This window comes from Kaistella polysaccharea, from assembly GCF_020410745.1.
Lineage (GTDB): Bacteria > Bacteroidota > Bacteroidia > Flavobacteriales > Weeksellaceae > Kaistella > Kaistella polysaccharea.
On sequence record NZ_CP084528.1, the window covers coordinates 2191516 to 2306858 of the forward strand.

The 115343-nt window shown below is 36.8% G+C and carries 78 protein-coding genes, 9 tRNA genes, 3 rRNA genes and 1 pseudogene (2 of these 91 only partly in view); 70 read left to right on the forward strand and 21 right to left on the reverse strand.

The window, feature by feature from the left end; translation table 11 throughout:
* The 12 genes from LC814_RS10250 to rrf form a co-directional block, all read left to right on the forward strand.
* Nucleotides 1-87, forward strand: the final stretch of a protein-coding gene (locus LC814_RS10250; RefSeq protein ID WP_226063839.1) for a leucine--tRNA ligase. 2826 nt of this gene lie to the left of the window's left edge; the window shows 87 of its 2913 coding nt (coding positions 2827-2913); the start codon falls outside the window, past its left edge; the stop codon is at nucleotides 85-87.
* A 257-nt stretch (nucleotides 88-344) separates the two neighbouring features.
* Nucleotides 345-1208: a MotA/TolQ/ExbB proton channel family protein gene (locus LC814_RS10255; protein WP_226063840.1), complete on the forward strand. Its 864-nt coding sequence runs from the start codon at nucleotides 345-347 to the stop codon at nucleotides 1206-1208.
* A 75-nt stretch (nucleotides 1209-1283) separates the two neighbouring features.
* Nucleotides 1284-1886: an ExbD/TolR family protein gene (locus tag LC814_RS10260; protein ID WP_226063841.1), complete on the forward strand. Its 603-nt coding sequence runs from the start codon at nucleotides 1284-1286 to the stop codon at nucleotides 1884-1886.
* 7 nt (nucleotides 1887-1893) lie between these two features.
* A complete protein-coding gene (locus LC814_RS10265; RefSeq protein ID WP_226063842.1) occupies nucleotides 1894-2463 on the forward strand; it encodes an ExbD/TolR family protein in 570 nt (189 codons plus the stop codon).
* 33 nt (nucleotides 2464-2496) lie between these two features.
* Nucleotides 2497-3330 (forward strand): energy transducer TonB, encoded by an 834-nt coding sequence (locus LC814_RS10270; protein ID WP_226063843.1) that lies wholly within the window; start codon nucleotides 2497-2499, stop codon nucleotides 3328-3330.
* Between the two features lie 260 nt (nucleotides 3331-3590).
* On the forward strand, nucleotides 3591-4463 hold the full coding sequence (locus tag LC814_RS10275) for a PstS family phosphate ABC transporter substrate-binding protein (RefSeq protein ID WP_226063844.1): 873 nt from the start codon (nucleotides 3591-3593) through the stop codon (nucleotides 4461-4463).
* A 105-nt stretch (nucleotides 4464-4568) separates the two neighbouring features.
* Nucleotides 4569-6233, forward strand: a complete 1665-nt coding sequence (locus tag LC814_RS10280; RefSeq protein ID WP_226063845.1) for a tetratricopeptide repeat protein — start codon at nucleotides 4569-4571, stop codon at nucleotides 6231-6233.
* A gap of 766 nt (nucleotides 6234-6999) precedes the next feature.
* Nucleotides 7000-8516 (forward strand): 16S ribosomal RNA (locus LC814_RS10285).
* Between the two features lie 185 nt (nucleotides 8517-8701).
* Nucleotides 8702-8775, forward strand: a tRNA-Ile gene (locus tag LC814_RS10290).
* A gap of 89 nt (nucleotides 8776-8864) precedes the next feature.
* Nucleotides 8865-8938: transfer RNA gene (locus tag LC814_RS10295), tRNA-Ala, on the forward strand.
* A gap of 509 nt (nucleotides 8939-9447) precedes the next feature.
* Nucleotides 9448-12213 (forward strand): 23S ribosomal RNA (locus tag LC814_RS10300).
* Nucleotides 12214-12396: 183 nt separating this feature from the next.
* Nucleotides 12397-12504: ribosomal RNA gene (rrf, locus tag LC814_RS10305) — 5S ribosomal RNA — on the forward strand.
* The 16S, 23S and 5S rRNA genes sit together here with 2 tRNA genes alongside, the layout of an rRNA operon.
* Before the next feature lie 1078 nt (nucleotides 12505-13582).
* On the opposite strand, the gene LC814_RS10310 is transcribed toward rrf, so the two are convergent.
* On the reverse strand, nucleotides 13583-15187 hold the full coding sequence (locus tag LC814_RS10310) for a BamA/TamA family outer membrane protein (protein ID WP_226063846.1): 1605 nt from the start codon (nucleotides 15185-15187) through the stop codon (nucleotides 13583-13585).
* Between the two features lie 129 nt (nucleotides 15188-15316).
* Here LC814_RS10310 and nadD point away from each other — a divergent pair, with 129 nt between their 5' ends.
* The 3 genes from nadD (at nucleotide 15317) to LC814_RS10325 (ending at nucleotide 18325) form a co-directional block, all read left to right on the forward strand.
* A complete protein-coding gene (gene nadD / locus LC814_RS10315; RefSeq protein ID WP_226063847.1) occupies nucleotides 15317-15901 on the forward strand; it encodes a nicotinate (nicotinamide) nucleotide adenylyltransferase in 585 nt (194 codons plus the stop codon).
* A 69-nt stretch (nucleotides 15902-15970) separates the two neighbouring features.
* Nucleotides 15971-16312, forward strand: coding sequence for a DUF3817 domain-containing protein (locus LC814_RS10320; protein WP_226063848.1), 342 nt, complete (start codon nucleotides 15971-15973; stop codon nucleotides 16310-16312).
* 174 nt (nucleotides 16313-16486) lie between these two features.
* Entirely contained in the window at nucleotides 16487-18325 is a 1839-nt protein-coding gene (locus tag LC814_RS10325; protein WP_226063849.1) for an FAD/NAD(P)-binding protein, read from the forward strand.
* A gap of 65 nt (nucleotides 18326-18390) precedes the next feature.
* On the opposite strand, the gene LC814_RS10330 is transcribed toward LC814_RS10325, so the two are convergent.
* Both LC814_RS10330 and LC814_RS10335 read right to left on the reverse strand, forming a co-directional pair.
* Nucleotides 18391-20529 (reverse strand): catalase, encoded by a 2139-nt coding sequence (locus tag LC814_RS10330; RefSeq protein WP_226063850.1) that lies wholly within the window; start codon nucleotides 20527-20529, stop codon nucleotides 18391-18393.
* Between the two features lie 31 nt (nucleotides 20530-20560).
* Nucleotides 20561-21130, reverse strand: coding sequence for a YciE/YciF ferroxidase family protein (locus LC814_RS10335; RefSeq protein WP_226063851.1), 570 nt, complete (start codon nucleotides 21128-21130; stop codon nucleotides 20561-20563).
* A 501-nt stretch (nucleotides 21131-21631) separates the two neighbouring features.
* Between LC814_RS10335 and LC814_RS10340 the strand changes: the two genes are divergently transcribed.
* On the forward strand, nucleotides 21632-23848 hold the full coding sequence (locus LC814_RS10340) for an outer membrane beta-barrel family protein (RefSeq protein WP_226063852.1): 2217 nt from the start codon (nucleotides 21632-21634) through the stop codon (nucleotides 23846-23848).
* 105 nt (nucleotides 23849-23953) lie between these two features.
* On the opposite strand, the gene ctlX is transcribed toward LC814_RS10340, so the two are convergent.
* Complete coding sequence (ctlX, locus tag LC814_RS10345; RefSeq protein ID WP_226063853.1) at nucleotides 23954-24877, reverse strand: citrulline utilization hydrolase CtlX; 924 nt, start codon at nucleotides 24875-24877, stop codon at nucleotides 23954-23956.
* A gap of 145 nt (nucleotides 24878-25022) precedes the next feature.
* Here ctlX and LC814_RS10350 point away from each other — a divergent pair, with 145 nt between their 5' ends.
* Entirely contained in the window at nucleotides 25023-26009 is a 987-nt protein-coding gene (locus LC814_RS10350; RefSeq protein WP_226063854.1) for an isoaspartyl peptidase/L-asparaginase family protein, read from the forward strand.
* Entirely contained in the window at nucleotides 26009-26671 is a 663-nt protein-coding gene (locus LC814_RS10355; RefSeq protein ID WP_226063855.1) for a copper homeostasis protein CutC, read from the forward strand. The genes LC814_RS10350 and LC814_RS10355 overlap by 1 nt, the downstream gene beginning before the upstream one ends.
* Before the next feature lie 10 nt (nucleotides 26672-26681).
* Here the strand turns inward: LC814_RS10355 and LC814_RS10360 are convergent, their stop codons facing one another.
* A complete protein-coding gene (locus tag LC814_RS10360) occupies nucleotides 26682-27596 on the reverse strand; it encodes a dimethylarginine dimethylaminohydrolase family protein (protein WP_226063856.1) in 915 nt (304 codons plus the stop codon).
* 276 nt (nucleotides 27597-27872) lie between these two features.
* Here LC814_RS10360 and LC814_RS10365 point away from each other — a divergent pair, with 276 nt between their 5' ends.
* Complete coding sequence (locus LC814_RS10365; protein WP_226063857.1) at nucleotides 27873-29378, forward strand: trypsin-like peptidase domain-containing protein; 1506 nt, start codon at nucleotides 27873-27875, stop codon at nucleotides 29376-29378.
* A gap of 50 nt (nucleotides 29379-29428) precedes the next feature.
* Here LC814_RS10365 and LC814_RS10370 read toward each other — a convergent pair whose 3' ends face one another.
* From LC814_RS10370 to LC814_RS10380, 3 genes are read right to left on the reverse strand one after another with little or no spacing between them, the layout of a single operon-like run.
* Nucleotides 29429-29872 (reverse strand): hypothetical protein, encoded by a 444-nt coding sequence (locus LC814_RS10370; RefSeq protein ID WP_226063858.1) that lies wholly within the window; start codon nucleotides 29870-29872, stop codon nucleotides 29429-29431.
* Complete coding sequence (locus LC814_RS10375; protein ID WP_226063859.1) at nucleotides 29873-30253, reverse strand: Rid family detoxifying hydrolase; 381 nt, start codon at nucleotides 30251-30253, stop codon at nucleotides 29873-29875.
* A 49-nt stretch (nucleotides 30254-30302) separates the two neighbouring features.
* Nucleotides 30303-32888, reverse strand: a complete 2586-nt coding sequence (locus LC814_RS10380) for a putative LPS assembly protein LptD (protein WP_226063860.1) — start codon at nucleotides 32886-32888, stop codon at nucleotides 30303-30305.
* Between the two features lie 52 nt (nucleotides 32889-32940).
* On the opposite strand from LC814_RS10380, the gene LC814_RS10385 reads away from it, so the two are divergent.
* The 4 genes from LC814_RS10385 (at nucleotide 32941) to LC814_RS10400 (ending at nucleotide 34796) form a co-directional block, all read left to right on the forward strand.
* On the forward strand, nucleotides 32941-34230 hold the full coding sequence (locus LC814_RS10385) for an N-acetylmuramoyl-L-alanine amidase family protein (RefSeq protein ID WP_226063861.1): 1290 nt from the start codon (nucleotides 32941-32943) through the stop codon (nucleotides 34228-34230).
* Nucleotides 34231-34290: 60 nt separating this feature from the next.
* Nucleotides 34291-34362, forward strand: a tRNA-Glu gene (locus LC814_RS10390).
* Between the two features lie 87 nt (nucleotides 34363-34449).
* Nucleotides 34450-34704, forward strand: coding sequence for a 30S ribosomal protein S20 (rpsT, locus tag LC814_RS10395; protein WP_226063862.1), 255 nt, complete (start codon nucleotides 34450-34452; stop codon nucleotides 34702-34704).
* Between the two features lie 20 nt (nucleotides 34705-34724).
* A tRNA-Glu gene (locus tag LC814_RS10400) sits at nucleotides 34725-34796 on the forward strand.
* A gap of 176 nt (nucleotides 34797-34972) precedes the next feature.
* Here the strand turns inward: LC814_RS10400 and LC814_RS10405 are convergent.
* From LC814_RS10405 to LC814_RS10415, 3 genes are read right to left on the reverse strand one after another with little or no spacing between them, the layout of a single operon-like run.
* Nucleotides 34973-35935 (reverse strand): YihY/virulence factor BrkB family protein, encoded by a 963-nt coding sequence (locus LC814_RS10405; RefSeq protein WP_226063863.1) that lies wholly within the window; start codon nucleotides 35933-35935, stop codon nucleotides 34973-34975.
* 7 nt (nucleotides 35936-35942) lie between these two features.
* A complete protein-coding gene (tamL, locus tag LC814_RS10410) occupies nucleotides 35943-38288 on the reverse strand; it encodes a translocation and assembly module lipoprotein TamL (protein ID WP_226063864.1) in 2346 nt (781 codons plus the stop codon).
* Nucleotides 38288-43294, reverse strand: a complete 5007-nt coding sequence (locus LC814_RS10415) for a translocation/assembly module TamB domain-containing protein (RefSeq protein ID WP_311135704.1) — start codon at nucleotides 43292-43294, stop codon at nucleotides 38288-38290. Before LC814_RS10415 ends, tamL begins: the two co-directional genes overlap by 1 nt.
* Nucleotides 43295-43478: 184 nt before the next feature.
* On the opposite strand from LC814_RS10415, the gene LC814_RS10420 reads away from it, so the two are divergent.
* Together LC814_RS10420 and LC814_RS10425 are read left to right on the forward strand one after the other, a co-directional pair.
* A complete protein-coding gene (locus LC814_RS10420) occupies nucleotides 43479-43886 on the forward strand; it encodes a type II 3-dehydroquinate dehydratase (protein WP_226063865.1) in 408 nt (135 codons plus the stop codon).
* 19 nt (nucleotides 43887-43905) lie between these two features.
* A complete protein-coding gene (locus tag LC814_RS10425; RefSeq protein ID WP_226063866.1) occupies nucleotides 43906-45291 on the forward strand; it encodes an alpha-amylase family glycosyl hydrolase in 1386 nt (461 codons plus the stop codon).
* Here the strand turns inward: LC814_RS10425 and LC814_RS10430 are convergent.
* Together LC814_RS10430 and LC814_RS10435 are read right to left on the reverse strand one after the other, a co-directional pair.
* The gene (locus LC814_RS10430; protein ID WP_226063867.1) at nucleotides 45288-47129 is read right to left on the reverse strand and encodes a cation:proton antiporter domain-containing protein; all 1842 of its coding nucleotides are present in this window, start codon (nucleotides 47127-47129) and stop codon (nucleotides 45288-45290) included. The genes LC814_RS10425 and LC814_RS10430 overlap by 4 nt on opposite strands.
* Nucleotides 47122-47646, reverse strand: coding sequence for an NAD(P)H-dependent oxidoreductase (locus tag LC814_RS10435; RefSeq protein WP_226063868.1), 525 nt, complete (start codon nucleotides 47644-47646; stop codon nucleotides 47122-47124). Before LC814_RS10435 ends, LC814_RS10430 begins: the two co-directional genes overlap by 8 nt.
* Nucleotides 47647-47727: 81 nt before the next feature.
* Between LC814_RS10435 and LC814_RS10440 the strand changes: the two genes are divergently transcribed.
* Complete coding sequence (locus tag LC814_RS10440; protein ID WP_226063869.1) at nucleotides 47728-48879, forward strand: hypothetical protein; 1152 nt, start codon at nucleotides 47728-47730, stop codon at nucleotides 48877-48879.
* Nucleotides 48880-48888: 9 nt separating this feature from the next.
* Here LC814_RS10440 and recJ read toward each other — a convergent pair whose 3' ends face one another.
* Nucleotides 48889-50598: a single-stranded-DNA-specific exonuclease RecJ gene (gene recJ / locus LC814_RS10445; RefSeq protein WP_226063870.1), complete on the reverse strand. Its 1710-nt coding sequence runs from the start codon at nucleotides 50596-50598 to the stop codon at nucleotides 48889-48891.
* 309 nt (nucleotides 50599-50907) lie between these two features.
* On the opposite strand from recJ, the gene LC814_RS10450 reads away from it, so the two are divergent.
* Together LC814_RS10450 and LC814_RS10455 are read left to right on the forward strand one after the other, a co-directional pair.
* Nucleotides 50908-51615, forward strand: a complete 708-nt coding sequence (locus LC814_RS10450; RefSeq protein ID WP_226063871.1) for a ferritin-like domain-containing protein — start codon at nucleotides 50908-50910, stop codon at nucleotides 51613-51615.
* A 38-nt stretch (nucleotides 51616-51653) separates the two neighbouring features.
* Complete coding sequence (locus tag LC814_RS10455) at nucleotides 51654-52466, forward strand: ferritin-like domain-containing protein (protein WP_226063872.1); 813 nt, start codon at nucleotides 51654-51656, stop codon at nucleotides 52464-52466.
* 133 nt (nucleotides 52467-52599) lie between these two features.
* On the opposite strand, the gene LC814_RS10460 is transcribed toward LC814_RS10455, so the two are convergent.
* Nucleotides 52600-54219 (reverse strand): ABC-F family ATP-binding cassette domain-containing protein, encoded by a 1620-nt coding sequence (locus LC814_RS10460; protein ID WP_226063873.1) that lies wholly within the window; start codon nucleotides 54217-54219, stop codon nucleotides 52600-52602.
* Between the two features lie 174 nt (nucleotides 54220-54393).
* Here LC814_RS10460 and smpB point away from each other — a divergent pair, with 174 nt between their 5' ends.
* The 3 genes from smpB (at nucleotide 54394) to LC814_RS10475 (ending at nucleotide 57188) form a co-directional block, all read left to right on the forward strand.
* Nucleotides 54394-54852 carry an SsrA-binding protein SmpB gene (gene smpB / locus LC814_RS10465; RefSeq protein ID WP_226063874.1) on the forward strand — a complete coding sequence of 153 codons (459 nt, stop codon included), beginning with the start codon at nucleotides 54394-54396 and terminating at the stop codon, nucleotides 54850-54852.
* A gap of 77 nt (nucleotides 54853-54929) precedes the next feature.
* Complete coding sequence (locus LC814_RS10470; RefSeq protein ID WP_226063875.1) at nucleotides 54930-56348, forward strand: OmpA family protein; 1419 nt, start codon at nucleotides 54930-54932, stop codon at nucleotides 56346-56348.
* Nucleotides 56349-56447: 99 nt separating this feature from the next.
* Nucleotides 56448-57188, forward strand: a complete 741-nt coding sequence (locus tag LC814_RS10475; RefSeq protein WP_226063876.1) for a YebC/PmpR family DNA-binding transcriptional regulator — start codon at nucleotides 56448-56450, stop codon at nucleotides 57186-57188.
* 139 nt (nucleotides 57189-57327) lie between these two features.
* On the opposite strand, the pseudogene LC814_RS10480 reads toward LC814_RS10475, so the two are convergent.
* A pseudogene (locus LC814_RS10480) lies at nucleotides 57328-59182 on the reverse strand (CocE/NonD family hydrolase).
* 60 nt (nucleotides 59183-59242) lie between these two features.
* Here LC814_RS10480 and LC814_RS10485 point away from each other — a divergent pair.
* The 4 genes from LC814_RS10485 to LC814_RS10500 all read left to right on the forward strand — a co-directional run bounded on the left by LC814_RS10485 (nucleotide 59243) and on the right by LC814_RS10500 (nucleotide 62520).
* Nucleotides 59243-59857, forward strand: a complete 615-nt coding sequence (locus LC814_RS10485; RefSeq protein WP_226063877.1) for an alpha-ketoglutarate-dependent dioxygenase AlkB family protein — start codon at nucleotides 59243-59245, stop codon at nucleotides 59855-59857.
* A gap of 151 nt (nucleotides 59858-60008) precedes the next feature.
* Complete coding sequence (locus LC814_RS10490; RefSeq protein WP_226063878.1) at nucleotides 60009-60485, forward strand: BON domain-containing protein; 477 nt, start codon at nucleotides 60009-60011, stop codon at nucleotides 60483-60485.
* 5 nt (nucleotides 60486-60490) lie between these two features.
* Nucleotides 60491-60910: an SH3 domain-containing protein gene (locus tag LC814_RS10495; RefSeq protein ID WP_226063879.1), complete on the forward strand. Its 420-nt coding sequence runs from the start codon at nucleotides 60491-60493 to the stop codon at nucleotides 60908-60910.
* A 359-nt stretch (nucleotides 60911-61269) separates the two neighbouring features.
* Nucleotides 61270-62520, forward strand: coding sequence for a dicarboxylate/amino acid:cation symporter (locus LC814_RS10500; protein ID WP_226063880.1), 1251 nt, complete (start codon nucleotides 61270-61272; stop codon nucleotides 62518-62520).
* Between the two features lie 79 nt (nucleotides 62521-62599).
* Here the strand turns inward: LC814_RS10500 and LC814_RS10505 are convergent, their stop codons facing one another.
* Nucleotides 62600-65401 (reverse strand): GH92 family glycosyl hydrolase, encoded by a 2802-nt coding sequence (locus LC814_RS10505; RefSeq protein WP_226063881.1) that lies wholly within the window; start codon nucleotides 65399-65401, stop codon nucleotides 62600-62602.
* A gap of 133 nt (nucleotides 65402-65534) precedes the next feature.
* On the opposite strand from LC814_RS10505, the gene LC814_RS10510 reads away from it, so the two are divergent.
* From LC814_RS10510 to LC814_RS10575, 14 genes are all read left to right on the forward strand, one after another.
* Nucleotides 65535-66638 (forward strand): Mrp/NBP35 family ATP-binding protein, encoded by a 1104-nt coding sequence (locus tag LC814_RS10510; protein WP_226063882.1) that lies wholly within the window; start codon nucleotides 65535-65537, stop codon nucleotides 66636-66638.
* Nucleotides 66639-66699: 61 nt separating this feature from the next.
* Nucleotides 66700-66948 (forward strand): NifU family protein, encoded by a 249-nt coding sequence (locus LC814_RS10515; protein WP_226063883.1) that lies wholly within the window; start codon nucleotides 66700-66702, stop codon nucleotides 66946-66948.
* A gap of 143 nt (nucleotides 66949-67091) precedes the next feature.
* Complete coding sequence (locus LC814_RS10520; protein ID WP_226063884.1) at nucleotides 67092-67952, forward strand: BadF/BadG/BcrA/BcrD ATPase family protein; 861 nt, start codon at nucleotides 67092-67094, stop codon at nucleotides 67950-67952.
* A 79-nt stretch (nucleotides 67953-68031) separates the two neighbouring features.
* Nucleotides 68032-70323 (forward strand): NADP-dependent malic enzyme, encoded by a 2292-nt coding sequence (locus LC814_RS10525; protein WP_226063885.1) that lies wholly within the window; start codon nucleotides 68032-68034, stop codon nucleotides 70321-70323.
* Between the two features lie 21 nt (nucleotides 70324-70344).
* Nucleotides 70345-70929, forward strand: coding sequence for a Holliday junction branch migration protein RuvA (ruvA, locus tag LC814_RS10530; protein ID WP_226063886.1), 585 nt, complete (start codon nucleotides 70345-70347; stop codon nucleotides 70927-70929).
* A gap of 21 nt (nucleotides 70930-70950) precedes the next feature.
* Nucleotides 70951-78009, forward strand: coding sequence for a T9SS outer membrane translocon Sov/SprA (gene sov, locus LC814_RS10535; RefSeq protein WP_445991629.1), 7059 nt, complete (start codon nucleotides 70951-70953; stop codon nucleotides 78007-78009).
* A 99-nt stretch (nucleotides 78010-78108) separates the two neighbouring features.
* Nucleotides 78109-78774 carry a GTP cyclohydrolase I FolE gene (folE, locus tag LC814_RS10540; RefSeq protein ID WP_226063888.1) on the forward strand — a complete coding sequence of 222 codons (666 nt, stop codon included), beginning with the start codon at nucleotides 78109-78111 and terminating at the stop codon, nucleotides 78772-78774.
* 18 nt (nucleotides 78775-78792) lie between these two features.
* On the forward strand, nucleotides 78793-80259 hold the full coding sequence (cysS, locus tag LC814_RS10545; protein WP_226063889.1) for a cysteine--tRNA ligase: 1467 nt from the start codon (nucleotides 78793-78795) through the stop codon (nucleotides 80257-80259).
* 231 nt (nucleotides 80260-80490) lie between these two features.
* Complete coding sequence (locus tag LC814_RS10550; RefSeq protein WP_226063890.1) at nucleotides 80491-83148, forward strand: 4-alpha-glucanotransferase; 2658 nt, start codon at nucleotides 80491-80493, stop codon at nucleotides 83146-83148.
* Nucleotides 83149-83378: 230 nt separating this feature from the next.
* Entirely contained in the window at nucleotides 83379-84323 is a 945-nt protein-coding gene (locus LC814_RS10555; protein WP_226063891.1) for a hypothetical protein, read from the forward strand.
* A 252-nt stretch (nucleotides 84324-84575) separates the two neighbouring features.
* A complete protein-coding gene (locus tag LC814_RS10560) occupies nucleotides 84576-84986 on the forward strand; it encodes a DUF4890 domain-containing protein (protein WP_226063892.1) in 411 nt (136 codons plus the stop codon).
* A gap of 93 nt (nucleotides 84987-85079) precedes the next feature.
* The gene (locus LC814_RS10565) at nucleotides 85080-85589 is read left to right on the forward strand and encodes a ferritin (RefSeq protein WP_226063893.1); all 510 of its coding nucleotides are present in this window, start codon (nucleotides 85080-85082) and stop codon (nucleotides 85587-85589) included.
* 20 nt (nucleotides 85590-85609) lie between these two features.
* Complete coding sequence (locus LC814_RS10570) at nucleotides 85610-87496, forward strand: DUF3858 domain-containing protein (protein WP_226063894.1); 1887 nt, start codon at nucleotides 85610-85612, stop codon at nucleotides 87494-87496.
* Nucleotides 87493-89427 carry a DUF3858 domain-containing protein gene (locus LC814_RS10575; protein WP_226063895.1) on the forward strand — a complete coding sequence of 645 codons (1935 nt, stop codon included), beginning with the start codon at nucleotides 87493-87495 and terminating at the stop codon, nucleotides 89425-89427. The genes LC814_RS10570 and LC814_RS10575 overlap by 4 nt, the downstream gene beginning before the upstream one ends.
* Before the next feature lie 47 nt (nucleotides 89428-89474).
* Here the strand turns inward: LC814_RS10575 and LC814_RS10580 are convergent, their stop codons facing one another.
* Nucleotides 89475-92630 (reverse strand): UvrD-helicase domain-containing protein, encoded by a 3156-nt coding sequence (locus tag LC814_RS10580; RefSeq protein WP_226063896.1) that lies wholly within the window; start codon nucleotides 92628-92630, stop codon nucleotides 89475-89477.
* 91 nt (nucleotides 92631-92721) lie between these two features.
* Between LC814_RS10580 and rpsU the strand changes: the two genes are divergently transcribed.
* The 16 genes from rpsU to rplL all read left to right on the forward strand — a co-directional run bounded on the left by rpsU (nucleotide 92722) and on the right by rplL (nucleotide 102065).
* Complete coding sequence (gene rpsU, locus LC814_RS10585; RefSeq protein ID WP_226063897.1) at nucleotides 92722-92919, forward strand: 30S ribosomal protein S21; 198 nt, start codon at nucleotides 92722-92724, stop codon at nucleotides 92917-92919.
* A gap of 83 nt (nucleotides 92920-93002) precedes the next feature.
* On the forward strand, nucleotides 93003-93899 hold the full coding sequence (locus LC814_RS10590) for a tyrosine-type recombinase/integrase (RefSeq protein WP_226063898.1): 897 nt from the start codon (nucleotides 93003-93005) through the stop codon (nucleotides 93897-93899).
* Nucleotides 93889-94179: an HPF/RaiA family ribosome-associated protein gene (locus LC814_RS10595; protein WP_226063899.1), complete on the forward strand. Its 291-nt coding sequence runs from the start codon at nucleotides 93889-93891 to the stop codon at nucleotides 94177-94179. The genes LC814_RS10590 and LC814_RS10595 overlap by 11 nt, the downstream gene beginning before the upstream one ends.
* Nucleotides 94180-94279: 100 nt before the next feature.
* Nucleotides 94280-94353, forward strand: a tRNA-Thr gene (locus tag LC814_RS10600).
* Between the two features lie 20 nt (nucleotides 94354-94373).
* Nucleotides 94374-94456, forward strand: a tRNA-Tyr gene (locus LC814_RS10605).
* 89 nt (nucleotides 94457-94545) lie between these two features.
* Nucleotides 94546-94618, forward strand: a tRNA-Gly gene (locus tag LC814_RS10610).
* A gap of 51 nt (nucleotides 94619-94669) precedes the next feature.
* Nucleotides 94670-94741 (forward strand) — tRNA-Thr (locus LC814_RS10615).
* 395 nt (nucleotides 94742-95136) lie between these two features.
* Complete coding sequence (tuf, locus tag LC814_RS10620; protein ID WP_226063900.1) at nucleotides 95137-96324, forward strand: elongation factor Tu; 1188 nt, start codon at nucleotides 95137-95139, stop codon at nucleotides 96322-96324.
* Between the two features lie 56 nt (nucleotides 96325-96380).
* Nucleotides 96381-96451: transfer RNA gene (locus LC814_RS10625), tRNA-Trp, on the forward strand.
* Nucleotides 96452-96464: 13 nt separating this feature from the next.
* A complete protein-coding gene (gene secE / locus LC814_RS10630) occupies nucleotides 96465-96668 on the forward strand; it encodes a preprotein translocase subunit SecE (RefSeq protein WP_226063901.1) in 204 nt (67 codons plus the stop codon).
* 14 nt (nucleotides 96669-96682) lie between these two features.
* Nucleotides 96683-97225 (forward strand): transcription termination/antitermination protein NusG, encoded by a 543-nt coding sequence (nusG, locus tag LC814_RS10635; protein ID WP_226063902.1) that lies wholly within the window; start codon nucleotides 96683-96685, stop codon nucleotides 97223-97225.
* 167 nt (nucleotides 97226-97392) lie between these two features.
* On the forward strand, nucleotides 97393-99540 hold the full coding sequence (locus LC814_RS10640; RefSeq protein ID WP_226063903.1) for a prolyl oligopeptidase family serine peptidase: 2148 nt from the start codon (nucleotides 97393-97395) through the stop codon (nucleotides 99538-99540).
* Nucleotides 99541-99883: 343 nt separating this feature from the next.
* Nucleotides 99884-100327: a 50S ribosomal protein L11 gene (gene rplK / locus LC814_RS10645; protein ID WP_226063904.1), complete on the forward strand. Its 444-nt coding sequence runs from the start codon at nucleotides 99884-99886 to the stop codon at nucleotides 100325-100327.
* Between the two features lie 11 nt (nucleotides 100328-100338).
* On the forward strand, nucleotides 100339-101031 hold the full coding sequence (gene rplA, locus LC814_RS10650) for a 50S ribosomal protein L1 (protein WP_226063905.1): 693 nt from the start codon (nucleotides 100339-100341) through the stop codon (nucleotides 101029-101031).
* A gap of 12 nt (nucleotides 101032-101043) precedes the next feature.
* Complete coding sequence (rplJ, locus tag LC814_RS10655; protein WP_226063906.1) at nucleotides 101044-101646, forward strand: 50S ribosomal protein L10; 603 nt, start codon at nucleotides 101044-101046, stop codon at nucleotides 101644-101646.
* A gap of 53 nt (nucleotides 101647-101699) precedes the next feature.
* Complete coding sequence (gene rplL, locus LC814_RS10660) at nucleotides 101700-102065, forward strand: 50S ribosomal protein L7/L12 (RefSeq protein ID WP_226063907.1); 366 nt, start codon at nucleotides 101700-101702, stop codon at nucleotides 102063-102065.
* A 205-nt stretch (nucleotides 102066-102270) separates the two neighbouring features.
* Here the strand turns inward: rplL and LC814_RS10665 are convergent, their stop codons facing one another.
* Both LC814_RS10665 and LC814_RS10670 read right to left on the reverse strand, forming a co-directional pair.
* Nucleotides 102271-103035: a TIGR03915 family putative DNA repair protein gene (locus LC814_RS10665; RefSeq protein WP_226063908.1), complete on the reverse strand. Its 765-nt coding sequence runs from the start codon at nucleotides 103033-103035 to the stop codon at nucleotides 102271-102273.
* Nucleotides 103036-104295 (reverse strand): putative DNA modification/repair radical SAM protein, encoded by a 1260-nt coding sequence (locus LC814_RS10670; protein WP_226063909.1) that lies wholly within the window; start codon nucleotides 104293-104295, stop codon nucleotides 103036-103038.
* A 596-nt stretch (nucleotides 104296-104891) separates the two neighbouring features.
* Here LC814_RS10670 and rpoB point away from each other — a divergent pair.
* From rpoB to LC814_RS10695, 5 genes are all read left to right on the forward strand, one after another.
* Nucleotides 104892-108719, forward strand: coding sequence for a DNA-directed RNA polymerase subunit beta (gene rpoB, locus LC814_RS10675; protein WP_226063910.1), 3828 nt, complete (start codon nucleotides 104892-104894; stop codon nucleotides 108717-108719).
* A gap of 85 nt (nucleotides 108720-108804) precedes the next feature.
* Nucleotides 108805-113070: a DNA-directed RNA polymerase subunit beta' gene (rpoC, locus tag LC814_RS10680; RefSeq protein ID WP_226063911.1), complete on the forward strand. Its 4266-nt coding sequence runs from the start codon at nucleotides 108805-108807 to the stop codon at nucleotides 113068-113070.
* 99 nt (nucleotides 113071-113169) lie between these two features.
* Nucleotides 113170-113487 carry a DUF3467 domain-containing protein gene (locus tag LC814_RS10685; RefSeq protein WP_226063912.1) on the forward strand — a complete coding sequence of 106 codons (318 nt, stop codon included), beginning with the start codon at nucleotides 113170-113172 and terminating at the stop codon, nucleotides 113485-113487.
* 299 nt (nucleotides 113488-113786) lie between these two features.
* Nucleotides 113787-114071, forward strand: a complete 285-nt coding sequence (locus tag LC814_RS10690) for a DUF427 domain-containing protein (protein WP_511190242.1) — start codon at nucleotides 113787-113789, stop codon at nucleotides 114069-114071.
* Nucleotides 114072-114199: 128 nt separating this feature from the next.
* Nucleotides 114200-114703 carry a thermonuclease family protein gene (locus tag LC814_RS10695; RefSeq protein ID WP_226063914.1) on the forward strand — a complete coding sequence of 168 codons (504 nt, stop codon included), beginning with the start codon at nucleotides 114200-114202 and terminating at the stop codon, nucleotides 114701-114703.
* A gap of 129 nt (nucleotides 114704-114832) precedes the next feature.
* On the opposite strand, the gene ribB is transcribed toward LC814_RS10695, so the two are convergent.
* A protein-coding gene (gene ribB / locus LC814_RS10700; protein WP_226063915.1) for a 3,4-dihydroxy-2-butanone-4-phosphate synthase crosses the window boundary here: on the reverse strand, nucleotides 114833-115343 show its 3' end. The gene runs 611 nt beyond the window's last position; only the last 511 of its 1122 coding nucleotides appear in the window; its start codon lies beyond the right edge, outside the window; it ends in the stop codon at nucleotides 114833-114835.

A 115343-nucleotide genomic window follows, 5' to 3' on the forward strand; every position in this document is an offset into this window, starting at 1 on the left:
GATGACCGCACAAAAGAACAGTTGCAGGGAAATAATCCTAAAAAAGTGATCATTGTCCCGAAAAAAATAATTAATATTGTCCTTTAGAGAAATTATAAGGAATTTCTAGATAAAACAATCAAATAAAGGAAGCCTTATTTTTATTAAATTTTTAACCGTTCATCTTATTTTGACGATTAATAGCAATAATCCATATATTTTTTGATGATATATGAATGTTAAACTTCAGTAACATTGAAAAAAATATTTCTATTCACCTTCAATAACTTGCACGATTAAATATTTTAACTTTATTTTACAGCTCGAAAAAATTTAAAAAAATAACAATTATAATTTAGTTTAGTATGGAAATGAATGTTTCAAACAACGAGGAGCAAGTAGTTGCTAAAAATTTAGGAGGATTAAATCCGGCCTTAATACTGCCTATTCTTTTGGTAATAGGGTATTTAATATATTACTTTGTACTAGGTAATCCAGGAAACTTTAAAGCTGATCCAAGGCTTAACGGAGCTTCTGTAGCATTCTCTGGTTTGGAAACGAAGGAATTACATCCTGAAGGTTTTATGGGAATTATATACATGGGTGGTGTAATTGTACCAATCCTTATTTCATTTATGATTATCGTAATCGTATTCTCAATTGAAAGAGCATTGGTTCTTAAGAAAGCTGCAGGTGCAGGAAATGTAGACAGTTTTGTTTTAAACGTAAGAAGATTGCTAAATCAAAATAAAGTTGATGAAGCGATTGAAGAATGTGACAGACAAGAAGGTTCTGTTGGTAATGTTGTAAAAGAAGGTTTAACTACCTACAAAGCATTATCCCATGACACTAGTTTGAATAAAGAGCAGAAAATGGTTGCATTAAACAAATCAATCGAAGAAGCTACCACACTTGAAATGCCGATGTTGGAGAAAAACATGATGATTCTTTCTACATTAGGTACTGTAGCAACCTTAGTTGCACTATTAGGAACGGTAATCGGGATGATTAAAGCTTTCCAGGCGTTAGGTTCAGGAGGTGGAACACCAGATTCAGCTGCATTATCAATCGGTATTTCTGAGGCTTTGATTAACACAGCTTTAGGTATTGGTACTTCTGCAGTTGCGATTATTTTCTATAACTATTTTACTTCTAAGATTGACGGATTAACGTTCAAAATTGACGAGATCGCAATGTCAATCCAACAGTCTTTCGCTGAATTCCACTAAGAATTTCGCACTGATTGGAGATCCGGTATTTTAATGGATCTCAAAAAACAGAAGTTTAATATAAAATAATTTACAATGGCGAGAGTCAAACCAAAAAGACATAATATAAGGGTAGATATGACGGCGATGACCGATGTATCATTTCTACTCCTTACATTCTTTATCCTTACGGCTCAGTTTGCAAAACCTGATGTCGAGACGATTACCACGCCATCTTCTATATCTGAAAAGTTACTTCCAGATGCCAGTTTAATGACTATTTTGAGTACAACAGACGGAAGATTCTATTTTACCCCCGTGGAAAATCCGAAAGAGCGAATGGCTCTTTTAGAAAAAATGGGAGAAAAATATGGTATGAAATTTAATGACCAGGAGAAAGTTGCTTTTGCAAATGCACAATCGATAGGGGTTCCAATGAATCAATTGAAAGGTTTTTTGGATCTTAAAGACGAAGACCGTAAAGCTTTCAAAAGCAAAACGGGAATTCCGATGGACAGTGCAAATGCGCAGTTAATCGATTGGGTACAACAAAGTTTAGCCGTAAATCCTGATTATAAATTAGCGATTAAAGGTGACACGCAAACAAAGTATCCGAAAGTGAAAGCTTTATTTGAAGGATTAAGAGATATAGATTTCTTGAAGTTCTGGTTAATAACAAGTCAAGAAACGGCACAATAAGTAAGAAATGGCAGAAGTACAAGTAAAAGATAGCAGTGGGAAAGGCGGAAAGGTGCGCTCCAAAAAGCAGGTACCTCACGTAGATTTAACTCCCATGGTAGATTTGGCGTTCCTTTTGATCACTTTCTTTATGTTGGTGACCACTTTCAACAAACCGAATGTGATGGACTTAGGACTTCCGGCAAAACCGAAAGACAACCAAAAGGCACCTGATACAGAAATTGATTTAACGAACTCCCTTTCCCTGATTATTGGGAAAGACAATAGAATTTTCTATCATCAGTTAGACCAGGCAGGTTTGAACGATCAAACCTTGCAGGAAACGAGTTTTGATAGAAATGGGATTACAAAAGTAATTGAGCAGGCAAAAGCCCGAGCTAAAGATCCAACTAAGTTTACGGTGATCATTAAGCCTACGGACGATGCAGTATATAAAAACTTCGTAGATATTCTAGATGAAATGGCAATAACCAAGAACGAAATATATGGGGTAACCGATATTAAATCGTGGGAACAGGCTGTTTATGATAAAAAAGTAGAAGGTTCAGCGCCAGCGCCGGCAACTCCTACAAAATAGAATACTACTGTTAAATAAATAAAAGAGAGAATAATGGCAGATGAAACCACTTACAACTCGTTAGACGAGATTGTATTTGAAAATAGAAATAAAGCATATGGTGCCTATAATTTGCGTACAAATTATAGATCAATGCTCACCAAGGCCTTCATCTTTGGAACAATTTTATTCTGTGTTGTAGCGATTACTCCATTTGTGATAATGAAAATTAAACAAATGACTGAAGTTAAAACACAAGAGGTAAATGCAAATTTGATTGATATTCTTCCCGAAGAAGAATTAATCATTGAAGCGCCGAAAGAAGAAGAACCGCCGCCACCACCGCCGCCGCCGAAAGAAGAACCAAAAATTGAAGTTATTCAAAACGTGGTTCCAGAACCGACAAAAGCGCCTAAGGTAGAAACTCCGCCGCCACCGATTAGTGAGCAGCTTAAGACAACTACTGGTGTGGTAGCACAGGAAGGTATAAAAGCTCCGGCTTATGCACCGCCACCGCCACCGCCATCAACTGGTAAAGTGCAAACGGTAGAGGTGAAACCACAAATTTCAGAAACTCAGGTTTACACGGAAGTTGAGCAGTTAGCTGAATTCCCTGGAGGTATTAATAAATTTAGAGCTAATGTATCCAACAATTTTGATACTTCTGTAATGAGTGGTGATGAAGGTACAGTTAAAACTGAAGTCATATTTGTTGTTGAAAGAGACGGAACAATTACTGATGTTAAAGCAAATGGTCCTAATAAGGATTTCAATGCTGAAGCAGTAAGAACTGTGAAGTCGATTAAGAACAAATGGTCGCCAGCAAAAATTAACGGGAAATCGGTACGTTACCGTTACAGATTACCGCTAACGATGCAGTTTGAGTAAAAATTTTAATCAAATTATAGAAAAGAGAAGTGAATGCTTCTCTTTTTTTATTTTTTTTGTAGTTTTGTGACCTATGATTTTTAACTGGTTATCATTAGTTACTGGATTCTTCTACATCGTGTTAGGAATATTCGTAATTATATATAAATTTTTCGTAATTTTTTTAGATCCGAATATCGCCTATTCTTTGGGCGGTTTGCTTATTGCATACGGTATTTTTAGAATTGCCCGCTCAATCTACAGAATTCGTCAGCAACGAAATGAAGAGTAAAACACTAATTTTAATAGTAAGCTTTTTCACTTTTTTGATATCGTGTAAAAAGTCAGATCATGTCGTGGATACTCCACAGCAGGGAACGGTTACGCTGGAAGTGGATGAATCTTTTCGAAGTGTTTCCGAAGCACTCACGAGCAGATACATGGCTTTATATCCGAACACAAAAATCAAACTGGTTTTTAAGAAAGAAGATTTGGCTTTTCTTGATTTGCTAGAACGAAAAGTTCGTGTAATTGTAATGTCGCGTGAACTCAATGAAAGAGAAAAGAAAGCCTTTAAAGATAAAATAGATCTTGATTTGCAACCTGCAAGATTTGCTGCTGATGCTGTCATTTTTATCGTGTCGAAAGATTCGCCGCGGGAGACTATATCTGTGAATGAATTGCACGAACTTTTAAAAAGTGATCAGAAAAAAATTATTTTTGATGGGACTAATTCTAGTAATCTAAACTTTGTAGCTCAGAAACTTAAAACAACTCCCGATCAATTAAAATATTCGATCATTAGTGGGAACAAAAATATCGCCGAACAATTGGTAAACCTTCCTGATAAAATTGGGGCTTTAAGTTTAAATACACTTAGTCGACCTTATGATCCCGAATCAGAAGCGTTAAGAAATTCTGTAAAGATTTTAAAAGTTGTCGAAGGCAACAAAGCCTATGAACCGACTTTAGATAATTTAGCGAATAGATCTTACCCGTTCAGCAGAATATTGTATTTTCTTACCAATGAGCCGTACTTCGGACTTGGAAATGGATTTATTCGATTTTCCTGTACGCAGCTTGGGCAGATTGTAGTTTCCAAAGAAGGTTTGCAACCGTATTACCTTTTCAGAAGAGAGGTTCAAATGCGTTAAAAAATCTTAAAAAATCCTTACTGACCGTCATTATAAATTTTTGGTATAAAAATTGGGAGTGAAGTCAGTACATAGTTATTTATAAAAACAATTAAACAATTTAAAATGAAAGATATAATGAATTTAACGAAGAAAATTGCTTTCGGAGTTTCAGTAGGTTTTTTCACTAATTTTGCTTTTGGCCAGACATTGCAAGAAGGAATCAATAGTGCAGACAGTCATAAATATGCGCAGGCAAGACAGGTGTTTACTGATATGGTTGCAAAATCGGCGACTGCTGAAAATTATTTTTACTTAGGGAACTCTTATTTAACTCAGTTTGAACCAAATTTTGATAAAGCGCAGGAAAATTTTAATAAAGGAATTGCAGCTGATAAAAAAAGTTATCTCAACAAAATCGGTCTAGCTTCGGTTAAATTAGGTAAAGGTGACAAGTCTGCAATTGGCGAAATTCAGAGTATCGTGAAAGATTCTCGGGAAAAAGATGCTGAAGTGCTATACCGCGCTGCCGAAGCGATTACAATGTTTGGTGGAGCAGCTAATGCTGATTTAGCGATCGATTATTTAAATAAAGCAGTTGAAAGATCTGCGAAAAACGGTACTCCCGCACATTACTATTATACTTTGGGTGATGCCTACCGTTTGAAATTGACAAATAGTCCACAAGTTGCGGGTTCAGCAATGACCGCATACGAAAAAGCGTTGCCTACTGCGAGAAATAAAGCTTCTGTATTTACCAGAATTGGTACATTATGGATGCAAGCTCAACAATGGCAATCTGCAAAAGAGAATATCGATAAAGCAATTGCTGCCGATGCAACTTATGCACCAGCTTATAAAGCAAAAGCTGCTTATGATATCCGATATCAGAAAAATGCCTTGGCAACTCAAGACTTGATCAATTATGCAAAATATGCCGATGAAGATCCCGATACTCAATTAGAGATTTCTAAATTATTCTTCACGAATGAGGATTACGGAAACTCAAAAATATATCTTGATAAAGTCTTCGACAAGGTTGAAGATCCTATTAAATATAAATTGAGAGCATATCTTCTTTATGCTGATGGCGATTATGCTGCAGCAAAAACAAGTATGGACATGTTCTTGTCGAAAGCTGAAAAGTCTCGTGTTTTAACAGCTGACCAAGGATTGCAAGGACTGATCGCGGCAGGTTTGGCTGAAAAAGAAACCGATGCGGTCAAAAAAGCAGCTTTAAAATTAGAATCTCAGCAGAAAATAGCAATTGCGAAAGCTGCCAAGGATGAAACCATGAAGTGGGATGAAGAGTTGATCAAAATTAAAGGTGGTGGTGCAGTGAACCAGGCCTCTGTTGATGCAGGTACAACTAATCCACAAATTGAAGCTCTTAAAAAACAAGTTGCTGCAAAACCACAGGATACGGATGCTTTATTCAAATTAGCAAACGCATACCAGGAAGCTAAAAACTGGAATGGAGCTATTCATTCTTGGCAAAAAATGAGTGGATTGCTACCAGATTGGGCACCCGCTTATTATAGCCAAGGATATTCTTACCAGCAAGCTGGACAAAATGAACTTGCTAAAGTAGCTTATGAGAAATATATCACCAAAGTTAAACCGGCAGATATGGAAGCAAATAAAGAAACGCTTTCTTATGCATACTTTGCTGTTGCCTATTTGGTAAAAGATACTGATGAAGCTAAAGCGAAGGATTATGTAAGCAAATCAGTACAGTTAAATCCTAATTATACAGATGCTGTAAAGTTAAATAATGAGTTGAATAAATAAATTCCTCTTATATATTAATAAATCCTCTTCATATTGAAGGGGATTTTTTTGTGCCTGATATCGTCGACTTACTTATAATTACTGAAGGTGTTTTCTCAAATAGGTTTATACGGTGGTCATAATCTCCGTCCTATTCTTTCTTTAGGAAGAGTTCCGGCTTATTTTAATATTACTTAAAGGTTAAAAAGACTTGATTAACGGTTGGATTAAGGTTTTAAAGTTAGAAAGGTGTTGTAAAGCGATAATGTTAATAACTTAATTTGGATAATAAATAGGTGTGTGATAGTAAGTTAGTGGGTATAATTATACACATGTTTAAAATAATTATAAAAAGAGTTGCGAGATGTAGAGTGTGTTAGTATATTTGCACCACTCTAAAACAGAGTAGCGAAGTAGAGAGACAGGTAATTGAGGATTTTGATTTAGGACGAAAGTTTTACAATTTATATCAAAAAAAGCTTGTGAATTAAAAAAAGGTTCTTATCTTTGCAATCCCAAATCGAGAGAGACGGGGAGCGAAGTAGGAGCAGATTGAATTGTTAGGGATTAGATTTTGGGAGTTGGAAAAAAACTTTTAAAATTTCTCCAAAAACATTTGGTCAATTAAAATAAACTTTATACTTTTGCACTCGCAATTCGGAAACAATGACAGATTAGTTTTCGGAAATAAAGCGAGAAGAGAAAGAGATCATTGACATACAAATAACAACCAAAAAAGTAAGGAAAAATTAGAGCGTCAATAGCTTTGAGTGAGTCAGACAAACATACAATGGAGAGTTTGATCCTGGCTCAGGATGAACGCTAGCGGGAGGCCTAACACATGCAAGCCGAGCGGTATAGTTTCTTCGGAAACTAGAGAGCGGCGTACGGGTGCGTAACACGTGTGCAACCTACCTTTATCAGGAGAATAGCCTTTCGAAAGGAAGATTAATACTCCATAATATATTGAATGGCATCATTTAATATTGAAAACTCCGGTGGATAGAGATGGGCACGCGCAAGATTAGATAGTTGGTGAGGTAACGGCTCACCAAGTCAATGATCTTTAGGGGTCCTGAGAGGGAGATCCCCCACACTGGTACTGAGACACGGACCAGACTCCTACGGGAGGCAGCAGTGAGGAATATTGGACAATGGGTGAGAGCCTGATCCAGCCATCCCGCGTGAAGGATGACGGTCCTATGGATTGTAAACTTCTTTTGTATAGGAATAAACCTTTCTACGTGTAGAAAGCTGAAGGTACTATACGAATAAGCACCGGCTAACTCCGTGCCAGCAGCCGCGGTAATACGGAGGGTGCAAGCGTTATCCGGATTTATTGGGTTTAAAGGGTCCGTAGGCGGACCGATAAGTCAGTGGTGAAATCTCATAGCTTAACTATGAAACTGCCGTTGATACTGTCGGTCTTGAGTAAATTAGAGGTAGCTGGAATAAGTAGTGTAGCGGTGAAATGCATAGATATTACTTAGAACACCAATTGCGAAGGCAGGTTACCATGATTTAACTGACGCTGAGGGACGAAAGCGTGGGGAGCGAACAGGATTAGATACCCTGGTAGTCCACGCCGTAAACGATGCTAACTCGTTTTTGGGGCGCAAGCTTCAGAGACCAAGCGAAAGTGATAAGTTAGCCACCTGGGGAGTACGATCGCAAGATTGAAACTCAAAGGAATTGACGGGGGCCCGCACAAGCGGTGGATTATGTGGTTTAATTCGATGATACGCGAGGAACCTTACCAAGACTTAAATGGGAATTGACAGGTTTAGAAATAGACTCTCCTTCGGGCAATTTTCAAGGTGCTGCATGGTTGTCGTCAGCTCGTGCCGTGAGGTGTTAGGTTAAGTCCTGCAACGAGCGCAACCCCTGTCACTAGTTGCTAACATTCAGTTGAGGACTCTAGTGAGACTGCCTACGCAAGTAGAGAGGAAGGTGGGGATGACGTCAAATCATCACGGCCCTTACGTCTTGGGCCACACACGTAATACAATGGCCGGTACAGAGGGCAGCTACACAGCGATGTGATGCAAATCTCGAAAGCCGGTCTCAGTTCGGATTGGAGTCTGCAACTCGACTCTATGAAGCTGGAATCGCTAGTAATCGCGCATCAGCCATGGCGCGGTGAATACGTTCCCGGGCCTTGTACACACCGCCCGTCAAGCCATGGAAGTTTGGGGTACCTGAAGTCGGTGACCGTAAAAGGAGCTGCCTAGGGTAAAACAAGTAACTAGGGCTAAGTCGTAACAAGGTAGCCGTACCGGAAGGTGCGGCTGGAACATCTCATTTTTGAGACTCTTCGTTAGGAGAGTATAAACAAACAAAACGGTACGCAAGTACCAGAGCACTTGCTCAAAGTTAGCTTTAGTTTTTCTTTATTTGGTTGATATTTATAAAACATACACCCACTAGGATTAGTAATCAGGGAAGAGAGATAATTAACAATTATTAATTAATAGTTATTAATTAAATAGAGTCTCGTAGCTCAGCTGGTTAGAGCGCTACACTGATAATGTAGAGGTCGGCAGTTCGAGCCTGCCCGAGACTACTAATAACAAGACGGGAAGATAAAAGAGCCAAGAGTCAAGACGTTAAAATCTTGTTTCTAGCATCTTGAATCTCAGAGTCTATACTAGCGGGGAATTAGCTCAGTTGGCTAGAGCGCCTGCCTTGCACGCAGGAGGTCAAGGGTTCGACTCCCTTATTCTCCACAAATTGTAGCAATACAATGAGATAAAAACTGGATTTACGCTGATAGGAGCGTGAGCGTCCCGACTAAAATCGGGAAGGTCAAGGGTTCGACTCCCTTATTCTCCACATTATTGTATCAATTACGATGTACCAAGTACAATGTATTTTAGGATACAGTGAGAACAAGTTACAGCAATGTGACGAAAAGCTTCTGAAAAGAAGCAAGAATAGAAGATATTTACGATACAGATTAGAATGATGCCGAAAGGAGGCAGGACGGACTAAGAGATTAGGAAGTTTAGATAGGATCGAACCTATATTATTCACAGTTTTGAACGACTGATTTAAAAGTTACGGATGGAGCCAAAAACACATCTGTTCATCAGAAGGGCAAGAAGAGATAAGATCATTGACATTAACGATAAGAACATCACAAAGAGAAAACCGAGCACTTTCGAGTGCCGAGTTTAAATAAAACTAGTTTAACACTTAGGTGTTAGACAAAAAACTGAACTAATATATTATTAGGAAAGAAATCGTTAAGGGCGTATGGCGGATGCCTAGGCTTTCAGAGGCGAAGAAAGACGTGGTAAGCTGCGAAAAGCTGCGGGGATCGGCACACACGAATTGATCCGCAGATGTCTGAATGGGGCAACCCGGCTGGTTGAAGACCAGTCACTCTAATTTATTAGAGAGCAAACCCGGAGAACTGAAACATCTAAGTACCCGGAGGAAAAGAAATCGAAGAGATTCCGTAAGTAGTGGCGAGCGAAAGCGGATTAGCCCAAAAGTCTTTATATGTTTAGAAGAATGTTCTGGAAAGAACAGCCAAAGACGGTGATAGCCCGGTATTTGAAAGGCATACATAGATGATAAATGAGTAGGGCGGGACACGTGAAATCCTGTCTGAATATGGGGGGACCATCCTCCAAGGCTAAATACTCCTGAAAGACCGATAGTGAACAAGTACTGTGAAGGAAAGGTGAAAAGCACTTCGAATAGAAGGGTGAAAGAGAACCTGAAACCGTACGCCTACAAGCGGTCGGAGCCCACAAGTTGGGTGACGGCGTGCCTTTTGCATAATGAGCCTACGAGTTAATTTTACTAGCGAGCTTAAGTACTTCAGGTACGGAGGCGGAGCGAAAGCGAGTCTGAATAGGGCGCTTAGTTAGTAGGATTAGACGCGAAACCTTGTGATCTACCCATGGGCAGGTTGAAGCTTTGGTAACACAAAGTGGAGGACCGAACCGGTTGACGTTGAAAAGTCTTCGGATGACTTGTGGGTAGGGGTGAAAGGCCAATCAAACTGGGAGATAGCTCGTACTCCCCGAAATGCATTTAGGTGCAGCGTTGCAATATAGTTTATTAGAGGTAGAGCTACTGATTGGATGCGGGGGTTTCATCACCTACCAATTCCTGACAAACTCCGAATGCTAATAAATGTTCTGCAGCAGTGAGGGCATGGGTGCTAAGGTCCATGTCCGAGAGGGAAAGAACCCGGACCAACAGCTAAGGTCCCCAAATCTATACTAAGTTGAAATAACGCGGTTGAACTGCATTGACAGCTAGGATGTTGGCTTGGAAGCAGCCATTCATTTAAAGAGTGCGTAACAGCTCACTAGTCGAGCGGTTCGGCATGGATAATAATCGGGCATAAGTATAGTACCGAAGCTATGGATTTATAATTTTTGAATTATATCTGGTAGGGGAGCATTCTGTTTGCACAGAAGCTAGATCGTGAGATTTGGTGGAGCGGACAGAAAAGAAAATGTAGGCATAAGTAACGATAAAGGGGGCGAGAAACCCCCTCACCGAAAGACTAAGGTTTCCTCAGCCATGCTAATCAGCTGAGGGTTAGTCGGGACCTAACGCGAACCCGAAAGGGGAAGTGGATGGACATAGGGTTAATATTCCCTAACTTGCTCACACTAAAAAGGGGACGGAGTGCCGTACTTACTGGAGACTGACGGAATAGTCAAGACCTAGCCTTCGGGCGAAGTTGTTGTAGGGAAAGTGCTTCCAAGAAAAGCCGAAGTGAAGCAACCCGTACCAAAACCGACACAGGTAGTCGAGGAGAGAATCCTAAGGTGCTAGAGTGAATCATGGTTAAGGAACTAGGCAAAATAGTCTCGTAACTTCGGAAGAAGGGACGCCAGCAGCAATGCTGGCCTCAGAAAAGAGGCCCAGGCGACTGTTTATCAAAAACACAGGACTCTGCTAAATCGAAAGATAATGTATAGGGTCTGACACCTGCCCGGTGCTGGAAGGTTAAGGAAGGTTGTTAGCCGCAAGGCGAAGCAATTAACTGAAGCCCCAGTAAACGGCGGCCGTAACTATAACGGTCCTAAGGTAGCGAAATTCCTTGTCGGGTAAGTTCCGACCTGCACGAATGGTGTAACGATCTGGGCACTGTCTCAACCATGAGCTCTGTGAAATTGTAGTCTCGGTGAAGATGCCGAGTACCCGCAATGGGACGAAAAGACCCTGTGAACCTTTACTATAACTTCGTATTGACTTTGAATAAACAATGTGTAGGATAGGTGGGAGACTTTGAAGCTGGCACGCTAGTGTCGGTGGAGTCAACGTTGAAATACCACCCTTTGTTTATTTGGAGCCTAACTTCCTAACGGAAGAACAGTGCGTGGTGGGTAGTTTGACTGGGGTGGTCGCCTCCAAAAGAGTAACGGAGGCTTTCAAAGGTACCCTCAGCACGCTTGGTAACCGTGCGTAGAGTGTAATGGCATAAGGGTGCTTGACTGTGAGACCTACAAGTCGATCAGGTGCGAAAGCAGGACATAGTGATCCGGTGGTTCCGTATGGAAGGGCCATCGCTCATAGGATAAAAGGTACTCCGGGGATAACAGGCTAGTCTCCCCCAAGAGCTCATATCGACGGGGAGGTTCGGCACCTCGATGTCGGCTCGTCACATCCTGGGGCTGGAGAAGGTCCCAAGGGTTGGGCTGTTCGCCCATTAAAGTGGCACGCGAGCTGGGTTCAGAACGTCGTGAGACAGTTCGGTCTCTATCTATTGCGGGCGTTAGATGTTTGAGAGGGCTTGAATCTAGTACGAGAGGACCGATTTGAACAAACCTCTGGTGTATCAGTTGTTCCGCCAGGAGCACCGCTGAGTAGCTACGTTTGGAAAGGATAAGCACTGAAAGCATATAAGTGCGAAACCTGCCTCAAGATGAGACATCTTTTAAGGGTCGTTGGAGATGACAACGTTGATAGGCTATAGGTGTAAAGGCAGTAATGTCATAGCCGAGTAGTACTAATTACCCGTAGATTTATTGCCTAATTAAGGTACTCGATAGTGCAACTACGGTTGTCTCTTTGTGAACGTTTTTATCGATTTTTTATACAGAATCAAGAAACAAGATTCAAGAACCAAGATATTTAAAGTCTTGACTCTTGGCTCTATCATCTTGAGTCTTATAAATAATAATATACTGTACATCCTTTTGTACAAAACAGCCTTTAGGGTGGTTTTAGCAGAGGGGCTCACCTGTTCCCATTCCGAACACAGAAGTTAAGCCCTCTAGCGCCGATGGTACTGCTAACGCGGGAGAGTAGGTCGCCGCCAGTCTTTTTTAAAAGCCTCATACATTTATTTGTATGAGGCTTTTTTGTGACCAATAATTTGAGAGAAATGCCAAGATTCAAGATCCAAGAATCAAGATTAAAGATTCAAGAGTCTAGAATCGAGAGTCAAAACTTAAGACCCAAGTATAAAGATGAGAGATAATAGTTGATTCGCGAATTAGAATACTCGATATTGCGATAGAAAACAAGTACAAATATTTTTCTTGGTAAAAATGATTGCCAGAAATTATAGGCCCGGATGGTAGCGACATCCTTTTTTGCTTATCAGTGGTTTTATTTTAAACTGTAATATTGTAAGCAAAAAAGATACAGCGGACAGCTGGAGAGGTTTTGTAAGAAGCGAAAGCTAATTGCTCATTACTGGTTTAATTTTTAAACTAAAATATTCTATGCAAAAAAGATACAGCAGTCGAATAGCACTAGATGACTTAATTACTTAGTTTCGTGTACAACATATGGACAAGCTTTTATCTTGAAGATACCATAAGTTAATATGCCATTTTATATTCACGATAGTATCTTTTCTGGATTCATCTGTTATTGGATTATCTATCTTACGCTCATTGCAAATCTTAAACTGATCATTCGATACATCTAAGATGATGTTTCTTTCATTTGGAATGTTTGAAAATCTTTTCCATTCTGTGTCAGTAAGGTCTCCATTAAATTTTAGGTTATTGGTGGAATTCTTGCAACCGCTAATAAGAAACAATACAATGGAATATATTAATATAGAATTGGGTTTCATGACTGTATTTTTCTCCGTCAAAGTTACTCCTCTATAATAGTAATGTTTTATGAGGAATGACCCTAAAAATACCCGTATAATCTCCCATTTTTAAGTGCAATTGACTAGATGTTATCCATTAGTAATGAACGTTAATTCTGGATCTTAAATCAGTATCTGACGTTCTTTTACCTCAGAGAAAAAGTTCTTATTGCTGAATGTTTAACATTTCTAAAGTAGTTTAGTGCCCGAAACGCTTTGATATTGGTACATATCTGTACAGTTGTTAAAGTAGAACATAAAATTATATTACTCTAAAATGAACCTGCTATAATTAAAACCTGCTCAGAATTCCCCAGTGAATTTTAGTGTCACCTAATTTTATAGGATTACCGAATTCATTACCGTTCGAGATCTGGAAACTCATTAATCCGATAGGTAGGAAAAAATTAAATCCTAGTCCGAAACTGTAGATTTTCGGTTTTACTGATAGATTGCTGTTCCGAAATTGACCGTACTGAGCGAATACATCAAAAAATGCCTGATTCCCCACCAAATATCGGTATTCCCCCGTACCGAAATAATACATATCAGCGAAAAGAGACTTTTCATTAAAACCACGAAATGAGTTCCAACCTCCAAATCGTAATAATTCGTTTACTGCAAAAGTATTTTTAGAAGTGAGAAGTGCTGTTTCAGCGGCAATATTTAAATAGTGGTTTCCTGATAACTGAAAGTTTCGCTCGCCCGAGAAAAAAAAGTGTGTTTGTGAAGACAGTACATCATCTTCAGCGTAATTTGCGGTAAAATAATCTGCTTCAAAACGAAGACGCGTTTTATACAAAAACAATTCAATGTTCGTAGGTTCTGTGAAATTATACCACATACCAATTCCTTTTTTATTGTAATCTCTGCCTTGAACGTACGTAGAATCAATAATTGTAGACGTTTCAAAAGTGCCGCGAACACCGATTTTCTGATTGTTTCTTAGATGTAGATAAAAAGCTGGATTCAGTTTTACATTTGCGTAAGTTGAATCCTGACGAAATATATTAACCTTAAAATCTGCTCCAATGTTTGATTTAAACAAATACGGAATATCGGTTTGTAAGTCAAAAGTTTGTCCTTTATCTGGATTTCTTTGCCAAAAAATATTGATGGTTTCAAAACCATTAAACATATTTCTAAAGTTTAAATTCAAACTTCCATTAAAAGTAAATTTTTCTGATTTATCATTTCCAAAACCAATCACCCCGTCGAACGTATTTGATTTTTTTTTCTGCAAAAAAAGATAAATTTGCGTAGAGTCTTTAGTAAATAAAGTTTGTGGTGGTTTTTCAAGAATAAAAAATGGATGATTTTGAAGGGAATTATTTAAGTTTGAAATTGTATTTTCTTCATAAGTTTTCCCCCGATATTCTTTTTCTAAATTTTTGATAAATCTGGAAGGAACATTTTCATAACCTTTTAACAAAATTCCATCAATTTTTCGCTGTGCATTTTTTAGTATCGAAAGTTCTACAATCGGATGGTCAACTTTCATCCCTTTGAAATTAGATTGTACACGATTAAATACAAAGCCCTGTTTCCTGTAATAATTACTTATTTCTTTTTTTAAGGAGTCTAAATTTTTTGTGAAAAAGCGTCTTTCAAATTTGAAGTCTTTTGCAATTTCATCTGAAAGCGTTACAAAAGCTTCATTATAATTCTTCCCTTTATCGAAATAAATTTTAGTAATATCATCTTCTTTATTAACCTTTTTAATGGTGGTGAAGTAGAAATTATTTTGAGTCAAAGAATCCAGAAATTTAGCAGCTTCCGCAGAATCTTTCACCATAATTTTCTTCTCATTTTGAACGTCGATTAGCCAATACTCTTTTGCTTGCGCATGAAGAATAATACAAGAAAAAAAGAATATAAAATGCAAGATGATTTTCAAGAAGGATATTTGTCTGTTGAACTGAATTTACGATGCTTTAGTATACAGTTGATGATAATTTTTTATCTTTATAAAATTAACTTTTTTAATTGGAATCACACTCGTTTGGCACTTGATCATTTTTAATCTATGAAGAAAATCGGTTTATTTTTTGGCAGCTTTAATCCAATTCATATTGGTCATTTAATTTTGGCCAATTACATTCTTGAAAATACAGATATGGATGAATTGTGGTTTATTGTCAGTCCACAAAATCCCTTTAAAGATAAAAAGTCTCTTTTGCAGGATCATAATCGTTTAGATATGGTGCAGTTAGCGGTGAAGAATTATCCGAAAATGCGTGCTTCCAATGTCGAATTTTCTTTACCAGTTCCTAGTTATACAATAGATACGCTCACTTATTTGAAGGAAAAGCATCCCGATTATAATTTTGCGCTAATAATGGGTGAAGACAATTTAAAAGGTTTACCAAAATGGAAAAATGCAGAAGTTTTAATTAAAAATTATCAAATTATTGTGTATCCTCGGCTTTCAGAAGATTCAGCTGACGAACAACCTAAATTTTTAAATGGTAATATTTCACTCATTCAAGCACCGATTATTGAACTTTCCGCGACAGAAATTAGAAAGATGCTCAAAGATGGTAAAAATGTTAGACCCATGCTTCCACCAGAAGTATTCGAATATTTAGATGGAAGTAATTTTTACAGATAAACGTTTATTACGAGGTTGATGTTTTAATTTCTTAAGTTTGCATCTTCAAGCTAATAACTGCTATTTCCTATGAATTTTATTGAGAATTTTTTCGCCAAATACAGCCGTGAACAGCTGATAAAATGGTTTAAACAAATTTGCGTTGCCGAGGCAATTTCCTGTTTTCTCTTGTATTGTATCGCAATGGTTTGGAGACGGTATAATCCAGATGGCCTTTTGCCGACTATTTTTATAATAATTGTCGGTAATATTCATGGTTTATTTTTCACCTTGTATTTAATTTTGTTAATCGAAGCCCGAAAAATTTACAATTGGGATGATGAAGATACCGTGTTTGCAATTCTTGCTGCTTTTTTTCCTTTCGCTACAATATGGGTTGAAAAGAAATTAGCGCGTTTCGATAGAGAATAATACAAGGCACTTTTATAAATTTTCAAAAGCTTCTCAAATATGGGAAGCTTTTTTTATAATTAATATTGGTGGTCGATATTTAAAGATATTCAAATTTCAATTATCTTTATCTCTGAAATGAATTCGTGCTTTATTTCAAGACGATGTTCTGCACTTTAATATACCTATAAACTGATGACTAAAGATACAATTGCGAAAACTGATTTATCAAATATTGCCATAATCGGCAGCGGGCCGACTGCCCTTTTTTTACTCAAATATTTCTCAGAAAATATTGATGTTTTAAAATCTCAAATAAAATCAATAACCATTTTCGAAAAAGAAGAAATTTTTGGAATGGGAATGCCTTATCACCCTGTAACAACCGACATTTATAATTTAGCTAATATTTCCTCTGAAGAAATCCCATTGCTTCAAGAATCATTTGGAGATTGGTTACGCAGGCAAGACGCAGAATTATTGAAAAAACTTAATATTACCAATTTACCCATTGATGATTCTGAGGTCTACAGCCGGGTTTCGTTAGGCCATTATTTCGAAGAACAATTTAAGCTGATTATTAGATTTTTGGAATCTGCTGGAATTGCGGTTATTCAAAAAGTGAATTGTGAAGTTTCTGATTTGTCAAAAGCTGAAGAAGAAGACCTAAACCTTAGCGATTGCAATGGTGAAAATTATAGTTTTTCAACTGTAGTGATTGCAAACGGTCATGAATGGAAAGATGAAGACAAGCCTGAAGCCGGATATTACGCGTCTCCTTGGCCGATTCATAAATTAATTCCGAGTAAAAAAGATGGTTATAATTTCCCAATAGGAACTTTGGGAGCGTCTTTAAGTGCATTTGATGTTGTAACTTCTTTATCGCACCGACATGGGGAATTTAGGAGAATAAATAACAAATTAACCTTTAAGAAGCACGACGCAAATCCTGATTTCAAGATTGTTTTACATTCGGCCGAAGGCTGGTTGCCACATTTACAATATGAGCAGAAAGAACCTATCAGAGAAATATATCGGCATTTCAATCGAAAACAATTGTTGGAATTAATTGATGATGAAGGTTTTTTGCGGATAGAAACTTATTTTGACCAGTTATGTAGACCGGCTTTAATTGAAGCTTTTCGTAAAGACCGATTAACGCATGTGGTAGATCAATTGAGTGAACCAAATTTCAGTTTTAAAGATTTGGTAACATTAATGGCGGAGAAGCATGAATATATTGATTCCTTTGAAGGGATGAAAAAGGAAATGATTACCGCAAGAAATTCGATTGAGCATAAAATTCCCATTTACTGGATGGAAACTTTAGATGATTTAATGTACAGTTTAAATTATCACGCAGAACTGTTGCCCGCGGAAGATCACTTATTTTTTCACACAGAAATTATGTCTTTTCTGATGAATGTAATTGCGGCGTTACCATTGCAGTCGGCAGAAATTCTTCTCGCATTATATGATGCTGACTGTATTGAATTAAAATCGGGATTTGTTAACTTCCCCGAAGATGCCTTCAGTGGAAATTGCACCAAAATATCTCTTGACCCTCTAAACGGTAATTCGGAGGAAATTGAGTATAAATTATTCGTAAACTGCGGTGGTGAGAAAAAAATGGAACTTCAGGATTATCCTTTTCAGTCTTTGGTGAAACAAGGTGTAGTACGTGCAGCGACGGCAAAGTGTGCGGATCCAGAAATGTGTTCTGAGAAGGCAAAAAATTCAGATAAAATTGAACTTGTACAAGTAGATTCAGATATGGAAATGAATTTATCAGGAATTCAAATTGATTCCAGCTACCGAACCATCAATACGGGAAACACAACTAATAATTTTCTCTATGATATCAATTTTACGCATACCAATGGATTACGACCGTATTCATATGGTCTTCAGGCGTGCAGTGCGACAAGTCTCATCTTAGTTGAATCGTGGCTCGCAGAAATTTTGGAAGATAAAAATGTGAGTGAAGAAATTGAAACCATCACAAAACTTTACAAAGATGTCGATGGATTGTAAAATCTTCTCGCTCTCTAGTTGAAATAAGAAGGCTCCATTTACGGAGCCTTCTATCGTTTAATAATTTATGCCGGAACAACTGGATTTACCTCGCGGTCCCAGAATCGGTGTTTTTCGATATCTTTTACAAAATCGTCTAATTTTCCTTTTGTTGAAACACCATTTGCAGGCAGTTTAATTTCAGGAATGGCTTTTTTCAGAAAATCTTTGGCATCTTTATCTCCACCAATTGGTTTACAATGTTTGAAGGCTTCTGCCACGAAATGCAGTGCATCGGGATTTGAAGAAAGTGTTTTAATTCCGTCTCCACCGGCAACATAAACCGCATCAAAAACCACAGAAGCTGCAGTAAGTAAACTTTCATCAATGGGATATTGATCTCCAGATTTCGTTGTGACAAATCCGTGTTTTGGCGCAATTACAGCAACCATTGCCCCCATATCGCACAATTTTTTTTTGATTTCTGTGAAAGCTTCATCATTAACTCCATCTGCCATTAAAATCGCAACTTTTCTTGCTTTAATATCGGAAGGTAATTTATTCTCCATACTTAAAGACGGTGCGTTCTTAATTGGTAATTTATTTGTAAAGGAGTGATAATGTTCCAAATCACCGTCTGCTGGGATACTTCCTGTGATGGGTTGCGGTAACTTTTCTGGAATTAATCCTAAATTATCTCCTACAATCTTCGCGAGATCTTTATCTATTTCTAAGAGCATATTAACCATTCGCTGGCGAATTGGAACAATTTTAACTTTACCCAATTCAAAAGAAAATGCATTCTGAATGTGCCTTTTCTCATCGTTTGACATGCTTTTGTAAAATAATTCCGGCTGGCTGAAATGATCGAAAAAACTCTCGCTTCTCTGTCTTATTTTTTTAGCATCAATTCTTTCCTCAAATGAACTAAAACCACCTTCCGCAATTTTCGCCTGGAAAGGACAGCCACCACCCATTGAGTTTGGATTGTAAGCAACTCTTCCTGTATTGATCTGCATTCGATGCATGCCGTCCCGTTGATTATTGGTCACTTCGGGAATCGATTTATTAATTGGAATCTCATGGAAATTAGGTCCACCTAATCTTGAAATTTGCGTATCGGTGTACGAAAATAATCTGCCCTGCAGAAGTGGATCATTGGTAAAGTCAATACCAGGAACCAAATGTCCTGGATGGAAAGCAACTTGTTCCGTTTCTGCAAAAAAATTGTCAGGATTTCTATTTAGAGTCATCTTTCCTATAATTTCAACAGGAACCATTTCTTCCGGTATTAATTTGGTTGGATCTAAAAGATCAAACGGATATTTATGTTCATCTTCTTGCGGTACGATCTGTACGCCAAGTTCCCATTCCGGATGATGACCTTCATCGATCGCTTCCCATAAATCACGACGGTGAAAGTCGGTGTCTTTTCCCGCAATTCTTTGTGCTTCATCCCAAGCTAAACCTAAAACACCTTGTTTCGGTTTCCAGTGGAATTTTACAAAATGAGACTTTCCTTCTTCATTAATAAAGCGGAAAGTATGAATTCCGAAACCTTCCATCATCCGTAAACTGCGGGGAATCGCACGGTCACTCATAAGCCACATTACATTGTGCATTGCTTCTGGCATGAGCGAAATAAAATCCCAAAAAGTATCGTGTGCAGATGCAGCTTGAGGAATTTCATTGTGTGGTTCAGGTTTTACGGCATGAACAAGATCCGGAAATTTAGTCGCGTCCTGAATAAAAAAAACGGGCATATTATTTCCTACAAGATCATAATTTCCTTCCTGAGTATAAAATTTAACGGCAAAACCGCGAACATCTCTGGGGACATCTGTCGATCCTCGAAAACCAGCGACGGTAGAAAATCGCACAAAAACCGGAGTTTTTATAGCGGTATTATTTAAAAACTTCGCTTTGGTATATTTCTCCATCGATTTATACAATTCGAAAACGCCGTGCGCACCCGAACCTCTAGCATGAACAATCCTTTCTGGAATTCTTTCATGATCGAAATGGGTAATTTTTTCCCGGAGTATAAAATCCTCCAGAAGTGTTGCGCCTCTTTCACCAGCTTTTAAGGAGTTTTGGTCGTCATTTATTTTTAAGCCCTGATCCGTTGTTAAAAATTCGCCTTGATTATCTGTGGTGAATTTCCCTAATTGCTCTTGTTTTGGATTTGCACCGTTTTCAAACGGTTCACTTTCATTTATTTTCATAATCTGTTTTTAGTGTGGTCTTTTAAAATTATTAAACAGCATTTAAATCTTTTGAACGCAACCTACCGTCAACTGCCTGAGAGTTTAGGTTGGTATCGGCAATGTAACTCAGTAAAGTATCGGATTTTTTTTCTTCTCCCAAAGTCCGTAATAGTAAATCCAACGCAGTTCTTTCGTTGAGCGTTTTTGCAAATGCAGCCAATGTTCCATAGGTGGCGATTTCATAATGTTCAACTTTTTGAGCGCTTGCAATTATTCCGGCATCCCGAACTGGACCTTCCTGGGTTTCTTCTATAATGCCTTCTCCTTCTTTTATAATTCCATCCATGGCCATACATTTTTTGCCTTCAGCTTTTTCGCCAATCGATTCAAATACCTGTTCCAATCTTTTAACGTGTTCTTTAGTTTGGGCTAAATGATCCTTAATCGCAGTCTTTAATTTTTGATCAGTAGAGTGATCGAACATTTTCGGTAATGTTTGTACCAGTGCATTTTCTGCCCAGTAAATGTCTTTCAAACCATCGACAAAAAAATCCCGTAGTGAAGTTGCGATGTCTTTTTTCTCGCCTTTTTTGGGCGATTGTGCTTTTTTAGTTTCCATCTTTTAATGTTTTTTAATTAATGTTAAGGTACTCTTTCCTCAAGAGGATTGTAAAGTTCGCAATAATAATTTAAAAGAAGACACTTATCATCGCTTAATGCAGCTTTATATTGTTAAATATTCGTTAAAATTTTATGGAAATTAAACTGTATAAAAGATATTGAAGAAATTCAGACATTTTGGCGATTTCTGCTTAGTTCGTATAAAATCAACTTTTAAAAATCGCGCTTTTTTCCAAGAAAATATTAAATTAATTTTAATTTAATAGGTCAATTTATCAGCATTAAAAATTATTCCCATTGATTAATAGATAGTTATAAACTTAAATAACAATATTATACTACTTTGTATTGCATAATACTAAAATATTTATATATCTTTGTAATGTAAGATTCATAAAAAAACCAATGACCCAAGAAAGAAGGAAGTAAACTATTCACCAAATCATTAGAAAAACTAAAACCAAAGCTTCCTTCTTTTCTTTTTAAAAAAAACTAAGCCATGAAAAAACTAATTATTACGCTTTCGGTACTTACAGGTTTTGTTGCTTTTGCGCAAAATCAATCGGATTCAGAATCTCTAAAAACGGAAAACATCAAGGAAGTGAAGATGACAAAAAAAGTCTTCAGAAAAGAAAGCGACCGTTTCGTTTATGATGTTGCAGCTTCTCCGGTTGCGAAGGGAAATACAGCTTTCGAACTTTTGAAAGAGACTCCACTTGTTTCTTCCACAGATGATAAAACGCTGAAAATAGCAGGAAAGTCAAACGCTGTAATTTATATTAATGGCAGAGTTACCCAAATGGATGCAGAAGGAGTGGAACAATTTCTAAAAAATATGCCTGCAGAAAATATTCAGAAAATTGAGGTAATAACTTTGCCGGGAAGTGAATTCAAAGTAGAATCTACAGACGGAATTATCAATATCGTTCTGAAAAAGAAAACAACCGACGGTTTAAACGGAAATGCAAGATTTTATAATGAGCAAAAATATTTTAATGGAACAGGCGCCGGCGTAAGTTTAAACTATCGAAAAGATAAACTCGGAATTAGCGGGAATGTAAACACGAGCGAAAACATTGAGCATAAATATTATATTTTAAATAGTGGCAACAAAAACGCATCTACAAGATCAGTGGGTCCAATGTCTGATCCAAATAAAAATTTGGGTGGTTATGTAAATATTGATTATCAGTTAAACGATAAAAGTAGTTTGGCGTTAACCTACAATTCCCGGCTGAACAGAAGTTTTAATTCTACCATTGAATTGTATAATATCTCAACGGATAATCTTACAAATATTTCCAAATATTCTGTGACAAATAGTAAAGAAGATGCGCACTCGGCTAATAATTCACTCAATATAAATTACGAATTGAAAACAGATTCGCTTGGAAGTAAACTGAATGTAAATGTAGCCGGATTGCTTTACAGAAGATATCAAACCTCCACGAATTTCACGTACGATTCGGATATTAATCAAAACAAAAATTCTCCGCTTTTAAGAATTGATCAGGATCAACCGCAAATCATTAATAATTTTTCTGCGACCGCAGATTACATTAGAAAATTTGAGAAAGACCTTACGATTGCAGTCGGCGGAAATTATAATAAAACAAGTACTGATAATGACACCAAGTACAGCGCTTACGATTACCGCACGAAAATTACAGACCCGCAAGCCAATCATTTTATTTATGATGAAAATATTTTGGGTGCCTATTTAACGCTAGAAAAATCATTTTCTCCAAAATTTTCTGGTAAAGTTGGTGCCCGATATGAACTTACGCAAAGCGAAGGTAATTCCGATAATCCAACGGACGAAAGATTAAAAAGCATCAAAAGAAATTATAATCAAATTTTACCTTACCTGAGTTTGAATTATACTTTAAATGAAAAAAATAATATTTCATATGCGTTTTCCAGTCGTGTAAAAAGACCAAGTTTTTGGGAGCTTAATCCAACCAAGACTTTTTTGACCGAATTTAATTATACGCAGAATAATCCTTTTGTAAAATCATCTTCGGTATACAGTCAGGAGTTAACGTACATGTACAAAAACTCTTATTTTCTAATCCTCAGTCATGCATTAGTAAAAGATAATATTACAGAAGTTCCTTTGCAAGGCGTGATTGATGGCGTTAATCAGGTAAGATATATTCGAACCAATTTTGGGACGAATCAGGAATTCGGCGCCATGCTTGGAATGCAGAAAAGTTTTTTCAAAGGTTATTTATCTACTAATTTTAATGTCGGATTGCAACATAATATCAACAATGGGAGTCTAAGCGAAGATCCTATTTCCGGAGATATTTTCCCACTATACGAGAATAAAAAAAGCTCAACAAGCTTTACCATTCAAACGAGCAATAACATTCAGTTGGATAAGAAAAAAACCTGGTTTCTGGGCGTAAATTATTTTTATGTTGACAAACAAATGATTGAATTAGGAGAGCTTGATCAATTGATGAGTTTAGATTTCACGGTGAAAAAAATATGGAACAACTGGACATTCTCGGTAGATTTAGACGATGTTTTAAATACACAGCTTATCTCTATTACTGATTATCAGGCTAATGGGAACTATAATAATATTTCGCAGGATCGCTATTCACGAGGTGTAAAATTTACCATGGTTTACAATTTCGGAAATCAAAAAGTGAAAAAAATACGAGATATTGACAGTGCCGATAAAGACATTAAAAGCAGAACAAGATAACATTCAACCATCTCATTATATTTTCTCAAAAAAAACCTTTAGAACTTCTAAAGGTTTTTTGTTTTGTCAGTTTTTTCAGAATATAACTGAAACTTATAATTTGATTTAATTCTTCGGTAAAAAAACTTCCGCCAACATGCAACGGGCACTTCCGCCACCATTAGTTTCAATGGTATTTAAATCAGAATAAATAATTTCGCAGTAGGATTCTATCTTTTCTATTTGTTCGGGTTCTAATGATTTATAGGCCGTTTCACTCATCACCAAAAATTGCGTTCCTTCTGTATTTTGAACTTGAAGCATATTTCCTGCAAACTGCTGCATTTGATCTTCAGAAATTTCGATAACCTCTTTATTGGTTGTTTTAATGACTTCCTGTACTTTTTCTCTTTCCATTTCATCATCAATACAATCCAGGCAGATCACCACGAATTGCTCCGCAACACACATCATGACGTTGGTATGATAAATAGGAAATCTTTCGTTTCCTACATTTTGAAATGAATGAAAAACAACTGGCGTATAATCATATTTTGCGCAGAAATCCCGGAAAAGTTCTTCGTCTAACCGCAATGAGACAGAACCGTAGGCAATTTTGTAATCATGATCGAAAATCATGCTTCCTGTTCCTTCCAAAAATTTATTTTCGTTTTCAGAACCCGATCGGTCATCGATTTCAGAAATGCTAAATCCCTCGTTTTTAACTGCGTCTAAAATATCAGAACGTCTTTCTACGCGGCGATTCGGTGCAAACATTGGGTAAAGTGCAACGCTGCCGTCTTCGTGAAAACTTACCCAGTTGTTGGGGAAAATCGAATCCGGAGAATGGGGTTCTAAAGTATCTTTAATGGTAATCACGTTGATGCCTTTAGCGCGTAATTTGTCAGCAAAATTATTAAATTCTTCAAGTGCTTTTTCCTGAGTAGACGAATTTTCAGAATTCACCTGGAAATAATTGTTTTCGGCAGTTTCAGAATTAAAGCCGAAAGCAACAGGCTCAATCATCAAAACGGTGTCAGTTGTCTGCATATGATATTTTATTTTAGGCAAATTTAACACTTCATAATGACAGAAGTAAATCCTGTGTGCATTATTTTACCTAAATTAGATAAATTCAATTTTTCTGAAAAAGAAAACCCCTGGATTTTTAAGTCAAAAGATAATAATCATAAAAATGTCAACAAGAAGAAAATTTTTACAGCTTTCTGCACTGGCTTCGGCGGGAACTTTGCTTGCCTCTTGCCTCCCGCAAAAATCTGGTTTTCAAATTTCTAAAAATCCGCGCAAACCTGTTGTACTTTCTACATGGCGATTTGGCCTTGAAGCAAACGCTGAAGCCTGGAAGATTTTAGGAAATAACGGTAAAGCTTTGGATGCTGTAGAACAGGGAGTGCGAATTGTTGAAGATAATCCGGAAGAAAGAAGTGTAGGTTATGGCGGACGACCAGATCGAGATGGGAAAGTAACGTTGGACGCCTGTATTATGGATGAAAATGCAAATATAGGAGCAGTAGCTTCCCTTGAAAATATAAAAAACCCCATTTCTGTTGCACGAGCGGTAATGGAGAAAACACCTCACGTAATGCTCGTAGGCGATGGCGCTTTGCAATTTGCTTTGGAGCAAGGATTTCAATCCATGAATCTGCTCACGCCAGAAAGTGAGAAAGAATGGCGAGAATGGTTGAAAACTTCCACTTATTCTCCGGTAGCAAATATTGAAAATCACGATACGATTGGTATGATCGCACTCGATGTACACGGCAATTTATCTGGTGCATGCACCACTTCCGGCATGGCTTTTAAAATGCATGGAAGAGTAGGAGATTCACCGATTATCGGTGCCGGGCTTTTTGTAGATAATGAAATCGGAGCTGCAACAGCAACAGGACACGGCGAAGAAGTCATCCGAACTTGTGGATCCTATTTGGTTGTGGAAATGATGCGCCAGGGAAGATCGCCACAGGAAGCTTGTGAGGAAGCGGTGAAAAGAATTCATCACTTTATTAGAAAAGGTGGACGAAATGAAAAAGAAATCCAAATTGGATTTATTGCGCTCAACAAAAATGGCGAAACCGGCGCTTTTTGTCTGCAGAAAGGATTTAATTACGCAGTTCACGATGATAAAAATAATGTTTTAATAGACGCTAAAAGCTTACTATAATGCTAGAAATTGCTTGCTTTGAAATAACTTCTGCCGAAACTGCGCTCCAGTCAATGGCTGACCGAATAGAATTCTGTGCAGATATTGACCTCGGCGGTACAACGCCCGATTTTTATGAATTTCTCCATTTAAAAAGGCATTATTCAACTCCGGTTTATGTCATGATTCGGCCGAATGGTGGACCTTTCTATTATACCGACGCTGAATTTATTGAGATGAAAAGCAGTGTGATCACTTTTAAGGAAGCAGGTGCAGATGGTTTTGTCTTCGGGATTTTAGATGCTCATAACGAAATTGACGAGGGGAAAAATAAGGAACTTCTGGAATTGGCCGGTGATGTTCCGTGTACTTTTCACCGTGCATTTGACCGTACGGCAGATTTGGAAAAATCCATTCAAACTTTAATTAAATTGGGCTTCCGAACCGTATTGACATCAGGTGGCAAAAAAAGTGCGCTCGAAGGGAAAGAAAACCTTAAAAACTTAATTGAAAAATACCAGCATAAAATCGAAATTTTAATTGGCGGTGGCGTTCGGTCCAATAATCTAGCAGAAATTCGCAAATTTACGGGTGGCACCAGTTTTCACTCTTCTGCAATTCTCAAATATGATACTTTTGTGACGACAGAGGAAATTAAAAAATTAAAGCAACTCAGTTTCTAAAATTTAAAATTTAATCGCGCACTAAAGGAAGTGTAGAACATCTAAGTAAGCCACCCATTTTAGAAATTTCACGGTAAGGAATTTCTTCAACCGTCATTCCCCAAACATCTCGCAGATGGTTATTCATTCGGGTAAACGCTTTATCGGAAACAACAACTTGGGGTGAAATTGAGAAAATATTGGGATACATTTCAAACATTTCTTCATCGGTAACGTGGAAACAATTCTCTTCCCCGAAAATATCCAGGATTAATAAATAATCGCTTTCATCAACAAAACCGTTTTTGTAGATAATACATTTATCGGTTCCGATTGGATTAAAGGTGCAATCTAAGTGTAGAATACCTTTGTACGGTTCTCGGTCGTTTTTCTTCAGTTCAAAATCAAGAATTCTTTTTTTCGGAAAATATTCTTTAAGGATATTAATTGCATATTCATTTGTTCGCGCCGTCTTAAAATTTCTATAATCTTCTGAAAAACAAGTTCCTACAAAGATAAAATCATTCCATACAATGACGTCGCCACCTTCGATGTGAGCCGTTTCGGGCAAATTGATAATGTCCCGCCATTTTACTTTTTCGAAAATTTTTCGGTAAGCTTCCTGTTCATCAGCTCGATCTGCAATAACATTGGAAATAATCATTTTATCATCAATCACGAATGCAACATCGCGTGCGAAAACCTGATTATAATCCTGAATGACTTCTGGTCGGAAAACCTGTACATTATATTTTTTCAGTACTTTTTCGAATTCTGACATTTCCATAATAATATCTTTTTCGACGGGATATATTCCTTTTTCGATGGTATTATAGGATTTCGCATCGTAACTCTCTGCTAAGGTAGGAACTGCGCCCAATGAATTTGGCTGTCCTAAGACAACAGATTTTAGAGTGCCGGTTTCATTCTTGATGTTGAGTTTCATAAAAAAATTCGTTTTGTATGATATTGTAATTTTAGCTGAATGTAGGAAAGATTCAAATATAAGAAAGATAAATGAAGGCACACACTTGCCAAAGAGATACATTGAATAAATTAATGATGAGCACTGGCGTTCTAACTCTTAAAGAAAATCTAAATTACGGGAAATCATGTTAAATATTGGTTAAAATTGAAACAAACGATTTTTTCTTTATACTCATTTAGCATTAAATTTGTTAATCAATTAACCTCAAATAACGTTTTAAATTATATAATGAAGATGAAAAATACTTTAAAAAAACTTATCCCATATGCGGTAGTCGGAGTAATGTCTGGTGCTACTACGTTTGGGGCCTTTAGTTACTTCAATCAAAATAATCAAGGTTCAGACTTTTCTTACTTTGCACCCAAGAATACCGATGCAAAATATGCCTCCTTTAATATGACAGGAGTAGGTGATGATTTTGTGAAAGCTGCCAAAATGACCGTTCCGGCTGTTGTGAGTATCAAAAATTTTTCAGCCAAAAAAGGAAGAGGAAATGAGCAGGATTTATTCGATTTATTTTTTGGCAATCCAAGACAACAACAGCAGCAACAAACTCCTCCTCCTAACATGCCAACAGGAATGGGATCAGGAGTTATTATTTCCCCTGATGGTTATATTATTTCTAATAACCATGTCATCGCGGGCGCGAACAAATTAGAAGTTGTTCTATCCAACAAAAAATCATATATCGCAAATTTAGTGGGAACGGATCCAACTACAGATATTGCTCTTTTGAAAATTGAGGAAAAAGGTTTGCCCTATTTAAATTTTGCAAACTCAGATAATGTGGATGTCGGTCAGTGGGTTTTAGCGGTCGGAAATCCGATGGGTTTAAATTCTACAGTAACCGCTGGAATTGTTTCCGCAAAAGGCAGAAGTATTGATTTACTGAGCCAAAACTCCAGAACACCAATCGAAAGCTTTATTCAAACTGATGCCGCGATTAACCCCGGAAATTCCGGTGGTGCGCTTGTTAATCCAAATGGTGAACTGATCGGAATCAATTCTGCAATCTCTTCAAAAACGGGATATTACGAAGGTTACGGTTTTGCTGTACCAGCAAACTTAGCGCGAAAAGTAGTTGAAGATATTAAGAAATTTGGTTTAGTTCAACGTGGATTTTTAGGAGTGCTTTCAGTAGATCTATCAAATCCGCAATCTGTGGCCGCTTATAACAGAGAGAAAAAAACAAATCTGAAACAAGGTGACGGTGTTTACCTTATTGAAGTCGTTGCAAAAGGTGGTGCTGAAGATGCAGGCCTTAGAAATGGTGATATTATTACCAAAGTTGACAACACGGTAGTTTCAAGTTATTACGATCTTTCTTTTGCGGTAGGAAGTAAAAGACCTGGCGATAAAGTGATGGTAACTTACCTTAGAAACGGAAAAGTAAATACAGTGAATGTTACTTTGAAAGATCAACAAGGAGGAACCGCACTTCGAAGTAAAGCTGATCTTTCTGTAACAGAAAAAATTGGTGCTGAGTTTGAGCCTTTATCAGAAAAATTCAAAACTGATTACGGTTTAAACAGTGGTGTTGTAGCCAAAAATGTGCAGGACGGAAGTGAGATGGCAAATATTGGAATCGTTGATAATTACATCGTAATTGAAGTTAATGGAAAACCCGTAAATTCTCAGAAAGATATTGAAAAACAACTTCAGTCTTACAAAGGAAACGTACAAATTAAATACGTCGACGAATACGGTCGAATGACTACACGAGGATTTAAAATGCCTTAGTAATTGACAAATATTAAAGTAGAAACGCAACAGTTAAATGTTGCGTTTTTTTATTGTAAAGCTTTTCGTTTCTTTCGTTTTTTCCTTTCGTAGAGAACTTCTGTGATTTTTCCTCCGATCCAGGCGAAGGGGAAAAAGGTCAGAAAAATGAGTATTTTGTAGAATGTTGGATGATAAGGGAAAATAATAATGTCCAACATGGCCATAAATAAAAGGATGAATCCAATTAAAATAGCGTAAGCTACTTTAGCATATTTTACAATAATTGCCGTAACAACGCCACCAACTGTAGCTGCGATCCCGGATGAAATAAGAAGTGCTACAAAAAAGTAGGGTTTGTGTTCCATTTTTTTAAGCAGAGATTCCCAATGCTGGAAAGGGGCAAATTCTTCGTACGTAATCCACGCTGAATTCAGGCGAATCCCGAGCGATATGAGTAAACCTGCGACCGCCAATCCCGTAAGAACTGCAAATGTATTTCGAAGGAAATTCATTTAAAATTGATGTGCGATCATTGAAATTTCAATTTCTACATTTCTTGGCAAACAGGAAACCTGTACAGTTTCGCGCGCTGGATAATTTGCAGAATCCAGATAAGAGGCATAAATATCATTCATGGCCGCAAAATCATCCATATTCTTCAAAAAGATGGTCGCTTTTACCACATTGCTGAAAGTTAAGCCAGCTTCAGTAAGAATGAACTGTAAATTTTTCATCACCTGATGTGTCGCCTTTTCAATGCCTTCTTCAATCTTTCCCGATTCATTGTTAAAGGGAATTTGTCCAGAGATATAAAGAATGCCGTTCACCATGTTGGCTTGTGAATATGGGCCAATTGCTGCAGGTGCTTTTTCAGTAGATATAATTGTTTTCATGGTCTTGTTGCTTTTGGCAAATATAAAACTTAAGTTTTATAAATTAAAATTAAAAAGGTGCGTTTGGTTGCGTAAAACTGCGGTCTTTATATTTTAGAGCATCGCGCAGAATATTGGCCTTAATTCCAATGAAGAAATCGTATACTTTGTATTGGCCGAAAGGAATCCAGTTGAAGTTAATCGTAAAACTTCGCTGGTCTCGGGAGAAGCCTATTTGCGTATTTGCAATTTCTTTCGTAATGATATCATAATACAGATTTCCCGTAAGATTCCAGTACGGAGTTAAGCGAATACTGCCGTCTAAACCAAGAGAAGCGACATTGTTTCCAAACCGTGTTAAGCTTCTGGTATAGCCATACTGCGCATTGATGTTTAAGGTCCAGGGTTGCGTAAAACGGGAATAATTATCTTCATCAAAAAAGTAATTTTCATTCCTGATTTCCCCTTTTGTCTTATAAATTTTCGCTGGTTCTTCCCGTTCTCCAAAAATAGCGTCGCTTAGGGGATAAGAAAGTTGCGCATTAAATCCTTGCACACTAAAATAGCCAAATTTTTCAGTTCTGATTCCTCTTTCTTCTCCTGGCGCAAATAAAATTTGGTAAGGTTCTAATGTTAAGTTGGTGTTCAGATTAAGTTTTTCAAATAAAGTGGTTTGGCCGCTGAAGCTGAAAATGGACCACTTATATTTTGGAGCCGCAAAATTATAATTGGTGTTAAAGTTTAAACTTTCGAAGATTTTCAATTTTTTTACACCGGTGGAATCTTTCTTCGACTTAATTTTCATCTCCAGATTATTATTGATTGAAAAGCTGAGCGCTTGCACGAGTCCCGAATTTGGTGAACCGACAATTCCGCGGTCGAAAATAGAGTAGGGCGTCATCTCGCCTCGATCACTGTAATAATTTTTATAATAACCGAAGGAAGGCGCAGAAAAATCTGGTGAATAATTGAAACCAATTTGTGGCGTCATCATGTGACGAATCGCCTGGATTCTTGAATCTTTTTTAAAGTTTAGCATTCCGTAGAGCACTGTTTGTAAACTTGCACTTGTGGAGAAAGAGGAATAGCCGGCAATTTTATTATTTAAAATATCTACAACTTTATTTGTCAGTGGATTGTAATTTCGAGTCAGCGTTTTGGTTGTTAAGGCATTATCAATATTTGCCGACAGCGAAAATGTAAAATACTTGGCAATCGTTGTATTGGTTCCCAAAGCGATATTATTTTTCACGCCGGTCTGCATTTTTTCCCACATAGCTTTTGTGAAAAGTTCACCTTCATCGGTCTGCACGAAATTATTCAAATTCAAACCTGTGTTCACTGTAATGTTTTCCAAAAGTCCCTGTCGGATTCCCGTTTTTGGTTTGAATAGATAAAACTGATTGATGGCTACATTTAAAACCGGCAATTTTAAATCGGCCAAGCCGGTGGAAAAGTTTTGAGAATAGGACGATGTTCCAGTGATAGTAATAGGCAAAGTAAGAAACCTTTTAACAATACTTACGGATGAATTTTGCTGCGCGTTCAGGTTATTCTGATTAAATGCATAATTATTATTGACCGTATTGTTATAAAATTTGTTGCTCACAACATCCACAGATGCTGAGAAGTTTAAGAAAGGATTGGCTTTGGAATCTTGTTGATGACGCCACGCAATTCGGTAGGTTCCCGTTTTAGAATAATCAGCTAATCCTTTAATTCCGCGCACGGTTGTACCGATATCAGCAGAGAAATTTCCGGTGTATTTATAGTTTTTCTTATAATTCACTTCTGGTCTTAAATTCCAACTCCCTTTCGTATAAATATCTGCGAGCACTTTCACGTCGAAATGCTCCCCGATCGGTTGATAATAGCCGATGGAATTCAGAAAAAACCCGACATCTTCCCGCTCACCAAAACTTGGAATTAAAATTCCGGCGCTTCTTTTATCCGAAAAAGGCAAAATAGCGAAAGGCAAAATCAGTGGTGTCGGAACCTGTTCTATATAAAGTTGAATGGGTCCGGTAATCACCTGCGATTTATTTTTCCCTTTGATCAGTTTAATGTTTGGCGCCAACAAGTAATAATCTGCAATGGTATCTTTTTTCTTGATGAAATATTCGTCGGTGGTGTATTTTCCTCTTCTCATAAAGAAGACAGAATCGTTGTATTTTTTTGTTTTTTCGGCTACAATAACGCCTTCACTTTCTTCTGTTCTTGCATTAAAAGCTATGGCTTGGCGGGTTTTGATATTGTAAGTAAACTCGTCGTATTCATAGGTTTTGCCTCCTTGAATTGCTACGGCGGGTTTTGTAATTTTTCCTAAAGAATCAATTTCACCGCGTGCAAAAACAAGAGATTTGTCCCAATCTATGGAAATATAATCGGCATCGATGGACAAGTCCTGATAATTTACATGTGCGTTTTTATTCAGGTAAGTCATTCTTTTCGGAATGTCATTTCGAATTCGGTCAGCCTTTGTTTTTACTACCGATTCCAGCTGTTCTTTGGGCAGAACCAAAGTATCTGTTTTGGCAATGGTATCATTAACTATCTTATTTCCAGCCAAATTTTGAGCCCCAAGATGTGCTAAAAAATTGTTAAAAATTAGGATAATTAAAATTAGTGGTATATTTTTGAAGCCAGTTTTGACCAAAGCGCTTTATATAAGTTGGCGTCAAAATTAATATAATTTTTAAAATTTACAGATGATTAATTATAGTTTTTCGTTTAAAAAATATTTCTTCCTCTTTTTCTGCTTCCTCTTTTTTCTTCCTCAGGCTCAAAAAAAATTCACACTCGTTCTAGATGCGGGTCACGGCGGAACAGACCACGGCGCAAACCGATATTATAGTGAGACAGGAACCTTGCGGGAAAAAGATGTTACGCTCTCCATTGTTTTAAAATTAGGAAGAATGTTGGAGAAAAATAAAGATTTTAAAATTATTTACACCCGAAAGATTGATGAATATCCATCATTAACCGACCGGACAACACTTGCGAACAGAAGTAAGGCTGATTTGTTCGTTTCCGTACATTGTAATGCAAATACCAGAACTTCTCCTTACGGAACCGAAACCTTTGTTCAGGGTCCAGACCAGAATAAAACCAATCTGGAGGTGGCAAAAGCTGAAAACGACGTAATTTTTCTGGATGAAAAAGACCGCGAAACCTTTGCTTCTTACGATCCAAAATCAATGGAATCTTTAATAGCCCTTAAAATTCAACAAAGTAAATATCTGGAAAGCAGTCTTCTTTTTGGAAGTTTCGTAGAAGGTAACTTCGAAAAGAAAGATAAACGTTTATCGCGCGGAGTGAAACAGCAAAACCTTCACGTTTTAAGACTCAATGCAATGCCTTCAGTATTAATTGAGACAGGATTTATCAGCAACTATGACGAAGCGATGTATTTGGGCTCAGAGAAAGGTCAGGATGAAATAGCAGAAAGTATTTACGATGCGATCATCAGCTATAGAAAAGCGATTGAAAGAAATGGTGGTGTATCAAGCCAACCAAAAGCCGCCGAAAAACCCGATGAGAAACCGCTGAAAAATGATTTCCGTATTCTGCTCATGTCGTCTCCGATGAAATATAATTTAGGTGATCCTGCGCTGAAAGGATTAAACTACATTCTTACCATTAAAGAGAACGATTTGTACAAGTATTATTACAGTGTGACCAATCTAGCCTCAGTTCGTGATAACAACCTTAAAACAGCTAAGGATGCAGGCTTTAGAAATTCAACGTCGATTTCCTTTATTCCAAACCAAAGATTGGGAACCGGCTCTTATACTTTGGAAGTTGCTGCGAGTGATCAAAAACTCAGTGCAAATTCCTATTTGCTGAATACTTTGAAAAATGTAACAAGAGTTAAAGAAAAAGGTACCTTTTACTACACTTACGGTAAATTCGCCACGTTAGAAGAAGCGGTAAAAACCCAGAAAGAGGTGGAGGAAAAAGGCATTAAAAATACAGTAATTCAAAAACTTTCCAGATAAAGCGGTAAGAGTGTTGCAGGATTAAAAGTTAATTAATATTTTTGCAGTCCTCAAAGCAAAGGCCTATTCGTCTAGTGGTAAGGACTCAAGATTTTCAGTCTTGCAACAGGGGTTCGATTCCCCTATAGGCTACAAAAACTGAAATTTTGAAAAGTTTTTTAAATATATTTTGTAATCAAAAAAGATTTTATATCTTTGCACCCAAGTTTTTAGAAAGATATGGCAAATCATAAATCAGCTCTGAAAAGAATCAGACAAAGCGAAAAGAAAAGATTAAGAAACAGATACTATCACAAGACTGCGAGAACAGCTTTGAAAGTATTTAAAAGCGAGGAGAATAAAGAGGCTGCTGCAGTACAGTTGCCATTGGTAATCTCTTTGTTGGATAAATTGGTGAAGAAAAACATCATCCACAAAAACAAAGCGGCCAACTTAAAAAGTAAATTGACCAAGCACGTTAATAATTTAGCGTAAACAAAAATACAAGACGCACTGGCCCGTTCGTCTATCGGTTAGGACCTCAGGTTTTCATCCTGGTAAGAGGGGTTCGACTCCCCTACGGGCTACGAAACTTCCGAAATTAATTTTTCGGGAGTTTTTTGTATTTAATGATTTGTTTCATTGCGGTATTAGATAGTACTTCTAAAACATTGATAAATGCCTAACTGGAAAGAAGTTTGCGCCAAGAAAGCAACCTCAAATAAGATTGCTATTATTTTGTGTAAATCTATTACTCAGTATATTAAGCAGTGATATTCTCAGTCTCCTGCAAAGACTTTAATTTGTCTAAAGAATTCTTTTTCTCTTTTTCATAAAGTTCTCCCGCATTCCATTTCGCGTGTTTAGAAGGGGAAATATGGTAGCCTCTACGCTGGGAATATACTTTTGTAAATATGGCACCGAAGAAAATGAGCATACAAGAATAATTAATCCACATCATAATAAGGATTACGGTTCCGGCCTTACCAAAGGTAGAAGTTGGTTTTAACTCGGCAAAATATAAACTAAGCAGGAATTTCCCGATGGTAAATAATACGGCCGTTAAAAGAGCGCCGGTCCAAACTGCTTTCCAGGAAATATCTACATCAGGCAAAACTTTAAACATAAAGGCAAAAACAGCTACTACTAAAACAAATCCCAGAACATAATTGATCAGCTCCATTAATAGATAGGTTTCCAGACCTAAACTTGCGGTAATGAAATTATTGAGCAAACTAATAAGAGAAGAAAGAACCATGGTAATCATTAATAAAAAGCCGATTACCAGAATCATTCCCAGAGAATTTACGCGATCAAGCAGAAATTTCACTAAAGCTTTTTTTGGTGCTGCTTCGACTTCCCAAAGGTTATTCAGCGATCTTTGAAGCTGGAAAAATATCGTGGTCGCTCCAAAAATAAGGGAAAGAACTCCCACCGTTTTCATGAAGAAATTTTGGCGGTCGATAAGTGCGCTGGCCAGCATCTCTTCAATACTTTTAGCGACCTCAGAACCCATCATGTCACTGATTTGATTTCCAATCTGTCCGCGTATGGCTTCCTGTCCGAAAAAATATCCTGCAATCCATATAATAATGATCAACAATCCGGGAATTGAGAATATAGCATAGTACGCTAAACTGGCAGAATCCTTTGCAGCGCTGGAATCAATCCAGACCATTAAGGTTTCTTTTAAGGTTTTCCAGAAGAAAAGTAATTTTTTCATCATCAATATTTTAAAATGGATAACCGATAGCAATGTTCAGAATTAAATTATCTCTCCGCCAGGAATTGTCCCCGAAATTAATTTTATCGAAAGTCCAGCGGTCGCCTTCTTCATAATAGGGGATGCGTAAAGGCATCGCTAAATCCAGACGAAGTATAAGAATGGAAAAATCCAAACGAAGTCCCACACCGGCACCTACTGCAATTTCTTTGATAAAATCTTTTGAAAATTTACCGCCTGGACGAGCATCATCTTCATTCACGAGCCACACATTTCCGGCATCCGCGAAGACTGCTACGTTTAAAAATTTATAGATGTTCGCTCTGTATTCTGCATTCATTTCCAGTTTAATATCTCCCGACTGATCGAAGAAGAAAGTGGCATTTTGACCTCGCGGATCATAGCTTCCTGGACCTAAAGTTCGAGCCCGAAATGCGCGGATACTGTTGCTGCCGCCCACAAAAAATTGTTTCACATAGGGAATGGTGGTGGAATTTCCGTAAGGGAAACCAACGCCCGCAATAATACGAGAAGCAATGGTGTTTTTACTATTCAGTTTGCGGTAATACCGAAAATCGTGTTCCATTTTTGCATACTGACTGAAGGGAATATTAAAAATTTCCTTCTGATTTCCCGCTTTTGCATCGGCACCACTTACGAGACCTGCAATCGTTCCTGCCAACTCTGCACTTCCTTTGTAATAAAAAGTGTTCGTTTTGGGCAACATGGTATTGGTATACGTATAACTGTATGTAGGTCCGAAAATTAATTGCTTATCGATAACTCTTTGCAAAGAAGGATTTGCAGATATATCTTTTGCTGGATTTCCTTTAATTTGCTCCAGATATTTTTCAGTTACATTTTGCGGTGCGATCAAAGTGACATCAAGCACTTTTAGGTTGTGTTCTTTTCTTTCGTTTTCCTTCCACAGATAGCCAAAGGAAGTATTAAAATTATGCAAGGTATAAAGTTGCGTACGGTTTAAATACTCGTAACCGATATCAAAATTGGTTCGCGGCACATAAGCGCTTGAAGATCTGAATTTAAACGGCGCAACAATTCGCGGGATAGAAAGCTGCGCATTCGCCCCGAAACGAATGATATTGTTCGCATCTTTTGGTCCGCCAACCTGCACATCGAAGGCACCATAAATCGCACCTTTCAATTGCTCCGCACCTTTAAGGAAATTACGGTGTGTCCAGTTCAAATTCACTTCACCACCCGTATAATTTGCTGAATTTGTTTTTCCTAATGTTTCTAACCTCAAAGACTGAAAAGGTCTAGGTGTTAAAAGATAGTAGGCATCAAACTTATGATGTAAAGAATCTGAAACTATAAATTCATTTTTTACAAATTTGAAAACACCTAAACTGATCAATCGGTTTAATGATAAGTTGTGGTCTTTCCGGTTGTATAAATCGCCACGGTTAAAGTACAGCGTTCGGTCGAAAATTTTCGGTTTAAATTTATGCTCGGGATCAATAATATAAAGATCATTGTAAACCTCTAAAGAATCGGTATTATAAGGAACGCCATATTTTCCCAGTTTCACATCATCAATATTGTAATCTGCAAATACAATCGTTTTATCGATGGTAAACTGTTCTTTAGCAAGACTTGGCGTATTATCTTTCAGCTTAACAAAAAGTTCAACTTTGGGTTCTTTCAAGACGGTACTGTCTGCCTGAATAATAATGTTTTCCGGGCTGAAATAGTAAAAACCCTTATTTTTTAAATGCTCATCAATGCGTTCTCGTTCTGCTTTAATAACATCCAAATCGAAAGGATTGCCAGCTTTTAGAAAAGTTTTATCCGTAATCGACTGCATTTCTGCGTTGATTTCTGTAGAATCTTTCGGGAAGTGAACCTGACTGATTAAATATCTCGCACCTGGTTTTAAAGTATAAATAACCTGTGCTTTTTTATTTTTAGAGATCGTATCTGAGGAGGCTTTTGCATTAAAAAAACCTTTATTCTCAGAATAATTGACAATAATTTTTTTATTGAAGTCCCGATCTACGTCACTTAGCAAAACAGGTTTTTCTCCAATTTTATATTTTAGCCAATAGCCAAGACCTTTCTGCTTTTTTGGTTCTTTGGTAATGTTATAAATGTACAGTTTCGGTCGCAATCCTAAAATCGAGGAGTTTGGTTTCGGCCTAAGTTGATCCTGAAGTGCATCTTTTAAATTAGATTTCTCCTTTTTTGTCAGCGTATCATTCTTAATGTTAATTTTTGCTCCGGTATACAAAAGCTGACCCTCCTGCAGAAATTTCGTATTGCTGCACGAAGTAATAAAAACTACGATCGTAAGCGTTGTCAATATTTTATAACAGTATGATTTCAATGGTGTCATTAGTTTGAAGTCGTATTTGTAGTTTCCTGTTCTTTATTTTTTTTAGATTTCTCAAAAATCTCCCGGAACTTATCGTAATCCAAAGTGATGATAAAACCAATTCCCGCTTCAATAATCTGACCTTGAAGAGCGACTTGGTAATCATTTTTCCGGTACGCACGCAACATATATCGTCCGTCTTTGGAAAGACTGTAATCTACGGTGATGTCTCCGGCGATATTGGTCATTTGCTCGTTCTTACGCGCATCGCCTTCCAAGGAGAAATTGTTTCCTACCGTAACCTTCAGCCGGTCATCGAATAATCTTTTGGTCAAGCCGACATTTAAATCGGTTCTTTCATCTTTATTACCGGTGGAATAATCTTCGGTCGATTCTAAATCAAAATTCAATTCAACACCACCAATTAAATCTTTCGCTAAATTGTTGAGCTGCTCAGATAAAATTCTACTTACACTTTGTTTCGCAAGCGTTGAAGCTGATAAACCTGTATCACTTTGAAAAGGATTTTCGCCAATAAAACGGTTCAGTAAAAGAAGGGCAAAAACCTGCTTATTCATTTCAGATTCTTCGCGGCGCAGCTGATCGAGTTTGGCCTTGGTATTATCTAAAACCGTGGCAGAAACCGAACTGTTCTCATCAGCCGTGGTAATATCGAAAGTGATTACGGGTTTCATTAATTCTCCTTTCATAATCAAAAGCGTATTGAATGGTATTCGCTGCTTATATTGGTTCAGTTCGCTACCCGAAACTCCTGTTAACTGTTGCTGCAGCAAATCCAATGGTGCTGCATCTGTTTTATAAACGGCTGTAATATCCAGGTTTGCCGTCATCGGTTCGCCTGTCCAGGTGATGGTACTTCCTTTTTCGATCTCAAATTTTCTCTTCAATAAACTTACCGACATTTCGTAGGCGCCTTTTTCTACCTGATAAACTCCTACCAACGTCGTTTTTCCGGAAGGATCAATTCCACCAGTAAGCTGTGCCTCACCCTGAAGTTTAACAAAATCGCCGTTCGCTTTGTCTATAATTAGTGAAATTTTCGCTTCCTTGATTACTTCAATATTCACATTAACATCCAATCCCTTAATATCGCTTTGGTTGGTAAGCGAATCTACTTTTGCGGTTTCCTGAAGCGCAATTTGATCCTGATCGATAAACTCTACGATCCCTTCACGCTCTTGTAAAGATGGCGAAGCTTGTGGCAAGATAAAAGTGAAATCGGTTTGATCAGTAACACCTAAATTCCCATCAACCCGCGGTAAATCTAAATCGCCAAGAATCTTCAAATCTGCATCAATGGCTAAAATTCCGTACATCAACTTATCATTATCTTTGTCAGAATCTACTACTTTGAAGTTTTTCGCATTCACGTCTAAATTAAAATCAAAGTCTTTATAACTTTGTGTAAGAACAGCGCCGTCAATTACAATAGCATTTCCTGATTCATCTTTTAATTTAAAATTATCGAAATCAATTCCTCGGTTTGTAAATTTAATTTCATCATTGATATTTTTGAATTTGGTGCCAAGTTGCGTTATTCCCAAGCCAACTTCATTTAATTTCACTACTCCTAAAACATTGGGTGCGCTGGATTTTCCACCAATTTTCAAATTTCCAGAAAGATAACCTTCTGCATTTTCTACGGCATTCATCGAAAGTCCCTGAACCGTCTGCATCTGAAGTTTGTTGATATTTAAATCCATATCAAGACCACTTGATTTCGTATTGTACGTTCCCGCAAGTTTTACATCATTGTCAAAACCAGAAAGTGCAATATCGGCGCGAATCATTTCTGCAGTTTGGTTATTGGCTTTAATATCTAAATTTCCGACAGGACTTCCGTACACAAATAATTCGGTAATATCAAGATCGGAAGTGAACGTCATATTATTTTGTAAATTCCGAAGTTGCGCGGTTCCATTTATAGTTCCTTTTGCAAGCAAAGAATCTTTTTTCACCAGTTCTGTAAGTGTTTCGATCTTGAAATCTGTAATGGAAATATTCAGTGGACTGTTTGGAACAGTGGTCACAGACTGAAGCCGAATTTCACTTCCCTCATTTGAAATCGCAAAATTATTTGCAAGAATTCCCTTGCTGCTGAGTTGTATGTAATTATCGGGAGTGACTTTCCAGTCGGTATAATTTAATTTTAAACCATCGGGATTGAGACTTACGGTTGTAAAATCTCCCATTTTCTGCACATTTCCGGCGATCAGAAATTGGGTAACATCTTTTTCATCTTTTGTTGTGGCGTTGTAGGTGATTAAATTATCTTTAATATCTCCCTTTAAATTCACCTTCATCAAGGCAATACTTTCATTCTTAAATTCCCCCAGGTTTACGTCGTAGACAAGCGCATTATTTTCATTATTAATGGTTAATAATCCGTTTTTAATACTGTTTTCCCCATAAGTTAATTCTGGTATCTGCCCGTTCACTTCAAGTTTTCTGGAATCTGCATCATAATTTCCTGACAAAGTAATAGGCTCAAATTCAGTTAACTCGGGAACAAATTTCCGAAGAAGATTATCATCTTTTATTTTCGCATTGAAACTAAAATATTGATTCGGATCAACTTTTAAAATTTGCGTTCCGGGTTTTTGAAATTGATAATATTGATTGACGGTTTGTTGCAAAGACCCGAAAATCTGTGTCAGTTTATATTTTCCGGTTAACTCCACATCTGCAATTTGAGATTGAAGTGTAATTCGATTGGTTTCTGGAGTTGAAAGTGCTGTAAGAAAAACTTCCTGAACAGGATAAACATCTTTCGTGTCGGAAATCGCAAAGTTTTGCAAGTGAAGAAAACCATTAGGCGCATCGGGATTTAAACTCGAAAAATCACCTTCGATATCACCGGCGAGAATCATTTGATCTTCATAAAAACCGAGTTTGTTCAAATCAAGTTTTTGAATCGTTCCGTTCACTTTTATAGAGGGATCTTTATCCGTAAAATTTCCGGAAGCGAGTAATTTTAGATTGGCATTTGGATCATTAGAATCTAGATTTATTACATATGCGCCGTTATTTATTTTGCCTTTTAACGCCATATTTTGGTAAGTATAGCCATTGTAATAAATAGAAGCAATATTTCCTTTTATATTGGCATTGGCTTTTTTGTAATCAAAACTTTGTCCTTTTAGAGCGATTTGGCCGGTAATTGAACCCAAATCTTTATTTTGAATAATCGTTCCAATTTGCAGGTTTTGCAGGTTTGCAAGAATATCATAGCGTTCCTGATTTTTCCGTCTCATATCAACCGATGCGCGCACGCCGGCATTTCCTAAAGTTGAGGTGATTTTCAGATTTGCATTTACAATTTCTGTCGTTCCTTTTGCTGTTCCCGCAATCTTAAAAAAAGAGGGAAGTGTAATATTAGAAGGAATTGTATTTTTTGGCGCTAAATTGTAAATGGTTTTTGCTGAAGATGACAATTCCCGGATATTTAAATCGTAATAAATATTCTTAGGGTTCATCGCATTTTTAATGTTTCCAGAAGTTTTAACCGTTAACCGATCGAGGCCGGAAAGTTCCAGATTCTGAATGTCTAAATCGTTAATCGTGCCTTTTAATCGAGTATTGATATTCAGGATTGCATTCGGATATTTATTAAAAGGAACTGTATTTCTTAAAGTGGGAACAAGCATTAAAATATCTGAAAATCCTATTTTTGAGTTTTCGATATTAGCCGAAATTTTCACAGCGCCCGGATTTGCAGAAAGTTGTTCAACGGAATTATAGTTCAGTATAATTTCATCGCGTAAAATTGTTTTCGGAGTTTGCAGATAAAGATCTTTCAAATAAGCTTGTTTGTCTGCGTAAACAAAATCAGTTTTAAATTTCTGAATATTTAAGCCGCGACTTTCTTTGATCGCTGCAGATTGTACCGAACCTGCAAAAGTTTCGTTCTCCATTTTAAAATTTCGAACTTCTGTATTAATTTTATTAAAATTCAAATGGTTAAAATCCATGCCGTTCCGCGTGGGTGAGATTGCAGTATTATCATAAACCACTTTCACATCTTCCAGAATGAATTTTTTTAGAAATAATGCTAAAGATTCTTCCGAATTTGTAGATTGATTATCAGTTTTAGCAATTTTTGGATTGGCGTTATTGGCGGGCAGAAATAATTTGGCGTTGACATCAGCACCTTTTAGGAACAAATTTTCAATTCCAAAATTAGAATGTTCTAAATCGAGTTTATTAATTTTAGTACTGAGTTCTTCGAAAATTATTTTTGCAAATGTTTTGGTATTCTCGTCACCGTAATCAATATTAAAGTCGGTCAGTTTTATTTTATTTAAACCTAAACGCATAGGTTTTTGCTGATTCAGAGAATCTACTTTTTCGGTCACTTTCTCCGCGACTTCCTCCAGTAGATCCTGCTGAAGTGTCAACCGAAGACCATCCATCGTGATGTCGTTTGCGGCGTAGGAATTCTGTTCGAGATCGAAGGTCTTTACGCGCGTATTAAAAGATTTAAAATAAAGTTCGATATCATTTCGCGACTGCAAATCAATGAATGAAACTTTAATGTCTTTTAAATCAATTTTATCCAACGAAATAACAAAAGGTTTTGATGGACTTTCTTCCTCATCTTTTGTAGCAAACGCATCGATGATATAATCAAAATTGAAAGTGCCATTTTCCTTACGTACGACATTGGCTTTTACGCCTTGCAAATCTATGGAAGTTATGTCTGCCGTGTTTTTCAAAAGTTTGGGAATATTCAAACCCACATTCATTTTTCGAGCAAATAATAGGGTATCTACTTTTTGACCTTGCAGATAAAGATTTTCCATGACCAAACTATTGGGAAAATCGATGTAAACACGCTCCAAACTTACATTCGTATAAATTTTTTTCTCCAGATAATTCACAAGTTTACCTTTTGCAAAATTTTGAACCGCCGGCAACTGCAAGCTGAGAATTAGTACAATTACCAGCAAAAGGAGCGAACCAAGAACAATTGCTGTATATTTTAAAATCTTCTGATAGATATTCACTTGTGTATATTAGAAATTGGAGAGCTCTACAAAAATACATTTTTATTATTTCTACGCACTAAAATAGATGAAATATGAAAGAATAAATGCCTGAATTGGCAAAAATAGGTAGTCATAATGCAAACTATTGCGGTGGAAAATAAATATTTTTATGAAAAGCACTTATCTTTGTAAAAAGATCACGATGAAAATTTTAATTGTAAACGGACCAAATTTAAATCTTTTGGGCACACGTGAAACCGACATTTATGGAAACGTTTCCATGGATGATTATTTGAATCAGCTGCAAAAGGGATTTTCTCAACATGAGATTTTATATTTTCAGTCTAATATTGAAGGGGAATTAATAGACCGTTTGCAACAGGTTGATTTTGAGGCTTTAATTATAAATCCCGGTGCTTTCACCCATTATTCTTACGCCATTGCCGATTGCTTGAAAAATATTGAGCAACCGAAAATTGAAGTTCACATCAGCAATATTTATCAGAGAGAAGAATTTCGCCAGAAATCGGTAACCGCCGTTAATTCAAACGGAATCATCAGCGGTTTCGGTATGAAAGGATATCTTTTGGCAATTTTAAGTTTAGATTAAAACTCATATTTTCCCCATCATGAAAAATTCATTCATCTATTTCCTGATTTTACTATTTGGATTCAGTTTTTCTGCGACCAGTCAAACTAAAGATTCGCGGTATCAGCCAAAAGAATATGTAGAAATTACCCATCCGGAATGGAGTAAAAATGCGACGATTTATGAGGTAAATATTCGTCAATATACTCCTGAAGGTACTTTCAAAGCTTTTGAAAACCATTTGCCGAGATTAAAAAAAATGGGTGTGGATATTATTTGGTTAATGCCTATTCACCCGATTGGAGAAAAAAATAGAAAAGGAACGTTGGGAAGTTATTATTCTGTAAAGGACTTTAAAGGAATAAATCCCGAGTTTGGAAATAGGAAGGATTTCCAGCATTTGGTTGATAAAATCCACGCGATGGGAATGTACGTGATCATTGATTGGGTGGGAAATCATTCAGCGTGGGACAATCCTCTCGCGAAACAACATCCGGAATGGTACACGAAAACCCGCGAAGGAAATTTCCAGCCAACGCCATGGTATGATTGGGATGACGTAATTGACTTTGATTATGACAATCCCGATTTTCGAAAATACATGACCGAGGCTCTTAAGTTTTGGGTAAAAGAGACCAATATTGATGGGTATAGAGCTGATGTGGCAGGTTTTATTCCTGTTGATTTCTGGGAAAATGCGCGCAAAGAATTAGACGAAATAAAGCCCGTCTTCATGCTGGCAGAATGGGAAAGTCGGGATTTGTACAAGAAATCGTTTGACATGACATATTCCTGGTCCTTGTGGAATGAATTGAAAGTTGCCACGAATCAGCAAAAATTAGGTGGGTTGGTAGAATATCTCGCCCATGACGTAAGTACCGTTCCACGAAATGCATATCGCATGACTTTTACCGATAATCACGATAAAAATTCCTGGGAAGGAAATCCTTATTTGAATTTTGGTGACGGATTAAAAACGGCCATTGTAATGACAGGCGTGGTGAATGGAATGCCCCTGTGCTACAGCGGACAAGAAGCTGGGCTAAATCGAAGTCTGAAATTTTTTGAGAAAGATCCTATCGAATGGAAACATGATGTAAACGAAGAATTATTTACCAAACTATTTCATTTAAAACATAAAAATAAAGCCTTGTGGAATGGTAAATATGGAGGCGAAATGATTCGAATCGTAAACGATCACCAAGACCAGATTATTTCTTTCTACAGAGAAAAGGAATATGACGCTATTCTGCCCGTCCTCAATTTTTCCGATAAAGTAGTTGAGGTGAATTTAGATACTCAATATTATCAAGGGAAATACAAAGACCTTTTTACCAATAAATCATACAACCTGAGCGCGAAAACAAATTTCAAAATGGAACCTTGGTCCTATTTGGTTTTAGTTAAAGAAAATCCATCCAATTAATTCTGATATTCCTCGTATTCATTCCATTGCGTCTCATCAAATGAGTGGCTGTCTTCCGCAAGGAGCTCTGCTTCGCGGTCTAAATATTCGCTCATGGTGAACGTTACGGTATCTTTCAACTGTTCTTTGGCCAATTTTCTCGTCATTGCTTTATCGATTACCATAAATCGTTGGCCAAGTCTTCGTGCCGCATAAGCACGCATTCCGGTGGCTTTCAAAATATCTACGGCCATATTTACCGCAGTGCCTAAAGTTTCGCGGTAAATATTATCAACGCCGTTATTGATGAAATCATAAGCATCAAGACGGTTTTTTGCGCGAACAAATATTTTCAATTGTGGAAAATGCTCACGTGCATATTCCAATATAAATTTGTTTTTTTCTGGATTATCTAAACAAAGAATGAGAAGATCTGCATTTTCAGCGCCCGCTGAACGTAAAATCCCAGCTTTGGAGGCATCTCCAAAATACACCTTAAATCCTTTGGAACGAAGTAAATTTACACGATCTGAATCACTGTCTAGTACGGTTGCACTTATTCCGTTCACCCGCAGTAATCTCCCGACCGTGCTCCCAAAATGACCAAAACCTACAATAATTATTTTCTGCAACTTTTCAGATGTTTCTAATTCATCCGGTTCTTTTTTTGTTTTTTGAGTGTGAGGCTCAATAAATTTTTCATTAATAATTAAGAGAATAGGCGTTACACACATTGAAATAGCGGTGATTGCCATAAGTTGCGCATTCAGCTTTGGATCCAGTAAATACAAATTTGTAGAATAATTAATAAGAACAAACGCAAATTCTCCGACTTGAGAAAGACCGAAAGCCACCAAAAAATTCTGATGTAATTTGAGTTTAAAGAATTTCCCAACGCCCATTAAAACCGCAAATTTTACAATTAATACGACAACTGTTGTCGTAAAAATAAACATGGGATCTTCCATGATGACGAAGAAATTGATCGTCGCGCCAACACTCACAAAAAATACAGCGAGCAATAGTCCTTTAAAAGGATCGATCTGGCTTTCCAGTTCGTGACGAAATTCGCTTGTTGCCAACATTACACCAGCGATAAATGCGCCTAATGCCGCACTTAAACCCACAGCATTCATTAATTCTGAAACGCCAATAACCAGAAATAAAGAGGAAGCGGTTAAGAGTTCATTCATGCCTGATCGGGAAACATACCGTAAAAAAGGGACAAAAATATAACGGCCTAATAAAATAAGAGCCGCAATTCCCAGTATAATAGAAAAAGGTTGCAACCATTCGGGAAGAAGTTGCAGCAAAATTTGACTTTCATTGCTCTCTGATGTCTTAGCGAGAATAGGGAGAAAGGCTAGAATCGGAATTACCGCAATATCCTGAAATAGCAATATAGAGAAAGAGGCTTCACCAACATCGGTTCGGAATATATTTTTTTCCTTTAAAGTTTGCAAAACGATAGCAGTGGAAGACATTCCGAAACATAAAGCAGCTACCAGGGCTTTATCTGTACGCCAGCCCGCAAAATAGAAAATTGCAAAAAGTATGGAAATAGTGAAAGCCATTTGCCCCAGACCCATACCGATAATCTTCTTTCGGATGACCCAGAATTTTCGTGGCTCAATTTCTAAACCTACTAAAAATAGAAGCATTATCACTCCAAATTCGGTAGCTTCCATAATATCTGCAGAATCGTTTCCGGTTAATTTTAAACCAAATGGACCGATAATAATTCCACCCAAGATAAATCCGATCACAGAACTTAACCCCAATTTTCGAACCAGCGGAACCATAATAATGGCCGCTCCCAAAAAAATTAAGGCAGTGTGCGCTAAGGAATTATCACTCATATTTTTTTAAAGTTTTTTTGATTCTTTCCGTGGTTTCTTTCAGCTGATTTTCGTCTAAATCATCTGAATCATAAATAGCAATAATTTCTTTCACCTCGATACCAGTTACTGATAATGATAAGCTGAGAGGTTTCATCAATTCTTCTATAGTCGTTTTATATAGGCCCTCTTTCTGATAATTTTCTTTCTTCGCACCAATTGTTACAATGATAATTGCATCTTTATTCATGAGCGGATGATTACTTTCAGCTTTCCAGCTCATGTCAAAAACTTCATCTATCCAGAGGCGAAGCAGAGGTGGCAAGCCGAACCAAATTAAAGGAAAATGAAAAACGAGGCGTTCATACTCGCGAATCCTCTTTCGTTCCCGGAAAGTGGAAATGTGAAAATCGGGATATTCTTCGTATAAATCTTTAAAAATCAACTGCTCCGAACTTTCGTACGCTTTGATCAATTCTACATTAGTTGTAGAATATTCAAAGTAAGGATGTGCGAATATGGCGAGCGTTTTTTTCACGAAATTGCTATTTGTCACAAATTACTAAAAAATTTAAAAAAAATTATGATTAATGCAAAAAATGTTTATTATTTTTGAGAAATGAAGGTTATACAAGTTGCTTCAGCACTTACAATTCGAGAATTTCTAGACTTTCCGCCGACGCTATTCTGCGACGATAAAAATTATATCCGGCCATTGGATCAAGATATAGAATCTGTATTCGATTCCAAAAAGAATAAGTTTTTTAAATTCGGTATTTGCGAACGTTTTATTTTTCAAAATAAAGAAGGAAAAACCGTAGGTAAAATCGCGGTTTTCACGAACAGAAAATACAGGCAAAGTCAACCGACAGGCGGTTTTGGTTTTTTTGATTGTATTAATGATCAGGATACTGCCAACTTTATATTTGATCATGCTAAAAACTGGCTTCAAAAAAAAGGAATGGAAGCCATGGATGGTCCCATAAATTTTGGCGAAAGAGATAAATTTTGGGGCTTGCTGATTGAAGGATATTCAGAGCCGCTATACGGCATGAACTATAATGCGCCTTACTACAAAGCGCTTTTTGAGAATTATGGCTTTCAGATCTATTTCAATCAACTGTGTTTTGGGCGGAAGATTCATGATCCTGTAGCTGAAAATTACCTTGAAATGCATGCGCGAGTTTCGCTTAAAAAAGAAATCTCGGCCCGACCACTTAGAGTGAAGCACCTGGAAAAATTTGCAAAGGATTTTACTGAAGTCTATAATCAGGCGTGGGCCAGCCACGGCGAAGGAAAGCAGATGACATACGAACAAACTTTAAAGCTTTTTAAGACGCTGAAACCGGTCATAAATGAGCATATTTCGTGGTTTGTATATGAAAATGAAAAACCCATTGCATTCTGGATGAATATTCCAGATCTAAATCAGTGGTTTAAATATCTTAATGGGAAGTTCGGAATATTTCAAAAAATCCTCTTTCTCTTCCTTAAAATAGTAAAGAAAAATAGAAAAATGGTCGGCTTGGTATTCGGTGTGATTCCAGAATGGCAACGCCGCGGAATTGACGGATTTATAATTTGGGAAGGAACAAAACATTTCCGAAAAACCACTAATTTTACAGATTATGAAATGCAATGGGTCGGAGATTTTAACCCGAAGATGATTAAGATCGCAGAAAATTTAGAGACTAGTGTAACCAGAAAATTAGCAACCTATCGCTTTCTTTTTGACATATCGAAAGAGTTTAAGCCACATAAAATATTGTAGCGACTTGCATTAAATGAATTTTACATCTCTGATACTCAAGTAATAAGTTACATTTCCTTTCCAGTGATTTTCTTCAGCGGTGAATGCCATGTCAAATCTTTTCTGTCGAAAATCATCCGCAAATTTTCCCAATTTAAACCCGATACACTCGATATTACGCCCGGTAGATTCCTGTTTGATATAGAACTTGAGGTGGCTACCGTCTTTGCCCATTGTTTTTACATAGCCAGCAACTTTCTGGTTTTTTAAAACCAAAATAGGTTTCATATTGTGGGGACCAAAAGGCGCTAACTTACGGTGGAAATTAAAAAAGTCTTTGTTAAGGTCTTCGATGTCGACAATGGAATCGATGGTTATGCTGGGTTCAATTTGATGTTCCTGAATTTTATCAGCGACAACCTTTTCGAATTTTTGTTTAAAGGCTTCAAACTTATCTTTCTCCATCGATAACCCTGCAGCTGCGGGATGACCGCCGAATTTCAGAAATAAATCTGAGCATATTTCTAAGGCGTGATGAACATCAAAATCTGAAACAGAGCGTGCAGAAGCGACCATTTCCCCATTATTTCCATCGGTAAAAACCAACGTAGGCTTGTAATGTGACTCAATCAGGCGGGAAGCGACGATTCCAATCACCCCTTTGTTCCAATCGGGACCATAAACAATAGTGGAAAAATTTTTAATCTGACCGGAAGTTTCAACCTGGAGAAGTGCTTCGATGGTACTGCTCATATCCATTTCCCGTCGCGAATCATTAAGATTTATGATATTTCCTACGATCTGGTTTGCATGCTTCAGATTATCGGAAACCATTAATTCTACTGCAGCTTTACCGTGCGAAATTCTGCCGGCTGCGTTTATTTTTGGTGCAATTTCAAAAACAATATTTGAGATTTCAAATGTTGCTAATTTATCGTCGGGAATGAGGAGACGTAAGCCTATATTTCGTGTTTTTCGTAACACTTTTAGTCCTTGTTTTGCGAGAACTCTGTTTTCACCACTCATCGAAACAATATCTGCAGCGATAGAGATCGCGAGTAGATCGGTGAGTTCAAATAGTTCAGCTTCGGGAATTTTATAAATGCTGTTCAGGCCTTGACAAAGCTTAAAACCTACGCCACACCCAGAAAGTTCTTTGAAAGGGTAACGGCAATCTTTTCTTTTCGGATCTAAAACGGCTACAGCTTGCGGAATATGTTCTCCAGGTAAATGGTGATCACAGATGATAAAATCAACATTTAAACTTTTAGCATAGTCAATCTTATCAATTGCTTTAATGCCACAATCTAGAGCGATAATCAGAGAAAAGCCATTTTTTTTTGCAAAGTCTATTCCTTCGGTAGAAATACCATAACCTTCCACATTTCGGTCTGGAATATAGTAGTCCAGGTATTTTTTCTCTACAATCTTGCTGAGGTAAAGGTAAACAAGAGCTACAGCCGTGGTTCCATCAACATCATAATCACCATAAACCATTATTTTTTCTCCGTTTTCGATCGCAGTGGCAATTCGGTCAACCGCAACCTGCATGTCTTTCATCAAAAATGGATTATGGATGTCGTTAAGATTAGGTTTGAAAAACTCCCGCGCTTTCTGATAATTATCAATTCCTCGGAGAACCAAGATTTTGGATTCAAAAGTTCCGAAACCTAAAGAGGAGCTAATACTGTCGACTATATCTTCATCTGGCTCGGGTTTGTAAATCCATTTTTGACTCATAATACTACAAAAATAGGAAAAAATTGTGAGGTTTATTGATGAGAAAGGAAGGTGAAAGTAGTTTTATAAAAAAGGTAAATAAAAGCGCTAAAAGTTTATTTTTCTCTAATTATATAAGGGTTAATCTAGCTTTTTGCTATTAAAATCGAAAATAATTTCACTTTTGTGAATTTGTGGCTAAATTTTTGATATTGATTATCAATGTTTTACATACTAATTTTTAAAAATTTAAAATTTATAAATCTGAAATGTAAGGCTTGTCGTAATTATTAGTACAATCATTAATCATAAATCATTAAAATCATTATTATGCCAAAAACAATTAGTGTATCGAACAAAGGAGCAACTTTGGATACAAGCAGAAGAAATTTTTTAAAATTAGGTGGAGTAGGACTCGTAGTCGCTGGTCTAGCGGTAGCGGGCTGTAGAGATGATAATATGGATTCTCCCATGGGAAATGTTTTCGATTTGGGAACAGGAGATGTAGGAATTCTAAACTATGCTTACGCATTAGAGCAACTGGAAGCTGATTTTTACACGAAAGTTGTAAACAATTTCTATGGTGGAATATCTTCAGTGGAAAAACAACTTTTCACCGATATTTATAATCATGAAGTAATTCACAGAGATTTTTTCAAAGCAGCTTTATTGGCCGCTGGTGCTACTCCAACTCCGAAATTAGAGTTTAAGTATGATGGCGTAGATTTTAACAGTCGAAACTCAATCTTGGCAACTTCAAAAGCTTTGGAAGATACAGGTGTTGCGGCTTATAATGGTGCAGGTAAGTATATTAAAAACTTAGATTACCTGGTAATTGCAGGGAAAATTGTTTCTGTAGAAGCGCGTCATGCGTCTGCTATTAGAGATTTAATTAGTCCTGGTTCAGGTGCGTTTTCTGGTGACGATGTCGTGGATGCAAATGGATTAGACGTGGCAAAAGAACCAAAAGATATCGTGATGGCAGCTGGTGGTTTCTTTAAAACTCCGTTTACTTGGAAAGAACAAGGTATCGGATAATCACTCTTCACAATTACTTAACTTAAATAAATATTATTATGAACTTACTCAATATATTAGATAAATTATCAGACGATCAATTTTTCACCAAGATGACTTCGCGGTCTGAAGGACTTTCAGATATAGCTAACTTCGGAAGAAAAGCAGCAATAGCAAGTATTCCGTTAGGATTAGGATCTTTTATGGCAACTTCTGCAAAAGCGGAAACCACATCTGCAACCAGCACTTTTTCTGCAGCTTCGGCGTTAACTGATGCTTTGCAATTAGCGCTTGTTTTGGAATATTTGGAAGATGAATATTACAGAACAGGATTGGCAACCACAGGATTAATTCCAACTGCTGACAAAGTTGTTTTTCAGCAAATTAGCAAACATGAAACGGCACACGTTGCATTTCTTAAAGCAGCAATTTCTTCTTTAGGAACAACACCGGGTGCAAAACCAAAATTTGATTTTACAGTTGGCGGAAATTTTCAACCGTTCTCAGATTACAAACAATTTATGGTTTTAGCACAAGCTTTTGAAGATACAGGTGTTCGTGCCTATAAAGGACAAGCTGGAAATGTAGCTTCTAACAAAGCGATTTTACAAGCAGCTTTGCAGATTCACTCTGTAGAAGCAAGACATGCTTCACAAGTTCGAAGAATGAGAATGAACAAAGGTTGGATTGAATTGAAAGACGGTGGCAATATGCCTGCAGCAACAAATGCGGTGTACGCAGGTGAAGAAAATGTTATCCAAGCAGGTTTTGATACTTCTAAATTGTTTGGCGCACCGGCAGGTTCTGCATCATTTGATGAACCTTTATCCGGAAGTGATTCTGCAGCAATTGCAGGTTTATTTATCGCTTAAAAAAACCATCAAATTAATTTCTCTCATAGTTTATTTTTTTGGTAAGAAGGCTTTGATCACTTTAAAGTCTTCTTTTAAAACAAAAACCGTTCAGGAAACTGAACGGTTTTTGTTATTTTATTAAGGACAGCATTTAATACATTTCTTGCTGTAATTCTTTTACTTTCTTGTCTGATAGATATTCGTCGTAAGTCATTTCTCTATCAATAATTCCTTTTGGCGTTAATTCGATGATTCGGTTACAAACGGTTTGCAACATTTCGTGGTCATGCGAAGCCAATAAAATATTTCCTTTAAAATTAACCAAAGAGTTGTTTAAAGTCGTAATACTTTCCAAATCCAGGTGATTCGTAGGTTCATCCATTAATAAAACATTTGCCCGCTGCAACATCATGCGGCTGAACATACATCTCATTTTTTCACCTCCGGAAAGTACGGTACACGATTTTAAAGCTTCGTCACCAGAAAATAGCATTTTGCCTAGAAAACCACGCATATATTCTTCGTGACGCTCTTCATCGTTTTTAGTAAACTGTCTTAACCAATCAACTAGATTAATATTTTCCTGGAAAAAGCTCGCATTATCAAGAGGCATATAAGATTGATTCGTGGTAATTCCCCAATTGAATGTTCCTTTATCTGCCTTAGTGTTATCACTCAAAATTTGGAAAAATTCTGTAATCGCCAAACTGTTTTTAGAAATAACAGCAACTTTATCACCTTTCTTTAAATTCAAATCAATTTTAGAAAAGAGCAATTCGCCGTCTTTTGTTTTTTCTAAACCTTTAACTTCTAATATTTGATCACCAGCTTCACGTTCTGTGTCAAAAATAATAGCAGGATAACGTCTGGATGAAGGTTTGATATCTTCAATATTTAGCTTATCGATCATTTTTTTACGTGCTGTAGCCTGTTTCGCTTTTGCAACGTTGGAAGAAAACCTCGCGATAAAATCCTGAAGTTCTTTCTTTTTATCTTCTGCTTTTTTATTGGCCTGCTGTCTTTGTCGTGTTGCTAATTGCGAAGCCTGATACCAGAAAGAGTAGTTTCCGGTATATAAATTAAGTTTAGAATAATCTAAATCGCCAACATGTGTACAAACCGTGTCCAGGAAGTGACGGTCGTGAGAAACTACGATCACTGTATTTTCGTAGGTGGAAAGGAAGTCTTCCAACCACGCGATGGTTTCAATATCCAAATCGTTTGTTGGCTCATCCAGAATCAAAACGTCTGGATTTCCAAATAACGCTTGGGCAAGAAGAACCTTTACTTTATTTTGGTTTTCTAATTCTCCCATCATCTGATAATGCATATCGTCTTTAACTCCCACGTTGGAAAGCATTGTCATTGCATCAGATTCAGAGTTCCAGCCGCCCATTTCGTCATAAATTACACCAAGTTCTCCTGCTTTAAGGCCGTCTTCATCAGAAAAATCCTCCTTAGCATAGAGTGCATCCATTTCGGTTTTAATCTCGAAAAGCTTTTTGTTTCCTCTTAAAACCGTTTCTAATACGGTGAAATTATCATAAGCAAAGTGATCTTGTTCCAAGACCGACATTCTTTTTCCCGGTTCCAATGAAATTGAACCTGTTGTAGGATCCTGCTGGCCGGTAAGAATTTTAAGGAAAGTAGATTTACCAGCACCATTAGCACCAATAATTCCGTAACAATTTCCCTTACTAAACATAATATTTACATCGTCGAAAAGTACTCTTTTTCCGAATTGTAAAGATAAATTAGATACTGTTAACATATAGTTTTGTAAATTTGGTGCAAAATTACGAAAACAAATCGGGTTTAAGGCATAGGTAAAAAAGAGCTACTATAATAAGGTATATTTGCAACTTCAATTACTGCCAAAAATTAATAGTCTCATGTTAAAATTTTATAAATTTTAACGAAAAATAAAAAATGAAATATCATCAATATGAAAATTGAAAAATCGATTGCTATTTATAATAAAAGAGCCCGTTTCGAATTTGAGATTTTTGATGAAATCGAAGCAGGCATGGTACTTACCGGTACAGAAATAAAATCTTTACGGTCTTCTAAGGCGAGTATAACAGAGTCTTTTTGCCAGTTTATTGATGGAGAATTGTACATCATCAACATGATGATTGATGAGTATAAATTGGGAACATATTACAATCATAAAACAAAAAGGGAACGGAAGTTGCTGTTGCACAAACGAGAAATGCAGAAGTTTGAAAAAAAACTAAAAGATGTTGGAAATACGATTGTTCCTTTAAAACTTTATATAAATGAGAAGGGAAAAGCCAAAATTCTTATTGCACTCGGACGCGGAAAAAAACTCTACGATAAACGCGAAAGCATAAAAAATAGAGAAAACAAAAGAAATTTAGACAGAATATTAAAGAAAAGTTAAATAAAGACTACAAATCTTTGTTTATAAAGAAAATTTACATTTATTTTGCATTATCAATTATTTAATCATTTAATTCTATGAAAAATCTAAAATTAGGAATTTCAGCATTGGCACTAACTGTTGCCTCTACTGTGTTCGCTCAGACTACCAACAATCCGTGGTTAATCGGAGTTGGTGCTCACGGAGTAAACCACGCTGCGGCTGGAGGAAAAGCTGGAGATGTATTCTCAACTGCTTTCGGTGGTGGAGATCAAGGTCAATTGTATAATATTAACAATTTTACAATTACACCTCCTCTTTCCAAGCTAACTGTTGCTAGAAACTTGAACCAATATTTGGTTCTTGATTGGCAAACTTCAGTTGGAAATGTTGACAATATGAGAATTGGTATGGGAAAAGAATTTTTCCTAATGACTGGTTTAGGTCTACAATTCAAATTCAACGGTCTTTGGAACGAAGAATCTTGGTTTGACCCGTATTTGAGAGCAGGTGCTAACTACTTAAGACATGACTACTCTGGAGCTGCAAATGCTTTAGATGAGGATGGTAAAAATGTAGGAGCTAATCACTTCGCATTAGCAACTGGTGTTGGATCAAACTTCTGGATTACTAAAGGCTTTGGTCTAGGTCTTCAAGGAGATTATGTTTCTACTCCTGCTAATAAATCTACAATTCCTAACTTTTGGCAAGCTTCTGCTTCATTGTTATTCAGATTTGGTAACATGGACAGAGACAAAGACGGAATCTTAGATAAAGATGACAGATGTCCTGATACTCCAGGATTAGTTGAATTCCAAGGTTGTCCTGATACTGATGGTGACGGAGTTCCAGATATCGATGATCAATGTCCAGATGTTGCAGGTCCAGTTGAAAACAACGGTTGTCCTTGGCCAGATACTGACGGAGATGGTGTAGTTGACAAAGATGATGCTTGTCCAGAAGTTGCTGGTCCAGCTGAAAACAACGGATGTCCTTGGCCAGATACTGACGGCGATGGTGTTCTAGATAAAGATGACGCTTGTCCTACAGTTCCAGGTCTTGCACAATATAACGGTTGTCCAAAACCTAAATCTGTAACGGCTACTGAAGTAGAAGGTGAATTGAAAAATATTTATTTCGATTTCAACAAAGCTACAATCAAAGCTGAATCAGGTGATAGATTAGACGCTGCTGCAACGCTTATCAAAACTGACGGAGGTAATTATTTACTAGAAGGTCAAACTGATAAAAAAGGTTCTGAAGCTTATAACTTAGACCTTTCAAGAAGAAGAGCTGCTTCTGTAGTAAACGCTCTTGACTCTAGAGGTGTTGATGCATCTGCTTTAAAATCCATCGGTGTAGGTGAATCTAAAGCTGTAGTGCCAGAAAATGCTTCTGATGCTGAAAGACAACAAGACAGAAAAGTAGTAGTTAGAGCTATCGAAGATGCTACTGAATGGGCTACTTACAAAAAATCTGATGTTGTAATTAAAAAATCAACTAAGAAAAGAAAATAATTAATTAATTATTTATCTAAATAAATTGACACCCTCGTTTAACGGGGGTGTTTTTTTGTAAACTAATTTGTATTTTTGCAATCATTAAAATCAAAGAATATGGGACGCGCATTCGAATATAGAAAAGCTTCTAAAATGGCACGCTGGGATAAGATGGCCAAAACTTTTTCAAAAATTGGTAAAGACATCGCTCTGGCGGTAAAAGCTGGTGGTCCTGATCCCGATTCTAATCCTGGTTTAAGAAGATGTATCCAGAATGCAAAAGGTGCAAATATGCCGAAGGATAATGTAGAGCGAGCCATTAAAAAAGCAAGCGGTGCAGATGCTGAGCAGTATGAAGAAATCACCTACGAAGGGTACGGACAGGGCGGAGTAGCATTCTTCGTTGATTGTACGACCAATAACCCGACGAGAACGGTGGCAAACGTTCGTGCAATTTTCAATAAGTTTGATGGAAATCTTGGAAAAAATGGGGAACTCGCCTTTATTTTCGATAGAAAAGGTGTCTTTTCTTTAGACCGTTCTTTAATAAAAACAGAATGGGACGATTTTGAAATGGAAATGATTGATGCTGGTGCGGAGGAAATAGATCAAGATGAAGAAGAGGTTTTTATTACCACTGCATTTGAAGACTTTGGAATGCTTTCACATAAGCTGCATGAACTTAATATTGAACCGAAAAGCGCAGATGTTCAGCGAATTCCCAATAACACCAAAGAAGTTACAGCAGACCAGTTTAAAATAAACATGAAAATGCTGGAGCGATTCGAAGAAGATGACGATGTTCAGAACGTGTATCATAACATGGAAATTACCGATGAATTGATGGATTCGTTATAACTTAAAATTCACAGTGATCAATGTCGAGTTGTAAGAGTTAAGAATTTATATAAGTTTATTTTAAAAATCGACTTCTTTAAAAATTAAAAAGACCAAAACAATTATTTGTTTTGGTCTTTTATTATGAACTAAACTTTAGTTACTTTAGAACGCTTACTTCTAAAGAACTGTCTCCAAATATTTTAATAAATGCTTTGGTATAATCATCTTTCGTGGCAAAGGTAGGATTATCCAGAAACTTTTGTGGGTTCACTGCAAATAATGGAAACCACGTGCTTGAAATCTGAATTTGAATTTTATGTCCCTTTTTAAAAGTATGAAGCACATCCTGCAGCTTTACATCAACAGATGTTTTTTCGTTCGGAACAAGAGCTTCAGGTTTCATTCTGGAATTTCTAAAACGTGCAGGCATAATTTCGCTTCTAACCATTTGATGGTAATTGCCATATACAACGCCTTCTTTTTTCTCGGCGGGAACAAAATTCTCCGGATACACGTCTATTAATTTTACGGCAAAATCGGCATCATCAGAAGTGGAAGAAATATTCAATTTCGCCAGAATCTCTCCCGCAAATGTGATATCATCAGTAAGTACATCAGTAGTGAAAGTTAACACATCTGGTCTACCTACAGCGAACCGTTGATCTTCACTCATATAATTGCGCGGTGTAAAACCATTAAAATCTTTTAAATTGTCTGAACTTAGAACTGGATTGTTGGGGTCACTGTAATATTCCGAAAAGCTTGGTGATGCTTTATCTTTTAGCGTTCCATCGGCCAGATAAAACTGTACTTTCTCAACATTTTTCGGCGGATATGCAGCGAATTCTTGCCATTGCATTTTTCCGGTATCAAAAAGAGTAGCTTCTGGTAGTCCAGCATCTGTTTTTGAATTTTCTTTTAAATAATGTTGAAAGAATGGCGTCTCTAATTTAGTTTGATAATAAGTTGAAATACTGTCTCCGAAGTAAATGTCATTATGGAAATGTTTGCCACTTTCTCTGGACCATTGACCATGGGAAAAAGGACCCATAACAAGAGTGTTTTTTGCTTTCGGACTTGTTTTTTCTATCGTTTTATAAATATTTAAAGGTCCCGATAAATCCTCCGAATCAAACCAGCCGCCAACTGTCATTACCGCATGATTGATGTTTTTAAGGTGTGGAAGCAAACTTCTCTTCTGCCAAAATTCATCATAGTTCGGGTGATTCATAATTTCGGTCATAAAAAAATTGTCTTTATAGTATTTTTCATAACCATCTTTCAAAGTTCCCATGTCACGGTAAAATTGTAAACCATCTTCAGAGGTTTGTTTAACAAAAGTGTCCATATACCATTCCTTGTTTTCTGGTTTTGTTTTTTGAATTCCAAAAACAGGAAATGTTCTGAAATATCCAAGCATAAATCTACCATTGTGTAAGAAATCGTCATTCCAAAAATCAGAAATCGGCGCCTGTGGAGGAGGCAACCAGCGCAGGATGTTCAGATAATGCTCCAGCCGCTGTATAAAAACCTGGATAAGACGTTCCATATTGACCCACTTTCCCATTATTGTCTGGATAGTTTTTCAGTAACCACGCGATAGTGTCGTACGTATCCGTACTTTCATCAACATCTTTTTTGGTTTTATGCACAACTTGCGGTGTCATGTTGGTGAATGTTCCTTCACTCATATATCTGCCACGAACATCTTGGTAAACAAATATATATTTGTCTTTCATTAAGTATTTATTAGGTCCAAGCGATGAGCGGTAAGCATTTTCCCCATACGGCGCCACACTATAGCAGGTGCGCTGCATTAGAAATGGATATTTATTTTTTTTAGAAATATCTTTGGGAATATAAACGGAAGTAAATAGTTTTACGCCATCGCGCATGGGTATATAAACTTCTTTTTTCGTAAAATTTTCTTTTACAAAATTGTTATCTGGTCTGTTTTGGGCAAAACCCACTACAAAGTAAAAGGCCAGAAAAATTTGGAATATTTTTTTCATGAAAATAATTTTGAACGAATTTAGCAAAAAATATGAGATTTTATCTCCAAAATTTAGAGAATGGAATTATTTGAACATCAAGCCGATCCCACGATCAATTTACTACCTTATGATGGAACTGTAAATTATTACGGAAAAATTTTTACGGGTGATGAAGCAGTGTCTTATTTTGAAACTTTATTCAAAAAGACCGCTTGGAAAAATGATGAAGTATTGATGTTTGGAAAAAGAATCGTCACGAAGCGAAAAATTGCTTGGTACGCTGACGATGAAATGGATTACACGTATTCAAAAATTAAAAAAACGGCTGTGGTGTGGTACCCGGAATTATTAAAGCTAAAAAATCTGGTGGAAGACATTACGGGTGAAAAATTCAATTCCTGTCTTTTAAATTTATACCATGACGGTACGGAAGGAATGGGTTATCACAGCGATGCCGAAGATGATCTTCTTCAAAACAGTGCAATCGCTTCCTTGAGTCTTGGTGCTGCAAGAAAGTTTGTTTTCAAGCATAAGGTTACGAAAGAAAAGTTGGATTTTATCTTAGAAAATGGGAGCTTAATGGTGATGAAAGGCGAAACTCAAAAACATTGGCTCCATAGTTTACCGCCCTCCAAAAAAGTACAAACTTCACGAATCAATTTAACTTTCCGATCCCGAAAACCCGTTATTTAAAATGCACTATATTTGGTGTGAATAGGTAAGAAAAACAATTAGAATCAACATAAAATTTCTAACTTTAAGAAAAATTTATAATTCTTTACGAAACTATCGATCTATTTATTATTAAATTTGAGACTAATTATTAACGTTAAATATATTAACTATGAAAAAAACAATTGCACTCGCTGCTTTGGCGCTTACCGTATCGTTCGGTTCAATTTCTTGTGAAAAGAAAGTAACTGATGCAGAGCTTCAAACTCAGGCGACCACTGTAGTGACTTCTAATCCTAATGCTTCTGTAGAAGTTAAAGATGGTACAGCACATTTAAGCGGGACATTTGAAGATCAAGCTTCTAAAGATAATATGATTGCTTCTCTTAAAGCAATTCCTGGTGTTAAAGACGTTATGGACATGTCCACGGTCGCTCCAGTTGTCGTAGAAACTGTAGATGCGGTTGATCCGATGGTAAAACAAAAAGTTGATGATGCCTTGAAAGATTTCCCCTCAGTAAAAGCAGAAGTGGTAAATGGTGAATTAACTTTAACTGGAAATGTTTCTCCCGTACAAGCCAGAAAAATTAAAGAATCTGTAGACGGAATGAAAGTAGGAAAAGTAAATTATAATTATACTGTTAAATAAGAAGCATGAGTACATTACAAGATAAATACGCCAGTGTAATTGCTGCAGCACAGTCTGCAGGGATTGAAAATATGAAAGTTTCAGAACAAAACGGAATTCTTTACGTATCTGGGAGCGCTATAAATTCAGCAGCGAAAGATGCGGTTTGGAATGCCTTAGGTTCAATTGATTCTACATATTCTGCATCCGACATTAATTTAGATGTGCAGGTCGGAGGATTATCAGCAGGATCTACTTTAACCGTAAATACCGAATCTTCTAACCTTAATATCAGACAAGAGCCATCTACAGATGCTTCCGTTGTTGGTAAAGCTGCAAAAGGCGAAATTGTAACTTTGGTAGAGCAAACTTCAGATGAATGGTGGAAGGTAAAAACTTCCGGCGGTGAAGAAGGTTATGCATACGCAAGATATTTGCAGGCATAATTACAACTTTATAGAATTTTTAAACCTCTGAGCAGTCAGGGGTTTTTTTGTGGGCCATCCCGCCACCAAATTTTCCACCGCATTATCCTTTCGAATTTTGTGTCGGGACCGCGCTTTCCGTTGCAATCATTTTTGCCACGCTTTCCCTTCGCGAAAAAAGGATTTCCACTACAATCGCTTGTCCAGAGCTTCGATGATTCAAATGAAATCGTAAAAAAGTGAGTTAATCGCTTGCCTTTTGTTTCGAGAACTAAATCAGGAATGTAAAATATGTACGTCAATCGCTTGTCTCTTAAAAGAATGTTAAATCTTTTTAACAAAATAAACTATATTTGTATTCTTACATTAAAAACTCCCTTATGAAAGGTCAAAACAAACTGTTTATCGCCATTATTATTGCCTTAATTTTAGGTGTTGTTATGGGCGGTGTTGTCCATACCAAATATCCGGAAAGCGCTCCGGAATTTTCAAAAAATATTAAACTTTTAGGAACTATTTTTATCCGTTTGGTGCAGATGATTATTGCACCGCTGGTTTTTACAACTTTAGTAGTAGGTATCGCGAAAATGAGTGATCTTAAAATGATTGGGCGCGTTGGCACCAAGGCAATGCTTTGGTTTATTACTGCCTCTTTAGTATCTCTTTTTATAGGACTTGCTTTTGTAAACTGGTTAGAACCAGGTTTGGTAATGCAGCTGGAAAAACCTGCAGTTGATGCCGCTGGAGATGTTGTTGCAACAAGTCAGGGACTTTCTTTGGAGCAGTTTGTAAATCATGTAATCCCCAAAAGTTTATTTGAAGCTTTTGCCACCAATGAAGTTTTACAAATCGTAGTTTTCTCCATTATGTTTGGTGTTGCATTGGCTAATATGGGCGAAGAATATACCAAGCCGATCGTTCGTGCTTTAGACATTTGTGCACACGCCATCTTGAAAATGGTGGGCTACATTATGTGGTTTGCACCATTTGGAGTATTGGGCGCAATTGCAGCCGTAGTAGCAACCAATGGATTTGATATTTTTAAAGTCTACGCGATTTACCTTCGTGATTTCTTCTTTGCACTTGGCGTTTTATGGTTAATTCTCTGCATTGTCGGATATTTGATTTTAGGAAACCGATTATTTGAACTTTTAAGAAGAATTAAAGAACCTTTACTCATCGCCTTTTCCACGACAAGTTCCGAAGCGGTGTTCCCGAAATTGGTTGAAGAGTTAGAGCGATTCGGCTGTAACAATAGAATTGTATCCTTTATTTTACCTTTAGGTTATTCCTTTAACCTGGACGGAAGTATGATGTACATGACTTTTGCAGCGATCTTTATCGCGCAGATCTACGGTATCGATATGTCTTTAGGTCAACAAGTTATTATGCTTTTGGTTTTAATGCTCACTTCAAAAGGAATTGCCGGAGTTCCAAGAGCGAGTTTGGTAATCATCGTTGCAACTTGCACCATGTTCGGAATTCCACCAGAAGGAATTGCTTTGATCTTACCAATTGATCATTTCTGCGATATGGGAAGAAGTATGACCAATGTTTTGGGTAACGCTTTAGCGACCTCAGCAGTTTCGAAATGGGAAGGACAACTCGATAATCACGGCGGAGATTTATAAATGAATTTTCATTTCTACAATATAACAAAGCCAGCTTCAGAAAGCTGGCTTTTCCTTTTCTAATAAATTAAGCTGCGTTTTACTTCACCATAATTTCATCTACAAAAATATAGGCGTCATCACCATAACCTTGATGCCATTCCGGAAGTTTGCCAAAGTTCTTTGCGACAATTTTAAGATATCTTGCTTCGGTCGGTAAAATTTCAGCTTTAAATTCCCGAACTGTGTTTTCCGTAATTTTAGGATCCAACATATTTTGTACGGTGGCAATTTTAAAAAATACTTTGTTGTCTGAGGACAAATAATACTCAACCTGAACAGGCATTAAAATCCAACTTCGGCTGTCCTGAAGATAGCGGGAAGAAATCTCTTTGATATTTCTTTGTGTTTTTAAATCGATAACTGCCTCAAAATCCTGCGCTTGGTAACCTTGCCAGTTTCCTTTGCGGCAATTTTCATCGCCGAAAATGCCATCAATTAAACCTTCTTTTCCTCCAGCGTCATATTGTTGAGTATACTTAGATTTTGTCTCGATGGACCAATTATTCGGTTTTCTGTTAAAAATAGCAGTGACTACAGCACTTTTTTCTCCTTTATTCTCTGCGTAGGCAGAAACCGTCGTAGTCTTTGAAATTCGAAAAGGCTTCTTATATGGAATAAAACGTTTTCTAACATTCGCATCATCTTCATCTAAAGTCATATAAAAAAGTTGGTCATTCTTATTTAAAGCTTTTATTTTTACGGTAATCGCTTTATCGAATACAGGACTTGAGGATTCAATCACGGGAACCGCTACCAGATCAATAAATTTTGGAGGCTCTACTTTTTTAATGTTTTCAAAACCTACATTTTTAAGTTCACTTTTTGGAGTATTTGGTGTAATGATTTTAGAAGTTCCATCCTCAAAATTAATTTTCACTTTCTCGAAATAAGGTGTTGTAGTTTCCCACCCAACTTCCCCTGGCGTTACCGGATAAATTCCCATTGAACTCAAGACAAACCAAGCGCTCATTTGTCCACAATCTTCATTTCCTATTAAACCATCGGGGGAATTTTTATAAAAATTATCAAGAATAAATTTCACCTTTTCCACGGTTTTTTCCGGTTTTCCTACCTTGTTATAAAGATATGCGATATGATGACTCGGTTCATTTCCATGAGCGTATTGACCCATCAATCCTGTAATATCGACCTGCTCACGTCCTGTCGTTTTTTCGTCAGCAGAAAAAAGTCCGTCCAGAAATTTTTCAAATTTTTGTTTTCCTCCGTGAAAATTTATAAGTCCCTCAATATCTTGAGGAACAAAAAAGGAATATTGCCAGGAGTTTCCTTCCGTAAAATTATTATTGACTTCTCTTGGTTCAAATGGTTGCAGCCAGCTTCCGTTTTTTCGGGTTTGCATAAAACCAGTCTCTGGATTATAGAGGTTTTTCCAGGATTGCGACCGTTTCATAAAATAGGCGTAATCTTCTTTTTTATTTAAAATTAAAGCCATCTGCGCGATACACCAATCATCATACGCATATTCTAAAGTTTTTGAAACACTTTCATGTTCATCTTCAACGCTGATGTAGCCATTTTGTTTGTAGGCATTTAAGCCGAAATGATCCTCCATTGCAGATTTCTTCGCAGCTTCATACGCTTTTTCATAATCGAACCCTTTAATATTTTTTGCCATCGCATCTGCAATTACAGAAACAGAGTGATAACCAATCATACAGAAAGTTTCATTGCTTGCCAGCTCCCAAACGGGTAATCTGCCACCTTCTTCAAATTGCTTAATAAAAGTATTGATGAAATCTGAAGTACTTTTTTTATCAATTAAAGTCATCAGAGGATGATACACCCGAAAAGTGTCCCACAAAGAAAAGACCGAGTAATAATCGAAACCTTCCGCAGTATGAATTTTATTGTCGCGGCCGCGGTATTTCCCATCAGTGTCCATTGCAAGATTCGGCTGCATCATCGTATGATACAATGCGGTGTAAAAAACCGAAAGTTTGTCTTGATCATCCGAACTAACTTCTATTTTAGAAAGTTCTTTATTCCAATCATTTTCTGCATTTTTTTTAACAAAGTCAAAATCACTCGATTTGCCTTCCGCCAGCATGTTTTTTTCAGCTCCTTCATATGAAGTTGGGGAAAGCGCGACTTTTATTAAAATTTTTTCGCCTTTTTTTACTGAGGTTGAAAAAGCCAGCGCTAAGTTTTGTCCGGAAAAAGTTGATAAGGTTGATTGATCCTTTTTTGACGCGGAAATCTTCATGGGTTTAGAAAATTCAACTCTTGCAAAAATGTACTGGTTTGTTGCCCAAGCTTCACTTCTTCGAAAAACTTCGATTGTTTTGGAATCAATAATTCGTATTTCGCCTTCTAATAATTTGTCGCGGTGATTTAAGTCTAAAATGATATTTGCATTTCCCTCTTTATTAAAAGTATATTCATGATATCCAACACGCTTTGTGGAGGTTAATCGCACGTCAATATCAAATTTATCTAATTTAACCTCGTAGAATCCGGCACTCGCTTTTTCGTTTTGATGGGAAAACTCCGAAGAATATTCTTTAAAGTCTAAACTCGGTGTTCCCATGGTCGGCATTAACAAAATGTCACCGTAATCGGAAACGCCTGTACCATTCAAGTGAGTATGTGAAAAACCATAAATAATTTTATCAGAATAATGATAGCCACTACAACCGTCCCAACTTCCATCAATTCTCGTGTCTGGTGACAGTTGAACCATACCAAAAGGCACTGTAGAACCAGGAAAAGTGTGTCCGTGACCACCAGTTCCGATAAAAGGATTTACATATTGCACGAAATTTTGCGCATTAATACTTAAAGAAGCGAGTAGAAAAAGAAGGCTTGAAAGTTTTTTCATTGTAAAAAAAATAGAGTAGTGAAGATATTAAAAAAAATGGTCGAAATATTATATGACGTTTATCAATAAATTTTAATCATTCTAAATAAGAAAATATTCCTTAAATTTGACAATCAATTTTTTATAAAGAATTATGTTGACGAAAGCAAAAGTTCAGGACTTCCTGAAAGAAATAGAAGTAGATGATTTGGTACATAATTTCCAGGTGATGGGAAACGATGTGTACATTGATATGACCGCGCATTCACCTGCAATGCACGAAAAGAAAAAATTAGAAGCCGCTATGAAACAGGCGTTTGCTTCTGAATTCGGCGCAGAAGTAGTTTTAAAATTAAAGATCTCTTCTCCCGAACCTTCCGAGGTTCAACAAAACTTAATCAAAGGAAAACAAATTCCCGGAATTAAAAATATAATAGCAATAGCTTCCGGAAAAGGAGGTGTAGGAAAATCTACAGTCGCTGCAAATCTTGCAGTGACCTTGGCAAAAATGGGATTTCAGGTCGGAATTTTAGATGCCGATATTTATGGACCTTCAATTCCAACCATGTTAGATACTGAAGGTGCGAAGCCTATTACTGTAGAAGTTGATGGGAAATCACTCATGAAACCAGTCGAGAATTACGGTGTAAAAATGCTCTCAATTGGTTATTTTTCGGGTGCAAATCAGGCTGTGGTTTGGCGTGGACCAATGGCTTCGAAAGCATTGAACCAAATGATTCGTGATGCTGCCTGGGGTGAGCTTGATTTTTTACTCATTGATCTTCCGCCAGGTACAGGAGATATTCATTTATCCATTATTCAGGAAGTTCCCGTTACGGGTGCCGTAATCGTAAGTACGCCACAACATGTAGCACTTGCCGATGTACGAAAAGGGATTGCCATGTTCCAGATGGAAAGCATCAATATTCCGGTCTTGGGTTTAATCGAAAATATGTCGTATTTTACTCCAGAAGAATTGCCGGATAATAAATATTATATTTTTGGAAATCAGGGTGCGCAGTATTTAGCGGAGGATTTGGGAATTCCAGTTTTAGGTGAAATTCCTTTGGTGCAAAGCATTCGTGAATCTGGTGATGTCGGAAGACCTGCTGCATTGCAGGAAAATTCTCCAATTTCTAAAGTTTATTACGATACCACGCAAAAGATGATTGAGAGTTTGGTAGAGCGAAATAAAAATATGCCCGCTACAGAAGCCGTAAAAATTACGACCATGGCAGGATGTTCACCAAAGAAATAAAAAAATTTACATAATAAAAAATTTGTTCTTAATTAATGAAGAAGAATAAATATCATAACTGATGGAAAAACAATTGCAACAGGAAGAAACAGTTACCAAAGTACTGTTGGCTCTAGAAAGTATAAGACCTTTTTTAAATAAAGACGGCGGTGATATCGAGCTTATTGATGTTCGCGATCACACGGTGTTGGTCAAATTAATTGGAAACTGTAATGGTTGTCCCATGAGTTTTTCAACCATGAAATTGGGAGTGGAAAATACAGTCAAGCAATTCGCTCCGGAAATTACGGAAGTGCTTGCGGTTGATTAAGAACTATTAAAGGAAATATTATAAAACGGACAATTGTCCGTTTTTTTTATCTCTTCTTCTCTGACACGGTAATTATGCGTATTTTCGCAAAGCATAAAATTTTGAAATTAAATTAATATTTTAGCAAACTAAACAATGATTATATGATTGCCATAATCGACGGCGGTTCTACAAAATGTGATTGGGTTATTCTGGATAATTCTGGAAAGCCCCACCTTAAGACCACAACTTTAGGCTTTAATCCAAATATCATCAATCCTGATTTTATTCGTCAGGAAATAGATAGGAATGAAGATCTTTTTTTTCTGAAAAATCACATTGAGAAATTGTTTTTTTACGGTTCCGGTTGTGGAACAGCTGCGAATGCTAAAAAGGTGAAAGATGAGTTTGTAATCTGTTTTCCGCAAGCAGAAATTTTTGTGAAAGAAGATATGACAGCCGCCGCTTACGCCGCCTATGATGGTAAACCCGGAATGGTTTGTATTTTAGGAACAGGCTCTAATTCCTGTTATTTTGATGGTGATAAGATTCGCGTTGATTTGCCTTCTCTAGGTTTTCTAATCGGTGATGAAGGCAGTGGAAGTGCTTTAGGAAAGCATCTGCTCCGGAGATTTTTTATGAAGAAATTACCAGAAGATCTAGAACAACAATTTATCGAAAAATACCATCTAACTATCGATGAGGCCATTAAAAGCATGTATCATAACCCTAGAGCAAACGCTTATCTGGGAGATTATAACCGTTTTATAGCAGAAAGAAAAGAACATCCTTACTTTCAAAATATGGTATTTGATGAAATGAAAAATTTCTTAGATTATCAGGTGTTGCCTTATCCGGAAGCGAGAGAAGTTAAGATTAATTTCATCGGTTACATTGCCTTTATTTACGAAGATGTTTTGCGTGCTGCTGCAGCAGAACTTAATTTAAAAATTGGAAGAGTGGTACAAAAACCGATCGAAAGTCTGGTTGATTATCACAAAAAATATATTCTTAATCTGGACTGATCATTTGATCAAGTCATCATTCAAAAAATTCAGGCACTGAGAAAGATTTTCTTTTCCGGTGCTTTAAAAAAATCTAAATATGTCCACTAAAAATCATAGAGACGAACGCAATTTTCATCAAGCTGCACTGGATTATCACAGAAGTGAGCCCAAAGGTAAAATTGAAGTAATTCCTTCCAAACCGCATTCTTCACAGCGCGATTTATCACTTGCCTATTCTCCCGGAGTTGCAATCCCGTGTCTGGAAATTGAAAAAGATCCTTCTCTTGCCTACGAATATACCGGAAAGGGAAATTTGGTAGCTGTAATATCTAACGGTACAGCGGTTTTAGGACTTGGTGATATCGGTGCTGAAGCATCGAAACCGGTGATGGAAGGAAAAGGATTACTTTTTAAAATATTTGCAGATATTAATGTTTTTGATATTGAAATTAATGAAAAAGATCCTGATAAATTTATAGAAATTGTAAAAGGAATTGCACCAACTTTTGGTGGAATAAATTTGGAAGACATTAAAGCTCCTGAAGCCTTTTACATTGAAAAGCGCTTAAAAGAAGAACTCAATATTCCGTTGATGCACGATGATCAGCACGGTACAGCTATTATTTCGGCGGCAGCTTTGGTGAATGCCTTAGAAATTGCAGGTAAAAAAATTGAGGAGGTTAAAATAGTAGTTAATGGTGCGGGAGCAGCGGCAATTGCGTGCACAAAATTATACGTGCAACTTGGTCTGAAAAAAGAAAATATCTTAATGTGCGATTCGAAAGGTGTCATCAACAAACGCCGGGAAAATTTAACAGAAGAAAAATTAGATTTTGTAGCTGATACAGATCGCAATACATTACTTGAAGCTTTACAAGGTGCTGATGTTTTTATTGGTCTTTCTAAGGGAAATGTGATGACAACGGAAATGCTTTTGGGAATGGCAGAAAATCCTGTTGTTTTCGGCTTGGCAAATCCAGATCCAGAAATTGAATACGACGTAGCAATGGAAACCCGAAAAGACACCATCATGGCTACGGGAAGAAGTGATTATCCTAATCAGGTGAATAATGTGCTGGGATTCCCCTACATTTTCCGAGGTGCACTTGATGTTCAAGCCACAGGGATAAATGAAGCAATGAAATTAGCGGCCGTTCATGCAATCGCAGAATTAGCAAAAGAGCCTGTTCCCGAAGCCGTGATCTTGGCTTATAATTTAAAAGGTTTGAATTTCGGTCGTGAATATTTTATTCCAAAACCGTTTGACAATCGTTTAATTACACGCGTTTCTGTCGCAGTTGCCAAAGCGGCAATGGAAAGTGGAATAGCAGGTAAGCCCATCGAAAATTTTGAAGATTACGAAAATGCTCTTTTAGATCGAATGGGTCGTGATGAAAAACTCATCCGAATGATGCAGAATAGAGCGCGCTCTAATCCGAAAAGGGTTACATTGGGTAATGCAGAGGAATATAATGTTTTGAAAGCCGCACAGATTCTTTACGAAGAAGGGATTGCGCAACCTATTTTATTGGGTGAAAAGAAATACGTTTTGGAGCAGATGAAAAAATTCGGTATCGAATTGAATGTACCTATCGTAGATCCAATGGGCGAAGATCAGGAAGAAAATCGACTTAAATATCGGGACACTCTTTGGAAAATGCGCCAGCGTAAAGGAATGAATGAATATAAGGCGAAAAGATATGTTCGCCAACGTGATTATTTTGGCCCATTGATGCTTCATCATGGTGATACTGATGCTTTGATTGTCGGTTTCTCGAAGAATTATGTTTCTACTTTAAAACCGATTTTAAAGATTATCGAAAAAGAAAAAGGTGTAGAAAAAATATCATCGATGATGATGATTATGACCGAGAAAAAACCCCTCTTTTTTGCAGATACTTCCATCAACCAAAATCCAACTTCGGAAGATTTGGTAAATATTGCGAGAATGTCTGAAATGACAGTGAGAACTTTTGCCGTAGAACCTCGAATTGCAATGTTGTCTTTTGAAAACTTTGCCGGAAAATCTGAAACTTCTCAAAAAGTCGCAAAAGCCGTATCAATCTTACACGAAAAATTTCCGAAAATGATTGTCGACGGTGAAATACAGCCAGATTTCGCTTTAGACAGTGATCATCTTTCAGATTATCCGTTTTCGAAATTGGGAACAACGCCTGCAAATGTATTTGTATTTCCTAATTTAGAAAGTGCAAATATCTCTTATAAAATCATCAGAGGTTTAAAAGTGGCACAAGTTGTAGGCCCAATTTTGATGGGTCTTAAAAAACCAGTTCACGTGTTGCAGATGCGTGCGAGCGTAGATGAAATCGTGAATTTGGCCACGATTGCTGTTCTTGATGCGCAACGCAGAGAAGAGAAAAAAGCTTAGTATTTTTTAAAAACACAAAAGATGATTTATTCGTTAAAAGGAATTGTGCAACAATTGCATCCTACCTCTGTTGTTGTCGATGTTCAGGGCGTAGGATATTTTGTGGGCATTAGCTTGCAAACTTCGGAACAGTTGGTTTTGGGTAAAGAGACGTTCTTAAATATTCAACAAATTATTAGGGAAGATGCACACTTGCTTTTCGGCTTTAACACAATTTCTGAAAAAGAACTCTTTAATTTGTTAATAAGCGTTAATGGAGTTGGGCCTGTTTCAGCCTTAATTATGCTTTCTTCCTTGTCTCTTCAAGAGATCGCGGCGGGGATTCTTTCGAACAACAGCATGATGTTGCAAAAGGTAAAAGGAATCGGTACGAAGACGGCTGAAAGAATCATCGTTGATCTTCGGGATAAAGTCCAGAAATTCACCGTTTCTGAGGAGAATATTTCTACATTTGTAAATAATAAAGTAAAGGAAGAATCGTTATCAGCTTTAGAAGTACTCGGTATTTCAAAGAAAATGAGCGAGAAAATTGCGGACCGAATTCTGAAACAAAATCCAGATTTGACCGTAGAAGATTTGGTAAAACAAATTTTAAAAAATATTTAACATTTGGGAAGAAAAAGATTCATTCAGCAACGTCTTTTAGGATTTCTATTAACGTTTTTTTCTCTTACGTCAGTTTTCGCCCAGGATAAACCGAGCGACAGCGCCAGCGTAAGACAGGATTTTTCTTTGCCAAATCCCATGCGTTACGAAGCATTTTACGATGTAACTAGCGGCATGTATATTCTGTATCCCAAAATAGGTAACATGGTGGTCGGAAATCCGGTCTCAATGACTTCGGAGGAATACCAACAATATATGCTGACCAATCAGCTGAGTGACTACTACAAAGAAAAATCCTCTACCAATGCTTTAGGCTATCGGAAAGACCAAACGGAGGCCATCAAAAAGGGATTACTGCCGACAGTAAACATTAAAAATAAACTTTTTGAAACTTTATTTGGCGGCAATAAAATAGAAATTATTCCACAGGGTTTTGCTTCTTTTGACATCGGCGGCCTTTATCAGAAAATTGATAATCCTTTAATTTTACCGCAAAACCGAACTAATTTTGCTATTGATATTCAGCAGCGGATTCAATTGGGTCTATTGGGGAAAGTGGGTGAAAATCTGCAACTTAAAGCAAACTACGATACTCAAAGTGGCTTCGCATTTGAAAACCGGATGAATCTAATCTGGCAAGCCAAAGGTACTTGGAGAGATCTGCAGTCTAAAGGACTTAACAATCCGAATGCCAGTGGTGAAGATAAAATTATTAAAAGAGTTGAATTCGGAAATGTAAATATGCCGTTATCAACCAGTTTAATAAGAGGTTCCGAATCTTTGTTTGGATTAAAGACCGAATTTCAGTTAGGAAAAACTTATGGAACTCTCGTTTTTTCCCAGCAGCAAGGTGAAGCGCGAAACATCATTGCGCAAGGCGGCGGCGTGATGAACACTTTTAAATTGAATGCGGTAGATTACGAAGATAACCAGCATTATTATCTGGGACATTATTTCCTCGATTCTTACGATAAAGCGCTGATTAATTATCCACAGATCAATTCCAGAATTAGCATCAGTAGAATTGAAGCTTGGGTCCTTGATCAAGGTTCTGGTAATTTACAGGATCAAAAAGGAATTGTCGGCATTCGAGATTTAGGTGAAGGAGCTTCTGGATTTCCCGACAATGCACAGAACAATTTATACCAAAGTATTGTGAGTTTGGGGTCTATGATTCGTGATGTGAATACAGCTTACAACGCGATCAACGGAAAAACTTTCCCCAACGCCAGCGGTTCTCCGGAAACTTATGTAGACGGCGAACAATTTATCTTTAACCGGAAAGCAAGAAAATTAAATCAGAACGAATTTACCTATCATCCGCAATTGGGATATGTGTCGCTAAATCAAAGATTAAATGACAACCAGCTTTTGGCAGTTTCTTACAGTTATACTTTGAATGGTGATAATAAAGTGTATAAAGTCGGGGAGTTTTCCGAAGAAAGTCCTGTGCTTATCACCAAAGTTTTAAAGCCGAACAGCACCGTAAAAACAACTTCGCCCATGTGGGATTTAATGATGAAGAATATTTATTCATTAAACACCAACCAAATTAATCCAGACGGATTTTTACTTAATGTATATTACCGAGATCCCCAAAGTGGCGGAAAAGTAAACTATTTACCAGCGACAGTTAATGCGCCAGATTCAAAAGTTAATCCCAATTTGTTGAAATTGTTCAATTGGGACCGCCTTAATATGAACAATGATTTACAGGTGGGTTCTGGTGAAACTGGGGACGGGATTTTTGATTATGTGCCGGGAATCACGGTCAATTCTGAAAACGGACGAGTCATCTTTACGAAAGCAAAACCTTTTGGGGCGTATCTTCAAAGCGTTTTAGGAACCGATGATCCGAAATTTGTTTTTAATGAACTTTATGATCAGCAGAAACAAGTGGCTTCCCAAAATAACTTAGCGCTGCGTTATACCATGGAAGGTCGTTATAGAGGGACGCAGGGTACAGGAATTTCTTTAGGTGCGATTAATGTTCCGCAAGGTTCAGTAAAAGTGACCGCGAATGGTGTTCAACTTCAGGAAGGTATTGATTATACCGTCGATTATATGTTGGGAACGGTAAACATAATTAATGAAACTGTAAAACAGTCTGGCCAGGCCATAAATATTTCCCTTGAAAATCAGTTAACTTTTAACACACAACGGAAAAGATTTTTAGGTTTAAATCTGGAAAGAAGATTTAATGAACATCTCACCGTTGGTGCAACCGTCGTTAACTATGCGGAAACTCCTTTAACGCAAAAAGTAAATTTTGGACAGGAAGCCGTAAATAATACGATGGCTGGATTTAATGTTTTATATAATAATGAACTTCCATTTTTAACACGGTTAACAGATAAAATTCCGTTTGTAAATACAGAGGCACCGTCAAACTTTAATTTTCTGGCAGAAGGAGCATATTTAATTCCAGGACAGAATAAAGGAATTGGCGATCAATCATATATCGATGATTTTGAGCAGAGTACTTCGAAGATCTCCTTAAAAGAACCCGCGATGTGGAGTTTAGCTTCAAAACCGGAGAAAAATCCAGAACCGCTTTTTTCCACGGGAAATTTAAATGATAATTTGGCGTACGGAAATGGCCGCGGATTATTGACCTGGTACAATATTGATCCCAGATTTTATGGCGTAGGCGGCAAAGCACCGAGTGGAATTAATGCACAGACAGTTTCCAATCATGCTTCACGCCGGGTAAAAACTTCGGAATTGTACAATAGCCGCGATTACGTGGCGGGCGAGCAATTGTTCACCAATACTTTTGACCTCAGTTATTTCCCGAGCGAAAGAGGACCTTACAATGTTAATCCAAATTCAGAAACGACACAGCAAAGATGGGCAGGTTTAATGCGTCCGATTTCGGTGTCTAACTTTACCAATTCTAATATTGAATACGTAGAATTCTGGATGATGGATCCTTATGCTGATGGAAATCCTTTGGGTGCTAAACCTAAACTTCTATTGCAGTTGGGGAATGTGTCGGAAGATGTATTGAAAGATGGCAAACTTTTGTATGAAAACGGGTTGCCAACACCAAACATTCCAGCAAATACAACGACCACAAATTGGGGTGTTCAGCCAAACCAATTTCCGGTGCTTTACGCTTTCTCAACTGAAAATGAAGAACGAACCGCGCAGGATTTAGGTTATGATGGTCTTGATGCACAGGGAGAAGCTGCGAAATTCGGCACCAATTTTGTGAATCCGGTCACGAATAATGCAGATCCTGCCTCAGATGATTTCGTGTTTTATTTATCGGATCAGTTTCAGGGAAACCAGGCTGCTTCTTTAACAGAACGCTACAAGTACTTCCGTGGTCCAGAAGGGAATTCCGAAAGCAATACACTGGAAGTTGCCACACAAACTCCGGATGGTGAAGATATCAACCGCGATTACAATTTGGATCAAAGTGAGAACTATAACCAATATACCATCAATCTTGATAAGAATAATATGGTTTTGGGTCAGAATTTTATTGTTGATGTTAAAGAAGTGGAAGCTAAGTTTCAGAACGGCCAAACAGGAAATAACAAATGGTTTTTGTTCCGCGTTCCCGTAGCTCAATTTGATAATGAAGCCGGAGAAGCTGATGTCTCAATTTTAAATAATGTGCGTTTTGCAAGAATGCTTTTGACTGGATTTGATCAGGCTTCTACGATCCGTTTCGGAACTTTGGATTTGGTGAGAAGTGACTGGAGAAAATATACCAAAAATATTGCAACCAATGTCGCTGATACGGAAGGAATTGAATTTGTGACCGATCAGAATTTAGATGTAGGAAGTGTAAATTTAGAAGAGAATGGGTTAAGCCAACCGCCTTACGTTTTGCCTCCAGGAATTGACAGACAGGTGCTAAGCGGAAATGCCGGAGCCCAAAGACAAAACGAAGCTTCTTTGTATTTGAAAGCTGCTCCTCTTGAAACAAATTCGTCCCGTGGAGTTTTTAAAAATGTGGCTTTGGATATGCGACGCTACAAAAAGTTAGAGCTTTTCGTTCATGCTGAAGATTTGAAAGATGTAAACTCGACAAACTATGATGATGACACCAAATTCTTTATCCGTTTCGGAAGTGATGCAACTGATAATTACTACGAATACGAAGCATCATTAAAATATACTTCGAAAAATGCAAGATCACCATTGGAGATTTGGCCGTCTGAAAATAACGTGGATTTAGAAATTCAGAATTTTGTAGATGCTAAATTACGAAGAGATCAGAATTTCCCGTCTCAAATTGATGTTCGGCGAGAAGATGCGGAATACGGATCGATGGATGCTAATAGAAAAATCTACATCAAAGGTCGCCCGAGTTTAGGAAACGTGACAACCATTATGTTGGGTGTTCGCAACAAAAATTCTGTTGTCAGCAAAGAAGTTGTCCTCTGGGTAAATGAAATTCGACTTTCTGAAATTGAAAATAAAGGAGGTTATGCCGGGAATGCAAGTGTGAATTTCAACCTGGGAGATTTTGCTTTGGTAAATGCTAACGCTTCTTACTCCACCATCGGTTTTGGTGGAATTACGGAAAAACCTGCAGAAAGGGCCCAATCAACGCTTGCTGCTTATAACATTAACACGACTGTAAATGTTGATAAATTCTTGCCGGAAAAATTGGGTTTAAAAGTTCCGGTGAATTATTCCTACACCCAAACCATCGAAGATCCAAAGTATAACCCACTTGATAATGATGTAACATTTGAAAATGCGCCAAACCGCGAAGAACTTAAAACAGTGGCCCGAACTTTTACGCAGCAAAGAAGTATTGGGGTGGTAAATATGCGGAAGGAAAGGATGAATCCGAACAAAAAACCGAGGTTTTACGATGTCGAAAATCTTGCTGTAACTGCCATTTACAACGACGATTATTTCCGAGATGTTTATACGAAAAAGAATTACCGTCAGTATTTGAAAGGATACATTGATTATAATTACTCTTTTAAACCATTTGTTCTTCGACCTTTTAATAAAATGATAAGCGATACTGCGAAATCGTATAAATATTTACGTTGGGTAAAAGAAGTTAACTTTAATCCAGTACCAACACGTTTATCTTTCCGCACAGAAATCGATCGTAACTATAACGAGTTAGAATTTAGAAATATCGATGCGATTTTAGGTGGGAATGCCTCACAAGATTTTGATGTGATTAGGAATAGAAATTTCTATTTTGGGTGGCAATACGGTATTGGTTTTAATTTTACAAAATCATTGAAGCTGGAGATTAATTCCGCGATGCGAACTTTAAATGATAATGTGAGTGTTTATAATATGAACACCAAATCTATTTTCGCTGATCCCTTCCGTGCCGGTCGCCCGGTTTTGTACAATCACCGTGTTCAGTTGAATTACAGATTTCCATTTGAATATTTACCTTATCTGGATTTCATTAATGCTGAATTGGGTTACGGTTTTACCTACAACTGGAATGCGCGAAGTACGGTGATGACCAATTTCACAAATCCCGACACGGGACGCGATGAAAGTTTGGGAAGCATTGGCCAGAATACCAATAATATTATTGCAACAGCAACGGTGGATGTTCCGAAGTTTTTCGGGAAGTTTAAATATTTCCAAAAGATTAATACCACGATGCAGAAACGCAGACAGGAAATTGATTCTTTAAATAATGCGTACAATTTAGCGTGGCAAAAGAAAAGTAAAAAGAGAAATTTCAAGATTTATAAATTTAAGAATAAGTTGAATCCGATGCAGGGAGTCGCTTACGCATTAACTTCAATTAAACAGCTTGACATTTCGTATAACGAGAATAACGGCACTGTTCTACCAGGTTTATTAGGTGTGCCAAACTGGTACGGTTATGGTCAAAATATTGGTGGGCCAACCTATGGTTTCCTTCTTGGTTCACAAGCTGATATTAGAAGAACAGTTATCGAAAATGGTTGGATCTCTGATTCTAATTATATGAATGATCCTTATTCGCAAATGAAAAACCAAAACTTCCTTGCTAATGTGCAGGTGATGCCAGTGAATGATTTTAGAATTGATATTAATTTCCTGAAAAATTATAACAGCAATTTCTTGCAGGGTGGTTATAATGTGGATGCTGATTCGGATCCGGGAAATGGTTTCCAATTTTCTTTCGGCAGTGACATGGTCACCTATTCAAAAACTGCCTGGACTTTCGGAACTTCTTTCGTGGATGGTAGAACGATCTACGAAAATATGATTGCAAATGCGCGAGTCATTTCACAGCAGATGGGCGGGCCGATTGATGCCGATGGCTTTACTGATGGACATTCTTTAGCTAATGCCTATGTTTTGGTTCCTGCTTTTCAGGCTGCCGTAGAAGGGAAATCGCCAAATGGACCCATTACTACTCCTAAAAAATCTGGATTTCCTTTACCAAACTGGCGCGTCACTTATTCAGGATTGAAAAATATTCCGCTGATAAACAGTCAGTTTTCTAAGTTTGATATTTTACATGGTTATACCTCCACATTTACCGCCGCAGGCATCCAGTCGAGTATTGATTACTATAATATTCAAAACAATGCAATTATAGATCGTGATGCTTTTGGTGACTTCTATAATCCGTATACCTTTTCTCAGGTTGGTTATGTAGAAGCTTTTGCACCGCTTATCGGAGCTGATGTTACCATGCGAAATAATATGCAGTTCCGCGCACAATATAACACTGACCGACTTTTCATGCTGGGATTGGTAAACCATACTTTAACGGAAGACACTGGAAAGGAATACATCGTCGGTTTTGGATATATTTTGAAGGATTTGAAACTGAAACTCAATTTTAAAGGAAAACAAAGAACGATTAAAAGTGATTTAAATGTTCGTGGAGACTTCTCTTTACGAGACAGCCAAACCAGAATTACCAATATTTTGCAAGATGATTCTCAGGTTACAGGTGGCCAAAGAATGATGAGTATTAAATTTTCTGCCGATTACAATATGTCGCAAAACTTTAATATAAGACTCTTCTACGACCAGTTGTTAACCCGATATAAAATCTCTACAGCCTTTCCGCTTTCTACTATTCGGGGCGGTTTAACGGCCACATTTACCTTTGGAGGAACAGGTGGTTTCTAAATTTTAATAAATAAAACTCAGTGCTTTTTGCTGAGTTTATTTCTAAAGGTCTAAAACATAAATTAAATCCTTAATTTTGCTTTTCATAATATCAAAAATATGGATCAAGATATCGACTTTGATGATGACTTATTTACCGGAAAAGAACATACTCCTTTAAGAGATGATGCTTTTGAAAAATTACCAGCCGAAAAAATTGAAATTATCCAGAAACATTTCCATCAGATTATGGAAACTTTAGGAATGGATATGACTGATGATTCGCTAAAAGATTCTCCGAAACGCGTTGCGAAAATGTACGTTAATGAAATTTTCGGGGGATTGCTTCCGGAAAATAAACCGCGTATTTCTACTTTTTCTAATAAATATAAATACCGCCAAATGTTGGTTGAAAAAGACATTACGGTATATTCTTTCTGCGAACATCATTTCTTGCCGATTATCGGTCGGGCTCATGTTGCCTATATTTCGAATGGCGAAGTCATCGGACTTTCCAAGATAAACAGAATCGTAGATTATTATGCCAAGCGACCGCAAGTTCAGGAAAGGCTAACCATGCAAATTGTAGATGCCCTAAAGGATGCATTGGGAACCAAAGATGTTGCCTGCATTATCGAAGCGAAACACTTGTGCGTAAACTGTCGTGGTATAAAAGATACAGCGAGTTCTACAACGACTGCAGAACTTAGTGGACTTTTCAGAACCAATCCCATCAGCAGACAGGAATTCCTGCATTATGTAGGAAGTCGTGCGAAATTGGACTAATCTCAAACTTTTAATAAAATGAATTTAAAAATATACAATTCCCTCTCCGGTGAAAAAGAAATTTTCACGCCTATACATGAAAACAGCGTCGGAATGTATGTTTGCGGACCAACCGTTTACAGTAATGTACATTTGGGAAATGTCCGTACATTTATGTCTTTTGATTTCATTTACCGCTCTTTGGTTCACTTGGGTTACAAAGTTCGTTATGTAAGAAACATTACCGATGCCGGGCATTTAACAGATGATGGCGATGTTGATAACGACCGTTTTGTAAAACAGTCGCGCTTGGAAAAACTGGAACCCATGGAAATTGTACAGAAATATACTGTTGATTTTCACAAAGTTTTAGAAGTATTTAATTTGCTTCCACCTACGATCGAACCAACCGCAACCGGACATATTTTAGAACAGATTGAATTGACGCAAAAATTAATAGATAAAGGTTTTGCCTACGAAAGCAATGGTTCTGTTTATTTTGATGTTTTGGAATACAACAGTCGTGGTTTAAATTACGGTGAACTTTCCCGGAGAAATATAGACGAACTTTTTGCCAACACCCGTGATTTAGACGGTCAAAGTGAAAAGAAAAATCCACAAGATTTTGCCCTGTGGAAAGCCGCTTCTCCTGCACATATCATGCGTTGGAATTCTCCTTGGGGCGAAGGTTTTCCCGGTTGGCATTTGGAATGTACCGCGATGTCAACGAAATATTTAGGTGAAAAATTCGATATTCACGGTGGTGGAATGGATTTGAAATTCCCGCATCACGAATGTGAAGTTGCCCAAGGAAAAGCATGTAATGATGTTGCGCCCGTAAATTACTGGATGCACGCCAATATGCTTACTATGAACGGACAGCGAATGAGCAAATCTACGGGAAATTATATATTACCGATGGAACTCGTTTCTGGCAGTAACGACTTTTTTGAAAAACCTTTTCATCCAACAATTGTTCGTTTTAATTTTATGCAGGCGCATTACCGCAGTGTTTTAGATATTTCTAATGAAGCCATGGTCGCCAGTGAAAAAGGATTTCAGCGTTTGATGGAAGCCATGAAAGTGCTTTCAAATAATAATTTCTCAAGTGCTGAGGTTTCCACTTTTGATATCAATGCTTGGAAAGAAAAATGCTATACCGCTTTAACCGACGATTTTAATTCGCCGATTTTGATTGCGAATCTTTTCGAGGCGGTTAATTTCATCTTTAAATTAAAGGATGGAAAAGAAACCATTACACAAAATGATTTGCAGGAATTGAAAACATTAATGAACGATTTCGTTTTTGATGTTTTAGGTTTAAAGAACATCGAAGAGAATAACAATGAAAAGTTGGATCAGACGCTGCAAGTTTTAATTGACCTAAGAAATCAAGCCCGTAAATCCAAAAATTTTGATTTATCTGACCAAATCCGCGACCGTTTGCTCGCTGAAGGAATTGAGTTAAAAGATGGAAGAGAAGGAACGAGCTATTCGATTTCGTAGGATCTTTTACATCTCTTTTAATACAAGCCACTTTTTAATACAAATAGTGGCTTTTTTATTTTCCAAAATCCATTTGCCTTATTATTAATGATTTTTCGCATGTTCTTAAATTCTTGTCGTAATGAAATGATTTTCAATTCATAAACTAAAATAATTAAATTTAAAAGTAACAAATTATCTTCTATAATTGACTTAAAATTTCTTAAATTGCATTCATTAAAAATAACTTTGATGAAACTATATCTTAATATAAATTTCAGAACGAAAGTCGGTGAAAATCTGCAAGTTCTGGTGTTAGAAGACGGAACAGAAGAAAAAATTCACGCCTTAAAATATACCGATAATGGCAACTGGACTGCAGATATTGATTATTTCTCTAAAAGTATCGCGTACAAATATCAGTTGATCGGCGAAGACAGGTCCATTTTAGACGAAGAATATTCTGTACACCATTTGACTTTCCCCCACAATTATGAGGAATTCCTAATTTATGATTCCTGGAATGCAAAAAACTTCCCCGAGAATTATCTCAATAATAAGATTCTGAAAAATAAATTGCGGGATTTTAAACCAGGAAAGGTGACCGCGTTAAAAAAACACACTCATCTGTTCCGTCTGGAAGCTCCGGTTTATAACCCTAATTGGCAGGTCGTGATGCTGGGTAATTGCGAAGTGCTGGGCAACTGGCAATATCTTAAAACATTGCCGATGACTCAAACTGATTTTGGAATTTGGGAGGCAGCAGTTGTCCTTCCGCAAAATCAGATGATTGATTATAAATACGGTTTAATGAACATTGAAAGCGGAGAAGTTTTCGATGTGGAATATGGTCCTAATCGCTGGGCGCTACCAAATTCGGAGAAGAATACCCTTCAGATAAAATCCGATCATTTTTTCAAATTTAAATCATACGAAATGTACCATGCTGCCGGAGTTGCGGTTCCTGTTTTCTCTTTAAGAACAGAAAATGGCTTTGGCGTAGGAGAATTTCCAGATTTGAAAAATTTAGCGGATTGGGCAAAAGAAACAAATCTTTCAGTCTTACAGATTTTACCAATTAATGATACGACTGCCAATTATTCCTGGACCGACTCATATCCGTACGCTGCGATTTCAGTTTATGCGCTTCATCCCCAGTATTTATCCATCGAAAAACTTGAATATTCTTTGCCAAAAGATGTAGTAGAGGAATACACGGCAGAAAAAGATGCCTTGAATGAATTGTCTCTTATCGATTATGAAAAGGTTATTGCCGGAAAATGGAAATATGCTAAAATAATTTTTGAATCGAATATTGATAAAATTTTCAAAGACCGAAACTTTAAGAAATTCCTTAAAGAAAATGAAGAATGGCTACTGCCATATTCTGCTTTCTGTGTTTTAAGAGATAAATATAAAACGCCGAATTTTAATGATTGGAAAACCCACAAAAAATATATCGCTGGTAAAATAGCGCCATTCTTTTCGCCTAAAAACAAGGATTATGAAACTACGATGCTTCATTCGTGGGTTCAATATCAATTGCATTTACAACTAAAGGATGCCATCGATTATACGCACGGTTTAGGAATTTCTGTGAAAGGCGATTTGCCAATTGGTATTTATAGATATTCGGTAGAAGCCTGGACAGAACCTGAATTGTTTGGAATGGATTTTCAAGCCGGCGCACCGCCAGATCAGTTTACCGACTTAGGTCAAAACTGGGAATTTCCTACCTATAATTGGGAAGCGATGAAAGAAGATGGCTACCGTTGGTGGAAAAACCGTTTTAAAGCATTGGAACAATATTTCGATGCGATGCGAATTGACCATATTCTTGGTTTTTTCAGAATATGGAGAATGCCAATGAGTGCTACGCAAGGGATTTTAGGCTATTTCTATCCTGCTGTCCCAGTTCGTATTGAAGAATTTGAAGCTAGAGATATTTACTTTAATTATGAAAGATTTTGTAAGCCTTTCATCAATGATCAAATTCTCTGGGATTATTTTGGAGACGAACGAGATTCAATTCAAAGTCACTTTATGAATAATCATTTTGATGGGACTTATACTTTTAAGGATGAATTTGATACACAGCGGAAGCTCGCGGAATATTTTAAAACAAATTCTTTTGATTGGGCAGAAGAGCGGTTGATTTCATTGGCCGCAAACGTTTTATTTTTACAGGAGCAGAAAGGAGATGACGAGTATGTTTATCACCCGCGATTTAATATTGAAAAGACAGATTCTTACAAATATTTAAATGATAATGAGAAATGGAAACTTGCCGAATTATATCGTGATTATTTCTTCCAACGTCAAGATGGTTTGTGGTATCAAAAGGGAATGGAAAAACTACCCGTTATTTTAAATGCTACTGATATGTTAATTTGCGGAGAAGATCTGGGTCTTGTGCCCGATTGTGTGCCGCAAGTAATGGATCGCCTGGGAATTACTGCTTTAAAAGTTCAGCGGATGCCATCAGATGATATTCCCTGGTACGATCCTCAAAATGCCACTTATATGAATGTAGTTACTGCAAGTTCACATGACAGCTCTACCCTCAGACAGTGGTGGCAGGAAGACTGCCAGCTTACTCAAGATTATTTCCATGAACAATTAGGGCAGTATGGAACTGCACCCTGGAGTTTAGAGCCACAACTCGCAGAGATTATCATGTTGCAGCATCTTTACAACGATGCGATGTTGGCAATTTTTCCGATTCAGGAATTTTTAGCCACTGATAAAAACCTGAAAAATCCGAATATGGATGAAGAGCGAATTAACAATCCTGCAGAATTTCCGCATTATTGGAGATATCGGATGCATCTAAATGTGGAAGATCTTATTACACAGACAGATTTCAATAAAAAAATAGCCTATTGGATCGAAGATTCAAATAGAATCTGAGTGATTAATTGTGGGAAATGATACATCGCTAATACGGTTATTTACAGACATTTACATTATTAAAAACAGAAGTTAAATCAATGAATTTAACTTCTGTTTCTTTTTTATATCAAATCAAGAGTGATGATTCATTAACTCTGACTATTTTTCTAATAAAATTATATATTGCAGAAAATAATGGCACGTTTTTTAATTATTAGTTAATGAATCAATATAAATACTAAATTGAAATGAAAAAAATTATACTTGGTTTATCAGTGTTTATGATGACATTGGTTTCCGCTCAAAATTACCCTGATTATTATCCGAATAACGGATATGGTAATAGTAATTATTATGGCGATGAAGATGATCAGTTTTACTTCCCTGATGATTATTACTATGAATATCCGGCAGATTATTATAATAATGATTTGTACAGAAATTATTACAGCGACTACCGAAGCAGTATTAATAACGTAAACTGGAATAGGTTTTTTGCGATGCACAGACTTTCCCCTTGGCAAGTGCAGCAAATTATGATGTTGAATGACAGTTATACGTCTTACTCAGCATGGAATCAATACTACAGATACAATCCTGATCGTTGGTATTACGACCGTTTTTATGCATTGCAAAGAATTATGGGACCCGGCCTATTTGTAGTTTTCCAAAATAATTATTATAACGGGTACAATCCGGTAATATATTATCAGAATTATAACCGTCAACATTATGCAAGGAACATCTATGTGGTGCCAAGATACCGCAACGTGAATGTAAATGTTTACCGCGTAAACAGAAATGATTATCACCAAGGTAATTCCAGATCAAATATAGGATTTCAACAGACGTCACGTTCAGGTCAGACACAAAACATGTATAATAACCGCGACAATGGTTTTAGAAATGATACCAACGGATCTGTTACACGCTCAGGCAGTAATACTTTTAAATCTGGAACAGTTACACCGAACACTTCAAATAGAAATGATACGGCTGTACCCAGAAACAATACGAACAGAAGAGAAGTAGAACGACCTGCAAATAATAGCGGATTTAGAACGGAAACGGTACAACCTGAAAGAAATTCAAGAAGCACTGCGCCTTCTTCTAAAATTGAAATTAATTCTGGAAGCAGAAACAGTGATGCTGGTGCGAGAAGCAGAAATTCCAGCTTAAGAAACTCGGGATAAAGATTAATCTCCCGATAATTTTAGATTTTAATGTTAATAATGATGGAAGAGCAGTTTTGAATAAAGACTGCTCTTTTTTTATATAATTGATGGAATGAATTTCTAAAAGGATTAGCGTAGTAGGAAATAGATTAAAAGTACGGTTTTTAAGATAATTTTCCGATTTAACAAAAGTTTATGATGCGATGCTTTAACTCCTCAGTCACTTGGTTATCCAAACCATGTAAAACGATAATTAATAAATATATTAAAATGAAAAAATTAATCTTAAGCGCAGCATTTCTTGCAGTAGGAACTTTTGCAATTGCACAACAAAATGGTCAGATGATGAAAAAAGATCCAGCGCAAATGGAACAGAAAAGAGCCGATCATTTGAAAAAAATGCAAACTGATTTAAATCTTTCTCAAACACAGGTTGCACAATTGCAAACTTTGCAAGATAAACGGATGGCTGAAAGAAAGCAGATGCAGCCACAAAGACAGGCTGAAAGAAAAGCGAAAATGGAAAGCATGAAAGCAAAACGCATGCAACATCAAGCTGAAATGCGACAAATCCTAACCCCAGATCAATATCAAAAATGGATGGCCAGTAATCAGCAAAAAATGCAGAAAAAAGGACAAATGATGAAGAAACATCAAATGCACAAACACCAGGCAAAATAGTAACTTCATAGTTTATTTTTTAATGTTGAAGCGGAATGTAAATTCCGCTTTTTTCGTGTTTATTTTTTCTATATTTGTTAGATAACTATAATTATGATAAGTACAAATATTGCTGAATTATTAAATCAGCAGATTACAAACGAACAATTTGCCGCTCAGTATTACCTCTCGATGTCGGCGTGGTTTTACGCGCGAGATTTAGATGGGATTGCGAATTATTTTCGGGTGCAGAGTAAAGAAGAATTGATGCACGCAGATAAAATGTTCGATTACTTAAATGATGTAGGCGCACCAATTATCATGGGAACTATTGAAAAACCACCTCACGAATTTTCGTCTTCCACGGAAATCTTTATAAAAGCTTTGGAGCATGAAAGACTGGTAACAAAAAGTATTTTCAATATTCTTAAAAACGCCAATGACGAAGGTGATTTTGCAACAGTTTCTTTCCTGCAGTGGTTTGTCACTGAGCAAATAGAAGAGGAAGCAAGCGCGTCGCAACTCGTAACTAAGATTAAGATGGTTTCGGAAAATCCGTCTGCACTTTATCTTTTTGATCAGGAATTGGCCCAGCGGGTGTTTCTGCCGACCGAAGGAAATTAGTACATTCATAAAAATATCTTATGATCAAAATCTACCAATTGTTCTTCGCTGTTTTATCAACATGGTGTTTTGCACAGAATTATGCTGTAAATTCAATACCAGAAAACCTTCTCGTCAATGCCAACGCAGTTATCCGGGAACATTCAGAAGACTACATTCTGAAATCGGTGAATGAGATGACGATTAAAGAAACTCATGTGGTAACCATTATGAGTGCTGCAGGGGATCGTCATTCAACAGTTTCGATTCCTTATAATCCTACCACCAAAGTCAATAACATTAAAGTTGAAATGTTTGATGCATCAGGGAAATTAGATAAAACTTTTGCCAAAAAAGATTTCGCTGATTATACCAATAATCCAAGTGCAGGTTTATATACTGACGATCGTATTTTGATTCTTCGTACGATATCCACAAAATATCCCTTTACTTTAAAAACTTCTTACGAAACCAATACGTCTAATACAGTTTACTTAAGTAATTTTTCTCCGATTAACGGTTACAATTTGGCTTTGGAGAAAAGTAATTTTAGCATTGTCAATAATTCTGGAATTTCTATCAGAATTAAAATAAACGATAAACCAATAGGCAAGGTTTTAGAATCTAAAGAGGGAAATGTCTGGAAATATTCATATCAAAATATTACTGCAATAAGTCCGGAAGATTTATCGCCCAGTTTAAATTATTTAGTACCCAAGGTTGAATTCTCTCCGGAGAAATTTACATTGGAGGGTCGACAAGGAGATTTAACAGATTGGAACAGTTTCGGTAAATGGTATTTTAATGATCTAATAAGTCCAGTTTCCCAGATTACGCCCGAAATTTCCGCGGAAGTTGCAGCGCTAAATTTATCGGGATCCACATCTGAGAAGGTTAAAACACTTTACCAATACATGCAGAATAAAACGCGCTATGTTTTGATTGCCATGGGGATTGGTGGTTGGCAACCAATGCCTGCTTCCGAAGTAGCTAAAAAAGGTTACGGGGATTGTAAAGCGCTTACTAATTATATGAGAACTTTGCTTACTGCAGCCGGAATCCCATCCTACTATTCAGTTATTTACAATGATGATTCGGTAATTAGTTTTGATAAAGACTTCCCTAAATTATCAGGAAATCATGTGATCTTGATGGTTCCTACAGAGAAAAACCCGATTTGGTTAGAAAATACGTCGCAGCGCTTTGCGTTTAATCATCTTTCGTATTCTTCGCACAACAGAAATGTTTTAGCAGTTGATGAAAACGGAATTAAAATCATCGACACTCCAACTTACAAACCAGAAGAAAGTAAAGAATTAATGGTTGCTAAGGTGCAATTGGCAGAAGATGGGTCTATTACTTCAAATGCGAATTTTCAGTTTACAGGTGGCCAATATGATACAAACCTTGGTTTGTTCAGTCTGAAAAGTGATGAAATTAAAGAAGCACTGAAAAATAGACATTACAATTTGCAAATCGATCAAATCGCAGTTCAGAATCTTTCGAACAATCGCGATCATGCTACGATTAGTTATGATCTTAATCTAAAAGCTAAAGGTTTTTCTAAGAAATTGGGCAATGATTTATTTTTTCCCGCAATGCCTTTTTATCCGGCAGTTACTTTTACAACAAATACAGAAAGAGTGCTTCCTTTCGAAACTTCTTTTCCGTTTCAGGATGATTATGAAATTGAATTTTCTGCACCATTCGGATATCAATTCACAGATCTTCCGGAGACGTCCGATTTTTCTACAGAATTTGGTTCTTATTCCTTGGCTTATAAAATGAACGGCGATAAATTAATGGTTCGCAGAATATTAACCATTAAAAAAGGAATTTATCCGAAAGAGAAATTTAAAGATTATGTAGAATTCCGCAAAAAAACTGCAACCAAAGACAATACTAAAATTTTAATATCAAAAATATGAGGAAAAAATTACCACTTTTACTCGCATTTCTATTTGTGAGTTTCTTCTATTCACAACATAAGTTTCTAAACGATCCCAAAATTTCTGATGAGGATTTAAAAAAGACGAAATCAAAAATAGACGCTGATGCTCCCGCAGAAGTATTATACCGATCCATCCATTTTATTGTGGATTATAATGGCAATATTAAGCAAGAAATTATCAGCCGAATAAAAATTTACAACAAAGACAATGCGGGAGACTACTTAGACTACGAAATTCCGCTGTATAATAATGGCAGAGGTGATCAGGAAAAGTTGAGTGATTTAAAGGTCGTGACTTACAACTGGGAAAATGAAAAAATGACCACTACGAAAATTCAGCGTGATGAAAAATTTAAGTCAAAAGAAGATAAAAATTATACCATTACTAAGTTTGCTTATGCGAATGTTAAAAATGGGTCGGTTGTGGAACATTCCTATACCCTTGAAAGTCCATTTTTAACTTCAACTCCGAGGGTTTTAATTGAAGAAGATATTCCGGTTAAATATGTAGAATATGTATTTGATCATGCAAACCCGCTGGGATATTCTATTAATTATAAAGGAAGTTTGATTCCTAAACATCGTTTTGCCGAACCTAGAGTGTTGTATGGAAAGGACTTTCAAACGCATCGATTTGCGTATGAAAATATTCCTGCCTTTAAAGATGAAAAATATGTTTTGAATAATGATAATTATAAAACCGGAATAAGGGCCGAGCTTAATTCTACGTTAATTAATAATATATTCACTTCCTATTCTTTGTCTTGGAAGGATATTCAAAAACGTTTGTATGATCATGATGATTTTGGTTCACAATTAAAGAAAGAGAATCTAGTTAAAAATCTTCTGCCCGCGGAAATTATTGCAATGAGCAATAAAGTACAGAAGGCCGATGCTATTTTAAAATTCGTACAAACAAATTATGCGTGGAATAAAGAGGATAATACATTTACTGATAAGGGAATAAAAAATTTATTAGCCACTAAAATCGGCAATACAGCTGAAATTAATTTACTCTTAACAATGCTGTTGAGAAGTGTAGATTTAGATGCGGATCCTATCGTACTTTCAACAATAAAGCGCGGGATGTTGCTTGCGTACAGCCCTTCGATTACCCAGCTAAATTTTGTTTTGGCTTCATTCGTAGATAATGGAAAAATTTATCTTTTAGACGGCACTTCTAAATTGACGGAAATCAATATGATTTCGCCACGTGCCCTGAACCAATACGGAATTGTAATGACCAAAGATGATGCAAAACAGGTAAATATTATTTTTCCTGAAGTGAGCAAAACCATCCTTTCTGTTGATGCAAAGTTAAATACTGACGGTACCATTGAAGGTAAATTTGCAGATCGTGACACCAAATTATACGCTATGATTGCCAATGAAAACTATACTGATGATGAGAAATCATACGCAAAAAACTATCAGGATGAGTATAAATTTCCGCTAACCAATGTTAAACATCAGTTGGTGGAAAACAATGATTTTGAAACAAGCTTCGACTTTACCTCAGACACCTTTGTAGATCATATCGGAAGTAAATTGGTTTTTAATCCATTGCTATTTTTATATTCTCAAAATCACAATTATAATCAATCCGAACCGAGAAGATCTGCGATTGAATTTTATTCTGCCTTTGATCGCGTGAAAAAGGTGACGATTACGATTCCGGAAGGTTATCAATTTGAAAACATCCCTAGTTCCAAGAAAATAAGAACAGAAGACAGTGCCATACAATACAATTATGTGGTTTCCCAAAATGGGAATAAGTTAACGGTTGAAACAACTGTTCAAATTGACGATTCTAATTTTCCAAAAGAATATTATCCAGCCTTTAAGCAGATTTATGATAGTGTAACCAAACTGGAAGCGCAGGTTGTAACTGCGGTAAAGAAAAAATAAATTTATTTACTGCAATTAGAAAATGGTCTCTACAAAGAGACCATTTTTTATACATACACGATTTGTGATTTAATGACCGTCTTACCCAGCTTTTCTAAAACAGATTGGTATTTATCGAGTTGTAATTGATGTTTTTCCTCCTCATCACCAGTTTTGAAATCAAGAATAATAATTCCGTGTTCTGTATCAATAAGGCGGTCGGGCCGGTAAAGTTCACTGAAACCGTTTTCAGAAATCATGATATCTTTTTCATTAATTACAATTTGATCTTCTTTAAAATATTGAGAATAATTCTCATTATTAATGATACTAAAAATCCGGTCACTGATTTCCGAATGCTGTTCCCGCGTAATTTTTCCTTCCAAAAGATAACTTTCTAGAACTTGAGCAACATCCTTCGCAGAATTGATTTGCGCCAGAATTTCGTGCGTGAAAATTCCCATTCGAACTTTTTCAACTCTATTTTGGTAGTTTTTAGATGGAGTTGCGATTTTTATAGCATCCGTATTTTTGTCTTCTTTATTGCGAAATTGAATGGGTTGCGTACTATATTCCGTTTTCTTTGACTTCGTTTTTTTCAGTAAATCGGTCTCAGAAATTTCGTAAAGATCAAAAGATGATTGTTCCTCTCCTTTTTCATTGAGGGGAATTCTATCCTTTAGAAAAGTAAAAATATCAAGATAATTATTGCTTTTGCTCTCTTTTTCAATATAAAAGAAAAGTTGTTCCGACGCTCTTGTCGTTGCGACATATTGCAAGCAGAAATCATCAATTTTTTGTTGATAAGAATTTTTTGAGTTAAAAGAAGAGATTTCATCATCATAAGTCATCAGCTCTTCATCAAATAATTTCACGTTTACCGACGATAATTTTTCTTCAGACTTTGTATCAAACCAATAACTGCTTTTTTTACTAGGTGCTTTGTTGCGCATTGGCAATAAAACCACCGGAAATTCCAAACCTTTCGATTTGTGAATTGTCATAATCTGTACCGCATCTACATTTTCGGATGCTTGAATGGTGGTCTTATTTGCTTCTTCATCCCAAAATTTTAAAAACTCTTTTAAAGTGGAGCCGGCATTTTGTGAGTACGCGTACAACATTTCCAAATAATTAAAAAGGAAATCGGTTTCCTTGCCTTCTACCGTAAATTCCTGTAAGAAATGTTCTACGTAATTGTACAGGTTAAGTTGCAATAAATCCTCGGAAGTTAGCTGAAGCTTATATTTATCTTGAATAAATTGCTCCATTTCAGATTTAGAAGACAGCGCCAAAATCTGCGTCATTTCAAGCGTGAAATCTTCAATTGTAATTCTTCCAAGAACATTTAAATAGTAAAGCATTTTTACCGCATACTGCATGTTTTTGGGGTTTTCCTGCCATCTTAAAAATTCAGTTAAAGCCATTAATGTTACGGAAAGGTTTAAAGTTAATCCAGATTCCGAGATGGTTTTAATGAAAACATCTTCGCCTTTATAATTTACTTTTAAGTTGCCGAGATGCTGAGAATAGCTGAAAATATCAAAATTTCCGCGACAGAGAATCGTTATATCTGAAAAGCGAAATCCTTGATTTATACAGGTCTGAATATCTGCGCGCATCATTTCTGAAACAGTTTCATAATCTGTTCCTTTCTTACCCGTATTTTCTAAAAGATTTACCCGCACTCGACCTTCTACAGAAGATTTTGCAATCTGCTGAGAACCCGGACCAAATATTTTTTCATGTTCAGGTTCTGTAAACTGCGACATGTAGAGATAAAGTTGATTATTAAAATCGACAATATTTTTTGCGCTTCTGTAATTAAATTCAAGATTTTCTACCACCGCGGAAACTGCTGAATTGTCTTTATTATTAATGATATTCAGCATCAGTTGCGAATCGCCGCCACGAAAGCGATAAATACTTTGCTTCGGATCGCCAACGAGCGTAAAACTCATATTTTCCTGCGAGTTCGCATGATCCCGCAGCGGAATCAAATTTTGCCACTGCAGTTCAGAAGTATCCTGAAATTCATCGAAGAAATAATGACTGAATTTCGTCCCAATTTTTTCATAAATAAAAGCGGTTGGTTCTTCGCGAAGATTTTCATGAATCATAATGTTGAACTTTGATAAAAGCACCAAATCATTTTCCAACTCAATTTCTGCGAGTTTATCCTGTATGTCTTTATTAACTTTTAATGGTAAAAGCGCTTGCAGAATTTTTTCTTTTTTCTGAATTTCAACATGATTATTGATGATTTTTGTGCGCTGAGCAAGTAAAAAGTCTAAGATTTCTAGGATTTCGTTCTGCTTATGTTTTGCTTTTGTGGAAGAACCTTTCATCATCGATTCTATACATTTGTCATCTTTTTCCCGTGAGATATAAATTAAAGGTGATTTGCTCTTCAAAAACTTTTGAAAAAAACCACCGATTCCATTTGCGCCACTTGCAAAATCTCCGATTTCCAAATTTTTTTCCTGGAGTAAAATCAAGCATTCTTCGGCAATTTTACTTGATTCTTCACGAAGGTCTTTTATATTTTGGCGAAGTCTCTTTTTGGCTTCTTCATACACTTCCCAGTCGAATTCTTTATTTTTATTCAGTTGAAAATAGTGTTTATCCTGAACATATTCTTTTGCCGAATTGTAGAGGGTTTGATTAAGATTTAAGCGGTCATTATTATCCAGCGAATAATTAACAAAATCCATGAAAGCTTCAGAAATTTTATTTTCCTGCCCAATTTCTTCCAGCATTTTATCAACAGCTTCTATGAGGAATGGTTCAGAATTGATTTCCAGGGCGAAATTTTGCGCCAAACCCAATTCCTGTGAAAAACTTCGCACCAGTTTGGCGTTGAATTTATCGATGGTTCCGATATTTAAAGTCGAGTAGTGGTGTAAAACATAATCCAGCATTTTTTTTGACCGCTCGTGCAGTTCGGCTAATGTTATATTAAAACCTTCTTTTGCTAATTTATTTTTAATGTTTTGCAGATCTCCATTCTGCTCATAGGTATCTAATGAAAATTCCTTTAACCAACTGATAATCCTGTGTTTCATTTCATTTGCTGCCTTATTGGTAAAGGTAAGCGCCAGAATATTTCGGACTTTATCTGCCTGTGCTGGATATTTAAGACAAATTGCTAACAGATTCTGAACCAGTGCATAAGTCTTTCCAGATCCTGCAGAAGCATAAATTACTTTATAGTCGGGTTTCATAATTTCTTTAATATAGTTTTTAAAAATACTAAATTAATTTGTCAACTCAGAAAAAAATCATACTTTTGCAATCCAAAATGAGATGTAAATTATGTTAATAATCCCAGTAAAAGATGGTGAATCCATCGACAGAGCATTAAAAAAATACAAAAGAAAATTCGACAAAACAGGAACTATCAGAGCTCTTAGAAGTCGTCAACAATTCAACAAACCTTCTGTAGTAAACAGACAGGCGAAGGTGAAAGCTGCCCACAAGCAGAGAAATTTAAGTCGCGAAGAGCAAGCTTAAATAAAATTTTCTTTCTGAAAATACTGAAATCACTTTTCAAATAGTTATATTTGAGGAGTGATTTTTTATTGGTATATAGCAGCATGATTGAAAGATTTTTGGAATTTATTGCGGTCGAACGGCGGTACTCGCCTCATACGCTAACCAGCTACCGGAAAGATCTTTCTGATTTTACGGATTTTCTTCTTAAAACAGAAGCGCATAAGGATGTAACCAAAGTTGATAAAAAAATCATCCGAAATTTCATGTCAGAAATGAGTGCTACCGGCATTGCGAAAAGAAGCATTAACCGTAAACTTTCTACCCTACGGAGTTTCTATGTATTTCTTCTGAAAGTTGGTGAAGTTGAAGTTTCACCTTTAGAAAGCATTCAATCCCTAAAATTTTACGCAGAAAAACAAATTCCATTTTCCGAAGAGGAAATGCGGAATCTGGAATCTTTGGAAACGAAACCGAAGAACAGCAGTTTTTTGAAAGAACTCATCATCGAAACACTTTACCAAACGGGAATGCGGCGGGCAGAACTTACAGGTCTTCTACTGAATGACGTTGACTTCAGTAAAAATGAATTAAAAGTTACGGGTAAGGGAAATAAATCACGAATTATTCCTATCGCAGAGAAACTCTTGGCAGACTTTAAGAAATATTTAACCATCAGAAAACCCTTGGTAGATAACGAGATGTATTTTTTCCTCAGCGCAAAGGGTAAAAAACTAAATGACAAGTTTGTCTATTCTGCTGTTAATTCCTACCTTGGTCTGGTGTCTTCGAAAACAAAAAGAAGTCCTCATATTCTGCGACATAGTTTTGCAACGCATGTTCTGGATAACGGCGCAGAGATTTCTAAAGTGAAGAAAATAATGGGACACTCGTCATTGGCATCTACTCAGGTTTATACCAATGCGAACATTGAACAATTAAAAAAAGTGTTTAACAATGCTCATCCGAGAGCGAAAAAAAATCTAGATTATGAAAATTAAAGTTCAGTCAATTGGTTTGACTCCACATGCACCACTTGAAGGGTATTTAGAAAAAAAACTCAATAAGTTAGAAACTTTTTACGATAAAATCCATGGTTGTCAGGTTTTTCTAAAGGTGGAAAACGGAGGTGGAAAAGAAAATAAAACGGCAGAGATAAAATTAGAAGTTCCAGGGGACGATATCGTGGTTAAAAAGACTTCGGCATCATTTGAAGAGAGTATTGATCTGTGTGCGGAAGCCGCTAAAAAGCTGCTAATCAAGAAAAAAGAATTGGCTTAAAAAAAATTATAAAAAAAAGTTAAAGAATATTTGTAGATTTAAAAAAAACTCCCTTATATTTGCACTCGCAAAAAGAGATAAGAAGTTCTTTAAAATCTTTGCCTCCGTAGCTCAGCTGGCTAGAGCAGCTGATTTGTAATCAGCAGGTCGTGGGTTCGAGTCCCTCTGGAGGCTCATTTAAAAAAATAAAAATTGGGGAGGTTCCAGAGTGGCCAAATGGATCAGACTGTAACTCTGCTGTCTTACGACTTCGTAGGTTCGAATCCTACCCTCCCCACATTTTTTATTTTCATTTTTGCTTTGTATAATTTAAATATATGTTTAGATTTGCAGACCGTTTACCAACAGTTTTTGGAAACAAAAAACGCGGAAGTAGCTCAGTTGGTAGAGCGTCAGCCTTCCAAGCTGAATGTCGCGAGTTCGACCCTCGTCTTCCGCTCTAAAAAATCACAACCAGTACAGCGGCTTGTGATTTTTTTTTAATTTTTTCGCCGACTTAGCTCAGGGGTAGAGCGTTTCCTTGGTAAGGAAGAGGTCGTGAGTTCAAATCTCATAGTTGGCTCTATTATAATCTCTCTTTTCGAGAGATTTTTTATTTTAAGTCTTCTTCTGATTAAGATCCAAATGGAATTTTAATTTTCTCCTAAAACTATTTCATCATCTATCAATTTAAACTTCATTATAAATTCTTCGTACTCACGTAAATTTTATTAAAACTGAAGAAGTGTCATGAATCAACTTATCGGGAAGAGATTTTAATAAAAATTTACTTAGATTTTCTCAGATAAATATTTTTCTGTAAATTTGCAGTCCGATATTTTCACTAATATCTAAGGTCGTGTAAATCAAGTTATTTGAATGTTAAATTTTTTTCCCCAAAAAAGTTTTCAATATTCAAAAAATCACTATATTTGCGCACTGAAAAAAGGAATAATTAATTAATAAATAATTTATAACATGGCAAAGGAAACGTTTAATCGTAACAAACCACACTTGAACATTGGTACCATCGGTCACGTAGACCATGGTAAAACTACACTTACAGCTGCAATCAGCAAAGTGTTATCTGACAAAGGATTCGGAACTGCAAGAGATTTCTCTTCTATTGATTCTGCTCCTGAAGAAAAAGAAAGAGGTATTACAATCAATACTTCACACATTGAATATGAAACTGCAAACAGACACTACGCTCACGTAGATTGTCCAGGTCACGCCGATTATGTAAAAAACATGGTAACTGGTGCTGCTCAAATGGATGGTGCTATCTTGGTAGTTGCTGCTACAGACGGACCAATGCCACAAACTAGAGAGCATATCTTACTTTGTCGTCAGGTAAATGTACCTAACGTACTTGTATTTATGAACAAAGTGGATATGGTTGATGACGCTGAATTATTAGAATTAGTAGAAATGGAAGTTAGAGAACTTCTTTCTTCTTATGACTATGATGGTGATAATACTCCAGTAATTCAAGGTTCTGCACTTGGTGGACTTAACGGTGAGCCAAAATGGGTAGAAAAAATCGAAGAATTGATGGAAGCTGTTGATACTTGGATTGAACTTCCAACTAGAGATGTTGACAAAACATTCTTGATGCCAATTGAAGACGTATTCTCTATTACAGGTCGTGGAACAGTTGCTACAGGAAGAATTGAAGCAGGTGTTATCAACACAGGTGATGCAGTAGATATCGTAGGTATGGGTGATGAAAAATTAACATCAACTGTAACAGGAGTAGAAATGTTCCGTAAGATCCTTGATAGAGGTGAAGCTGGTGATAACGTAGGTATCTTGTTAAGAGGTATTGAGAAAACTGACATCAAAAGAGGTATGGTAATCGCGAAAGCAGGTTCTGTAACTCCACACAAAAAATTCAAAGCAGAGGTTTATATCCTTTCTAAAGAAGAAGGTGGTCGTCACACTCCATTCCACAACAAATACCGTCCACAGTTCTATGTAAGAACTACAGACGTTACAGGTGAGATCTTCTTACCAGAAGGTGTAGAAATGGTAATGCCTGGTGATAACTTAACGATTACTGTAGAATTGTTGCAGCCAATCGCTCTTAACGTAGGTCTTAGATTTGCGATCAGAGAAGGTGGTAGAACAGTTGGTGCAGGTCAGGTTACTGAAATCACAGACTAATTTCTGAAACATAATGAAAGTTCCGTAGGGAAACTTACGGAACTTTTTTTTAATCTACGGGCATCGTCCAATGGTAGGATACCGGTCTCCAAAACCGTTGATCAGGGTTCGAGTCCTTGTGCCCGTGCAAATAAAAGATAATGAGTTTAGTAGATTTTATTAAAGGTTCTTATACCGAATTTAAAGACAAAGTTGAATGGCCGAAGTGGCCTGAGTTACAATCATCTACCATAGTAGTAACTATCGGTACCGTGCTTTTGTCGATATTTGTTTTTGGTGTTGATTCGTTGTTCAGTAAATCTATTGCGAATATTTTATCGCTCTTTATCAATCTGTTCAATTAAAATTATTTTCCCAAATGAGTGACTTGAAGTGGTATGTACTGAAATCCATCAGCGGACAGGAAAATAAGGTGAAAACCTATATTGAGAACGAAATGAAACATCATGGTTTCGAAGATTTCGTAACTCAAGTGGTTATTCCTATGGAAAAAGTAATCCAGATAAGAAATGGTAAAAAGGTACCGAAAGAAAAACCTTATTACCCGGGATACTTAATGGTTGAAGCCAATTTGGTAGGAGAAATTCCACACATTATTAAAAATATTCCTGGTGTTATTTCATTTCTAAGTTCTACTAAAGGAGGCGATCCTGTACCAATGCGTAAATCAGAGGTGAACAGAATGCTGGGCAGAATGGATGAACTTTCTGAGTTCGCAATTGAAACGGCAATTCCGTTTGTAGTTGGTGAAAATGTAAAAGTTATCGACGGACCATTTAACGGATTTAATGGAACAGTGGAGAAACTTCATGAAGAGAAAAAGAAAATAGAAGTATCTGTGATGATTTTCGGAAGAAAAACTCCTATGGAACTCAGCTTTATGCAAGTAGAAAAAGTGTAATTTACTTTTCAAAATATTTAAAAGATCATTCGAAAGAGTGGTCTTTTTTTATTTACCTGATATATGACTTTCAAATAGTCAATGTGATCTATCAATTTTAAAAGGGTGATTCTACTTATTCCACGTAGTGGTTTGACTTTAACTTTGTTGGCATAAACTAAGGACCTATGAAAACAAATTTTATATCGCTACTTTTAGTAGCTTTTGGCGTTTATCTCAATGCCCAGCTTGCCTATCCTGCAACTCCTGTAAAAGCAGTAATTGATAATTACAACGGGGTACAAATTACAGATAATTACAGATGGTTGGAAGACATGAAAAATCCTGAAGTCACCACCTGGTTCCAAAAACAGGCAGATTTTAGTAAAAATTATATCGAAAAAATTTCTGGTCGTGATCAACTTTACAATGATATGAAATATCTGGATGAGTTAAAAGATTCAGATTATTACAATGCGAAGAAAAGCGGAAGCAATTATTTCTACACCAAAATTTTGCGGGGAGAGAAAGTCGCAAGATTATACATGCGAGACAGCTCTGGAAAAGAAACACTTATTTTCGATCCAGAAAAGTACGTTGTCGGTAAAGTTTATCAGATTCAAGATTTTTCACCCAATAAGGGTGGATCAATTTTGGCGATGGGTCTAGCAGAAAGCGGTTCAGAAGTCGGTGAAACCAGATTTATTGATATAAAAACTCAAAAACTTCTTCCCGATGTTTTGGCTCCAGTTTGGGGTGGAATCAGTGGATGGACTCCAGATCAGAAATCTGTACTTTATGTTAAACTTCAAAATGCTGACAATACGAGCAACGACATGTTAAAAGATATGCGTTCTATGCAGCACGTTTTGGGAACAGCACCTTCTAAAGATCTAGAGATCGCCTCGAGAATCAAAAATCCAATGCTTCCTATTAAGCCCGAAAATTGGGTATCGGTTGATTTTTCAGACGATTATAAGTATATGTTTCTGGACATAGGTTCGGTGAAAAGTGAGCAGTTGGTTTATTTTGCTCCAGCTTCTGAATTTGGTTCTGCCGCTATCAATTGGAAACCTTTTATCGAATATAATGATGAAATTACCAATTATGAAGTTGTAGGAGATAAAGTATTTTTTCTTTCGCACAAGAATGCTCCTCAATTTAAAATCGGAGTTACAGAGATGAGCAAACCTGATTTTAAAAATGCTAAAATTATCATCCCCGAAGGAAAAAATTTAATTACCAGATTGACGGCTACCAAAAATTATTTAGTTTACGGAGTTGCGAACGGAATGAATACCGAGATTTATCAGGTTGATGGTAATAGTTTAGCCATAAATAAAATACCGCTTCCGCAAGGAAGTAATGCCGTATTACCATTGAACAGTCGGGAAGGAGATGAAGCAGTGGCTGTCAACTATGGCTGGTTAAATCCGTACGTTTTTTATGACCTGCAATTGAAAGAAAATAAAATTGCTGTCAGTAAGTTGTTTAATTCAAAAGCAGTTTATCCCAATAAGGACGAGTTTATGGTTAAGGAAATAGAAATTAAAAGTCACGACGGAACAATGGTGCCACTCTCCATAATCTATCCAAAAAATATAAAAATGGATGGAAGTAATTCTCTTTATCTTGAGGGATACGGATCCTACGGAATTTCTATGTTCCCCTATTTTTCTGAAACGATTTTTGCACTTCTTCGACAAAATGTGATTGTTGCTGTTGCGCATGTGCGAGGTGGCGGAGAAAAAGGAGAAGCATGGCACAAAGCCGCATATAAAAACACTAAAGAAAATACTTGGAAAGATTTTATTGCCTGTGCTGATTATTTGGTGGACAATAAATACACCTCCAAAGAAAAACTAATTGGTTCAGGAATGAGCGCTGGCGGTATTCTTATTGGAAATGCCGTGGCAGAACGTCCAGATTTATTTGCGGCGATTATCGCAGAAGTTGGCTGCACCAACATGTTGAGAATGGAAACTACACCTAATGGTCCTAATCAAATACCAGAGTCTGGTGCTTTGGGAAATCCTGAGGAATTGAAAGGCCTAATTGCAATGGATGCGCAACATAAAATCAAAGAAAATGTTAAATACCCGGCGGTATTAGTCAGAACAGGAATGAATGATCCGCGCGTTATTCCGTGGATGCCTGCGAAATTTGCCGCGACGATGCAGAACAGTTCAACTTCGGGAAAACCTGTGCTTTTTTATGTAGACTATGAAAACGGACATTTCACCCAGGATAAAAATGTAACCTTCCGAAATTATGCAGATATGTATGCTTTCGCGCTATCACAAACAAACCATCCGAAATTTAAATATCAAGATTAAATTTAATCATCCTATAATTTTTAAGAAACCGTTTTTGCGAACGGTTTTTTTATTTAAGTAATGTAGAGATCTAATTTTTGAAAGGTGATCGTCAGAATTATTTTTAAGGAACCGTCGCAGATTAAAAAATCTGAATAAACTTTTCTGCAATAAAGTACGAAGCTCTTAATTTGTATCAACTATTTTAGAAATTCTTTCTAAAAATCAACACATTACCCCTTGTGTAATTAAAAATTATTCTTAATTTTGCAGTCCGAAATGTAAAGTTGTGCTATGAGAACATGCTTTGCAGATTTATAAATGCTTCCACATTCATAAATTCATTAATTTTTAAAAAATCAAAATGGCTAAAAAAGTCTTTAAAATGGTTAAGCTCCAAGTAAAAGGAGGAGCAGCAAACCCATCTCCACCAGTAGGTCCAGCATTGGGTTCTGCAGGGGTGAACATTATGGAGTTTTGTAAGCAATTTAACGGAAGAACTCAAGATAAGCCTGGGCAAGTTTTACCTGTAGTTATTACAGTATTCGAAGACAAATCTTTTGAATTCGTTATTAAAACTCCACCAGTTGCTATTCAACTTTTAGAAGCTTCTAAGCAAAAGAAAGGTTCAGGTGAACCTAACCGAGCTAAAGTAGGAAGTGTTTCTTGGGATCAAGTTAAAAAAATCGCAGAAGATAAGATGACTGATCTTAACTGCTTTACGTTAGACCCAGCAATGACAATGATTGCAGGAACTGCAAGATCTATGGGATTGAGAGTAACAGGAACTAAACCAACTAACGCTTAAAACGAATAGAAATGGCAAAATTAACGAAAAAGCAAAAGGAAGCTTTAAGCAAAATAGAAAAAAACAAAGTATACAGTCTTGAAGAAGCTTCGGCTTTGGTAAAAGAAGTAAACTTTGCAAAATTTGACGCATCTGTAGACTTGGCTGTTAGATTGGGAGTTGATCCTAGAAAAGCAAACCAAATGGTAAGAGGCGTAGTTTCTCTTCCACACGGAACAGGTAAAGATGTAAAAGTACTTGCTTTAGTAACTCCAGACAAAGAAGCTGAAGCTACTGCAGCTGGTGCTGATTATGTAGGTCTTGACGAGTATTTACAGAAAATAAAAGATGGTTGGACAGATGTTGACGTTATCGTTACCATGCCAGCTGTGATGGGTAAATTAGGTCCATTGGGTAGAATCTTAGGTCCAAGAGGTCTAATGCCAAATCCAAAATCAGGAACTGTAACCATGGATATTGGTAAAGCAGTATCTGAAGTAAAATCAGGTAAAATTGATTTTAAAGTTGATAAATACGGAATCATCCATGCAGGAATTGGTAAAGTATCTTTCGATGCGACTCAAATCAGAGAAAATGCTGCTGAATTAATTCAGACATTAATGAAATTGAAACCAACTGCGTCTAAAGGTATTTATGTAAGAAGTATTTATTTATCTTCTACCATGAGCCCAGGTATTGCAATTGATACTAAATCTGTAAACTAAAATCTGAAAGACATGACAAAAGAAGATAAAGTATTAGTAATACAAGAATTAAAGGAAGTGTTACAGGACGCGAAAGTGGTTTATGTAGCAAGTCTTGAAGGAATGAATGCTGCTGCGACTTCAGAGTTTAGAAGACAAGCATTTAAACAAAATATCACTGTAAAAGTTGTAAAAAACACTTTACTACAGAAAGCATTGGAATCAATCGAAGGAGTAGATTACTCTGAGATGTTCCCAACTTTCAAAGGTAACTCCGCTTTAATGATTTCTGAAACAGCTAACGCTCCGGCAAAGTTGATTCAAGGATTCAGAAAAAAAGCAGAAGTTCCAGCTTTGAAATCTGCTTATTTACAAGAAACTTTCTACGTTGGTGACGAAAACTTAGCTGCTTTAGTGAGCATCAAGTCTAGAGAAGAAATGATTGGTGAAATCATCACATTGCTTCAATCTCCACTTAGAAATGTACTTTCTGCACTTCAAAATAAAGAAGATGCTGCGGGATCAACTGAAGAGGAAACTCCAGTTGCTGAAGAAGCAAAAGCAGAAGAAACTCCAGCTGCAGAAGCTGCTCCAGAAGCAAGCACTGACGCTACAGATGCACCTAGTGCAGAGTAATTAGACTCAAAAAAAAATCAAATAAATCGTTCAACAATTAAAACATTATTAAAATGTCAGATTTAAAAAACTTAGCGGAAACGCTTGTAAACTTAACCGTTAAAGACGTAAATGAATTAGCTACTATCCTTAAGGATGAGTACGGAATCGAACCAGCTGCTGTAGCTGTTGCCGCTGTTGCAGGTGGTGGAGAAGCAGTAGAAGAAAAAACTGAATTCGATGTAATCTTGAAAGCTGCAGGTGCTTCTAAATTAGCAGTTGTAAAATTAGTTAAAGATTTAACTGGTGCAGGTTTGAAAGAAGCTAAAGATATGGTTGATTCAGCTCCGACTGCAATCAAAGAAGGTATCTCTAAAGACGAAGCTGAAGCGTTGAGAAAACAATTAGAAGAAGCTGGTGCTGAAGTAGAAGTTAAATAATTCTATCTCGACCTTATAAATAAAGCCGTCTCGTTTTTACGAGGCGGCTTTTTGTTTTAAACATTCTAATTTTCCTTCTGTAGGAAATGATCATCCTATTTAACATTAAGTTTGTTTCTTCAAATTCTGCCAGCTTCTTTTCGAATTTTCAAAATTCTTTAAAAGACAATCCGACTTTGAGAGTTAACGGAAAACAGATATTATATTATAATTTTTCCGTTAAATATTTCCAATATCTTTTCGGCAGTGACTGAACATGTAACTTCAGATTTTTACGTTCCGGAATATTGGTCTTAAAGAAATACCGTTGCCATAATTTTTGGTATTGCATTTCTTCTTCATGCAAAATATTAGTAGTTCTTTTTAATTGAGAAGTCTGTTCCAAAGCCGGCTCAAAAAACTGAGTATCTTTTAAATCATAAAAAATTCCGTAATATCTTTTCAAATCATAAATCATCCACTTTTGATCTTGATAACGATTTTTAAAATGGCTGATGATTAATGGTAAAACATTAAAATCAGGTTCTATTTTTGAAAAGTAGACTTCATCCTGCAATTTTTCAAATCGTACAAAAGCATGCATTCGGTGAACTTCCCGACTTATCGATTTCGTGATTTTTGCAATATCCATCATATCAACATTTGCAAAGTTATTCAGAACAGGATCTTTTGGGAACTTTAGGGAAAGTGAAACGGCGGATAGAATTAATCTTTCAGCATTTTCATTTTCAGATAAATAAACTCTTAAAAGTTGAGAAACGCCTTTTTTTCCTAAATTATTTTCCAGTTTTTGTAAAACCCGATTTGCTTTTACTTCATTAGTGATCACTTCATGAGGGTCAGAAAAAATTGATTCTGTTTTGTACTGATCGATCGATATAATTTCCGCTGGTTGAAATTTATATTCGTAAACCTCGAAAATTGCCGTAAACAAACCTTCAAATGTTCCGTCGTAAAGAAGCGTCGTCATTTAGAAAAGCGTCAGTTGTTCCGAGAAAGGATTTTGAAATTTTGATTTCATTCCCTGCAAAATTATTTTTCGGAAGTTAAAATCATCAATATATTTATTAAAAATATTCTGAGCTTCGAATTCTACAAAGTATTTTGCACGGTTTGTGGCCACGCCCATTTTCTGTAAATGTCCTAAATTCAATTTTTGAAAGTTTCGCGCGCTTAAAATTTTATACATTGATTTTCGTCCAATTCCGGGAACGCGTAAAATCATTTCTTTCGTCGCCGTATTGATGTTCACGGGAAACTGTTCCCGATTTCTCAAAGCCCAAGCCAATTTCGGATCGACTTCTAAATCAAGAAAAGGATTGCTTTTTTCTAAAATTTCATCCGCCTTAAAGCCATAAAAACGCATTAACCAATCCGCTTGATACAATCTGTTTTCCCGCAACATCGGAACTTGCGAATCGATAGACGGCAAACGCTTATCTTCCAACATTGGGACATATCCAGAATAGTACACTCTTTTTAACTTGTAATTTTGGTAAAAATAATCTGCTACTTTAATAATTTTTAGATCGGTTTCATCGGTTGCGCCAACAATCATCTGAGTAGATTGTCCTGCAGGTGCAAATTTCGGAACGTTTTTAAAGAGTTTTTTTTCTTCTTTGTAAAGGATCAGTTCATTTTTTATGAAACCCATTGGTTTGATCATTTGATCATGGGATTTTTCGGGTGCCAACAATTTTAGTCCCGCGGTTGTGGGGATTTCTAAATTAATGGAAAGTCGGTCTGCATATAAACCAGCTTCTTTCATCAGTTCATCACTGGCGCCAGGGATTGATTTTAAATGGATATAGCCATTAAATTTATGTTCTGTCCGAAGTTTTTTCGCGACGCGAACCAAGCGTTCCATGGTTGTATCTGCATCTTTAAAAATTCCGGAACTTAGAAATAATCCTTCAATATAATTTCGTCTGTAAAAATTGATGGTTAAATCAACCACTTCTTCTACCGTGAAAGCTGCTCTTTTAATGTCATTGGTTTTTCTGGAAACACAATATGCACAATCATAAATGCAATGATTTGTTAAAAGAATTTTTAATAAGGAAACACATCGACCATCTTCAGTGTAGGAATGGCAAATTCCGGAAGCATGGCTGTCGCCCAAACCACCTTTTGTGTTTTTTCGGTTTCCGCCGCTTGAAGAACACGAAACATCATATTTCGCAGCATCGGCTAGTATTTCAAGCTTTTCTTGAAGGCGGGGAAAATTCATAAATAAGATTTTTGGATTCCAAATTTACAAACTTAAAATCTGCTGGCAAAAAATTTATAGTTTATTTAACATAATATTTTCAATGTTGATTGTCAGCTAGTTAGATGTTAAATTTAGGAGGTAAATTAGGTGAATTTATGAGGTTTATAATTGTGTTTTCTGATATTTCACGGCAGTTTTCAGCGCTTTCAAGAGTATATTCTAACACCATTTTTACTGTTCTCCAAGATTTAGCAGATAGACATTATTTGCCAATCTCGCAAAGAAAATGTATCTTTGCACTCTATTTTGGCGCAAATAACTATATACTCGACTTTAATTTACTGATTTTCAACTCTTTCATATTCTGAAAGGGGATTTTCTGTTTTAAATCTAGTCCGTAAGCATCACCGCCAAAATACAGTGAAAATATTTTGCACTACGTCGTGAAAAGATATACCGATGTTGCAGTTAGAAAGAGCCAAGTACAAAGAGCCAAGAGCCAAGACTTCTCCTGATTGCGCCAAAATCAACCGTCTGAACTCCAATTCTTTCTTAGTTTCTTTCTGATATTTTAGAAACAAAATATTTTTTAACCCTCATTCTTTAATTTTTTTATGAGTAAATCTAAAGCAGTCGCTAAAGCTCAGGCTAATCAAAGAATCAATTTCTCCGAAGCAAAAGGAAAAATTGTGACTCCTGACTTTTTGGACATTCAGATCCAATCTTTCAAAGATTTTTTCCAGTTGGACACCCTTCCGGAGCAAAGACTCAATGAATCTTTGTACAAAACCTTTCAAGAAAATTTCCCAATTACCGATTCCCGAAACAATTTCGTTTTGGAGTTTTTGGATTATTTGGTTGATTCCCCAAGATACTCGATCGACGAGTGTGTAGAAAGAGGTTTAACCTATTCGGTTCCTCTGAAAGCCAGACTAAAATTGTACTGTACTGATCCGGAACACGAAGATTTCCAGACCGTGGTACAAGATGTTTATTTGGGACCAGTTCCTTATATGACGCCATCTGGTTCATTTATTATTAATGGTGCGGAGCGTGTTATTGTAACTCAATTACACAGATCTCCTGGTGTTTTCTTTGGTCAGACTTATCACGCCAACGGAACTAAATTGTACTATTCCCGTATTATTCCTTTCAAAGGATCTTGGATGGAATTTACAACCGACATCAATAATGTGATGTTCGCGTACATCGACCGTAAGAAAAAATTGCCTTTAACTACATTGTTAAGAGCAATCGGATACGAATCCGATAAAGATATCCTTCAGATTTTTGATCTAGCAGAAGAAGTAAAAGTTTCTAAAGCAGCGTTGAAAAAAGTAGAAGGTAGAGTTTTAGCAGCGAGAGTTTTGAACACATGGTTCGAAGATTTTGTTGATGAAGACACGGGTGAAGTAGTTTCTATCGAACGAAATGAAATCATCTTAGACAGAGAAACAGTTCTTGAAAAAGAGCATATTGATATGATTATTGATTCTGGTGTGAAATCAATCTTGATTCACAAAGAAAATGCAAATGAATTTTCTATTATCCAGAATACATTACAAAAAGATCCAACCAACTCTGAAAAAGAAGCGGTTGAATATATTTACCGTCAGTTGCGTAACGCAGATCCGCCCGATGAAGAAACAGCACGTGGAATTATAGAAAAATTATTCTTCTCTGAGCAACGTTATTCATTAGGTGAAGTTGGTCGTTACCGATTGAACAAAAAACTGAATCTTAATATTCCGGAAAAAACAGAAGTTTTAACCAAGGAAGATATTATTGCTATTGTAAGACACTTAATTGAATTGGTAAACGCGAAAGCGGAAGTTGATGATATTGATCACTTGTCGAACAGACGTATTAAAACTGTTGGTGAGCAATTATCAGGTCAGTTTAGTGTAGGTCTTTCCAGAATTGCAAGAACGATTAGAGAAAGAATGAACGTTAGAGATAACGAAATCTTTACTCCAATTGATTTGGTAAACGCAAAAACATTAACCTCTGTGATTAACTCGTTCTTCGGAACGAATCAGTTATCTCAGTTCATGGATCAAACCAATCCACTCTCAGAAATCACGCACAAGCGTAGACTTTCTGCCCTGGGACCTGGTGGACTTTCAAGAGAGAGAGCAGGTTTTGAGGTACGTGACGTTCACCATACGCACTACGGAAGAATTTGTCCGATTGAAACGCCAGAGGGACCAAACATTGGTCTAATTTCATCTTTGGGTATTTATGCGAAAATTAACAGTCTTGGTTTCATCGAAACTCCATACAGAAAAGTAGAAAACGGTAAAGTTGACTTGAAAACTGCACCAATTTATTTAAATGCGGAAGATGAAGAAGATCGTGTAATTGCGCAGGCAAATATCGATATGAAAGATGATGGTACCATTAATACAGACAGAGTAATTGCTCGTTTGGATGGTGATTATCCAGTTGTTGAGCCTCAGCAGGTAGATTTAATTGATGTAGCTCCGAACCAAATTTCTGGTATTTCTGCTTCATTGATTCCTTTCTTGGAGCATGATGATGCCAACCGTGCCTTGATGGGATCGAATATGATGCGTCAGGCAGTTCCATTATTGAAGCCAGAAGCTCCGATTGTAGGTACAGGTTTAGAAAAACAGGTGGCAACAGATTCACGTGTTTTAATCAATGCTGAAGGTACGGGTGTTGTGGAGTATGTAGATGCTAACAAGATCACCATTAAATATGACAGAACTGAAGATCAGGATCTTGTATCATTTGAATCAGGAACGAAAACTTATAAATTAACCAAATTCCGTAAAACCAACCAGAGTACGACCATCACTTTGAGACCAAACGTAAGAGTAGGGGATAAAGTTGAAAAAGGTCAGGTTCTTTGTGACGGTTATGCAACTGAAAATGGAGAATTGGCAATCGGTAGAAACCTTACTGTAGCATTTATGCCATGGAAAGGGTACAACTTTGAGGATGCAATTGTAATTAATGAAAAAGTAGTTCGTGAAGACTGGTTTACTTCAATTCACGTTGATGAATATTCACTGGAAGTTCGGGATACCAAATTAGGTATGGAAGAATTAACTGCTGATATTCCTAACGTTTCTGAAGAAGCTACAAAAGATCTTGACGAAAACGGTATGATTAGAATCGGTGCTGATGTGAAGCCTGGTGATATCATGATTGGTAAGATTACTCCAAAAGGAGAATCAGATCCAACGCCGGAAGAAAAATTATTAAGAGCGATCTTCGGTGACAAAGCTGGAGACGTAAAAGATGCTTCGTTAAAAGCAGATTCTTCATTAAGAGGAGTTGTTATTAACAAGAAGTTATTCTCAAGAAATATTAAAGATAAAAAGAAAAGATCCGAAGAGAAATTGAAACTTGAGGAAATCGAAAATACGTACAAAGCGAAATTCGATGAATTAAGAAATACCCTTCTCGAAAAATTAGGAACTTTAGTTAATGGTAAAACTTCTCAGGGAGTTAATAATGACCTTAACGAGGAGATTATCGGAAAAGGCGTGAAGTTTACAACCAAACTTCTTCAATCTGTTGAAGATTATGTAAACGTAAGTGGTGCTGACTGGACTGTAGATGCTGAGCGTAACAGCTTAGTAAAACAGTTGATTCACAACTACAAAATCAAGTATAACGATATTCAAGGAATTAAGAACCGTGAGAAATTTGCGATCTCAATTGGTGATGAACTTCCTGCAGGAATTATCAAACTGGCTAAAGTATATGTTGCTAAAAAACGTAAACTGAACGTAGGTGATAAAATGGCGGGTCGTCACGGTAACAAAGGAATTGTATCCAGAATTGTTCGTGAAGAAGATATGCCGTTCCTTGAAGACGGAACACCAGTAGATATCGTATTGAACCCACTTGGGGTACCTTCTCGTATGAACATCGGACAGATTTACGAAACTGTTTTAGGATGGGCTGGTCAGAAATTAGGTTTAAAATTCGCAACGCCAATTTTCGATGGTGCAAGTTTAGATCAGATTACTGAATATACAGAACAGGCAGGTTTACCAAAATATGGTAGCACTTACTTATATGATGGTGGAACAGGTGAAAGATTCGCACAACCAGCAACGGTTGGGATCATTTATATGTTGAAATTGGGTCACATGGTAGATGATAAAATGCACGCACGTTCAATCGGACCATATTCATTAATTACGCAACAGCCGTTAGGTGGTAAAGCGCAGTTTGGTGGACAAAGATTTGGTGAGATGGAGGTTTGGGCATTAGAAGCATTTGGTGCTTCGAACATCCTGAGAGAAATCTTGACTGTGAAGTCTGATGACGTGATTGGTAGAGCTAAAACGTATGAAGCAATTGCAAAAGGAGAAGCAATGCCTGAACCAGGTATTCCAGAATCCTTCAATGTATTGTTGCATGAGTTACAGGGTCTTGGTCTTGATGTAAGACTTGAGGAATAATTAGAAGCAAGATACAAGAAACAAGATCCAAGAGATGAGATCTTGATTCTTACATCTCTAATCTCTTAATCTTTAAAATTAACAAATGTCAAATAAAAATAAAACAAGTAATTTTACAAAAATTACGATTGGACTTTCTTCTCCAGAAATTATCCTACAGGATTCCCGAGGTGAAGTTTTAAAGCCCGAAACAATTAACTACCGTACGCACAAGCCGGAAAGAGATGGTCTTTTCTGCGAAAAAATCTTCGGACCTGTAAAGGATTACGAATGTGCTTGTGGAAAATACAAAAGAATCCGATATAAAGGAATTGTTTGTGACCGTTGTGGTGTAGAAGTTACCGAGAAAAAAGTACGTAGAGAAAGAATCGGGCATATTGGCTTGGTTGTTCCTGTGGCTCATATCTGGTACTTCCGTTCTTTACCGAATAAAATCGGTTATCTTTTAGGATTACCGTCTAAGAAATTAGACATGATCATTTATTATGAAAGATATGTCGTGATTCAGCAGGGTATGGCTAAAAAAGCTGACGGCGCTGATTTCGATGACAAAGAATTCCTAACTGAGGAAGAATATCTGGATGTTCTAGAAACTCTTCCGCCTGAAAATCAATATCTTGATGATGCTGATCCGAATAAATTCATCGCCAAAATGGGTGCTGAAGCGGTTGAAGAATTATTAAAAAGAATTGATTTAGATGCTTTGTCATTTGACTTGCGTCATAAAGCACACAACGAATCTTCAAAACAAAGAAGAACAGAAGCCTTAAAAAGATTAAACGTTGTAGAAGCATTGAGAGGTGCAAACACGCGTATGATCAACCGTCCAGAATGGATGATTATGAGGGTGCTTCCTGTAATTCCACCAGAATTGAGACCTTTGGTTCCATTGGATGGTGGTCGTTTTGCGACTTCAGATTTAAATGACCTTTACCGTCGCGTAATCATTAGAAATAACCGTTTAAAGAGACTTTTGGAAATTAAAGCTCCGGAAGTAATTCTTCGTAACGAGAAAAGAATGTTGCAGGAATCTGTAGATTCATTATTCGATAATACCAGAAAATCTTCTGCAGTAAAATCGGAATCTAATAGACCATTGAAATCACTTTCAGATTCATTGAAAGGTAAACAAGGTCGTTTCCGTCAAAACTTACTGGGAAAACGTGTGGATTATTCAGCACGTTCCGTAATCGTCGTAGGTCCAAACCTACAATTGCACGAGTGTGGTATTCCTAAAGATATGGCAGCTGAGCTTTACAAACCATTTATCATCAGAAAACTGATTGAAAGAGGAATCGTAAAAACAGTGAAGTCTGCTAAAAGAATCATTGATAGAAAAGAGCCCGTAGTTTATGATATTCTGGAAGGCGTAATGAAAGGTCACCCTGTACTTTTGAACAGAGCACCTACGCTTCACAGATTGGGTATTCAGGCATTCCAGCCAAAAATGATTGAAGGAAAAGCAATTCAACTTCACCCATTGTGTACCACTGCATTTAATGCGGATTTTGATGGTGACCAGATGGCGGTGCATTTACCGTTAGGTCCGGAAGCTATTTTAGAAGCACAACTTTTAATGTTGGGTTCTCAGAATATCTTGAATCCGGCAAATGGTTCACCGATTACGGTTCCATCTCAGGATATGGTTTTGGGTCTATATTATATGACCAAAGAATTATCTTCAACAGAAGATATGAAAGTTCTAGGTGAAGGTTTAGCTTTCTATTCTGCGGAAGAAGTAGAGATCGCTTATGCAGAAGGACAAGTTTCCTTGAATGCAAAAGTAAGATGTAGAGTTCCGATGAAAGAAGATGGAGAATTGGTTACGAGATTGGTAGAAACTACTGTTGGTAGAGTTCTATTCAATCAGATCGTTCCTAAAGAAGTTGGTTACATAAACGAACTTTTGACTAAGAAATCATTGAGAAATGTAATTGGTAGAATTTTAGCCGATACAGATTTCCCAACGACGGTATCTTTCCTTGATGATATGAAAGACTTAGGTTATTCCAATGCATTCCGTGGAGGTTTATCATTTAGTTTAGGTGATATCGTAATTCCGGAAGAAAAGAAAACCATGATTGCAACAGCTGTAGAAACAGTTGATGAGATCAAGGCGAACTATAACATGGGATTAATCACCGATACAGAACGTTACAACCAAGTAATTGATGTTTGGACGAATACCAACGCCGGATTAACTGAGATGATTATGAGCAGAATGAAAACCGATCAAGGTGGGTTTAATTCAGTTTATATGATGCTTGATTCTGGAGCAAGGGGTTCCAAAGAGCAGATCCGTCAGCTTTCAGGAATGAGAGGATTGATGGCAAAACCACAAAAAGCTGGTTCTACAGGAGCAGAAATTATTGAAAACCCGATTGTAGCGAACTTTAAAGAAGGACTTTCTATTTTAGAGTACTTTATCTCTACTCACGGTGCTCGTAAAGGTCTTGCAGATACTGCATTGAAAACAGCTGATGCTGGGTATTTGACCCGTAGATTGGTAGATGTTGCACAAGATGTAATCATTACTGAAAACGACTGTGGAACTTTAAGAGGAACAGAAATTACCCCACTTAAGAAAAATGACGAAATTGTTGAAAAACTTTCGGAAAGAATCTTAGGTAGAGTTTCTTTACATAATGTATACGACCCGGAAACCGACGAGGTTATTTTGGAAGCTGATCAATTAATTGATGAAGCAATTGCAAAAAGAATCGAAGGTGCAGGTATTGATTCTGTAGAAGTACGTTCTCCATTAACTTGTGAAACGAAAAAAGGAATCTGTGCCGCTTGTTACGGTAGAAATTTAGCCACAGGAAAACCTATTCATATGGGTGAAGCTGTTGGAGTTATCGCCGCACAATCCATCGGTGAGCCAGGAACTCAGTTAACATTGAGAACCTTCCACCAAGGGGGAACAGCAGGAAATATTATCGAAAATCCTTCCATCGTTGCAAGACGTGATGGTATCGTAGAAATGGATGAAGTGAGAACAGTAACATCTGAAAACGAAGCTGGTAAAAAAGCTGAGATCGTAGTTTCCCGTTCCACAGAATTCCGTTTGGTTGCAGATAATGCAGCAAGAACACCATTGATGGTTGCCAACGTTCCTTATGGATCTGAATTGGCAGTGAAACCAGGAGACAAAGTGAAAAAAGGAGATCTAATCTGTAAGTGGGATCCGTATAATGCGGTAATCATCGCTGAATCGGCAGGTAAGATTGAGTATGAAGACATTGTTCAAGGGGTTTCTTTCCAACTGGAAATTGATGAGCAGACCGGTTTCGAAGAGAAAGTAATTTCTGAATCGAGAAATAAGAAAGCCGTACCAACTTTGAAAGTTGTGGATTCTAAAGGAGTGGAGCAAAAAGCCTACAACTTACCGGTAGGAGCACACATCATGGTAAACGATGGCGAGAAAATTAAGTCTGGTAAAGTAATGATTAAGATCCCACGTAAATCTGCAAAATCTGGAGATATTACAGGGGGTCTACCAAGAGTTACCGAATTGTTCGAAGCGAGAAATCCTTCAAACCCAGCCGTAGTTACAGAAATCGATGGTGTAGTATCTTATGGTAAAATCAAAAGAGGTAACCGCGAGTTAATCGTGGAAGCTAAAACTGGAGAAATCTCTAAATACTTGGTAAAACTTTCGAACCAGATTTTGGTACAGGAGAATGACTTTGTAAGAGCAGGTTCACCACTTTCTGACGGTTCAACAACACCAGATGACATCTTGAAAATCAAAGGACCAACAGCCGTACAGGAATATTTGGTTAATGAAATTCAGGAAGTATACAGACTTCAAGGGGTGAAAATCGATGACAAACACTTTGAAATTATTGTTCGTCAAATGATGACTAAAGTTTCAATTGTGGATGGTGGAGATACACAATTCCTGGAAGGTGCACTGGAACACAAAGGTGATTTCTTAGCAGAAAACAACAGAGTATTCGGTCTTAAAGTAGTTGTAGACGCTGGAGATTCGAAAGAATTCAAACCAGGTCAAATGATTACTACGAAAGATCTTAGAGATGAGAATTCTAAACTGAAGCGTGAAGACCTAGCTTTGGTTGAGGTTCGTGATGCATTATCTGCAACCGCAACACCGGTATTGCAAGGTATTACAAGAGCGGCACTTCAGACTAAATCGTTTATGTCGGCAGCTTCCTTCCAGGAAACTACGAAAGTTTTGAACGAGGCAGCGGTATCCGGAAAAGTAGATTACTTGAGTGGTCTGAAAGAGAATGTAATTGTAGGACACAGAATCCCGGCAGGTACAGGTCTAAAAGATTATCAAAACGTAATTGTGGGTTCTAAAAAAGAATTCGAAGACATTAACTAAATAATTATAGATTTTAGATTACAGATTTTAAAATTTTGAAAATCTGTAGTCTAAAGTCTTTTTATAATTTAAAATCTAAAATTTAAAATTTAACAAGAAATGGACAACAATCAGAATCAAGATCAAAACCAAGATCCAAACAACATCAACATTAATCTAAACGAAATGGTTGCTCAAGGCGTATATTGCAACCTTGCTTTGGTAAATAATTCACCTTCAGAATTCGTATTGGATTTCATCCAAATGATGCCAGGAGTTCAGCAGGCAAACGTAAGATCAAGAGTAATTCTTGCACCTTTACATGCAAAAAGAGTATTGGCTGCATTGCAACAAAACATCGCGAACTACGAACAACAATTCGGAGAAATCAAAGAAGTTGAACCTTTCGTATTAGGACAAAATAACGTACAAGCATAATTAGACACGTTTTTTAATATCAGTCCCGATTCTTAATTGAGTCGGGATTTTTATTTGGGCGCCTTTTTCCGCCTTCCACTCCCGCTTTTTTTACTCCACTGCGTTTCGTAAAAAAGAGCTCCGTTCAAGTCGGGGCGCGGGGAATGGTTTCTGAAAATAAATGAGTTATTAGAAAAGTTAACGTCTTTCACTCTTTTCGGCGCTCGCTTCGCTCGCGCCTCAACACCATAAAAGAGCCATATTTTATAAATTAATATTAACTTTAATCGTTGAATCTATACCTTAATAAAAATAAAAAAATCATGAAAGCAATTTGGAACGGAAAAACAATCGCAGAAAGCAATAACACAGTGGTCGTAGAAAACAATCATTATTTTCCAGAAGATAGTATTACTAGAGAGTACTATGTCTTAACCAATCACCACACTTCCTGTCCGTGGAAAGGTAAAGCTTCCTATTACAGCATTGAAGTTGATGGTAAAAAAAACGAGAACGCGGCTTGGTTTTATCCCAACCCAAAAGATGCCGCTGACAATATCAAAAATCACGTCGCATTCTGGAAAGGAGTCGAGGTAAAAGAATAATATAGTCATCTATTTCTCGATATATACCAATTTATTAATTTGAATTGGGAATGTTTTCATTAAAGTTTTAAAAAAAATATTTCTTAATTTTCGTGCTCTCAAATGATCAATAAACTCCTGTCTTTTCTATGCAAAAAACGATTTTCATTCTGCTCTTTTTCTTTTTAGGGGACAGCTTTCTACCAGCATCTTTCGCATCTTTTCAACAGAAGGAACAACTCATTCTCAAAGTGAAAGTTATCGGTATTAAAGATGGTGATACTGTCGAGGTTTTGTATTATCAACTTCCAATAATTGTTCGTTTGGAGCATATTGATGCGCCAGAAAAAAAGCAATCGTTCGGTACAGTTTCTAAGCAAAAACTTTCCGATTTAGCTTTCGGCAAAATGGTTACTATCGTCAGTTCCGGTAAAAAAGGAAATTATGACAGAAACGGAAGGATGATTGCGGAGGTTTACACCAATGAAAAAACCTGCCTCAACAAAGAAATGCTGAAAACAGGTTTAGCCTGGCATTATAAAAAATATTCTACAAATTCCGAATATGCTCAAGTAGAAAGTATCGCAAGAAAAAATAAAGTAGGACTTTGGTCTGATAAAAATTCCATCGCACCTTGGAATTTTAGAAAATAATAGAATTTTACGTTCTGATTCTGAAGTTTAAATTTAAAAATCAGCTTTCTTTCATCACTAAAATTCGTAACTCAAAATTAAAAATCTAGTAACTTTCCACTTGGCACCTTTACCTTTTTCCTTGGCTCTTTATAATTCCACCATTTCCGTCACTTCCACGTCGTAACCACCAACCAAAGGTTTCTGATTCACGTTCTGGGAAATAACTCGGAATTTATTGATGCCTAAGTTTTTTAATATCTGTGTTCCAATCCCATAATCGTGGAAATTAGAAGCCAGCGTAGCTCGCTTTTCCTGACCATCCTGGAAATCTAAAAACTGCTGCAATTTGCGCATCGTGTTTTCAGAATTAGAAACGTTATTAATAAATATGATTGCGCCTTTTCCTTCTTCATTAATCATCGAAGTTACTTTTTCTAACAAGGGTTTTTCACCTGTTGTCAAGCGGCTTAAAACATCAAAATAGGAATTAGAAGCCTGAACACGTACAAGAATTGGCTCGTTTTCAGCCCATTTTCCTTTTGTTAATGCAAAGTGAATCTGGTCGGTACTCGTTTCTTTAAAAGCGAAAAAATCGAATTCTCCATAAAAAGTTTTCACTTTTCTTTCTTCTAAACGTGCGATTAAATCACCTTTTCTT

Coding starts and splice junctions, on each gene's coding strand:
- rplJ (WP_226063906.1), top strand. CDS start 101,044: ATGACAAAAGAAGATAAAGTATTAGTAATACAAGAATTAAAGGAAGTG.
- LC814_RS10275 (WP_226063844.1), top strand. CDS start 3,591: ATGAAGAGTAAAACACTAATTTTAATAGTAAGCTTTTTCACTTTTTTG.
- rpsT (WP_226063862.1), top strand. CDS start 34,450: ATGGCAAATCATAAATCAGCTCTGAAAAGAATCAGACAAAGCGAAAAG.
- tamL (WP_226063864.1), bottom strand. CDS start 38,288: ATGACACCATTGAAATCATACTGTTATAAAATATTGACAACGCTTACG.
- rpoC (WP_226063911.1), top strand. CDS start 108,805: ATGTCAAATAAAAATAAAACAAGTAATTTTACAAAAATTACGATTGGA.
- LC814_RS10420 (WP_226063865.1), top strand. CDS start 43,479: ATGAAAATTTTAATTGTAAACGGACCAAATTTAAATCTTTTGGGCACA.
- LC814_RS10640 (WP_226063903.1), top strand. CDS start 97,393: ATGAAAACAAATTTTATATCGCTACTTTTAGTAGCTTTTGGCGTTTAT.
- ruvA (WP_226063886.1), top strand. CDS start 70,345: ATGATTTATTCGTTAAAAGGAATTGTGCAACAATTGCATCCTACCTCT.
- LC814_RS10280 (WP_226063845.1), top strand. CDS start 4,569: ATGAAAGATATAATGAATTTAACGAAGAAAATTGCTTTCGGAGTTTCA.
- LC814_RS10685 (WP_226063912.1), top strand. CDS start 113,170: ATGGACAACAATCAGAATCAAGATCAAAACCAAGATCCAAACAACATC.
- LC814_RS10515 (WP_226063883.1), top strand. CDS start 66,700: ATGGAAAAACAATTGCAACAGGAAGAAACAGTTACCAAAGTACTGTTG.
- LC814_RS10360 (WP_226063856.1), bottom strand. CDS start 27,596: ATGAAACTCAACATCAAGAATGAAACCGGCACTCTAAAATCTGTTGTC.
- LC814_RS10485 (WP_226063877.1), top strand. CDS start 59,243: ATGGAATTATTTGAACATCAAGCCGATCCCACGATCAATTTACTACCT.
- LC814_RS10560 (WP_226063892.1), top strand. CDS start 84,576: ATGAAAAAATTAATCTTAAGCGCAGCATTTCTTGCAGTAGGAACTTTT.
- LC814_RS10565 (WP_226063893.1), top strand. CDS start 85,080: ATGATAAGTACAAATATTGCTGAATTATTAAATCAGCAGATTACAAAC.
- LC814_RS10590 (WP_226063898.1), top strand. CDS start 93,003: ATGATTGAAAGATTTTTGGAATTTATTGCGGTCGAACGGCGGTACTCG.
- LC814_RS10470 (WP_226063875.1), top strand. CDS start 54,930: ATGAAAAATCTAAAATTAGGAATTTCAGCATTGGCACTAACTGTTGCC.
- tuf (WP_226063900.1), top strand. CDS start 95,137: ATGGCAAAGGAAACGTTTAATCGTAACAAACCACACTTGAACATTGGT.
- LC814_RS10575 (WP_226063895.1), top strand. CDS start 87,493: ATGAGGAAAAAATTACCACTTTTACTCGCATTTCTATTTGTGAGTTTC.
- LC814_RS10350 (WP_226063854.1), top strand. CDS start 25,023: ATGTCAACAAGAAGAAAATTTTTACAGCTTTCTGCACTGGCTTCGGCG.
- LC814_RS10455 (WP_226063872.1), top strand. CDS start 51,654: ATGAACTTACTCAATATATTAGATAAATTATCAGACGATCAATTTTTC.
- LC814_RS10525 (WP_226063885.1), top strand. CDS start 68,032: ATGTCCACTAAAAATCATAGAGACGAACGCAATTTTCATCAAGCTGCA.
- LC814_RS10570 (WP_226063894.1), top strand. CDS start 85,610: ATGATCAAAATCTACCAATTGTTCTTCGCTGTTTTATCAACATGGTGT.
- LC814_RS10510 (WP_226063882.1), top strand. CDS start 65,535: ATGTTGACGAAAGCAAAAGTTCAGGACTTCCTGAAAGAAATAGAAGTA.
- LC814_RS10265 (WP_226063842.1), top strand. CDS start 1,894: ATGGCAGAAGTACAAGTAAAAGATAGCAGTGGGAAAGGCGGAAAGGTG.
- LC814_RS10260 (WP_226063841.1), top strand. CDS start 1,284: ATGGCGAGAGTCAAACCAAAAAGACATAATATAAGGGTAGATATGACG.
- LC814_RS10335 (WP_226063851.1), bottom strand. CDS start 21,130: ATGGAAACTAAAAAAGCACAATCGCCCAAAAAAGGCGAGAAAAAAGAC.
- LC814_RS10450 (WP_226063871.1), top strand. CDS start 50,908: ATGCCAAAAACAATTAGTGTATCGAACAAAGGAGCAACTTTGGATACA.
- LC814_RS10375 (WP_226063859.1), bottom strand. CDS start 30,253: ATGAAAACAATTATATCTACTGAAAAAGCACCTGCAGCAATTGGCCCA.
- LC814_RS10665 (WP_226063908.1), bottom strand. CDS start 103,035: ATGACGACGCTTCTTTACGACGGAACATTTGAAGGTTTGTTTACGGCA.
- nusG (WP_226063902.1), top strand. CDS start 96,683: ATGAGTGACTTGAAGTGGTATGTACTGAAATCCATCAGCGGACAGGAA.
- LC814_RS10595 (WP_226063899.1), top strand. CDS start 93,889: ATGAAAATTAAAGTTCAGTCAATTGGTTTGACTCCACATGCACCACTT.
- LC814_RS10670 (WP_226063909.1), bottom strand. CDS start 104,295: ATGAATTTTCCCCGCCTTCAAGAAAAGCTTGAAATACTAGCCGATGCT.
- LC814_RS10505 (WP_226063881.1), bottom strand. CDS start 65,401: ATGAAAAAACTTTCAAGCCTTCTTTTTCTACTCGCTTCTTTAAGTATT.
- LC814_RS10405 (WP_226063863.1), bottom strand. CDS start 35,935: ATGATGAAAAAATTACTTTTCTTCTGGAAAACCTTAAAAGAAACCTTA.
- LC814_RS10475 (WP_226063876.1), top strand. CDS start 56,448: ATGGGACGCGCATTCGAATATAGAAAAGCTTCTAAAATGGCACGCTGG.
- rpsU (WP_226063897.1), top strand. CDS start 92,722: ATGTTAATAATCCCAGTAAAAGATGGTGAATCCATCGACAGAGCATTA.
- LC814_RS10385 (WP_226063861.1), top strand. CDS start 32,941: ATGATTAATTATAGTTTTTCGTTTAAAAAATATTTCTTCCTCTTTTTC.
- rpoB (WP_226063910.1), top strand. CDS start 104,892: ATGAGTAAATCTAAAGCAGTCGCTAAAGCTCAGGCTAATCAAAGAATC.
- LC814_RS10320 (WP_226063848.1), top strand. CDS start 15,971: ATGAATTTTATTGAGAATTTTTTCGCCAAATACAGCCGTGAACAGCTG.
- LC814_RS10340 (WP_226063852.1), top strand. CDS start 21,632: ATGAAAAAACTAATTATTACGCTTTCGGTACTTACAGGTTTTGTTGCT.
- LC814_RS10430 (WP_226063867.1), bottom strand. CDS start 47,129: ATGAGTGATAATTCCTTAGCGCACACTGCCTTAATTTTTTTGGGAGCG.
- secE (WP_226063901.1), top strand. CDS start 96,465: ATGAGTTTAGTAGATTTTATTAAAGGTTCTTATACCGAATTTAAAGAC.
- LC814_RS10580 (WP_226063896.1), bottom strand. CDS start 92,630: ATGAAACCCGACTATAAAGTAATTTATGCTTCTGCAGGATCTGGAAAG.
- folE (WP_226063888.1), top strand. CDS start 78,109: ATGGATCAAGATATCGACTTTGATGATGACTTATTTACCGGAAAAGAA.
- recJ (WP_226063870.1), bottom strand. CDS start 50,598: ATGAGTCAAAAATGGATTTACAAACCCGAGCCAGATGAAGATATAGTC.
- LC814_RS10500 (WP_226063880.1), top strand. CDS start 61,270: ATGAAAGGTCAAAACAAACTGTTTATCGCCATTATTATTGCCTTAATT.
- LC814_RS10550 (WP_226063890.1), top strand. CDS start 80,491: ATGAAACTATATCTTAATATAAATTTCAGAACGAAAGTCGGTGAAAAT.
- LC814_RS10520 (WP_226063884.1), top strand. CDS start 67,092: ATGATTGCCATAATCGACGGCGGTTCTACAAAATGTGATTGGGTTATT.
- ctlX (WP_226063853.1), bottom strand. CDS start 24,877: ATGCAGACAACTGACACCGTTTTGATGATTGAGCCTGTTGCTTTCGGC.
- LC814_RS10495 (WP_226063879.1), top strand. CDS start 60,491: ATGAGTACATTACAAGATAAATACGCCAGTGTAATTGCTGCAGCACAG.
- LC814_RS10490 (WP_226063878.1), top strand. CDS start 60,009: ATGAAAAAAACAATTGCACTCGCTGCTTTGGCGCTTACCGTATCGTTC.
- smpB (WP_226063874.1), top strand. CDS start 54,394: ATGAAAATTGAAAAATCGATTGCTATTTATAATAAAAGAGCCCGTTTC.
- LC814_RS10440 (WP_226063869.1), top strand. CDS start 47,728: ATGAAGGTTATACAAGTTGCTTCAGCACTTACAATTCGAGAATTTCTA.
- LC814_RS10370 (WP_226063858.1), bottom strand. CDS start 29,872: ATGAATTTCCTTCGAAATACATTTGCAGTTCTTACGGGATTGGCGGTC.
- cysS (WP_226063889.1), top strand. CDS start 78,793: ATGAATTTAAAAATATACAATTCCCTCTCCGGTGAAAAAGAAATTTTC.
- LC814_RS10460 (WP_226063873.1), bottom strand. CDS start 54,219: ATGTTAACAGTATCTAATTTATCTTTACAATTCGGAAAAAGAGTACTT.
- rplL (WP_226063907.1), top strand. CDS start 101,700: ATGTCAGATTTAAAAAACTTAGCGGAAACGCTTGTAAACTTAACCGTT.
- LC814_RS10365 (WP_226063857.1), top strand. CDS start 27,873: ATGAAAAATACTTTAAAAAAACTTATCCCATATGCGGTAGTCGGAGTA.
- LC814_RS10255 (WP_226063840.1), top strand. CDS start 345: ATGGAAATGAATGTTTCAAACAACGAGGAGCAAGTAGTTGCTAAAAAT.
- LC814_RS10270 (WP_226063843.1), top strand. CDS start 2,497: ATGGCAGATGAAACCACTTACAACTCGTTAGACGAGATTGTATTTGAA.
- rplK (WP_226063904.1), top strand. CDS start 99,884: ATGGCTAAAAAAGTCTTTAAAATGGTTAAGCTCCAAGTAAAAGGAGGA.
- LC814_RS10330 (WP_226063850.1), bottom strand. CDS start 20,529: ATGAAAATAAATGAAAGTGAACCGTTTGAAAACGGTGCAAATCCAAAA.
- LC814_RS10425 (WP_226063866.1), top strand. CDS start 43,906: ATGAAAAATTCATTCATCTATTTCCTGATTTTACTATTTGGATTCAGT.
- nadD (WP_226063847.1), top strand. CDS start 15,317: ATGAAGAAAATCGGTTTATTTTTTGGCAGCTTTAATCCAATTCATATT.
- LC814_RS10555 (WP_226063891.1), top strand. CDS start 83,379: ATGAAAAAAATTATACTTGGTTTATCAGTGTTTATGATGACATTGGTT.
- LC814_RS10325 (WP_226063849.1), top strand. CDS start 16,487: ATGACTAAAGATACAATTGCGAAAACTGATTTATCAAATATTGCCATA.
- rplA (WP_226063905.1), top strand. CDS start 100,339: ATGGCAAAATTAACGAAAAAGCAAAAGGAAGCTTTAAGCAAAATAGAA.
- LC814_RS10695 (WP_226063914.1), top strand. CDS start 114,200: ATGCAAAAAACGATTTTCATTCTGCTCTTTTTCTTTTTAGGGGACAGC.
- LC814_RS10355 (WP_226063855.1), top strand. CDS start 26,009: ATGCTAGAAATTGCTTGCTTTGAAATAACTTCTGCCGAAACTGCGCTC.